General features: G+C 69.5%; 90 protein-coding genes, 1 tRNA gene and 4 pseudogenes. 45 read left to right on the forward strand and 50 right to left on the reverse strand.

The window, feature by feature from the left end:
• Positions 1-118: 118 nt before the first annotated feature.
• The 6 genes and pseudogenes from WDW90_RS11020 to WDW90_RS11045 all read right to left on the reverse strand — a co-directional run bounded on the left by WDW90_RS11020 (position 119) and on the right by WDW90_RS11045 (position 8965).
• Positions 119-568: a hypothetical protein gene (locus tag WDW90_RS11020; protein WP_336487430.1), complete on the reverse strand. Its 450-nt coding sequence runs from the start codon at positions 566-568 to the stop codon at positions 119-121.
• A 145-nt stretch (positions 569-713) separates the two neighbouring features.
• Positions 714-1775, reverse strand: coding sequence for a UDP-3-O-(3-hydroxymyristoyl)glucosamine N-acyltransferase (lpxD, locus tag WDW90_RS11025; RefSeq protein ID WP_336487431.1), 1062 nt, complete (start codon positions 1773-1775; stop codon positions 714-716).
• A gap of 49 nt (positions 1776-1824) precedes the next feature.
• Positions 1825-4377 carry an outer membrane protein assembly factor BamA gene (gene bamA / locus WDW90_RS11030; RefSeq protein WP_336487512.1) on the reverse strand — a complete coding sequence of 851 codons (2553 nt, stop codon included), beginning with the start codon at positions 4375-4377 and terminating at the stop codon, positions 1825-1827.
• A 456-nt stretch (positions 4378-4833) separates the two neighbouring features.
• The gene (locus tag WDW90_RS11035) at positions 4834-5991 is read right to left on the reverse strand and encodes a M50 family metallopeptidase (RefSeq protein WP_336487432.1); all 1158 of its coding nucleotides are present in this window, start codon (positions 5989-5991) and stop codon (positions 4834-4836) included.
• A 170-nt stretch (positions 5992-6161) separates the two neighbouring features.
• Positions 6162-7742: pseudogene (locus WDW90_RS11040) on the reverse strand (DHA2 family efflux MFS transporter permease subunit).
• An 8-nt stretch (positions 7743-7750) separates the two neighbouring features.
• Complete coding sequence (locus WDW90_RS11045) at positions 7751-8965, reverse strand: HlyD family secretion protein (RefSeq protein WP_336487433.1); 1215 nt, start codon at positions 8963-8965, stop codon at positions 7751-7753.
• A gap of 123 nt (positions 8966-9088) precedes the next feature.
• On the opposite strand from WDW90_RS11045, the gene WDW90_RS11050 reads away from it, so the two are divergent.
• Entirely contained in the window at positions 9089-9730 is a 642-nt protein-coding gene (locus WDW90_RS11050) for a TetR/AcrR family transcriptional regulator (protein WP_336487434.1), read from the forward strand.
• A gap of 4 nt (positions 9731-9734) precedes the next feature.
• Here WDW90_RS11050 and dxr read toward each other — a convergent pair whose 3' ends face one another.
• The 14 genes from dxr to WDW90_RS11120 form a co-directional block, all read right to left on the reverse strand.
• Positions 9735-10913: a 1-deoxy-D-xylulose-5-phosphate reductoisomerase gene (dxr, locus tag WDW90_RS11055; RefSeq protein ID WP_336487435.1), complete on the reverse strand. Its 1179-nt coding sequence runs from the start codon at positions 10911-10913 to the stop codon at positions 9735-9737.
• A 13-nt stretch (positions 10914-10926) separates the two neighbouring features.
• Positions 10927-11790 (reverse strand): phosphatidate cytidylyltransferase, encoded by an 864-nt coding sequence (locus WDW90_RS11060; protein ID WP_431311019.1) that lies wholly within the window; start codon positions 11788-11790, stop codon positions 10927-10929.
• A 2-nt stretch (positions 11791-11792) separates the two neighbouring features.
• Positions 11793-12578, reverse strand: coding sequence for an isoprenyl transferase (locus WDW90_RS11065; RefSeq protein WP_336487437.1), 786 nt, complete (start codon positions 12576-12578; stop codon positions 11793-11795).
• A 170-nt stretch (positions 12579-12748) separates the two neighbouring features.
• On the reverse strand, positions 12749-13312 hold the full coding sequence (gene frr, locus WDW90_RS11070; protein WP_336487438.1) for a ribosome recycling factor: 564 nt from the start codon (positions 13310-13312) through the stop codon (positions 12749-12751).
• Between the two features lie 169 nt (positions 13313-13481).
• Positions 13482-14204 (reverse strand): UMP kinase, encoded by a 723-nt coding sequence (gene pyrH, locus WDW90_RS11075; protein ID WP_336487439.1) that lies wholly within the window; start codon positions 14202-14204, stop codon positions 13482-13484.
• 208 nt (positions 14205-14412) lie between these two features.
• Positions 14413-15339, reverse strand: coding sequence for a translation elongation factor Ts (tsf, locus tag WDW90_RS11080; protein ID WP_336487440.1), 927 nt, complete (start codon positions 15337-15339; stop codon positions 14413-14415).
• 125 nt (positions 15340-15464) lie between these two features.
• Positions 15465-16526 carry a 30S ribosomal protein S2 gene (locus WDW90_RS11085; protein ID WP_336487441.1) on the reverse strand — a complete coding sequence of 354 codons (1062 nt, stop codon included), beginning with the start codon at positions 16524-16526 and terminating at the stop codon, positions 15465-15467.
• Positions 16527-16682: 156 nt separating this feature from the next.
• Positions 16683-17429, reverse strand: coding sequence for a pseudouridine synthase (locus WDW90_RS11090; RefSeq protein ID WP_336487442.1), 747 nt, complete (start codon positions 17427-17429; stop codon positions 16683-16685).
• Positions 17426-18346 (reverse strand): class I SAM-dependent methyltransferase, encoded by a 921-nt coding sequence (locus WDW90_RS11095; protein WP_336487443.1) that lies wholly within the window; start codon positions 18344-18346, stop codon positions 17426-17428. Before WDW90_RS11095 ends, WDW90_RS11090 begins: the two co-directional genes overlap by 4 nt.
• Positions 18347-18453: 107 nt before the next feature.
• Positions 18454-19440, reverse strand: a complete 987-nt coding sequence (era, locus tag WDW90_RS11100) for a GTPase Era (protein ID WP_336487444.1) — start codon at positions 19438-19440, stop codon at positions 18454-18456.
• Between the two features lie 73 nt (positions 19441-19513).
• The gene (gene rnc / locus WDW90_RS11105; protein ID WP_336487445.1) at positions 19514-20275 is read right to left on the reverse strand and encodes a ribonuclease III; all 762 of its coding nucleotides are present in this window, start codon (positions 20273-20275) and stop codon (positions 19514-19516) included.
• Between the two features lie 10 nt (positions 20276-20285).
• On the reverse strand, positions 20286-21095 hold the full coding sequence (gene lepB / locus WDW90_RS11110; RefSeq protein ID WP_336487446.1) for a signal peptidase I: 810 nt from the start codon (positions 21093-21095) through the stop codon (positions 20286-20288).
• A 144-nt stretch (positions 21096-21239) separates the two neighbouring features.
• Positions 21240-21647 (reverse strand): holo-ACP synthase, encoded by a 408-nt coding sequence (acpS, locus tag WDW90_RS11115; protein WP_336487447.1) that lies wholly within the window; start codon positions 21645-21647, stop codon positions 21240-21242.
• Positions 21644-22390 (reverse strand): pyridoxine 5'-phosphate synthase, encoded by a 747-nt coding sequence (locus WDW90_RS11120; protein ID WP_336487448.1) that lies wholly within the window; start codon positions 22388-22390, stop codon positions 21644-21646. Before WDW90_RS11120 ends, acpS begins: the two co-directional genes overlap by 4 nt.
• A 6-nt stretch (positions 22391-22396) precedes the next feature.
• Here WDW90_RS11120 and WDW90_RS40700 point away from each other — a divergent pair, with 6 nt between their 5' ends.
• Positions 22397-22807 carry a PH domain-containing protein gene (locus WDW90_RS40700; RefSeq protein WP_431311020.1) on the forward strand — a complete coding sequence of 137 codons (411 nt, stop codon included), beginning with the start codon at positions 22397-22399 and terminating at the stop codon, positions 22805-22807.
• Here the strand turns inward: WDW90_RS40700 and WDW90_RS11130 are convergent.
• Complete coding sequence (locus WDW90_RS11130) at positions 22749-23000, reverse strand: DUF6894 family protein (protein WP_336487449.1); 252 nt, start codon at positions 22998-23000, stop codon at positions 22749-22751. The genes WDW90_RS40700 and WDW90_RS11130 overlap by 59 nt on opposite strands.
• Before the next feature lie 476 nt (positions 23001-23476).
• Here WDW90_RS11130 and rpsF point away from each other — a divergent pair, with 476 nt between their 5' ends.
• From rpsF to WDW90_RS11190, 12 genes are all read left to right on the forward strand, one after another.
• A complete protein-coding gene (rpsF, locus tag WDW90_RS11135) occupies positions 23477-23935 on the forward strand; it encodes a 30S ribosomal protein S6 (RefSeq protein ID WP_336487450.1) in 459 nt (152 codons plus the stop codon).
• A 3-nt stretch (positions 23936-23938) separates the two neighbouring features.
• Positions 23939-24190 carry a 30S ribosomal protein S18 gene (gene rpsR, locus WDW90_RS11140; RefSeq protein ID WP_066921788.1) on the forward strand — a complete coding sequence of 84 codons (252 nt, stop codon included), beginning with the start codon at positions 23939-23941 and terminating at the stop codon, positions 24188-24190.
• A gap of 130 nt (positions 24191-24320) precedes the next feature.
• Positions 24321-25325, forward strand: coding sequence for a YybS family protein (locus WDW90_RS11145; RefSeq protein ID WP_336487451.1), 1005 nt, complete (start codon positions 24321-24323; stop codon positions 25323-25325).
• A 44-nt stretch (positions 25326-25369) separates the two neighbouring features.
• Complete coding sequence (gene rplI / locus WDW90_RS11150; protein ID WP_336487452.1) at positions 25370-25936, forward strand: 50S ribosomal protein L9; 567 nt, start codon at positions 25370-25372, stop codon at positions 25934-25936.
• A gap of 265 nt (positions 25937-26201) precedes the next feature.
• Positions 26202-27689: a replicative DNA helicase gene (locus tag WDW90_RS11155; RefSeq protein WP_336487453.1), complete on the forward strand. Its 1488-nt coding sequence runs from the start codon at positions 26202-26204 to the stop codon at positions 27687-27689.
• Between the two features lie 182 nt (positions 27690-27871).
• Entirely contained in the window at positions 27872-28966 is a 1095-nt protein-coding gene (gene alr / locus WDW90_RS11160) for an alanine racemase (protein ID WP_336487513.1), read from the forward strand.
• A 111-nt stretch (positions 28967-29077) separates the two neighbouring features.
• Positions 29078-30511, forward strand: a complete 1434-nt coding sequence (gene radA / locus WDW90_RS11165) for a DNA repair protein RadA (RefSeq protein WP_336487454.1) — start codon at positions 29078-29080, stop codon at positions 30509-30511.
• 249 nt (positions 30512-30760) lie between these two features.
• Positions 30761-31384, forward strand: a complete 624-nt coding sequence (locus WDW90_RS11170) for a CvpA family protein (protein ID WP_336487455.1) — start codon at positions 30761-30763, stop codon at positions 31382-31384.
• 161 nt (positions 31385-31545) lie between these two features.
• The gene (purF, locus tag WDW90_RS11175) at positions 31546-33036 is read left to right on the forward strand and encodes an amidophosphoribosyltransferase (RefSeq protein ID WP_336487456.1); all 1491 of its coding nucleotides are present in this window, start codon (positions 31546-31548) and stop codon (positions 33034-33036) included.
• Between the two features lie 11 nt (positions 33037-33047).
• Positions 33048-33800: an SDR family NAD(P)-dependent oxidoreductase gene (locus tag WDW90_RS11180; RefSeq protein ID WP_336487457.1), complete on the forward strand. Its 753-nt coding sequence runs from the start codon at positions 33048-33050 to the stop codon at positions 33798-33800.
• Between the two features lie 74 nt (positions 33801-33874).
• Positions 33875-34282 (forward strand): dihydrofolate reductase, encoded by a 408-nt coding sequence (locus WDW90_RS11185; RefSeq protein WP_336487458.1) that lies wholly within the window; start codon positions 33875-33877, stop codon positions 34280-34282.
• A gap of 56 nt (positions 34283-34338) precedes the next feature.
• On the forward strand, positions 34339-35481 hold the full coding sequence (locus WDW90_RS11190; RefSeq protein WP_336487459.1) for a carboxylate-amine ligase: 1143 nt from the start codon (positions 34339-34341) through the stop codon (positions 35479-35481).
• A 163-nt stretch (positions 35482-35644) separates the two neighbouring features.
• Here WDW90_RS11190 and der read toward each other — a convergent pair whose 3' ends face one another.
• The 3 genes from der to WDW90_RS11205 form a co-directional block, all read right to left on the reverse strand.
• Positions 35645-36982 carry a ribosome biogenesis GTPase Der gene (der, locus tag WDW90_RS11195; RefSeq protein ID WP_336487460.1) on the reverse strand — a complete coding sequence of 446 codons (1338 nt, stop codon included), beginning with the start codon at positions 36980-36982 and terminating at the stop codon, positions 35645-35647.
• Between the two features lie 119 nt (positions 36983-37101).
• Positions 37102-37812: a tetratricopeptide repeat protein gene (locus tag WDW90_RS11200; RefSeq protein WP_336487461.1), complete on the reverse strand. Its 711-nt coding sequence runs from the start codon at positions 37810-37812 to the stop codon at positions 37102-37104.
• A gap of 115 nt (positions 37813-37927) precedes the next feature.
• Positions 37928-38536, reverse strand: a complete 609-nt coding sequence (locus WDW90_RS11205) for an NnrU family protein (RefSeq protein ID WP_336487462.1) — start codon at positions 38534-38536, stop codon at positions 37928-37930.
• Between the two features lie 101 nt (positions 38537-38637).
• On the opposite strand from WDW90_RS11205, the gene WDW90_RS11210 reads away from it, so the two are divergent.
• Both WDW90_RS11210 and WDW90_RS11215 read left to right on the forward strand, forming a co-directional pair.
• The gene (locus WDW90_RS11210; protein ID WP_336487463.1) at positions 38638-39813 is read left to right on the forward strand and encodes a hypothetical protein; all 1176 of its coding nucleotides are present in this window, start codon (positions 38638-38640) and stop codon (positions 39811-39813) included.
• Between the two features lie 55 nt (positions 39814-39868).
• On the forward strand, positions 39869-40180 hold the full coding sequence (locus WDW90_RS11215; RefSeq protein ID WP_336487464.1) for a cupin domain-containing protein: 312 nt from the start codon (positions 39869-39871) through the stop codon (positions 40178-40180).
• A 10-nt stretch (positions 40181-40190) separates the two neighbouring features.
• On the opposite strand, the gene guaA is transcribed toward WDW90_RS11215, so the two are convergent.
• Together guaA and WDW90_RS11225 are read right to left on the reverse strand one after the other, a co-directional pair.
• Positions 40191-41750 carry a glutamine-hydrolyzing GMP synthase gene (gene guaA / locus WDW90_RS11220; RefSeq protein ID WP_336487465.1) on the reverse strand — a complete coding sequence of 520 codons (1560 nt, stop codon included), beginning with the start codon at positions 41748-41750 and terminating at the stop codon, positions 40191-40193.
• 190 nt (positions 41751-41940) lie between these two features.
• Positions 41941-43329, reverse strand: coding sequence for an RsmB/NOP family class I SAM-dependent RNA methyltransferase (locus tag WDW90_RS11225; RefSeq protein WP_431311016.1), 1389 nt, complete (start codon positions 43327-43329; stop codon positions 41941-41943).
• Between the two features lie 60 nt (positions 43330-43389).
• Here WDW90_RS11225 and WDW90_RS11230 point away from each other — a divergent pair, with 60 nt between their 5' ends.
• The gene (locus WDW90_RS11230; RefSeq protein WP_336487466.1) at positions 43390-43563 is read left to right on the forward strand and encodes a hypothetical protein; all 174 of its coding nucleotides are present in this window, start codon (positions 43390-43392) and stop codon (positions 43561-43563) included.
• Positions 43564-43575: 12 nt separating this feature from the next.
• Here WDW90_RS11230 and panE read toward each other — a convergent pair whose 3' ends face one another.
• From panE to WDW90_RS11260, 6 genes are all read right to left on the reverse strand, one after another.
• Positions 43576-44526: a 2-dehydropantoate 2-reductase gene (gene panE, locus WDW90_RS11235; RefSeq protein WP_336487515.1), complete on the reverse strand. Its 951-nt coding sequence runs from the start codon at positions 44524-44526 to the stop codon at positions 43576-43578.
• Positions 44527-44593: 67 nt separating this feature from the next.
• Positions 44594-45025, reverse strand: coding sequence for an MAPEG family protein (locus WDW90_RS11240; RefSeq protein ID WP_336487467.1), 432 nt, complete (start codon positions 45023-45025; stop codon positions 44594-44596).
• Positions 45022-45453, reverse strand: coding sequence for a type II toxin-antitoxin system VapC family toxin (locus tag WDW90_RS11245; RefSeq protein WP_336487468.1), 432 nt, complete (start codon positions 45451-45453; stop codon positions 45022-45024). Before WDW90_RS11245 ends, WDW90_RS11240 begins: the two co-directional genes overlap by 4 nt.
• On the reverse strand, positions 45450-45695 hold the full coding sequence (locus tag WDW90_RS11250) for a hypothetical protein (RefSeq protein WP_336487469.1): 246 nt from the start codon (positions 45693-45695) through the stop codon (positions 45450-45452). Before WDW90_RS11250 ends, WDW90_RS11245 begins: the two co-directional genes overlap by 4 nt.
• Before the next feature lie 94 nt (positions 45696-45789).
• Complete coding sequence (gene guaB / locus WDW90_RS11255; RefSeq protein WP_336487470.1) at positions 45790-47283, reverse strand: IMP dehydrogenase; 1494 nt, start codon at positions 47281-47283, stop codon at positions 45790-45792.
• Positions 47284-47453: 170 nt separating this feature from the next.
• Positions 47454-48338: a DUF3313 domain-containing protein gene (locus tag WDW90_RS11260; RefSeq protein ID WP_336487471.1), complete on the reverse strand. Its 885-nt coding sequence runs from the start codon at positions 48336-48338 to the stop codon at positions 47454-47456.
• A gap of 237 nt (positions 48339-48575) precedes the next feature.
• On the opposite strand from WDW90_RS11260, the gene WDW90_RS11265 reads away from it, so the two are divergent.
• Positions 48576-49997: an MDR family MFS transporter gene (locus tag WDW90_RS11265; protein WP_431311017.1), complete on the forward strand. Its 1422-nt coding sequence runs from the start codon at positions 48576-48578 to the stop codon at positions 49995-49997.
• A gap of 23 nt (positions 49998-50020) precedes the next feature.
• Here the strand turns inward: WDW90_RS11265 and WDW90_RS11270 are convergent, their stop codons facing one another.
• Positions 50021-50512, reverse strand: a complete 492-nt coding sequence (locus tag WDW90_RS11270) for a DoxX family protein (RefSeq protein ID WP_336487472.1) — start codon at positions 50510-50512, stop codon at positions 50021-50023.
• A 77-nt stretch (positions 50513-50589) separates the two neighbouring features.
• Positions 50590-51756, reverse strand: a complete 1167-nt coding sequence (locus WDW90_RS11275) for a multidrug effflux MFS transporter (protein WP_336487516.1) — start codon at positions 51754-51756, stop codon at positions 50590-50592.
• Positions 51757-52050: 294 nt separating this feature from the next.
• On the opposite strand from WDW90_RS11275, the gene WDW90_RS11280 reads away from it, so the two are divergent.
• Positions 52051-53415 carry a serine hydrolase gene (locus WDW90_RS11280; protein ID WP_336487473.1) on the forward strand — a complete coding sequence of 455 codons (1365 nt, stop codon included), beginning with the start codon at positions 52051-52053 and terminating at the stop codon, positions 53413-53415.
• A gap of 255 nt (positions 53416-53670) precedes the next feature.
• The gene (gene adh, locus WDW90_RS11285; protein WP_336487474.1) at positions 53671-55191 is read left to right on the forward strand and encodes an aldehyde dehydrogenase; all 1521 of its coding nucleotides are present in this window, start codon (positions 53671-53673) and stop codon (positions 55189-55191) included.
• A 158-nt stretch (positions 55192-55349) separates the two neighbouring features.
• Here adh and WDW90_RS11290 read toward each other — a convergent pair whose 3' ends face one another.
• Positions 55350-55676 carry a hypothetical protein gene (locus WDW90_RS11290; RefSeq protein ID WP_336487475.1) on the reverse strand — a complete coding sequence of 109 codons (327 nt, stop codon included), beginning with the start codon at positions 55674-55676 and terminating at the stop codon, positions 55350-55352.
• A gap of 7 nt (positions 55677-55683) precedes the next feature.
• Positions 55684-55983 carry a hypothetical protein gene (locus WDW90_RS11295; protein ID WP_336487476.1) on the reverse strand — a complete coding sequence of 100 codons (300 nt, stop codon included), beginning with the start codon at positions 55981-55983 and terminating at the stop codon, positions 55684-55686.
• A gap of 174 nt (positions 55984-56157) precedes the next feature.
• On the opposite strand from WDW90_RS11295, the gene WDW90_RS11300 reads away from it, so the two are divergent.
• Positions 56158-56583 carry a DUF779 domain-containing protein gene (locus tag WDW90_RS11300; RefSeq protein ID WP_336487477.1) on the forward strand — a complete coding sequence of 142 codons (426 nt, stop codon included), beginning with the start codon at positions 56158-56160 and terminating at the stop codon, positions 56581-56583.
• Between the two features lie 9 nt (positions 56584-56592).
• Here the strand turns inward: WDW90_RS11300 and WDW90_RS11305 are convergent, their stop codons facing one another.
• The 3 genes from WDW90_RS11305 to WDW90_RS11315 form a co-directional block, all read right to left on the reverse strand.
• A complete protein-coding gene (locus WDW90_RS11305; RefSeq protein ID WP_336487478.1) occupies positions 56593-57324 on the reverse strand; it encodes an RlmE family RNA methyltransferase in 732 nt (243 codons plus the stop codon).
• Positions 57321-58454 (reverse strand): Ppx/GppA phosphatase family protein, encoded by a 1134-nt coding sequence (locus WDW90_RS11310; protein ID WP_336487479.1) that lies wholly within the window; start codon positions 58452-58454, stop codon positions 57321-57323. Before WDW90_RS11310 ends, WDW90_RS11305 begins: the two co-directional genes overlap by 4 nt.
• A 115-nt stretch (positions 58455-58569) precedes the next feature.
• Positions 58570-59043, reverse strand: a complete 474-nt coding sequence (locus WDW90_RS11315; RefSeq protein ID WP_336487480.1) for a response regulator — start codon at positions 59041-59043, stop codon at positions 58570-58572.
• Positions 59044-59439: 396 nt separating this feature from the next.
• On the opposite strand from WDW90_RS11315, the gene WDW90_RS11320 reads away from it, so the two are divergent.
• From WDW90_RS11320 to WDW90_RS11330, 3 genes are all read left to right on the forward strand, one after another.
• Positions 59440-60201, forward strand: a complete 762-nt coding sequence (locus WDW90_RS11320; RefSeq protein ID WP_336487481.1) for a cold-shock protein — start codon at positions 59440-59442, stop codon at positions 60199-60201.
• A gap of 107 nt (positions 60202-60308) precedes the next feature.
• Positions 60309-60563 (forward strand): hypothetical protein, encoded by a 255-nt coding sequence (locus WDW90_RS11325; protein ID WP_336487482.1) that lies wholly within the window; start codon positions 60309-60311, stop codon positions 60561-60563.
• A 607-nt stretch (positions 60564-61170) separates the two neighbouring features.
• The gene (locus tag WDW90_RS11330) at positions 61171-62100 is read left to right on the forward strand and encodes an AEC family transporter (protein ID WP_336487483.1); all 930 of its coding nucleotides are present in this window, start codon (positions 61171-61173) and stop codon (positions 62098-62100) included.
• A 13-nt stretch (positions 62101-62113) separates the two neighbouring features.
• Here the strand turns inward: WDW90_RS11330 and WDW90_RS11335 are convergent, their stop codons facing one another.
• On the reverse strand, positions 62114-62329 hold the full coding sequence (locus tag WDW90_RS11335) for a DUF6894 family protein (RefSeq protein WP_431311018.1): 216 nt from the start codon (positions 62327-62329) through the stop codon (positions 62114-62116).
• 490 nt (positions 62330-62819) lie between these two features.
• On the opposite strand from WDW90_RS11335, the gene WDW90_RS11340 reads away from it, so the two are divergent.
• The 4 genes from WDW90_RS11340 (at position 62820) to WDW90_RS11355 (ending at position 67292) form a co-directional block, all read left to right on the forward strand.
• Positions 62820-63518 carry a LuxR C-terminal-related transcriptional regulator gene (locus WDW90_RS11340; RefSeq protein WP_336487485.1) on the forward strand — a complete coding sequence of 233 codons (699 nt, stop codon included), beginning with the start codon at positions 62820-62822 and terminating at the stop codon, positions 63516-63518.
• Positions 63519-64205: 687 nt separating this feature from the next.
• Positions 64206-66038, forward strand: a complete 1833-nt coding sequence (gene htpG / locus WDW90_RS11345) for a molecular chaperone HtpG (protein WP_336487486.1) — start codon at positions 64206-64208, stop codon at positions 66036-66038.
• A 46-nt stretch (positions 66039-66084) separates the two neighbouring features.
• Positions 66085-67152 (forward strand): glycosyltransferase family 4 protein, encoded by a 1068-nt coding sequence (locus tag WDW90_RS11350; RefSeq protein WP_336487487.1) that lies wholly within the window; start codon positions 66085-66087, stop codon positions 67150-67152.
• A gap of 50 nt (positions 67153-67202) precedes the next feature.
• Positions 67203-67292 (forward strand) — tRNA-Ser (locus WDW90_RS11355).
• Positions 67293-67335: 43 nt separating this feature from the next.
• Here WDW90_RS11355 and WDW90_RS11360 read toward each other — a convergent pair.
• From WDW90_RS11360 to WDW90_RS11370, 3 genes and pseudogenes are all read right to left on the reverse strand, one after another.
• Positions 67336-67518 (reverse strand): hypothetical protein, encoded by a 183-nt coding sequence (locus tag WDW90_RS11360; protein WP_336487488.1) that lies wholly within the window; start codon positions 67516-67518, stop codon positions 67336-67338.
• A 203-nt stretch (positions 67519-67721) separates the two neighbouring features.
• Entirely contained in the window at positions 67722-68177 is a 456-nt protein-coding gene (locus WDW90_RS11365) for a hypothetical protein (RefSeq protein ID WP_336487489.1), read from the reverse strand.
• Between the two features lie 135 nt (positions 68178-68312).
• Positions 68313-68527: pseudogene (locus WDW90_RS11370) on the reverse strand (alkylated DNA repair protein); the annotation flags it as partial.
• A gap of 432 nt (positions 68528-68959) precedes the next feature.
• On the opposite strand from WDW90_RS11370, the gene WDW90_RS11375 reads away from it, so the two are divergent.
• From WDW90_RS11375 to WDW90_RS11405, 7 genes are all read left to right on the forward strand, one after another.
• Positions 68960-69253 carry a hypothetical protein gene (locus tag WDW90_RS11375; protein WP_336487490.1) on the forward strand — a complete coding sequence of 98 codons (294 nt, stop codon included), beginning with the start codon at positions 68960-68962 and terminating at the stop codon, positions 69251-69253.
• Between the two features lie 825 nt (positions 69254-70078).
• On the forward strand, positions 70079-70282 hold the full coding sequence (locus WDW90_RS11380) for a type II toxin-antitoxin system ParD family antitoxin (RefSeq protein ID WP_336487491.1): 204 nt from the start codon (positions 70079-70081) through the stop codon (positions 70280-70282).
• Between the two features lies 1 nt (position 70283).
• The gene (locus tag WDW90_RS11385) at positions 70284-72449 is read left to right on the forward strand and encodes an ATP-binding protein (RefSeq protein WP_336487492.1); all 2166 of its coding nucleotides are present in this window, start codon (positions 70284-70286) and stop codon (positions 72447-72449) included.
• Between the two features lie 334 nt (positions 72450-72783).
• The gene (locus WDW90_RS11390) at positions 72784-73272 is read left to right on the forward strand and encodes a heavy metal-responsive transcriptional regulator (RefSeq protein WP_336487493.1); all 489 of its coding nucleotides are present in this window, start codon (positions 72784-72786) and stop codon (positions 73270-73272) included.
• Positions 73273-73364: 92 nt separating this feature from the next.
• Positions 73365-74081 (forward strand): sigma-70 family RNA polymerase sigma factor, encoded by a 717-nt coding sequence (locus WDW90_RS11395; RefSeq protein ID WP_336487494.1) that lies wholly within the window; start codon positions 73365-73367, stop codon positions 74079-74081.
• Positions 74082-74085: 4 nt separating this feature from the next.
• Positions 74086-74817: a Crp/Fnr family transcriptional regulator gene (locus WDW90_RS11400; RefSeq protein WP_336487495.1), complete on the forward strand. Its 732-nt coding sequence runs from the start codon at positions 74086-74088 to the stop codon at positions 74815-74817.
• Positions 74818-75151: 334 nt separating this feature from the next.
• A complete protein-coding gene (locus tag WDW90_RS11405) occupies positions 75152-76231 on the forward strand; it encodes a DUF3616 domain-containing protein (protein WP_336487496.1) in 1080 nt (359 codons plus the stop codon).
• Between the two features lie 29 nt (positions 76232-76260).
• On the opposite strand, the gene WDW90_RS11410 is transcribed toward WDW90_RS11405, so the two are convergent.
• The gene (locus WDW90_RS11410; RefSeq protein WP_336487497.1) at positions 76261-77931 is read right to left on the reverse strand and encodes an FAD-dependent oxidoreductase; all 1671 of its coding nucleotides are present in this window, start codon (positions 77929-77931) and stop codon (positions 76261-76263) included.
• A gap of 241 nt (positions 77932-78172) precedes the next feature.
• Between WDW90_RS11410 and WDW90_RS11415 the strand changes: the two genes are divergently transcribed.
• Entirely contained in the window at positions 78173-78904 is a 732-nt protein-coding gene (locus tag WDW90_RS11415; protein ID WP_336487498.1) for an SDR family NAD(P)-dependent oxidoreductase, read from the forward strand.
• A gap of 85 nt (positions 78905-78989) precedes the next feature.
• On the opposite strand, the gene WDW90_RS11420 is transcribed toward WDW90_RS11415, so the two are convergent.
• Positions 78990-80345, reverse strand: coding sequence for an SCP2 sterol-binding domain-containing protein (locus tag WDW90_RS11420; RefSeq protein WP_336487499.1), 1356 nt, complete (start codon positions 80343-80345; stop codon positions 78990-78992).
• Positions 80342-81154 carry an SDR family NAD(P)-dependent oxidoreductase gene (locus tag WDW90_RS11425; RefSeq protein ID WP_336487500.1) on the reverse strand — a complete coding sequence of 271 codons (813 nt, stop codon included), beginning with the start codon at positions 81152-81154 and terminating at the stop codon, positions 80342-80344. Before WDW90_RS11425 ends, WDW90_RS11420 begins: the two co-directional genes overlap by 4 nt.
• Before the next feature lie 100 nt (positions 81155-81254).
• Here WDW90_RS11425 and WDW90_RS11430 point away from each other — a divergent pair, with 100 nt between their 5' ends.
• The 7 genes and pseudogenes from WDW90_RS11430 to WDW90_RS11460 all read left to right on the forward strand — a co-directional run bounded on the left by WDW90_RS11430 (position 81255) and on the right by WDW90_RS11460 (position 90413).
• The gene (locus WDW90_RS11430) at positions 81255-81965 is read left to right on the forward strand and encodes a TetR/AcrR family transcriptional regulator (protein WP_336487501.1); all 711 of its coding nucleotides are present in this window, start codon (positions 81255-81257) and stop codon (positions 81963-81965) included.
• Positions 81966-82236: 271 nt separating this feature from the next.
• Positions 82237-82708: pseudogene (locus WDW90_RS11435) on the forward strand (formate dehydrogenase subunit gamma).
• Complete coding sequence (locus WDW90_RS11440; protein WP_336487502.1) at positions 82705-84264, forward strand: formate dehydrogenase beta subunit; 1560 nt, start codon at positions 82705-82707, stop codon at positions 84262-84264. The pseudogene WDW90_RS11435 and the gene WDW90_RS11440 overlap by 4 nt, the downstream one beginning before the upstream one ends.
• An 11-nt stretch (positions 84265-84275) precedes the next feature.
• Positions 84276-87137, forward strand: a complete 2862-nt coding sequence (gene fdhF, locus WDW90_RS11445; protein ID WP_336487503.1) for a formate dehydrogenase subunit alpha — start codon at positions 84276-84278, stop codon at positions 87135-87137.
• A 5-nt stretch (positions 87138-87142) separates the two neighbouring features.
• Complete coding sequence (locus WDW90_RS11450) at positions 87143-87433, forward strand: formate dehydrogenase subunit delta (RefSeq protein ID WP_336487504.1); 291 nt, start codon at positions 87143-87145, stop codon at positions 87431-87433.
• Between the two features lie 133 nt (positions 87434-87566).
• Entirely contained in the window at positions 87567-89231 is a 1665-nt protein-coding gene (locus WDW90_RS11455; protein ID WP_336487505.1) for an OFA family MFS transporter, read from the forward strand.
• 273 nt (positions 89232-89504) lie between these two features.
• A complete protein-coding gene (locus tag WDW90_RS11460) occupies positions 89505-90413 on the forward strand; it encodes a LysR family transcriptional regulator (RefSeq protein ID WP_336487506.1) in 909 nt (302 codons plus the stop codon).
• Here the strand turns inward: WDW90_RS11460 and WDW90_RS11465 are convergent.
• From WDW90_RS11465 to WDW90_RS11475, 3 genes are all read right to left on the reverse strand, one after another.
• Positions 90410-91447, reverse strand: a complete 1038-nt coding sequence (locus WDW90_RS11465; protein ID WP_336487507.1) for a substrate-binding domain-containing protein — start codon at positions 91445-91447, stop codon at positions 90410-90412. The genes WDW90_RS11460 and WDW90_RS11465 overlap by 4 nt on opposite strands.
• A gap of 477 nt (positions 91448-91924) precedes the next feature.
• On the reverse strand, positions 91925-92299 hold the full coding sequence (locus tag WDW90_RS11470) for a PRC-barrel domain containing protein (protein WP_336487508.1): 375 nt from the start codon (positions 92297-92299) through the stop codon (positions 91925-91927).
• 155 nt (positions 92300-92454) lie between these two features.
• On the reverse strand, positions 92455-92784 hold the full coding sequence (locus tag WDW90_RS11475; RefSeq protein ID WP_336487509.1) for a phasin family protein: 330 nt from the start codon (positions 92782-92784) through the stop codon (positions 92455-92457).
• Between the two features lie 409 nt (positions 92785-93193).
• On the opposite strand from WDW90_RS11475, the pseudogene WDW90_RS11480 reads away from it, so the two are divergent.
• Both WDW90_RS11480 and WDW90_RS11485 read left to right on the forward strand, forming a co-directional pair.
• Positions 93194-93372 (forward strand): annotated as a pseudogene (locus tag WDW90_RS11480) (SDR family oxidoreductase); the annotation flags it as partial.
• 138 nt (positions 93373-93510) lie between these two features.
• Positions 93511-93792, forward strand: a complete 282-nt coding sequence (locus WDW90_RS11485; RefSeq protein ID WP_336487510.1) for a F0F1 ATP synthase subunit epsilon — start codon at positions 93511-93513, stop codon at positions 93790-93792.
• Positions 93793-93883: 91 nt separating this feature from the next.
• Here the strand turns inward: WDW90_RS11485 and WDW90_RS11490 are convergent.
• On the reverse strand, positions 93884-94437 hold a 554-nt coding region (locus WDW90_RS11490; protein WP_336487511.1), incomplete at its 5' end, for a polyphosphate kinase 2 family protein.

The raw sequence follows: 94437 nt of genomic DNA on the forward strand, positions 1-94437 counted from the left end.
TGAAGGCGAACCGCACGCCCAGCCCACGGATGCCACCCGTAGACGACGACACCGTCGTCGCCACCGCCGGTACTATGGGTCTTGTGCTGAGAGGTTGTACAATCGACAGCGCCTCCACTCAGCCCTCGGGTACCGTACGCCTGAGCAGGCCGAGCAGCGCTGGGCAACGTAACCTCCGTGTCCACAAAAACGGGGGAGGATCAAGGGTGGCGACCTGACCGTAATCGCGCTGCAGTTCGGCGAGAAACCGATGCAGGTCCAACCGATCCGCCTCGGAATCCCAATTCAGGTAGCGCAGACGGCCATTCACCCGGTCAATGATCAGCTTCTGCGTCTCGAACACCTTGACGGCGTGCTCGTGCAGCACCCGGACCGTGCGCTCCACGCGGGTGTCGGCCTCGCGCAGCACGTCGCCGCGGTTGTGCCAGCTCGCCAGCACCAGAATGGCGACCGGGAGAAGCACGGATACCGCCACAAGAATGCGCCCGCCGCGCAGGGCCGCGCCGGGATTCCGCCGCGGAAGCGTGGAAGACGTCTCGATGCCCTCCGAGGCACGGCCGTAGCCCATGATAACGTCAGGCCCCCGGCGACGAATCGCTCTTGATCATCCGAAATCGAGCCTAGCGACAGGACGGGGCACGAAAAGACGGTGCGCGCTCGAAACAGAATCATGCCTTCCGGATGGCCAACCAACAGCGGCAAATGCGCGGGCCTCACTCCTTTGGATCGGCGGACTCGTCGCGGCCGGAGCGCTCCGCCAGGCGCGCCAGGGTCGTCAGCTCGCGGAACCAGGCACGGACGGGTTTGGCCGGGGTGCCGCCCCAGCGGCTGCCGGGTGGAACGTCCCGGTTCACGTTCGAGGAACCGGCGATCTGCGAGCCCTTGCCGATGCGCAGGTGGCCGACGACGCCGACCTGTCCGCCCAGCACCACGTAATCCTCCAGCGTCGTCGAGCCCGAGATGCCGACGCCCGAGACGATGACGCAGTGGCGCCCGATCACAACGTTATGGGCGATCTGCACGAGGTTATCGATCTTCGTCCCCTCCCCGATCACCGTATCGCGGCTCGCGCCCCGGTCGATCGTGGTGTTGGCGCCGATCTCGACATCGTCCTGAATCACGACGCGGCCGATCTGAGGCACCTTGAGATGGCTCGCGCCCATGGCGAAGCCGAAGCCATCCTGCCCGATCCGCGCGCCGGGATGAACGATCACCCGGTTGCCCACGAGTGCGTGGGTCAGCGTCGCGCCAGCGCCGACCGCGCAGTCGCGGCCGATGCGGACGTTTGGCCCGATCGCCGCGTTGGCGCCGATCACCGTGCCGGAACCGATCTCGGCGCCTGGCCCGACGACGGCGCCGGGATCGATCTGCACCCCGGCCTCGAGACGGGCTTCCGGATGAACATGCGCGCCCGGTGCGACTCCCGCCGAGAAGAACAGCGAGCCCGGCCGCATCGCGTCCGGATGAAGACGGGCGAGAAGCGACGCGTAAGCCCGGTAAGGGTCCCGGGTGACGAGGGCGACCGTCTCCAGCGGCACCCGGGCCGCGAAGCGCGGAGAGACGAGGCAGGCCCCCGCCCGTGTCGCCGCGAGCGCGTCCGCATAGCGCGCGTTGTCCATGTAGGCGAGGTCGCGCCGGCCGGCACTCTCGAGGGGCGCGGCCCCCGTGAAGGCCTGAGCGGAATCCGCACCCTCCGGCAGTGCTACGCCGGCAGCCTCAGCGATCTCGCCGAGGCTGAGAGGCACGTTGGCGGTGAAGAAGACGGGATCGGACATGCCGGACAACGCGCCGGCCGGCGAACCGGCGCGGCGCGCGAGCTTTTTCTTAGAAGCGCGAGCCGCCGGAGAAGCGGAACGCCTGGGTCTGATCCTTGCCGACGCGGAAGTTCGTGCCGGGCACCCGCACGCCCTCGTCCTTCGTGAGCGCGTAGGCGTAGTCGAAGCGGATCGGGCCGAGCGGCGAGTTCCACAGGATCGACGCACCGATCGACGAGCGGATCGTGGCCGAGTCGTGGACGTTCACGCATTCGGGCTCGACGCCGAGGGTGAAGGCGTTGAAGTTGCAGGCCCCGTTCGGCGAGACGCCGTTGATGAAGGCATCGCCGTTCACGTTGAAGGCGCGCCGGCCGTGATATCCGAACAGCGTGCCGGCATCGGCGAAGACGGCGCCCTTCAGGCCGAGATCGCGCGGGATGCCCCAGATCGGGAACTGCACCTCGACGGTGCCGCCGACATAGGTCGACCCGCCGATCGCATTCGAGCGGCTGTCGGCGATGCCGACGTCGCGCGGGCCGATACCGTTCGGCGCGAAGCCGCGGACGAGCGACGGGCCGAGGAAGAACTGGTCGGTGATGCGCAGCGGGTTGCCGTCGAGGGCCTGCACGTTACCGCCCTGGATGCGGACGAAGCCGACCACGTCCTCCCAGAGTTCCTTGTAGTAGCGGGCGTCGCCGGTGACGCGGAAGAACTTCGAGTCGCCGCCGAGGCCGGCCACGTCGGGCTTGAGCTCGGCGTAAAGGCCGTTGCGTGGCGAGCTGACGTTGTCCAGCGTCGAGTAGGCTAGCGTGAGGCCGGCGAGCGAGGTCAGGGTGTTGCCCTGCGAGCCCTTGAGCGCGATCGACGCCTCGCCGTCATAGGCGCAGAGTGGGTACTGGGAGAGACCGCCGACATTCTGCCCGTTGAGGACCGTGCCAGGCGCGTAGGTCTGCGTGTAGCCCGGGATCGGAACCGAGCAGTCGTTGTACGGGCGCTTGATCGTGTTCGGGACCTTCAGCTCCGTGTTGTAGAGCGAGTACCGCATCGTCAGGCCGAATTCTTCCGTGATCGGAAGACCGACGCGGAGCTGGCCGCCGTAGACGGTCGTCTCGTAGCGCGAGTAGCGGGTCAGGTCGCTGTACTTGTAGAAGGCGTCGAAGCCGGCCGCGAGGCGGTAGCCGAGGAAGTACGGCTCCGTGAATGAGAAGTCGAAGCCGCGCGAGTACTGGCCGCCGGTGCCGGCGACGCGAACGTACTGGCCGCGGCCCAGGAAGTTCGATTCCGAGACCGAGACCTCGCCGATGATGCCGTCCTGCGTGGAGTAGCCGCCGGCCACCGAGAACGACCCAGTGGGCTGATCCTCGACGTCGATGTTGATGATCACGCGGTCGGGCGAGGAGCCGGGCTCGTTGGAGAAGCGAACCTTCTTGAAGAAGCCGAGGCCGTTCAGGCGGCGCTCGGCCCGGTCCGTCAGCACGCGGTTATAGGCGTCGCCCTCGGCGATATCGAGCTCGCGGCGGATGACGTAGTCGCGGGTGCGGGTGTTGCCTCGGATGTTGATGCGTTCGACGTAGACGCGCGGCCCGTCCTCGACCACGAAGCCGAGGGCGACCTGATGCGTGGCGCGGTCGCGCTGACCGGTCGGGCGGACCTGGGCGAAAGGATAGCCCTGGCGGGCGACCTGGGTGGTGACGCCGGTCAGGGTCTTCTCGACATCCTCGGCGTTGTAGACGTCGCCGACTGCGGCACGGACTTCGCCGTCGAGGCTCTGCGTGTCGAGGCCGGGCAGACGCGAGTCGATCGCGACGGCACCGACGCGGTACTGCTCGCCCTCCTCGACCGTGACCGTGATGACCCAGCCGGACTTCTCGCCCTCGACGTAGCGGGCATCGGCGTTGACGACGCGGAAGTCGGCGTAGCCGTTCTTAAGATAGAATCGGCGGACGAGATCGAGATCGTTGGTGATGCGGTCCGGATCGTAGACGTCCGAGGTCTTGATGAAGCTCAGGAAGTTCATCTCGGAGGACGACATCAAGTCCTTGAGCTTCGACTCCGAGTATGCCTGGTTGCCGACGAAATTGATCGCGACGATGCCGGTCTTGTCGCCCTCGTCGATCGTGTAGATCACGTCGACGCGGCCGTTCGGAAGGTCGACGGTGCGGTAGGTCACCTTCGCGGTGCCACGGCCAGCCCGGCGATAGATCTCGCGGATGCGCTGGATATCGGCGTTGACGATGGCCTCGCTGAAGGGACCGCGCGCCTTAGCCTCGACCTCGCCCTCGAGCGTGCCCTTCTCGACCTTCTTGTTCCCTTCGAAGACGACGCGGTTGATGATGTTGTTCTCGCGGACCGTGACGACGGTGCGGCCGCCGCCCTGCGAGACCCTCACGTCCGAGAACATGCCGCTCGCCAAGAGATTGCGGCGGGCCTCTTCAGCGGAGCCTGAGGCGGTTCCGGTCACGTAGGACCGGATCGTATCGGCATCGACGCGCTTGTTACCCTGGACGACGATCTGCTGCGCCTGCGCGGCCCCGCCCAGCACGACACCGGCAGCTGCGGCGGCGACTAGGACGATGGTCCGTTCCACCGACCTACGCCGGCGCTTCCCCGTCATCGACATCATGTAATCGCCCGTCTGTTTTATTGTCGGCACGGGTTCACACCCGTAGGAAGGCGGTCGTTGTCCGGCCGTCCTGCCCTCTGGTCCCAGCCCAGCTTCTAGCGGGATTCCCCTGGGAAGCAAACGCTCCGAGGGGCCCGGCTCAGGGGATTTTGCCGGGTCGTGGCCTTCGCGCCACTTAACGCTATCGGACGTCTCCGGAGGTTCGCTCGACAGGGTGAACGCCGCGTAAATACCGACGACGTCGACGTTTTTCAAAACGGTGCGCGATCCCGTTCAGCGAACCCTAACCATTCCGCCCCGGCCCCGGCACCACCCGGAGGTGCAATCTGGGCGCAATTGCGGCCACGCGATCGCCGATCGAGCGCGTAGCGCGAAGGGTATCAAGCGAGACGATGGGCCGTCATTCCGTCAATTAGTAATATAGTCTTACAAGGGGCCTTGCGGCAGACGCCAAGCTCAGGTGCCGCGTCCCCACGAGGCGCCGAGATTGAGGATGTCGTTCCACGCAGCGAACAGCATGAGCATCAACACGAGGGCGAGGCCGATCCGGAAGCCGATCTCCTGGGCGCGCTCGCTCAGGGGGCGGCCGCGCACGACCTCAAAGGCGTAGAACAGGAGATGCCCGCCATCGAGGAGCGGCACCGGGAACAGGTTGAGGAGGCCGATCGAGACCGAGAGCAGAGCGATCAGCCCGATCAGGCCTCCGACACCGCCGACCTTCGCGACCTCGCCCGAAACCCGTGCGATCCCGATCGGGCCGGAGAGCTGATCGGCGGATTCTCGGCCGGTGATCAGCTTGCCGAGATACGAGAAGGTGCGCTCGACGACGAAATAGGTCTCGTGGACGCCGAGAGCGACGGATTCGCCCGCCCCGTAATGGACGAGCTTGGCCTCCGTGCCCTTCGGACCCTGGATGCCGAGGCGCCCGAGGCGGTGACGGCCGAACGGGGTTCGCTCCTCGTAGACCTCCGGCGTTGCCGTCAGCGTCTTCTCCTCGCCGGCGCGCTCGATCGTGAAGGTGAGCGTCGTATCGGCGCTTGACGACACGGTGCGCTGCATCGCGATGAAGTTGCCGATCGGGCTCCCGTCGATCGCCTTCACGATGTCGCCGGGCTCAAAGCCGGCCCGTGCCGCGGCGCTGTCGGGCATCACCGCCTCGACGCGCGGCGGCAGCTCGAAGCGCCCGCCGATCCAGATGGCGCCGCTGAACAGAACGATGGCCAGGATGAAGTTCGCGATCGGGCCCGCGGCGACGATTGCGGCGCGCTTGCCCACGGGCTGGGTCGGAAAGCTGATCGCCCGCTCGTGCGGGCTCATGCGCGCCACGACCTCCGGATCCGGCACACTCGCGCCGTTGGCGTCACCGTAGAACTTCACGTAGCCGCCAAGCGGGATGGCGCAGAGCTTCCAGCGCGTGCCGTGCCGGTCGTTGAAGCCGAACAGCTCGGGGCCGAAGCCGATCGAGAAGGCGTTGACGCCGACGCCGCACCAGCGCCCGACGAGGAAGTGCCCCATCTCGTGCACGAACACCACGATGGTGAGCACGATCAGGAACGGGATCACCGCGCCGAAGAAGCCCGTGGCGGTGCCGCCCATGGCGTTCAGAAAGTCCATGCGTCGTTCCTCGCGGCCACTCGCCAGGGCCGTCGCAACCGTCCTAGCAGATCGGAAGGCTGCCAAGCCAACGCAAACCCGCGTAAGGGAGCGCGATCGTCGCACGTCCTCCGGGGCGGCGCGAGCGTACCGACCGGCCGGCACGCGCTTTCCCCGCTATCCAGGCTCGCTCAATGGCCGCCGGACGCGCCGGACGCGCCGCGCGGGCGCCGGATCAGCGACGTCGCGCAGGCCATTGCGAGGAACAGAACGGTCAGCACGAGGAATACGTCGGAAAAGCTCATCAGGAGGCCCTGAACCCGGACCGTGTTCATCATCGCCTTCAAAGACATGGAGGCAGCATCACCCCCCAGCGCCTCGAACTGGCGGCGCGTCAGGTCGAGGCGCTCCAGCACGGCCGTGCTCGTCCAGGTGAAGCGCTCGTGCAGCCGCATGAGGTGGAGGTCCCAGCGGTCGTTCAGGAGCGTGTTGATGAGTGCGAGCCCGACTGCGCCGCCGAGATTGCGCGTGAGGTTGTAGAGGCCCGAGGCGTTCTTCATCCGGGCCGGCGGCAGGGTGCCCAGCGCGATGTTGTTGATCGGGATCATGCACAGCATCAGCGAGCAGCCGCGTAGGACCTGGGGCAGCAGCAGTTCCCAGAAATCCCAATCCTTGGTCAGCCCGGTTACGATTCAGGTGCCGGCGGCAAACCCCGTGAAGCCGATCGCCATCAGCACGCGCGGATCGGCCTTGCCGGAGAAGCGGCCGGCGATCGGCGCGGTCGCGAACATCGCGAGCCCCGACACGAACATCGTCTCGCCGATCTGCAGCGCCGAGTAACCGCGCACCCGGCCAAGGTAGACGGGATAGAGGTAGGTCAGCCCGTAAAGTCCGATGCCCATCACGAAGCTGAAGATGCAGCCCGCCGCGAAGTTGCGGTCCCCGAAGGCCCGCAGGTCCACGATCGGCTCGCGCGCGGTGAAGGCCCGCCAGAAGAAGGCCGTGCCTGAGACCGCGCAGACGATCGCGCAGGCGAGGACCGCCTCATCCGCGAGCCAGTCGTGGTTCGGTCCCTCCTCTAGCACGTATTCGAGGCAGCCGAGGAAGCTCGCCATGAAGGCGAGGCCGAACCAGTCGAAGTGCTTGAACAGGTCGAGGTTCGGCCGGTCGAAATCGACGAGGCAATAGGTCGAGATCGTGACGAGGATGCCCGGCACGACGTTGATGAGGAACAGCCAGTGCCAGGAGAACAGGTCGGTGAGATAGCCGCCGACCGTGGGGCCGATGGTAGGGGCAAGCGTCGCCACGAGCCCGATCATCGGCGAGACGATGCCGCGCTTCGAGGCCGGAAAGATCGTGAAGGCCGAGGCGAAGACGGTCGGGATCATGCCGCCGCCGATGAAGCCCTGCAGCGCGCGCCAGACGATCATCTCGTTGATCGAGGTGGAGGTGGCGCACATCAGGCTCATAAGGGTGAAGCCACCCGAGGCAATGACGAACATCCAGCGCGTCGAGATCACCCGCGACAGGAAGCCCGAGAGCGGGATCATGATCACCTCGGCGATCAGGTAGCTCGTCTGCACCCAGGGGATCTCGTCGGCCGAGGCCGAGAGGCCGGCCTGGATCTCATTCAGCGAGGCCGAGACGATCTGGATGTCCAAGATCGCCATGAACATCCCGAAGACCATGCAGAGGAACGCCACCATGCGGCGGCGGTCGAGCGGCGGTTCCGACATGGCGGCGAGCGGGGCGGTGGTGGCCGAGGCGGCCATGGCTGAATCTAGTGCTGGCCGGCCGTGCGCACGCGGCTTCCGGCCGCAGACGCTCCGTCCCGGGTGTCGACCCGCACCGTCACCGAGAGTCCCGGCCGCAGGAGCCCTTCGCGGGCGACCTCCTCCGGGACGCGCACGCGCACCGGCAGGCGCTGGACGATCTTGGTGAAGTTGCCGGTGGCGTTGTCGGGCGGCAGCAGGCTGAACACCGAGCCAGAGGCGGGGGAGAGGTACTCGACCTCACCGACGATGTCGCGGTCCGGATAAGCGTCGACCGCAATGTGCACGGACTGGCCGGGCCGCATCCGGGCGAGCTGCGTCTCCTTGAAATTGGCATCGATCCGGACGCTCTGCAGCGGCACGAGCGCCGCGATCCGCGAGCCCGGCGACACGTAGGCACCAGCTTCCACCGCCTTGTTGCCGATGACTCCGTCGAAGGGCGCGCGGATCGTCGTGAAGGCGAGGTCGCGCGCGGCGCGATCCTCCGCGTTCTGCAGCTCAACCGCGAGACTCTCGGCCTCGCGACCCTGCGCGCGCAGCACCTCGACATTCGCCCTGGCAGCGACGAGTGCGGCCTCCGCCCCCTTGACGGCCGCGTCGGTGCGGTCGCGGTCGGCGCGCGCCTGCTCGATGCGGGAGCGGGCGACGAAATCCGACTTCTCGAGCTGCTGCTGGCGGAGATAGTCGGCGGCAGCCCGCACTGCGTCGGCCTTCGAGGCCTCGATCTGCGCCGCCCCCTGCGCGATCTGTGCCTGGGCGGCCTCGATCTGGTGGCCGATCCGATCGATCGTCGCCCGCTGCGTCAGGAGCTTGTCGTGCGCGGCATCGAGGGCGAGGCGGTAGTCGCCGTCGTCGATCGTGGCGATCACATCGCCCTTCAGCACCGATTGGCCGTTCTTGACCGGGACGGAAGCGAGATAGCCCGGAACCTTGGCGGCCAGGACCGAGATGTCGGCCTGGACGTAGGCGTCGTCCGTGGAAACGAAGAAGCGGCCGGTGGTCCACCAATCCTGCGCTTTGGAGGCGCCCCCTGCGAGCGCCGCCGCAAGCAGGCTCAGAACGGCGAGCCTCCTGACGGGGCGCCGCATCGGCACCTCTGCGGCGGGACGCGCCTGTGCGCCGGCGAACGGTGCGGCCGGGGCGTCTGCGCGCTCCGCCCGCCCCTCTTCCACCGCCTCGAAGGTCGGTCCATCCTGCACGGCACCTTCATCACGGAGCGACATCGCCGATATCTGCCGAATCGTTGTGACCGAACCGTTCGGTCAGCCCGCGGCCCACGTTGACGCGGCTCGCGATGACGAGATATCTAAGATGACTGAACGGTTCGGTCAATGAGGAAACAGTCTATGTCCGTCGACGCGGCAATCCTGGAGGCGAGCCCGGCCGAGGGCGAGAGCGACAAGCGCCGCCAGATCCTTGAGGGCGCACGGGCGGTTTTCATGAGCGCGGGTTTCGATGGGGCCAGCATGGGCGAGATCGCGCGTTCGGCCGGTGTCTCCAAGGGCACGCTTTACGTCTATTTCGACAGCAAAGAGGCCCTGTTCGAGGCCCTGACGTTGCGGGAGAAGCGAGGCCTCGCTGAGGCCCTGTTCCGCCTCGACGCCGACGATGTGGACGTGCGAGCGGTACTGACGCGCCTCGGCCGCACCTACCTGACGGAGATGATGCGGCCCGAGCATGTGGCGATCGTCCGCATGGTGATCGGAGCGACGGAGAAGTTCCCGCGTTTTGGGCAGGCCTTCTACGAGGCGGGCCCCGAGCAGGGCGCCGCCCGGCTGGCCCGCTATCTCGACGCGCAGGTCGGAGCCGGACGTCTGCGGATCTCCGGCACGGAGCTTGCCGCCAAACACTTCCTGCACCTGTGCCAAGCGGGTCTTCTGACGCGTCTCCTGTTCGCAGCGGGTGGCCCCGTCACCGAGGCCGAGACTCGTCATCAGGTCGACGAGGCCGTACGGGTGTTCTTCGCCGCCTACGGATCCGAGGTCTGAGCGATCAGACCTCCTCGCGCCGCCGCGAAAGCGTCTCGGCGCTCCAGGCACGCACATGAGCGTCGATCGCCAGCGCCTCGTCAACGTCGGCCGGCGCATCCCGATAGGTGCCGGTGAAATGCGCGCAGGCCCGCTCCACGAGGTCGGCAATGCCGTAGAAGGCAATCTCGCCGCGGATGAAGGCCGCGACAGCGATCTCGTTGGCTGCATTCATCACGGTCGGTGCGGCACCCCCCTCCGCGAGCGCGGCCCTGGCGATGGCGAGGCAAGGGAAGCGCGCCTCGTCCGCCGGCTCGAAGGTGAGGCTGCCCGCCGCCGCGAGGTCAAGATTACGGCCCCGCGCGATTTTCAGGCGATCTCCGAGACCGAGGCAATGGGCGATCGGCACGCGCATGTCGGGCATGGCGAGGCCTGCCGTCACTGCCCCGTCTCGCCAATGAACGAGACCGTGCACGATCGATTGCGGGTGCACGATGACGTCGAGGCGATCCGGCTCGATGGCGAAGAGATGGTGTGCCTCGATCAGCTCAAGCCCCTTGTTCATGAGGGAGGCGGAATCGATGTTGATCTTCATGCCCATTGACCAAGTCGGATGGGCGGCAGCTTCCTGCGGCGTGGCCGCCGCGATCCGCTCGCGGGTCCAAGTGCGGAACGGACCGCCCGACGCCGTGATGGTCATCTTGGCAACGTCCGAGACCCGGCCATCGCCGAGCGCCTGCGCGAGGGCGTTGTGCTCGGAATCCACGGGCAGCAGGCGCGCCTTGTAGCGGGCCGCGTCGCGCATGAAGGCGTGCCCGGCGCAGACGAGGCTCTCCTTGTTGGCGAGTGCGACCGTGCGGCCGAGCCGGAGTGCCGCGTGGGTCGGCCTCAAGCCTGCTGCCCCGCTCACGGCTGCGACTACGATGTCGGCTTCGCGCGCGACCGCCTCGAGCACGGCGGACTCGCCCGCGCCGTTGGCAATGCCGGAGCCCGACAGCGCCTGGCGCAGGGCCGGCCCGGCGCCCTCGTCGGCAAGCGCCGCGAAATCGGCCCTCAGCTCGCGGGCGAGCTCGGCGAGCGCCGCCGCATCCTTGCCCCCGACCAGCGCGCCGACCCGAAAGCGCCCGTCATGCTGGGTCAGGAGATCGGTTGTAGAGCGGCCGATCGAACCGGTAGCGCCCAGAACGGTGACGGTCAAAGTCACGAATTACGCTCCGTCAGGCCGCGAACACGCGGTGGAGGATGAGGTAGAGCCCGGCAAGCAACGCGACGGCGAAGAACCCGTCGAGCCGGTCCATGACGCCGCCATGGCCGGGAATGGAGCGGCCGGAATCCTTGACGCCATGGAATCGCTTCAGGGCGGATTCGACGAGGTCGCCGCCCTGGCTGAGTACGGAGGCGGCGGCGCTCGCCAGTGCCACCGCAACGAGCGGCGCCATGGCGAGATCGCTTCCTCCATACGGGCGTGCGAGCGCGACGAGGGCGGCTCCTGCGAGCGTGCCGCCCACGAGCCCGCCGACGGCGCCGGACCAAGTCTTCTTCGGCGACACGCTGGGCATCAGCTTCGGGCCGCCGAAGGCCCGGCCCGTGAAATAGGCGAGGATGTCGGTCGACCACACCACCGCGAACATCCAGGCGGGGCCGAGAACGCCGATGGCGGGATCGTCCCGCAGAGCGGCCGGAACCAGCGCGACGACCGCCGCGCCCGCAAGCCCGCTCGAGGCGCGCAGCTTTCCGCGCAGTCCGTGGGCCAGCGCAGCGAGAGCGAGCGCACCGAGGATCAAGACGGCGAGGGACGCGCCCGCCGACGCGCCGCCGCGAACGCAGATCGCGAGGCCGACGAGGGTCGCGGCGATGATCGCGGTCAGCGGCTTAGCCGGTTCGGTCCGGCTCATGCCGATCCACTCGGCCGCGCCGACGACGCCGGCGGCGAGCCAGATTACCGCGAAGGACCAGCCGCCGAGGATCAGGGCCGAGACGACGATGACGGCGAGCACGATCGCGGAAAACACCCGCAGGCCGAACTCGCGGCCGCCGAACGGATTGCGGCTCGGCACGGGTGCGGCCTCGCCGCCGACCATCATCAGCCGGCCTTGTCGCTCAGGCCGCCGAAGCGGCGGTCGCGGCGATGATACTCGTCGATCGCGGCCGCGAAGGCGCCGTGGTCGAAATCGGGCCAGAACTCGGGCACGATGACGTACTCGGCATAGGCCGTCTGCCACGTCAGGAAGTTCGAGAGCCGCTGCTCGCCGGACGTACGGATCACGAGGTCCGGGTCGGGGATGCCGGTGGTGTCGAGCGCCTCCGTCACCGCGCCGACGTCGATCTCGTCCGGCCGGAGGCGCCCTTCTGCGACCGCGTCCGCGAGGCGGCGCACGGCGCGCAGGATCTCCTGCCGGCCGCCGTAATTGAAGGCCACCACGAGGGTGAGGCCGGTGTTGAGACGGGTGCGCTCCTCAGCCTCGCGCAGGACACCGGCGATGTCGGGGCTCAGGCCCTCGCGCTCGCCGATGATGCGGATACGCACGTTGTTGGCGTGAAGCTCGGCAAGGTCTCGGCGCACGAACAGCTTCAGGAGACCCATCAGGTCAGCGACCTCGGCCGGCGGCCGACGCCAGTTCTCCGAGGAGAAGCTGTAGATCGTCAGGTATCTCACGCCGAGGTCGATCGCCGCCCGCACCGCGCGACGCACCGCTTCGAGGCCCCGGCGATGGCCCTCGACCCGCGGCAAGCCCCGCCGGGCGGCCCAGCGGCCGTTGCCGTCCATGATGATCGCGACGTGCTCGGGGGCGCTGGGGCGCGGCGCGAACCCGCACGGCGCGGCTGGCGCAATCCCGGATCGGGCGGCCGTCTGGCTCTCGCTCGTCATGCCTGCCTCGCGACGCGGGTGCTCAAACTGCTCCACGCGCCTCTCCCATCTCTCGCGCCGCACCCACGGCGACGCGGACCATAGAGCATGTTCGGGCCGTACGCCGCCAGCGGAAGCGGCTGTGACGCGACCCTGCGCGACACCGTCGCGGCCGGGCCATGCAGGTCGCCTCAGACCTGCATGATCTCCTTTTCCTTGGAGGCCAGCACGCTATCGATCTCGGCGATGTGCTGGTCGGTGGCCTTCTGGACCTCCCCAGCCTGACGCTTCTCGTCATCCTCCGAGATGGCGCTGTCCTTCAGGAGCTTCTTGAGGTGGTCAAGCCCGTCGCGTCGCACATGGCGGACGGCGACGCGCGCCTCCTCCGTGTACTTGTGAGCGACCTTGACCATCTCCTTCCGGCGCTGCTCGTTCATCTCCGGGATGCGCAGGCGGATGGTCTGACCTTCGGTCTGGGGATTGAGGCCGAGATCGGACTCTCGGATTGCCTTCTCGACTGCCGAGATCATGCTTCGGTCCCAGACCGAGATGCTGAGGAGACGTGGCTCCGGAACGCTGACGGTCGCGACCTGCGCCATCGGCATCATCGCACCGTAAGCGTCGACCTGAATCGGATCGAGCAGGCTCGGCGTCGCGCGACCCGTGCGCAGCGAGCCGAGATCCTTGGACAGAGAATTCACCGCGCCCTGCATACGGCGCTTGAGATCGTTCAAGTCGAAGTCCGGTGTGGCCATGTCCTGCGCGTCCCGATGCGTCTCGGTTGTTGCGTGGGTCGGGACCCTGCGGCCCGGCGTGTTGGCGCTTCAATGAACGAAAAACCGCAGGGCCGCAAATGGCGTTCGCGTGCCGCGGACGCCGGGCTCGGCTCTGCGATGCGCGCGCGTATCCCGCATCGCCCCAGTCTCACGGCACCACGTGCGTGCAGGGCACCGTGCCCGTTAGGATCGCGGTGATCGAGCTCGGCGCGTGGACGGAGCCCACGACGATCGAGAGGCGGCTCTCGCGGGCGAGCGCGAAGGCGGCCGTGTCCATCACCTTGAGGTCGCGGGCGATCGCCTCATCGTGGGTGATGCGGTCGTAGCGGGTGGCGCTCGGGTCGCGCTTCGGGTCGGCCGAGTAGACGCCGTCCACCTGGGTCGCCTTGAGGACGGCGTCGCAGCGCAACTCCGCGGCGCGCAGCACCGCCGCCGTATCCGTGGTGAAGTACGGGTTGCCGGTGCCACCGGCGAGCACGACCACCTGCCCCTTGTCGAGGTGGTGCAGAGCGGGTTGTCGCGCGTAGGTCTCGCAGATCGTCGGCATGGAGACCGCCGACATGGTCCGGGCCGTGACGCCGGCCGCGTTGAGCGCGGTCTCGACGGCCAGCGAGTTCATCACCGTCGCCATCATGCCGAGGGAATCACCGGTGGCGCGGTCGATGAAGCCCGCCGCCGAGATCCGGGCGCCCCGGATCATGTTGCCTCCACCGACAACGAGGGCGACCTCGATGCCCGCCTCTAGGGTCCGGGCGATGTCGTCAGCGAGGCCGGCGAGGATCGGCGGATGGAGCCAGTAGCCGTCGGGAGCCGCCAGGGCCTCCCCGGAGAGTTTCACGAGCACGCGTCGAAACGGCATCGTCTCCGGCATTCGCCCTGCCCCCTCGCTGTCGGCCGATACACACCGGACTGAAACGCAAACCGAGGCGCTTCTACTTAAGCAGGTGGAAGCCGTCGAGAGGTAACGACCGCCCGGATGGAGAGCCCCGAAGGTGTGTGCCGCGGGCGGCAGCCAGGGCGCCGCCCGCGTGCACGTGACCCGGGAGGCCCAGGATCGGCGAGAATGATAAACGTCGCGCTCAGGCGCGGCCGGCCTGCTGGGCGACTTCCGTGGCGAAGTCCGGGCCCTCTTCCTTCTCGATGCCCTCGCCGAGGGCGTAGCGCACGAAGGCCTTGAGGGTCACGGGAGCGCCGACCTTGGCCTCGGCCTCCTTCAAAACCTGGGTAACCGTCTTCGAGCTGTCATGCACGAAGGGCTGCTCCAGGAGGGTGACCTCCTTGTAGTAGGTCTTCAGGCCGCTTTCGACGATCTTCTGGAGGACATGCTCCGGCTTGCCGGCATTCTTCTCGCGCAGGATGTTGCTCTCGCGCTCGAGCGTCGCCGCATCGACGCCGGAGGCATCGAGCGCCACAGGATTCGTCGCCGCGACATGCATGGCGATCTGGCGGCCGAGGGTCGAGAGCCCGTCGACGTTGCCCTCGGATTCGAGCGCGACCAGCACGCCGATCTTGCCGAGGCCCTCGGTGACCTGATTGTGCACGTAGGACGCGATGACGCCCTTCGAGACGTCGAGCTTCGCCACGCGGCGCAGATTCATGTTCTCGCCGATGGTGGCGATGAGGTTCTGCAGCTTGTCGCTCACCGTCACCGACTCGCCCGGGAACTGTGCGGCCTGCAGGCCCTCGAGGGTGCCGTCGGTGTTCAGCGCGAGCTTGGCGGCCTCGCGCACGAAGGCCTGGAAGCCGTCGTTGCGGGCGACGAAGTCGGTCTCGGAGTTCACCTCGACGATGGCGGCATGGTGGCCGGCGGACTCTACGGCGACGAGGCCTTCGGCAGCCGTGCGGCCAGCCTTCTTGGCAGCCTTGGCAAGACCCTTCTTGCGCAGCCAGTCGATGGCCGCCTCGATGTCGCCGCCCGTCTCGTTGAGGGCACCCTTGCAATCCATCATGCCCGCGCCGGTCGTCTCGCGGAGCTCCTTCACCATCGCGGCGGTGATGTTGGCCATGGCCGGTCCTTCCTTCAGGTCGTTCAGATGATAAGGAGCCCGGCGCTCAGGGTCAGAGCACCGGGCCCGAATGGTCGTTCAGATCCGTCCGCCGCGGCCCGATTTCAAGCCACGGGACGCGACCGTCACGCGGCGGCGGCGGCCTCGACGAAGCCGCGGGCCTGATCGACCCAGCCGTCGCGGCCGATGCGGCCGTTGAGCTTGAGGTCGCCGTCGACGCGGGCGACGTCCTCAGGGCTCATCGCGGCGATCTGCCAGTAATGGTAGATGCCGGCATCGTTCAGCTTCTGCACCATCTGCGGCCCGGCGCCGTTGAGCTTGGTCAGGTCGTCCGGTGCGCCGCGGGGGGCGGCCAGCAACTCGAAGTGTTCGGTCGACTCCGCGAGCGCCGCGACGTCGGCCTGATCGAGGCCGGCGGACGACACCGCGAGGTCGTCGTTGGCCGGAAGCTCCTCCGCCATCGGCTCCTCGGAGGCGCCGAGATCGACGCCTGAGGAACCCTGGCCGCGGGAGATGCCGTCGATCGCCGCACGGGCGATGAGATCGCAGTAGAGCGCGATGGCGCGGCCGGCGTCGTCATTGGCCGGAACCACGTAGGTGATGCCGTCCGGGTTGCAGTTCGTGTCGACGATCGCCGCGACCGGGATGCCGAGGCGCTGAGCCTCCTTGATGGCGAGCTGTTCCTTGTTCGTGTCGATGACGAACAGGAGGTCGGGCACGCCGCCCATGTCCTTGATGCCGCCAAGCGCCTTCTCGAGCTTGTCCTTCTCGCGGGACAGCATCAGGCGCTCCTTCTTGGTGAGGCCCTGGCCGCCGCCCTCGAGGGTCTCGTCGACCTTGCGCAGACGCTGGATCGAGCCGGAGATGGTTTTCCAGTTCGTCAGCATGCCGCCGAGCCAGCGGGAATTGACGTAGTACTGCGCCGAGCGCTTGGCCGCCTCGGCGATCGTGTCCGCGGCCTGGCGCTTGGTGCCGACGAACAGAACCCGGCCGCCGCGGGCCACGGTGTCGCTCACCGCCTGCAGCGCCTGATGCAGCGCCGGGACGGTCTGGGCAAGGTCGATGATGTGGATGTTGTTGCGCGTGCCGAAGATGTAGGGCTGCATCTTCGGGTTCCAGCGATGCGACTGGTGCCCGAAATGAGCGCCGGCCTCGAGGAGCTGACGCATAGAGAAGTCGACGGCCATGACTCTTGTGCTCTCCGGTTGATACCGCCGCGGAGGAAGCGACCGGCTCTGACGGCCGGCCACCGGAAACGCCTCATTCAGGCATGAGGCCGGCTCCGCGTGTGGAATGGGCCGGGCCTTAGCAGAGAGGTTCCACGAAGGCAAGGTGGGCAGCACTCAAGCGAAGACACGCGCGATCTCCGGTTCCGACAGGATCCGGTAGGATCCTGGCGCGAGGTCCGCAGGAAGGTCGAGGGCGCCGACCCGGTCGCGGTGCAAGGCCGTGACATGATTGCCGACCGCCGCGAACATGCGGCGGACCTGATGGTAGCGTCCCTCCGTCAGCGTGATGGCCGCCCGGGTCGTGTCCTGCACGTCGAGCGCCACCGGCAGAAGCGGCCTGTTCTCGCCGTCCAGCATCAGGGTGCCGGAGGCGAAGATGGCACCCTCGTCGCCCCGAAGCGGCCGATCGAGCGTGACCTGGTAACGCTTCGCGACATTCGCCTTCGGCGCGATGATCCGGTGCAGGAGCGCCCCGTCGTCCGTGAGGAGCAGGAGGCCCGAGGTCTCCTTGTCGAGACGCCCGACCGTGGAGATTGCAGGTTCTCTCCGACGCCAACGGGGCGGCAGCAGGCCGTAGACGATGGGACCCGCCTCCCTGTGCGAGCAAGTGACGCCGAGCGGCTTGTGCAGCAGCAGCGCCAACCCGGGCGGCGGATCGAGGACCTCGCCGTCGACCCACAGGCGGCCGGACAGATCCGGCGTTACAGCGATGCGCTGGTCGGCCTCGCGCAGGCGCTGGCCATCGAACACGATGCGACCCGCCTGGGCGAGGCCGGCGATCTCGCGACGCGAGCCGTAGCCCATATTGGCAAGAAGCCTGTCGAGCCGCAGAGTCGCAGACTTGGTCGGAGCCTTGCTCACGCGCGCGCCTCGTAAACCTTGTAGCCGTTCGCCGAGGCCTTCAGGGTCGCGGCCCTGAAGGCCATCTTGAGGATAGCCTCGTAGGGAAGGTGCGCGTTCGCGGTCACCCAGAGGGTACCGCCCGGGCGCAGGCTCTCGGCCGCCCGGCGGATGAAGGTTTGTCCGAGTGCTTGATCCTCCGCACCGCCGTCATGGAAGGGCGGGTTCATGACGACGAAGTCGAGCCGCGAGAGGCCGGGATCCGGATCGCGCAGGTCGGCCCAGCGGAAGGCAGCGCGCGGGTCGCAGACGTTGCGCCGGGCCATCTCGACAGCGCGCCGATCGATATCGATCAGGGTCAGGGCGGTGACGGCCGGATCGGCGAGCACGGCGCGCGCTAGGATGCCGAGGCCGCAGCCGAAATCGGCACCCCGCCCCGCCACACCGGTGAGGTTCGCGAGCAGCAGTGCCGTGCCGGGATCGAGCCGGTCCCACGAGAAGATGCCGGGCTGCGTGCAGAGCGCCAAGTTCTCGATATGGCGCGGCGCGCCCGCCGCGATAGGCTCGGCGAGCGGAAGCTCGCCGTCCGGCCGCATAAGCGCGCAGATGCGGTGGTGCCGTCGCGGCTCCTCGGCGATCGCGCAGCCGAGTTCGCGCAGTTCACGCCCCAGCCGCGCTCCCCCCTTGTCCTTCGGCGCGAGCACGACCATCCGGCCGCCAGGCCTCACCGCCCGCAGGGCCTGCGCGAGGCCGTAGCGCCGCTCGATGGTGCCGGGCGGCGCGAGCATAACGAGGCCATCGAGGGAGGCTGCCGGGATATCCTCGATCCGTGCCGAGCCGGGAATGAGCGGCGAGACCTGCGCGGCCCCGTCCGGCACGTCAGCGAGCCCGGCCGGGGGCAGTCCGTAGAGGGCTTGGGCGATCGGGGACACGGACATCGGCGCTGCGGGTCGGGCTCGAGCGGAAACCAGGTGGTCAGGGAAGATGGATCGCCGCGGCCCGGCGGGGAGAGGCTGTGGATGGGGCGGATCGTGCGGAGAACGCCTCAACCGCGCGGGAATTCGAGCCCCATCTCGCGGTAGCGGGCCGGATCGTCCGCCCAGTTCTCGCGCACCTTCACGTGCAAGAAGAGGTGGACCTTGGCCTCCGCCACCTCGGCGATCTCGAGCCGCGCGGCCTGCCCGATCGCCTTGATGGTCTGGCCGCCCTTGCCGAGGACGATGGAGCGCTGGCTCTCGCGCTCGACGAAGATGGTCTGCTCGATCCGCACCGACCCGTCGGCGCGGACCTGCCACTGGTCGGTCTCGACGGTCGAGCGGTAGGGCAGTTCCTCGTGAAGGCGATCGTAGATCTTCTCGCGGGTGATCTCGGCGGCGAGCATCCGGATCGGCGCGTCCGAGACTTGGTCCTCCGGATAGAGCCACGGCCCCTCGGGCATCATCGCGGCGAGCGTCCGCTTTAGGTCTTCGACGCCGTCACCGTTCAGCGCCGAGATCATGAACGTGTTGGCGAATGCCATGCGGGCGTTGAGCCCGGCCGCAAGGTCGAGAAGCTTCTCGCGCGGGATCAGGTCGATCTTGTTGAGGATCAGCACCCGCGGGCGCTTCACCTCCGGAAGCTTGACGAGGATCGCTTCAACCTCATCATCCACCCCCTTGCGGGCATCGACCAGAAGGCAGACGGCGTCGGCGTCGGCCGCGCCGCTCCAAGCGGAATGCACCATGGCGCGGTCGAGGCGGCGTTTGGGCGCGAAGATGCCGGGCGTGTCGACGAGGACGATCTGCGCCTTGCCCTCGATGGCGATGCCGCGCACGAGCGCCCGCGTCGTCTGCACCTTACGGGAGACAATCGAGACCTTGGTTCCGACGAGGCTGTTCAGGAGCGTGGATTTCCCAGCGTTCGGCACGCCGATCAACGCGACGAACCCCGCCCGCGCGTCGGCCGGAATGCCAGGCGATCCCGGAATCGGCGGCGGTTCACCGGGTTCGGCGTCCGGCTCGTGGTCGGTCTCGTCATGCGGCTCGCGGGCCATCACATCACTTTCCTGAGGGCGCGTTGCCCCTTGCGCGCGGATCGACCCGAAACGGTCGCTGCGGGCACTCGATTCAACTGGCTTCGGCAGCGCCGGTTTCGGCCGCGAAACCGGTGATTCCCTCGCGCGCGAGGACGATCCGCGCCGCCTCCTGCTCGGCGAGACGCTTCGAGGAGCCCTCGCCGAGGCCGGGCTCGATGCCCTCGACACGCGCGGCGATGCGGAAGTGCGGGGCGTGATCGGGGCCGGAGCGCTCGACCACCTCGTAAACCGGGATCGGAAGTCCGCGGCCCATGGCCCATTCCTGAAGCGACGACTTGGCGTCGCGACCGCGGGGAGCACCGGTCTTTTCGGCAGGCCTGAAGGCGACCTCGACGAGCCCCTTGGCCTGGGCGTAGCCGGCGTCGAGATAGACCGCGCCGAGGATCGATTCGCAGACGTCGGCCAGGATCGTCTGGTTGCGCCGGCCGCCTCCCATGACCTCGCCGGGGCCGAGCACGAGGTGTGGCCCGACGTCCCAGGCTTCCGCCACCGCCGCGCAGGTTTCACGGCGCACGAGGCCGGCAAGCCGCCGAGAGAGGTCGCCCTCGTCCGCATCCGGAAACGAGGCGTAGAGAAGGTCCGCGATCGCGAGTCCGAGCACCCGGTCGCCAAGGAATTCGAGTCGCTGGTAGCTGCCCACGCGACCGGTCGCCTTGCTCACGTGGGTCAGCGCGTGGATGAGTAGATCCCGATCGGCGAAGCTGTGTCCGATCCGCTCCTCGAGAGCGCTCAGAGGTGGCCTCGGCCGGTGCGCGCGCCGTGCGCGGCTGGACGGACGCGCGGCGTCGCTCAAGGCCGCACCGTCAGTGGATCGAGTTGAAGATGCGGTTCCACCGGACCTTGGCGGGCCAGTTCCAGATTTGCCAAGCTGGAGTGCCCTCGTCGATCGAGAAGAAGATCATCTCGGCACGGCCAACGAAGTTCTCGAACGGCACGTACCCGACATTGGCGAGATCGCGCGAATCGGTCGAGTTGTCCCGGTTGTCGCCCATCATGAAGAAGTGACCGGGCGGCACGGTGTAGAGCTCGGTCTTGTCCCAGAAGCCGTTGTCGCCGTCGCGCTCGATGACGCGGTGCACGACGCCGTTCGGGAGCGTCTCCATGTATTGCGGAACCTTTGTGGCCTGGCCGTAGGGATCGATCGTCTCGTAATCGGCGATGCGCTCGCGCTTGACGGGCTTGCCGTTGATGTTGAGCACGCCATCGATAACCTGAATCTTATCGCCAGGCAGCCCGATCACGCGCTTGATGTAGTCGGTCGCGTTGTCCTTCGGCAGCTTGAACACCGCGATGTCGCCGCGCTTCGGCTCGGCTGCCCAGACGCGCCCCTCAGACTTGATCGGGATGTACTCGCTCAGCGGTAGAGAATACTTCGAGTATCCGTAAGAATACTTCGACACAAACAGGTAGTCGCCGATCAGCAGCGTCGGCACCAGCGAGCCCGAGGGGATGTTGAAGGGCTGGAACAGGAGCGTGCGCACCACGAGGGCGATGAGCAGCGCCTGGATGCCGACCTTGAGGGTCTCGCGGATGCTGGCCCAGGTGCCGGTCGCTCCCGGTTCGGCCGTCCGCATCTCGTGCTTCGTGTCGTGATCCACGCGTGCGCGTTCCATGATTCGTGACGTCCTCGGCTCGGCGCCCCCGGCCCGGTCCATCGGCAAGCGTCCCAGGGCGCGTGCCGCAATCCTTGTCCGCTGTGAGCGGCGGTCTAGACTAAGCCGGGAGCGCCCGCAACGCGTGAACGCTGCCGGCTAATCCTACGATGTGCCGGCCGGCACGGCCTCGATGACCACGAAGGCCTGCGCGAGCGGCGGATCGTCGGTCAGGGAGACGTGTACCCGCGCCCGATGCCCGGCCGGCACCATCGCGTCCAAGCGCTCACGTGCGCCGCCGCCGAGATGCAGGGTCGGCTGGCCGCCAGGCAGGTTGACCACCTCCATGTCCCTCCAGAAGACGCCTCGGCTGAGTCCCGTCCCAAGGGCCTTGGCGCAGGCTTCCTTGGCGGCAAAGCGTCGCGCGTAGGAGGGCGCGCGCGCCGCGCGACGATCGCACTTTGCCCGCTCGCCCTCCGTGAAGATCCGGCGCGTGAAGCGCTCTCCGAACCGTTCGAGCGACCTCTCGATGCGGCGGATGTCGCAGAGGTCCGAGCCGATACCCAGGATCATGCGCGCGCCCTGTCCATCGCCGCCCGCATGTCGCGCACCGCCCGCGGCAGCCCGACGAAGATCGCCTCCGCGATGATCGCGTGGCCGATGTTGAGCTCGGCAAGCTGCGGCAGGCGCGCCACCGGCCCGACGCTCTCAAGGGTGAGGCCGTGGCCGGCATGGATCTCGAGGCCGAGATCCGCCCCGTACGCCGCGGCCCGCATGATTCTGCTCAGCTCGCGCTCGACGCGCGCCGCATCCCCGTCGATCACGGCCTCGCAGTAGCTGCCGGTATGCATCTCGACCACGGGCGCGCCGAGATCGCGCGCCGTGTCCATCACGGACTCCTCCGGTTCCACGAAGAGCGAGACCCGGATGCCGGCATCCCGGAGCGCGGCGATACGCGGCGCCAGATGCGCGCGCGCGCCGACGATATCGAGGCCGCCCTCGGTTGTGCGCTCCTCGCGCTTCTCAGGCACGAGGCAGGCGGCGTGTGGACGCAGGGTCAGGGCGAGGCCGACCATCTCGTCGGTCGCCGCCATCTCATAGTTGAGCGGGACGGTCAGGATTTCCTTGAGGGCAACCATGTCGGCGTCCCGGATGTGTCGCCGATCCTCGCGCAGATGGGCCGTGATGCCGTCGGCCCCCGCCTCGACGGCGAGACGGGCCGCGCGCACCGGGTCGGGATAGGTGCCGCCGCGCGCGTTCCGCACGGTGGCGACGTGGTCGATGTTGACGCCGAGACGCAGGCGGGAAGCGGTCATGGTGGTGTGGTCCGGTCAGCGGATGGCGGCCGGTCTAATCGAGCAGGCGGCGGGTTGGAAGCGGAGGCGCCGCATGACAGCGGCCTCGACGTCCTCGTCGATCTGGGTCAGAGCCTGGTCAACCGGCAGGGGATCACGGGGCGAAAGGTCGAGTACCTGACCGTCCCCTACCGGTCTATCGCCTCGTTGTACGTCGAGACGGCCTGGAGCTTCGATCTGGACTCTGAACTGAAGATCTGGATCCCGGGCCGGTCGGAGCCCACACAGCGTACCCCCGGGCGTCGTGCCGACACCATGAGCATCCAGCAGACGATCGCGGCCTCGCTGCGTTGGGGCATTCACGGAGCTCAGGCAGCGGTCAACCGTCTTTCGGCTCGCCGACCGCGACCTCCGAGACGAGCAGAAGCGTCGCGCTGAGAACGTACGCGCCGCCCGAATCGCGGACATCAGCGCGGATCTGAACCGCGCCATTGCCGAGCGGGGCCTGCATGGCCAGCTCGGCCAGAGCCCGGTGTGCCTCCACCCTGACCGCGTCGACGTCGGGCAGTTCGAGTCCCTCATTGTCTCGAAGGGTCGTTCCGTCCTGGATGTCGAAGAAGTAGCGCGGCATGGGGCCCCGGCTCGTATCCCGTCAACGTAGCTCTCGCGTCCCTCTAGCGGCACGACCGCACCGTCTAAAAGGTGACAGATCGACATGACGCCAAGCGAGAGAATTGGATCCAAAAAAATCACGCAAATGTGAAACCGCTCGCGCGGAATGTCCTCCGATGCTGCCCGCGCCGCTGCGCGGTCCTGCTCTCGATGAACGATTGATGCCCTGTTCACGCGTCTTGCGATTTTTCGTGAAACCCGCTATGCGCCGCCCTCGCGTTCGCTCCGGCCGGGGGCTGAACGGACGGTACCGTCCGCGGTACAGGGCTCATCCTCGTGGATCCGATCCCGTCGTCCGGTGTCTCCGCCTTCGATCAACCGCTCGGGCCTGAACACGGCTCGAAGGGCTTGGCGCCGGGTGACGCGAGAACGAACCGGCCCGAATTTCCGGCACCCAGCGTGTCCTCGGGCCTCATTCAAGCTGAAGGGCCCGCAATGCCTTTATACGAGCACGTCTTCCTGGCGCGCCAGGACGTGACGTCCCAGCAAGTCGAGACCATGGTCGAGACCTACAAGGGCGTCATCGAGCAAAACGGTGGCAAGGTCGAGAAGATTGAGATGTGGGGCGTGAAGTCCCTCGCCTACCGCATCAAGAAGAACCGCAAGGCGCATTTCACGCTCCTCAACATCGAGGCTCCCCCGGCGGCTCTCGCCGAGATGGAGCGCCAGATGCAGATCTCCGAGGACGTGTTGCGCTTCATGACAATCCGCGTTGAAGAACTCGAGAGCGAGCCTTCCGCGATGATGCAGAAGCGCGACCGCGACGACCGCAAGGATCGCGACCGCGGCCGTCGTCGTGACGAGGACGGTTTTGGCGGCGGTTTCGGCGACCGTGATCGCGGGGATCGTGATCGTGGCGAGCGCGCCGAGCGCAGCTTCGGTGGGGAGGGCTAAGTCATGGCATTTGGTGCTGGTGGCGGCGGTGGCCGCCGTCCCTTCTTCCGTCGTCGCAAGACCTGTCCGTTCTCCGGCGCGAACGCCCCGAAGATCGATTACAAGGACGTGAAGCTCCTCTCCCGCTACGTCTCGGAGCGCGGCAAGATCGTTCCGAGCCGGATCACGGCAGTCTCGGCCAAGAAGCAGCGCGAACTCGCTCAGGCGATCAAGCGCTCGCGCTTCCTCGGCCTGCTCCCCTACGTCATCAAGTAGGATTTCGACTCCCGACCACGCAGTGGCGGGGTCTTACAACACCGGCGGCCCGGCGCGGGCCGCCGGGATCGCTGGGGCGGCGCCTCGCCTCTAACCCTGCCCTCACGGGGCGGCGGGACAGCGGAACGCGATGGTTCAATATCTCGGCATCGGCATCGGCGCGGGCCTCGTCTCTGCACTCCTGTTCGGGGTGCTCCTGAAGGCGACCCCGCTCGCGATCGTGCTCTACCTGCTGGCGCCGCTGCCTATCCTGATCGTCGGCCTTGGCTGGAGCCATAAGGCCGCACTCGCGGCGGCGGTCACGGGCAGCCTCGCACTGGCGCTCGCCGTGTCGCCCTTCCTCGGTCTGGGCTTCAGCGCTTACTTGGCGCTGCCTGCGTGGTGGCTCGCCTACCTTGCGCTACTCGGCAGACCGCGCACCGACGGCAGCCTCGAATGGTACCCGACCGGGCGACTCCTCGGCTGGACCGCAGCGACCGCGGCGCTCGCCTTCGTGGCGATCGCGGTGATCGCATCGCCGAGCTACGATGCCTTCCAGACGCAGTTGCGCGCCATGAGTGCCTCGATCGTCCAGATCCAGACGCGCGGCAGCCCGAGTGGCGGGGCCAAGCCCGACATGGCCCAGCCGCAGGGCGAATCGCCTACGGAGTCGGCGACGGGCGGCCAGGCGAGCCCCCAGCCGAACGAAGTCGCCGATGCCCTGGCCCGCATCGCCCCGGCCCTGGCGACACAGGGGCTCGCGGTATTGCTGACGCTCTATCTCTGGGCGGCCGCCCGCATCGTGCAGATCTCCGGGCGCCTGCCGCGTCCCTGGCCGGACCTGCCAGCCACGATGATGCCGCGCGCCGTACTCGGTCTCCTGGCGGCCTCCGTGCTGCTGGGGTTTGCCCCAGGGTATGCGGGCGTGCTCGGCATGGCGCTCGCGGGCTCGCTCAGTGCCGCCTTCGCGCTGCAGGGGCTCTGTGCCTTCCACGACCGCAGCCGCGGCCGTGTTGGCCGCGGGGCGCTCCTGTTCGGCCTCTACCTCATCCTGTTCGTGACCCAGGGCATCGCCCTGTTCGCGCTGACCCTGTTCGGCATTGCCGACACGGCCCTCGGCCTGCGCCGTCCTCACGCTAGCGCAGGCAAACCCTGAGAGAACCCCGCCCCGGCGGCGGACAAGCTGTAAGGAAGACCAAGATGGAAGTGATCCTGCTCGAACGCGTCGCCAAGCTCGGCCAGATGGGCGAGACCGTGAACGTGAAGCCGGGCTTTGCCCGCAACTTCCTCCTCGCCCGCGGCAAGGCGCTGCGCGCCACCGAGGCCAACAAGAAGCATTTCGAGGGCCAGCGTGCCCAGCTCGAAGCCCGAAACCTCGAGCGGCGCAACGAGGCGCAGGGCGTGGCCGACAAGCTCGAGGGACAGAGCTTCGTGTTGATCCGCCAGTCGGGCGAGACGGGCGTGCTCTACGGTTCGGTCTCGACCCGTGACCTCGCCGAGGTCGTCACCAAGGAAGGCTTCAGCGTCTCCCGCGACCAGTTCTCCCTGAACCAGCCGATCAAGACGCTCGGCCTGCACACGGTCCCGGTCGTGCTGCACCCCGAGGTCGAGGTGAGCATCACAGTCAACGTGGCGCGCAGCCCTGAGGAAGCCGAGCGTCAGGCCCGCGGCGAGTCCGTCACGGAGCGCGAAGCCTTCAACCTCGACGATCTCGGCCTAGAGGTCGGTGCGGCGCTCGCCGAGGGCGGCGAGGACGAGAACGCCTGAGGCCCCACATACCGACTTCTCCACCGCGTCGGCGGTGGAGAGCGGGGACGGCTTCGCCGGAGGGTTGACACGTTCCACATTTGTTCCAGCATGGCGCCCGTTGCTCGAGAGAGCGGCGGGCGTTCTGCATGTCCGGCAACGGCCGCGGAGCATTGCTCGACGAGCAGGGCGGTCAAGCTTCGGCTAACCATGCCGGTGCCATGGTCGTCAGGTGTTTCTGGACCGCGACCTACGTGGCTCGCGCGAATCGGAGTGGAATCCGCCGATGGCCCTGCCCAATGCCCTGACGGCGAAGCTCGAAGCGGTCCAGGCTGAGTACCGCGTCGCGCCCCACAACATCGACGCGGAGCAGGCGCTCCTCGGGGCGATCCTCGTTAACAACGACGCCTATTACCGCGTCTCGGACTTCCTGCTGCCCGAACACTTCATGGAGGATGCGCACCAGCAGATCTTCCAGGTCTCCGCGCAACTGATCAAGCAAGGTAAGCTCGCTACCCCGATCACCTTGAAGACGTATCTCGGCGACGCCGATTTCGGCGGCCAGACGGTGATGCAGTATCTCGCGCGGCTGGCCGCCGACGCCACCACGGTGATCAACGCGGGCGAGTATGGCCGCACCATCTACGATCTCGCCATCCGCCGCCGCCTGATCACCATCGGCGAGGATCTGGTAAACGGCGCCTACGAAGCGCCTGTGGAATCCGCCCCGCGCGATCAGATCGAGGCGACAGAGCGCCGGCTCTACGAGCTCGCCGAATCGGGGAAGTACGACGGCGGCTTCCAGAAGTTCTCGGACGCGCTCACGGCCGCCGTGGACATGGCGGCCAAGGCCTACCAGCGCGACGGCAAGCTCTCTGGGATCGCCACGGGCCTCTCGGATCTCGATGCCAAGATGGGCGGACTGCAGCCCTCGGACCTCATCATCCTCGCAGGGCGCCCGGCCATGGGCAAGACCTCGCTCGTCACGAATATCGCCTTCAACATCGCCAAGGCATACCAGGGCGAGAAGCAGCCGGACGGCACGATCCTGACGAAGAACGGCGGCATCGTAGGGTTTTTCTCTCTCGAAATGTCCGCCGAACAGCTCGCGACACGCATCATCGCCGAGCAGTCGGGTGTGCCCTCCTACAAGATCCGCCGCGGCGACATCAGTCCGGACGACTTCTACAAGATCACGGACGCTGCCCGGGACATGCAGACCATCCCGTTCTACATCGACCAGACTGGCGGCATCTCGATCGCACAGCTCGCCGCCCGCGCCCGACGCCTGAAGCGCCAGAAGGGCCTTGACCTCCTCATCGTCGATTACCTGCAGCTTCTCTCGGGCTCGGCCAAGAAAAGCGACAACCGCGTCCAGGAGATGACCGAGATTACCACCGGCATGAAGGCGCTCGCCAAGGAGCTCTCGGTGCCGATCATCGGTTTGTCGCAACTCTCGCGTCAGGTCGAGAACCGCGACGACAAGCGCCCGCAACTCTCGGACCTGCGCGAATCCGGCTCGATCGAGCAGGACGCCGACGTGGTGATGTTTGTGTTTCGAGAGGAGTATTACGTCAACAACAAGAAGCCTCGCGAGGGTACCGAGGAGTTCTTCGCCTGGGAAGCCGAGATGAACCGCGTCCACGGCAAGGCCGAGGTGATCCTCGGCAAGCAGCGCCACGGTCCCACGGGGACCGTCGAGCTGCAGTTCGACGCCAACATCACCCGCTTCTCGAACCTCGCGCAGGACGATCGGATGCCTGAGCGGATGTAGTTCACCGGCCAGCTGCCATCCGCACCCCGACGATGCGGCACGGGCCTTGAATCCGACGCGATGAAAGAGTCATTCGACTGGGCGCGAGCCGCGGGCGGCCGGGCCGTGACTCGGCCGGTCAGACGGCCTCCACCTAAAGGACCCTGATCATCCCACCCCTCGCTCAAGTCTTTACGGGGCCCATCAACAGCCTCGCGGACGAGGCCCTCGCGACCCATGGCGCCCGCCTCACCATCGATCTCGGGGCGATCGTCGAGAACTGGTGTCGCCTCGGTGCCGAGGCACCCGGGATCGAATGTGCCGCTGTCGTGAAGGCCGACGCCTACGGCTGCGGCCTCGCCTCCGTCGCTCCCGCGCTGTGGCGGGCCGGCTGCCGCACCTTTTTCGTGGCCCACCTCTCTGAGGGGCTTGCCCTGCGGGCGCTCCTGCCGGAGGCCGAGGTGTCCGTGCTGAACGGCCTCTTGCCCGGCACCGTGCCACTTTACGTCGAGGCGCGCCTACGGCCGGTGCTCGGCGCCAAGGAGGAGATTGGCGAGTGGGCGGAAGCGTCGGAAGGGCGCCTGCCCGCGGCGCTTCACGTCGATACCGGCATGAACCGCCTCGGCCTGCGCGTGCCGGAGGCGCTGGCGCTCGCGGGCGATCCGCTGATCCGTCGGGCAGGGATCGACCTTCTGATGAGCCATCTCGTGAGCGCCGAGCTTCCCGGCGATCCCGTGAATGCACGTCAGCTCGCCGATTTCGTGCAGCTGCGGGCGGCCTTTCCGGATCTGCCTGCCTCGCTCGCCAACTCGTCCGGCATCTTCCTGGGCAGGGCCGCGCACCACACCCTCCTGCGCCCCGGCTACGCGCTGTTCGGCGGCAACCCGACCCCGCACCGAGCCAACCCGATGCGGCCGGTGGTGCGGCTCGAGGCCGGCATCGCGCAGGTGCGGACGGTCGAGGCCGGCGAGAGCGTCGGATATAACGGTCGCTGGACCGCGCCGGGGCCGCGCCGGCTCGCCACCCTCTCCCTCGGCTACGCGGACGGCTATCCGCGCGCCGGCAGCGGCCGTGGCCACGCCCTCGTCGAGGGCGTGGCGTGCCCCATCCTCGGGCTGATCTCGATGGACCTCATCGTCCTCGACGTCACGCAGGCGCTGGGCGCGAGCCGCGGCGCGACCGCGACCCTGATCGGCGACGAGCTCGACGTCGACGCCGTGGGTCGGGCCGCCGACACCATCGGCTACGAGATCCTGACGGGCCTAGGTTCCCGTTATGTTCGCGCCTATGTAGAGTAGCGCGGATCGGCGGGGCGCCCTGTTTTCACCGCGAGCCGCCTCCCAGGGCGATCATGCCGCTTCGCGAGATCGCTCGACGCGACGGACTCGACCAAACGGAATCCCGAGGGAATGGCCAAGATCCAACAGACCTTCGTCTGCCAGTCCTGCGGCGCGGTCTACAATCGCTGGCGCGGGCGCTGTGAGGCCTGCAATGGCTGGAACACGATCGTCGAGGAAACGCCGGGCGGCTCCGGACCGCAATCGGGCCCTGCCTCGACGCGCCCCGCGCGCGCGCGCGGCCGCGTCTTCCCTCTTGAGGGGCTGACCGGCGAAGCCAAGGAAGCGCCCCGCATACCCTCGGGCATCGCCGAGCTCGATCGCGTCACCGGGGGCGGCTTCGTGCGCGGCTCGGTGATCCTGCTCGGCGGCGACCCAGGCATCGGCAAGTCGACCCTGCTGATGCAGGCCTCGGCCGCGATGGCGAAAACCGGCGAGCGCGTCGCCTACATCTCGGGTGAGGAGGCGGTCGGGCAGGTGCGCTTGCGCGCGGAACGGCTCGGTCTCGCGGGTCGTCCGGTGGAACTCGCCGCCGAGACCAACGTCGAGGACATCGTCGAGACCCTGTCCCAGGGTCGCCCGCCCGCGCTCGCCATCATTGACTCGATCCAGACGATGTGGACAGAGACCGTGGAATCGGCCCCCGGCACGGTCACGCAGGTCAGGAGTTCCGCGCAGGCGCTCATCCGCTTCGCAAAATCGACCGGCACGGCCGTGATTCTCGTCGGCCACGTCACTAAGGACGGGCAGATCGCCGGGCCCCGCGTCGTCGAGCACATGGTCGATGCAGTTGCCTCCTTCGAGGGCGACCAGGGCCACCATTTCCGAATCCTGCGGGCGGTGAAGAACCGGTTCGGCCCCACCGATGAGATCGGTGTGTTCGAGATGACCGACGGCGGATTGGCCGAGGTACCGAATCCCTCCGCCCTGTTCCTCGCGAGCCGCGACCACGCCGCGCCGGGCACGGCGGTTTTCGCTGGCATGGAAGGCACGCGCCCGCTCCTCGTCGAGATCCAGGCCCTCGTCGCCCCCTCCGCCCTCGGCATGCCGCGTCGCGCTGTGGTGGGCTGGGACCCGAACCGGCTATCGATGGTGCTGGCCGTCCTCGAGGCCCATGGCGGCATCCGCCTCGGCACCCACGACGTCTACCTCAACGTCGCGGGGGGCCTGCGCATCTCCGAGCCCGCGGCAGACCTCGCGGTGGCGGCAGCGCTCGTCTCCTCACTGTCGGGCGCCGTGCTGCCTCACGAGAGCGTCTATTTCGGCGAGATCGGCCTGTCCGGCGCGATCCGCCCGGTGGCGCAGGCGGCCGCCCGGTTGAAGGAGGCGCACAAGCTCGGCTTCGCGAAGGCGCTCACCCCGCAGGGCCGCGGCGAGGTCGGCGAGCGGGCGCTGCCCACGGAGTCCCTGCGCCACATCGCTGATCTCGTCTCGGGAATCGCCGCTGGCGCTCCTCGCCGATCCGGCGCCAAGGGCGGGCGGACGCGCTACGACGAGGACGATTGAGGATTCGTCGTTCTCCAACACCGGCGACACGGGTCCGGCCGGCGATCATCCTGCTCGCTTGGGCGAGCATCGTGACGGGCGAGCTGCGCCAATTCCTGGGGGCACACTCCCGGATCCCGGCGCGACGTGCATCGGCCGCGCACCCTGAGGGTGACGGCTGAGGTTCGTCGGAGTATACAGGCCCCGCGGTCCCGGGGTGCCGCGAATGCCCATGTTGCCCCGCAATCCCCGCGTAAACGACAGGACGCGATGCCGTTCTCCATTCTCGATCTCGTGGTGCTCGGTATCGTCGTGATCTCCGCGCTGCTCGCGGCCGTGCGCGGCGTCACGCGCGAAGTGCTGGCGATCATAGCCTGGGTGGCCGCCGCCGCGGTGGCCTGGTCGTTCCATCCGCTCCTTCTCCCCACGGTGAAGCAGCACGTAACGAGCGACACGGTGGCGCTTGTCGCCTCGATCGCCGCGATCTTTCTCGGCACCCTCATCGTCGTCTCGATCATCACCGTGAAGATATCGGACGTGGTGCTGGACTCGCGCATCGGTGCAGTCGATCGCTCCCTGGGCTTCGTGTTCGGCGCCGGACGCGGCTTCCTCATCTGCGTGATCGGGTGGGTGTTCCTGGCGTGGCTGGTGCAGGGCAAAATGCCCGAATGGGCCGCCCAAGCCCGCTCCCGCCCGATGCTAGAAAAGACCGGCGACGCTCTCGTAGCGCAATTGCCCGAGAACCCGGAGGGCTTCCTGAAGCAGTTCAAGAAGCCCAAGATCGAGACCCCGCCCAACGAGCCTGTGGATGCTCCTGCCGAGACAGACGCGCCGGCGCAGCGCCGCTCGGATGCCGGCGGCCAGCCGGGAGCCACGCCCACGCCGCGACGCTGATCTGCTCCCGGCGCCGCTTGGTTGCCGGGTAACCACCTCTTAGATAACGGTCACTTGACGGTGCCGGACGGGAAGACATCGAGGCGCGACGACCGCTCAGTGCGGGCCTGATCGCGCCCCGCATGACGTTGAGCCGACGGCGACGAGGGATCACCACCAGCATGTCAGACCGCTCCGCGCCCGTTCAGCCCCCGATTGGCTACGCTGACGGGCTCGACCGCGATGGGGATACGCTGCGCGAGGAATGCGGCGTCTTCGGAATCTTCGGGCATCCGGACGCCTCCGCGGTCGTCGCGCTCGGCCTGCATGCCCTGCAGCATCGGGGGCAGGAGGCGGCCGGCATCGTCTCCTTCGACGGCGAGATCTTCCATTCGGAGCGGCGTCCCGGTCTCGTCGGCGATTCCTTCTCGGACCGATCGACCATCGAACGCCTCAAGGGGCGCTCGGCGATCGGACATGTGCGATACTCGACCACCGGCGGCACCATCCTGCGCAACGTGCAGCCACTCTTCGCGGAACTCGCCGGCGGCGGGCTGGCGGTCGCACATAACGGCAACCTCACGAATGCGCTCTCGATCCGCCGCGAACTCGTGCGCGACGGCGCGATCACGCAATCGACCTCCGACACGGAGGTGATCCTGCATCTTGCCGCCCGCAGCCGCTCGCCGCGCATCATCGAGCGCTTCATCGATGCGCTGCGCCAGATCGAGGGTGCCTACGCGCTTGTGGCGCTGACGAACAAGAAGCTGATCGGCGCGCGCGATCCGATGGGCATCCGCCCCCTCGTCATCGGCGAGCTCGATGGCCGCTATATCCTGGCTTCGGAGACCTGCGCCCTTGACATCATCGGCGCCAAGTTCGTGCGCGATGTGGAGAACGGCGAGATCGTCGTCATTTCCGAGGAGGGCCTCCAGTCGATCCGCTTTGCCGAGAAACGCCCGATGCGGCCCTGCATCTTCGAGTACATCTACTTCGCCCGGCCCGATTCCATCGTGAATGGGAAGAGCGTCTACGCGGTGCGCAAGAATATCGGCATCGAGCTCGCCCGCGAGGCAGGAGCGCCGGCCGACATCGTGGTGCCGGTGCCCGATTCCGGAGTACCGGCGGCCCTCGGCTTCGCGCAGGAGACCGGTCTGCCCTTCGAGATGGGCATCATCCGCAACCACTATGTCGGCCGCACCTTCATCCAACCGACCCAGTCGGTTCGCGAACTCGGCGTGAGGATGAAGCACTCCGCCAATCGCGCCGCGATCGAGGGCAGGAGCATCGTGCTCGTCGACGACAGCCTCGTGCGCGGCACCACCTCGGTGAAGATCGTCCGCATGATGCGCGAGGCCGGCGCCAAGGCCGTGCATTTCCGCATCGCCTCGCCGCCGATCACCTATCCGGACTTTTACGGGATCGACACGCCGGAGCGCGAGAAGCTGCTCGCGGCCACCCACGACCTTGAGGGCATGCGCCAGTATATCGGCGCCGATTCCCTGGCCTTCCTGTCGATCGACGGCCTCTACCGGGCCATGGGCGAGACTGGCCGAAACGAGGCCTGCCCGCAATACACTGACCATTGCTTCACGGGCGATTACCCGACCGGCCTGACGGATCTCGCGATCGCCGGCCCGAAGCGCCTCGCGATGTTGGCCGAAGCCGATTGATCTCCGCGACCATGAAAATCTCTCCCGACAAACCTCTCGACGGGCGCATCGCCGTCGTCACCGGCGCCTCGCGCGGCATCGGCCGCTCCGCGGCTCTCGCATTGGCGCGCGCGGGGGCGCACATCGTGGCGGTCGCCCGCACCCAGGGTGCGCTGGAGGAACTCGACGATGCCATCCGCCAAGCCGGATCGAGCGCGACTCTGGTGCCGCTGAACCTCACCGACTACGACGCGATCGACCGCCTCGGGCTCGCCATCAACGATCGCTGGAAGCGCCTCGACGTCGTGGTCGGCAATGCCGGCATCCTCGGCAACCTGATGCCGATCGGCCACGTGACGCCGAAGGTCTGGCAGCAGGTGATGGACATCAACGTCACGGCGAACTGGCGCCTGATCCGCTCCTTCGACCCGCTGCTGCGGATGTCGGATGCGGGCCGAGCGATCTTCGTCACCTCGGGCGCTTCGACGAAGTGCCGCGCCTACTGGGGGCCCTATTCCGTCTCGAAGGCGGCGCTCGACGCGCTGGTGCGCACCTACGCCGCCGAGACCGAGACGACGAAGGTTCGGGCCATGCTCCTCAACCCCGGCCCCCTGCGTACCGCCATGCGCCGCGCCGCCATGCCCGGCGAGGACCCGGACACGCTGAGGACGCCGGACGACCTCGCGCCCCATTTCGTGCGGCTCGCCCGTCCGGACTGGTCGGAATCCGGCAAGATCTACGACTTCCCGACCGACCGCGTGCTGACGCCGCAGGCGCCGGCCTGACGCGTCCGCTCAGGCGGATCATACGCGCGGCGAACGGGTTGGACTGACAGCGGATCAGGAGAGTTGGGCCGGGCATGATCGACGTTCGCTGCATCTGCGCCATCGGCTTGCGCGGGCAACTCGGCCTCGACGGACACCTGCCCTGGGAGGGCAACACCGATCCGCTCTTCGTGGAGGACGTGACCCGCTTCTTCGCGCTCACCATGGGCCACGTGCTCATCGCGGGGCCGAAGACGGTGGCCTCGGTGCCGGAATTCGCTTTCCGGGACCGCACCATCGAGGTGGTCCGCTCGCACGAGGATCCGGAGGCGGTGCTCGGGCGCTATCCCGGCCGGCGCATCTTCGTCGGCGGCGGCATCGGGGTCTGGAACGCCTACGCCCGGTACATCCAGCACTGGGACATCACCCGGCTCCCCTACGACGGCGAGGCCGACCGCTGGTTCGATCCTGCCTGGCTGGTCGGGGGACCCCTGCGCGCCTGAAGGCACAAATCGATACCCTGGCGAGTTGACGCGCACGCGTCGCTGCAGGGTTCGTCATGAGTGAGCACAGCTATCGGTTCGGCATCGAGGAAGAGTATTTCCTGGCCGATGCCGAGACCCGCGGCACGCCGCGCCGCTCGGTGAAGCCCTTCCACGCGGAAGCCGCCGCGCATCTGCCGGCGATCGGGCGCGAGCTCCTGCAGTGCCAGGTCGAGGTCTGCACCCCGCCTTCGACCGATCTCGCCGAGGCGCGCGCGGTGCTCGGGCAGCAGCGCGCGACGCTCGCGGCAATCGGCACAAACCATGAACTCCTGGTCTTCGCGGCCGGAACCCACCCGGTCGCCGACTGGGCGCGCCAGGTTCCCACGAAGGGCGACCGCTACCGGGGCATCCTGCGCGACGTCGGCCTGGCCGGGCGCCGCAGCCTGATCTGCGGGATGCACGTGCACGTTGAGGTGCCCGATCCCGCCGCGCGGATCGATCTGATGAACCGCCTCCTGCCCTTCCAGCCGATCCTGTTCGCGCTCTCGGCCTCCTCGCCCTTCTGGCAGGGCAAGCCGACCGGCCTGACCGCCTACCGCCTCAGCGCCTTCGGCGAGCTGCCGCGGACCGGCCTGCCGGAGCTGTTCGCCGCGACCGCGGATTACGAGCGCTACGTCCGCATCATGACGCGGGCCGGCTCGATCCAGGATGCGAGCTTCCTGTGGTGGTCGCTGCGGCCCTCGGTCAAGTTCCCGACGCTGGAGCTGCGCATCGCCGATTCCTGCACGCGCCTCGAGGACGCGCTGACGATCGCCGCCCTGTTCCGCTGCCTCGTGCGCCTCGTCGTGCGCCGGCCGGAGCTGAACGCCCGGCTCGACGGCGTCTCGCGGGCGCTCGCCGACGAGAACCTGTGGCGGGCGCAGCGCGCCGGCACCGATGCGGAGATGATCGACGAGGCGAGCGAGCGGGCCCTGCCCTACGCGGAGGCGCTCGACGGTCTCCTCGACCTGATCGGCGAGGATGCCGATGCGCTCGGCTGCGCCGACGAGGTGGGGAATGCCCGCCGCATCGTGGCGCAGGGTACGAGCGCTGACGGGCAGATCGCGGCCTTCGAGGCGGCGCGGGAGGCCGGCCTCACCAACCGGCAGGCGCTCGACGCCGTGGTCGACTGGCTCGCACGGACGGCGAAGGGCGAGGCGACGCCCTCCCCTGCCTGAGGCCACCTCGGGCGAGCGGCAGCATGCCCGCTCAAGAAGAACACTTCCGAATCGGCAGAAAGCCAACGGCCTCGCTGCTCGCATGCTCGCTTGGTGGATCACGGCCAACGCCCGCGACGGGTCCGAAGCGAAAGCTCGCCGTCAGGCCGGCCGAGTCCGGATCCTAGCCCTTGTCGAAGGGGTTCTTGGTGGTGCGCAGCGAGAGGCGGATCGGCGTGCCCGGCAGGTCGAAGGCGTCGCGCAGGCCGTTGACGAGGTAGCGCGTGTAGGATTTCGGCAGTGCGTCGAGCTGGTTGCCGAACAGCGCGAAATGCGGCGGGCGGCTCTTCACCTGCGTGGCGTAGCGGATCTTGATGCGCCGACCCGAGACCGCGGGGGGCGGGTTCCGGCTCGTCGCCTCGTTCAGCCAATCGTTGATGCGCGAGGTCGAGACGCGGCGGTCCCAGACCTCGGCGGCCTCGACCACGGCCTTCATGAGCCGGTCAACGCCCTCGCCGGCGAGCCCCGACAGCGGCACCACCGCGACGCCCCGCACCTGCGGAAGCAGCCGCGTGCAATCCTCCCGCAGCGTCTTCAGGAGGCCCGGCTGGTCGGCCACGAGGTCCCACTTGTTGAGGCCGATCACGACGGCGCGGCCCTCGCTCTCCACGAGGTCGACGATCGTGAGGTCCTGCTTCTCGAACGGGATGGTCGCGTCGAGGAGGACCACCACCACCTCGGCGAAGCGCACGGCGCGCAGGCCGTCCGAGACCGCGAGCTTCTCGAGCTTGTCGTCGATGCGGGCGCGGCGGCGCATCCCGGCCGTGTCGTGCAGCTTGATCCGGCGCCCGCGCCACTCCCAGTCGAGGGAGATCGAGTCGCGGGTGATGCCGGCTTCCGGGCCGACGAGCAGGCGCTCCTCGCCGAGCATGCGGTTGATCAGCGTAGACTTGCCGGCATTCGGGCGGCCGACGATCGCGACCTTGAGGGCGCGGCCGCCCGGCGCATCGGCATCCTCGTCGGGCTGCGGCAGCGCCTCCTGCAGGGCGCTGTGCAGCTCGCCGATGCCCTCGCCGTGCTCGGCCGAGAAGGGGATCGGGTCGCCGAGACCGAGCGAGAAGGACTCGTAGGCGCCCGCCATCCCGGCGCCTCCCTCCGCCTTGTTGGCGATGAGGATGACCGGGCAGCCGGCCCGGCGCACGAGCTCGGCGAAGGGCTGGTCGGCCGGCAGCACGCCCGCCCGCGCGTCGATCACGAACAGCACGACGTCGGCTTCGAGGATCGCCGCCTCGGTCTGCGCCCGCATGCGCCCGAGGAGCGAGCCCGCATCCGCTTCCTCAAGCCCCGCCGTGTCGATGATCCGGAAGCTCAGGCCACCGAAATTGACGTCGCCCTCGCGACGGTCGCGGGTGACGCCCGGGCGGTCGTCCACCAGGGCGAGCTTCTTGCCCACCAGCCGGTTGAACAGGGTCGACTTGCCGACATTCGGCCGTCCGACGATGGCGACGGTCGGCAGTTCCATGATGTTCTCGTCCGTGAATGCCGGCCGGGCCGGCGGCAGCACCGTTCCCGCGCCGCGGGAACGGTCCTCAAGGTATTGGCCGATCGCGCCTCTTCAACCGGCCGGGCCGGCGCGCGGGATCAGCGCGTGATCGGCGGCGGCGGCGCGGCCGGCTCGGGCTTCGCCTCGGTGACCGTGACCGGCCCGCCGGCCACGAGGGCGGCGTAGACCTCGATGCGCTGGCGCAGGTTCTGCGGCGTCTCGGGATCGGTCGCGAGCTGGTCGAACCAGCGGCCGGCCTCGTCGTACTGGCCGCGCCTCAGCGCCACGAGGCCGAGCATCTCGCGGGCCGTGTGGCGGAACGGGCTCGACGCGGCGAGGCCCTGCAGGGTCGAGATGGCGGGCGCCGGGTCGGCAGCGTCGAGCCGCAGCAGGGCGGCGCGCAGCCGCGCGAGGTCGCGCAGGCCATCGCCGGTCCTGGTATCGTCCGCGATCCGGTCCAACTCGGCCGCGCCCGCGGCCGGGTCGCGCTTGGCGGTCTCGGCGGCCGAGCGGAACCGGGCCAGCAGGCGGTAGCCCGCCGGGCCGTCCGCTTCCAGCGCCGAGAAGGCCTTCTCGGCCTCCTCGGGCTTGCCGTCGCGGGCGAGGCGGTTCGCCGTGTCGAAGCGCTCGGAGGCCGCCTCGGCGGCGAGGCGCTGCGCGTTCTGCCAGTAGCGCCAGCCGCCGACCGCCGCCACGACGAGGATCGCGAGCGCGATGAACACGCCGCTGTAGCGGCGCCAGATCTGCGCGACCTGGTCACGGCGGTAATCCTCGTTGACCTCGCGGAAGAACTCGTTGTTTTCGGCCATCGTCTCTCAGGCCGGTCCCGCCGGGGCCGGCCGCCTCGTGCCTCTCAAGCGCCCGCGCCTAGCACAGACCGTCGGGCTTGGCGACCGTCGCCGCGCCCTGATCGCGCATCGCATATCAGGCCGTCCCCGGCCAGGCGTAGACCCCGATCAGCGGATAATGGAGGTAGCGGCCGAACACGAACCAGACGGCCACGCCGATGACGACCGCGAGGGCGTCGTTGCGCCAGCCCGCGGGCCTGGCCGCCTCGCCGCCGTGCTGGTCGGCGACCTGCCGCGCCGTGAGGTCGCGGCGCTTGGCGCTGATGCGGGCGGCCACCGCCCAGGCGAGGAACCCGCCGAACAGCAGGATCGAGCCGAGATCGCCGTTGGCGAGAAGGTGAGCGGTCGCCCAGATCTTCACGGCGAGCAGCATCGGGTGCTTGGCCCGGGCGCGGATGTGGCCCGGCAGGTAGGTCGACGCCAGCGCGATGAAGGCGAACAGGGTGAGCAGGACGGCGAGGTGGCGCGTCCAGACCGGCGGATCCCAGACCGTAATGTAGCCGGCGGCCCGGTACTGGTGGAAGCCGATCCCGATCAGGACGAGGCCGGCGAGCGAGAGCAGCGTGTAGCCGAGCTTGAACCGCTTCTCGCCGACCTGCCCGATCACCGCCGCGCGCTTGGCGCGGGCCATCGAGAAGGCGTGCGTGCCGAGAAACAGCACGAGCCCGAGGATCAGGATCAGCATGGGTCGCCTTCGCCGGGAGAACGCGTAAGACCGGGCTCGGCCCGGCAAGCACTCCGTAACGGTTCTGAAGCGAATCTGGCGCGCTTGTCCAGGCTCACCCGATGACGCGCGTCCCGCTCTTCACCGCTCTCGCGTTGCTGGCTCTCGCCGCCCCGGCGCTCGCCGCATCCGAGCCGCCGCTCGCGAGCCTGACGCTCGTCGGGCCGCCGAGCCTCCTGTTCAAGGCGGGGCGCGACGCCTGCGACGGAGCCGACGTGCCGGACGCCTCGGCGCGCGCCTTCCGGGACGCGACGGGCGCGGTCGCGCTCTTCGGCATGCATTACCGCAACCGGGCCCTGCGCGGCCCCGACCTCGACCACCTGACGCTCGATTGCGCGGTCGTGCTCGATTCGGGCGAGAAGGCCGATCCCGCCCTCTACGACGACCGCTCGTGGATCACCGCCACCTGGACGGAGGACGGGCGCTCGGTCGCGGCGCTCCTCCACCACGAGTACCAGGCGAACGCGCATCCGGGCCGATGCGCGGCCAAGTCCTACATGGAATGCTGGTACAACACGCTGACCGCCGCCTCGTCCTCGGATGGCGGGCGCAGCTTCGCCCGCGCCGACCCGCCCGCCGTGATGGCGGCGGCGCCCTTGCGCCAGGAGGTCGGCCAGGGGCGGCACCGGGGCTTCTTCAACCCCTCGAACATCGTCGCGGACGGGCCCTGGCGCTACGTGCTCGCCTCGACCACCGGCTGGGAGCGGCCGGGCAGCGACCAGGAGGCCGGCGTCTGCCTGTTCCGGACGCGCACGCCCGCGGACCCGGCGAGCTGGCGCGCCTGGACCGGCGCCGGATTCACCGCGGCCTTCCCGGACCCCTACCGGAAGCCGGTCAAGGTCCCCGACACCTGCAAGCCGGTGGCCCCCTTCCCCACGCCGGTCGGCGCGGTGGTGCGCCACCGCGCGACGGGCGCGTTCGTCGCGGTCTTCATGGCCAAGGCCGGCGGGGCGTTCCCGCGATCGGGCTTCTACTGGACGTCGTCGCGCGACCTCATCGCCTGGGACAGGCCGCGCCTGCTCGTCGCGGGGGCCACGCTCTACGACGACCCGTGCGGAGCCCCGGGCGGCCTGATCGCCTACCCGTCCCTCCTCGATCCCGCCGCGACGGGCCGGAACTTCGACGATGTCGGGGACACGGCGCTCCTGACCTACGCGACGCTGCGGACGGAGGGCTGCGCGATCACCTCCGATCGCGATCTCGTGCGCCGGCGCGTGGCGATCAAAGTCTGGCCCTGAATTGACGGGACGGCGGAGTCCTGGGCCACTGGGCCGCCGACACCGGAGCGACCCGATGACGCCGCACTGCCTCGCCTGGGACGACCTGCCGGAGACGCGCGCCCCGAACGGCGTCGCCAAGCGCTCGCTCGACGGCGTGGGCGCGAGCCTCGTGCGGGTCCTCGTGCCGGCCGGCGTCAGGGCGGAGCGGCACAGCCACGCGCACGAGCAGTTCGTTCAGGTCCTCTCCGGCCGCGGCACGCTGGAGACCGAGCAGGGACGGCGGGATTTCGGGCCGGGCAGCCTGTTCCACTTCCCGGCCGGAACCTGGCACGCGGCCGCGTTCGAGACGGAGACGGTGCTGATCGAGACGAATCTCCGGGCGTGAAGCGGCGTCCCTACTCCCACTCGATCGTGCCGGGCGGCTTCGAGGTGATGTCGTAGGTCACCCGGTTGATGCCCTTCACCTCGTTGATGATGCGCGTCGCCACGCGGCCGAGGAAGGCCATGTCGAAGGGGTAGAAATCCGCCGTCATGCCGTCGACCGAGGTGACGGCGCGCAGCGCGCAGACGTGGTCGTAGGTGCGCCCGTCCCCCATCACGCCGACCGTCTTGACGGGCAGGATCACCGCGAAGGCCTGCCAGATCGTGTCGTAGAGCCCGGCCTTGCGGATCTCCTCCAGGTAGATCGCGTCGGCCTTGCGGAGCGCGTCGAGCTTCTCGCCCGTGATCGTGCCAGGGCAGCGGATGGCGAGGCCCGGACCCGGGAAGGGATGGCGGCCCACGAAGGCGTCGGGCAGGCCGAGTTCCCGGCCGAGCACCCGGACCTCGTCCTTGAACAGCTCGCGGAGCGGCTCGACGAGCTGCATGTTCATGCGCTCGGGCAGCCCGCCGACATTGTGATGGCTCTTGATGGTGACGGAGGGGCCGCCCGTGAAGGACACGCTCTCGATCACGTCCGGGTAGAGCGTGCCCTGCGCCAGGAAGGCGGCGCCGCCGATCTTCCGCGATTCCGCCTCGAACACGTCGATGAACAGGCGGCCGATCGTCTTGCGCTTCTGCTCGGGGTCGCTGACGCCCTCGAGCGCGCCGAGGAACAGCTCCTGCGCCTCCACGTGGACGAGCGGGATGTTGTAGTGGTCGCGGAAGAGGCGCACCACCTCCTCGGCCTCGCCCGCGCGCAGCAGGCCGTGGTCGACGAAGACGCAGGTGAGCTGCTCGCCGATCGCCTCGTGGATCAGCACCGCCGCGACCGCCGAGTCGACGCCGCCGGAGAGCCCGCAGATCACCCGCTCCCCGCCGACCTGCGCGCGGATTTTCTCGATCGCCTCCTCGCGGTAGGCGCCCATGGTCCAGTCGCCGGAGCAGCCCGCGATGTCGCGCACGAAGTTGCGGATGAGGAGCGCGCCGTGGGGCGTGTGCGCCACCTCCGGGTGGAACTGCACGGCGTAGAACTTCCGCGCTTCGTCCGCCACCGCCGCGAAGGGCGCGTTCCGGGAGATCGCCACCGTGGTGAAGCCGTCGGGCAGCTTGGTGACGCGGTCGCCGTGGCTCATCCAGACCGGGTAGTGCTCGCCCACGTGCCAGACGCCCTTGAAGAGCGCGCAATCCGACAGGATCTCGATCTCGGCGCGGCCGAACTCGGCATGGTGCCCGCCCTCGACCTCGCCGCCGAGCTGGGCCGCCATGGTCTGCTGGCCGTAGCAGATGCCGAAGACCGGCACGCCCGCGTCGAAGACGATCTGGGGCGCGCGGGGCGAGGCCTCCGTCGTCACCGATTCCGGGCCGCCCGACAGGATCACGCCCTTCGGCCGCGTCTCGGCGAAGGCCTCGGCCGCCTTCGTGAAGGGCACGATCTCGCAGTAGACGCCCTCCTCGCGCACGCGCCGCGCGATGAGCTGCGTCACCTGACTGCCGAAATCGACGATGAGGATCTTGTCGTGGTCGGTGGTCGTCATGGCCCTGCAGTTAGACGAGCGCCCCCGCGCGTGCAACGCGCGTGCTCGCAGGTCTGTGCGGCGATCGGCCGAAGGCTGGGGATCGGCGCGCGTCCGGCGCGGCGATGCGGATGGCGCGGAACGGTACCGATCGAGCGGCCTCGGGACCGCGGATGGCCCCGCACCGGGGCCATTCCGCCCGCGAGCCGCCTCAGCGGCGCCGTTCGAGGGTCGCCACGTAGAACCCGTCCGTGCCCGTCCGTGCGGGGCTCATCTGCAGGCCGTGCCGCGTGAAGCGCAGCAGGGGCGCCAGGGCCGGCCTCGCGGCCTCGACGACGCGTGCGGCCGGCACCACGGCGAACCGGTCACCGGCCCGCTCCAGCAGCCTCGCCACCGCGCCGTCATTCTCCTCCGGCAGCAGCGAGCAGGTGATGTAGGTGATGCGCCCTCCGGGCCGGACGAGCGCCGCTGCCCGGTCGAGCACGGCCGCCTGCTCGGAGAGCCGGGTCGCGAGGCTGCCCGGCCGCAGGCGCCACTTCGCGTCCGGGTTGCGCCGCCACGTGCCGGTGCCCGTGCAGGGCGCATCGACCACGACGCGGTCGACCGTCCCGTCGAGGTCCGTCAGCACGTCGGCCCGGGCGCGGCCCGTTCGGGGCGTGCGCACCTCGGCCCGGGCGCCGGCCCGGCGCAGGCGCTCGTGGATCGGGGCGAGGCGGCGCGGGTCGCCGTCAGTGGCGACGAGGCGGCCCGCGTTGCGCATCAGGGCCGCCAGCGCCAGGGTCTTGCCGCCGCCGCCCGCGCAGAGATCGACGATCGTCTCGCCGGGTCTCGCCTCGGTGAGCAGGCTCGCGAGCTGCGAGCCCTCGTCCTGGATCTCGTACCAGCCCTCCAGGAACTCCGGCTCGACATGGAGCGCCGGCCCGCGCCCGTCGGCGCCGATCGGGATGCGCAGCCCCTGCGGAGCGTGCGGCGTCGGCTCCGCCGAGAGGTGGCCGAGCGCCGCGAGGGCGTCGGCACGATCCTGCTTCAGGGAATTGATGCGGATATCGAGGGGCGCCCGCCGCGCGAGCGCGCGCAGCTCGGGCAGCAGATCCTCGCCGAGCAGCGCGCCGAGCGCGGGCAGCACCCAGTCCGGCGCATCGCCCGCGACATGCGCAGGCGCCTCCGCGAGCGTGGCGTCGCGAAGGCGCGTCAGCTCACCCTCGCTCAACGGCGGCGGCGCGAAGCGCTCGCCCGTGAACAGGGCCGCGACCGTCGGCGCGGCGAGGCCCTGCTGCAGGCGAAGCGAGCCGATCAGGATCGCGCGCGGGGTGTCCTCGCCCATGATCCAGGCAGCGGAGGCGCGGCGGCGCAGGGCGTCGTAGACGAGGCTCGCGATGGCCGCGCGGTCGCCGGAACCGGCGAAGCGGTGGGCGAGGCCCCAATCCTTCAGGGCGTCGGCGGCCGGGCGGCGGCGCTCGGCGATGTCGGCCAGCACCTCGATGGCGGCGGAGCAGCGGGCGGCGGGTGTCAGGTCACTCTCCTCAGATGCGTTAACGCTGCCGCGATACGGCCACGCTTCCTGCCCAGATGGGCCACAGGGCGGCCGAGCTTCGGGCATGATCCGCTTCCAGAACGGCACGCCAAGCCGCACGTCAACGTTCAAGGCCCCGAGAGACCCATGCCCCCCGTCATTCAACTCGCCGTCGCCGGCCTCCTGACCCTGGCGGTCGCCGCCTGCTCGACGGCGCCGGCCGCCCCGGAGGTGACGCCGCCGCCGCGCCGCCCCCTCGACGCCAAGACCCAGCTCGAATACGGCAACCCGCCGCCCCCGCCGCCGGGCCCGCGCTACTGAGGCGAGGCCGCCTCAGGCACCCTCGCGGGCGCGCCGCGCCTCGTAGGTCTTGAGGTGGGTGTAGGCCCGCTCGAGACAGGGCAGCGCGGCCGCCGGCGCGGCGCGGCGCCCGCGCGCGATCAGGTCGCCGATGATGTGGTCGGCCTCGATGCGGGCCCGGGCCTCGATGTCGCGCAGCATCGAGGCGGTCACGGGCGAGCCCTCCTGCGTGAGCATGGCGCGCGCCTGCGCGGCGACCTTGTCGCGCGGCGCGAAGCCCTCCGCCGCGGCGATTGCCGCGCACTCGTCGTACAGGCTCTCGATGAAGGCACGGCCGCCCGGCGCGCCGACGATGTCGCCGACGCTGCCGCGCATCAGGCAGGTCGCGCCCGCGAGCGTCGCCAGGAACGCCCACTTCTCCCACATCTCGAGCGTGATCGCGCTGCTCAGCCTCGGCTGGAAGCGCGCCTCCCGCATCAGGGCCTCGATCGCCGCGAGGCGGGGCGTGCTGGTGCCGTCGCGCTCCCCGCAGGTCAGCGTGCAGAACTCGCTCATGTGCCGGATCTCGCCGGCCGGGCCGAGCGTCGCCACGATGGAGCAGGAGCCGCCGAGCACACGCCCCGCCCCGAACCGGGCGTCGAGCACGTCGAGGTGGCGCATGCCGTTGAGGATCGGCAGCACGGTCGTGCCCTCCCGGACGGCGGGCGCCAGGTCCGAGACGGCCGCGTCGAGATCGTAGGCCTTGCAGGAGAGGAGCACGAGGTCGAAGGCGCCGCCCCGCCCGTCCGCCAGCGCGCCGGCCGTCACGGTCGAGGGCGACGGGATGTGCAGGTCGCCGAGCGGGCTCGCGACGCTGAGGCCGTTCGCCGCCAGCCTGTCCGCGCGGGCCGGCCGAACCAGGAAGGTGACGTCGCGCCCGGCCTCGGCGAGGCGCGCCCCGTAATAGCCGCCGGTCGCCCCCGCCCCCACCACGAGCACCCGCATCGATCCGCTCCCGATCCCGTCAATCTGCTCCTCCATGCGCGCGGCGGCGCCGGGATGCAACGCGGCGTCAGGGGCCGAGCGGCGTGAGCAGGATGCGCCAGGCGAAGACGAGCCACATCAGGCCCAGCACCGCGACGCCCGCCATGTAGGCGCGGAACCGGCTCGGAACGTGGTTCGAGGTCACGAAGATCGTCGCATGGACGACGCGCGTCGCGACGAAGACCCAGGCCAGGACCACGAACAGGAGGTCGGCCTTGCGGGTGTAGAGCGCGAGCGGGACGAGCGCGAAGAACAGCACCGGCAGCTCGAACTGGTTCGAGAAGGCGTTGGCCGTCGCCTGCACCCTCGCGGGCCAGTTGCGCTCGCCCAGCGCGATCTCGCCGATGCGCACGCGGCCCGCGCCGATCTCGGCGAAGCGCCGCCGTCCCATCACGATCAGGAGAGCGAAGACGAGGAGCACCTGCACGAAGACGGGCGCGAGGATGGCCTGGACGGTCATGGCTGGCTTGGCTTGTCCCAGTTCGCGAGCGCGACGATGCTGTGTGCGCAGGGGCTCCCGGCGCAGGTCCGGATGAGGCGCAGATCGGCCGTCACCAGGGTCGCATTCCACTGCTTGGCCGCTGCGACATACAGCGCGTCGTAGAGCGAGGCACCGGTCTCCGATGCGAGACGTGCCGCGTCCCTGTGCAGACCGGCGAGCGGAATCAGTGCGACGGATCGCGCGAGTCCGGTCAGTGCGTCTTCCATGCCGGCGAGCGGAAGCAAGTTGTCGCGCACGCGGCGCGCCAGAACTTGGCCCAGCTCGGCCGAGGCGTGGGCAGGGGCCGCGAGGAAACGGTCCTGGCCGAGGAGCGTGCGGGCCTGCTCCGAGAAATCCTCAGGGTAGAACCACTTCGCCATGACGCTCGCATCGACGATGAGCGTCATTCTCCGTCACGCAGACGCCGGATCAGGATCGTGCTGTCCTCGAAGGGCTCCCCTTCGGCCGGCGAACGGGCGGCGGCACGGATGCGGTCCGCATGCGCGATGCGCTCGGCGGGCGACCACATCAGCCCGCGCAACATGGCTTCCTTGGCCACGTCTTCCGGCGACCGCCCTGTCTCGGAGGCCCGCTCCAGCAGCATGGCCATCAATATCCCGCCGGCATCGTGCAGGGTCAGATCGCCCAAGGCTCCCTCCAGATCAGCATCGGCTCCGGAAGCCGATGCTATGCGAAGGGCGCACCGCGGCCAAGGCGAGGCGCGGGGCCGCCGCCGGTCGACATCAGGCCCGGCTCGGATAGTTCGGGCTCTCGCGGGTGATCGTCACGTCGTGGACGTGGCTCTCGCGCAGGCCCGCATTGGTGATGCGGATGAACTGCGCCCGCTCCTGGAATTCCGGCACGGTGGCGGCGCCCACGTAGCCCATGGCGGCGCGCAGGCCGCCCGCGAGCTGGTGCAGCACGGCCGCGACCGGCCCCTTGTAGGGAACCTGCCCCTCGATCCCCTCGGGCACGAGCTTGTGGGTGTCGCTGACCTCGGCCTGGAAGTAGCGGTCCGCCGAGCCGCGCGCCATGGCCCCGACCGAGCCCATGCCCCGGTAGCTCTTGTAGGAACGGCCCTGGTAGAGGAACACCTCGCCGGGGGCCTCGTCCGTGCCGGCGAGCAGCGAGCCCAGCATCGCCACCGAGGCGCCCGCCGCGATCGCCTTGGCGAGATCGCCCGAGTACTTGATGCCGCCGTCGGCGATCACCGGCACGTCGGCGTCGTAGGCCGCCTCGACGGCCTCCATCAGGGCGGTGAGCTGGGGCACGCCGACGCCCGCGACGATGCGGGTGGTGCAGATCGAGCCCGGGCCGATGCCGACCTTGATGGCGTCCGCGCCCGCGTCGATCAGCGCCAGGGCGCCCTCGCGGGTGGCGACGTTGCCGGCAACCACCTGCACGGCGTTCGAGAGCTGCTTCACCCGCTTGACGCTCTCCAGCACCTTGATCGAGTGGCCGTGGGCCGTGTCGACCACGATCACGTCGCAGCCCGCATCGATCAGGCGCTCGGCCCGCTCGAAGCCGCTGTCGCCGGTCGTCGTGGCGGCGGCGACGCGCAGGCGCCCCTGCTCGTCCTTGACCGCGTTCGGGTAGGCGACGCGCTTCTCGATGTCCTTGACGGTGATCAGGCCGATGCAGCGGTAATGATCGTCGACGACGAGCAGCTTCTCGATGCGGAACTGGTGGAGCAGGCGCTTCGCCTCGTCCTGGGTCACGCCCTCGCGCACGGTGATCAGGCGGTCGCGCGTCATCAGCTCGGCGACCGGCTGGCCCGGATTCGTGGCGAAGCGCACGTCCCGGTTCGTCAGGATGCCGACGAGCTTGCCGCGCGAGCCGTTCGGCCCCCGCTCCACCACCGGGATGCCCGAGATCCGGTTCTGCTTCATCACGTCGAAGGCGTCGGCCAGCGTCTCGTCCGGGTGGATCGTGATGGGGTTCAGCACCATCCCGGACTCGTACTTCTTGACGAGGCGGACCTGCTCGGCCTGCTCCGGCGGCTCGAGGTTGCGGTGGATGACGCCGAGGCCGCCGTTCTGCGCCATGGCGATGGCCATCGGCGCCTCCGTGACCGTGTCCATGGCCGAGGCCATGATCGGCAGGTTGAGGGCGATCGAGCGGGTGAGCCGGGTCGCGACGTTGACCTCCGTCGGCATCACGGAGGAGGCGGCGGGCCGCAGGAGGACATCGTCGAAGGTCAAGCCCTCGATGATGGAGGCGGTGCTGATGCGAGCCATGAGCCAACGTCCTTGCGGGGTCGCGCCGGGCATTGAAAAGGCGCCGCGGCGTCGTTGAGTTGGCACGGGCCAGTATCATGCACCGCAGGGCGGCGCAAAGGCGCAGGGCGGCGCGGCAACAGGAATCGACGCGCATCCCGCCTGCGCGGGCCGCATGGCGGTGAGGCCGGTCAGTTGATCCGCGCGGCCGGGCCCTTGTCGCCGAACTCCGGCGGCAGGCCGATATAGTCGCCGATGATGCCGTCGATGCCGGGCGCCCGGCCGAAGGCCTCGCAATCCGGGTCGAGGGGCGCCTCGCCAAGCACGGTGATGCGCAGGCGGTCATAGTTCGGGATGAACAGCGGCGCCTTGAAGGGGTCCTGGCCGGTGGCGATGTAGAAGCCGAAATCCTGCCCGAACTCGCCCGCGAGGTCGTAGGCGTCGCTGATCGGCGAGAAGCGCGGCTGGCTGGTGAAGGAATTCGCCGCCCCGCCCCAGATCATCGCGGCGCGCTGGTCGCGGCGTCTGTCGAGGGCCTCCGCCTCGACCGTCAGGCTGCCGAGGCCGATGGGCACGCGCGGCACCGGGATGCGCCCGACCGCGTCCGCGAAGCCGACGCCGAGCTGGGAGGCGATCGTGATCGCTCCCGAGGCGCCGATCGTCGCGCCGGCGCCGACGAGGTTCGTCAGCTCGACCCGGGTCACGGCGGCCCGCACCGTCAGGTCGGCGTCGCGGCCCGAGACCACGTCGTAGCGCAGCGACAGCTCGTAGCACATCGCGCGGTCGGCGGCGTTGGCGACGAGCTTGCGCTGCGCGGCGGTGATGCCGGGGCCCGAGACGGCCTCCGGAAAGGCGGTCGGGATGATGCGCACCGTGCGGGTGCGGGCGAGCGCGGAGGTCTCGGCGAACAGGCGGGCCTCGGTGGTCGCCTCGTCGCTCTTCCTGAGGCGGTCGTAGCGGCTGAGAAAGCCGGTCTCCCCGAGGATGACGGTGCCGCAGGCCGCCACGCCGAGGCACAGGACGATGCCGGCGGCGAGGCGGGTCAGCGATCGGGTCTCAAACGGCCGGAGGCGCATCCTGTCACTCTCACGCGGTCGAAGATCGGGCGCGTCGGGACGGCACGCCGGCGATGCCGAGCGCGCGGGCCGGCCGCGGCGTTGCGCGAAGCTTAAGGGTTCGGGCCGTTCCCGGGGAAGGGATCGCTCTCTCCGCGGCCTCCGAACGTTTCCGTCTGTGTCCGCGGAGACACGGCCCGCGGGACGGCCGCGCCGGGCCGATGCAACCGCCCGGCCCCTCAGCGCTTGTCGAGACCGATGCGCCCCTCTCGAATCGTCCCCCTCGTCGTCGCCACCGCGCTCTTCATGGAGAACACCGATTCCACGGTGATCGCCACGGCGCTGCCGACCATCGCCCGCAGCCTCGGCGAGGATCCGATCGCCCTCAAGCTCGCGCTGACCTCCTATCTCGTCAGCCTCGCGATCTTCATCCCGATCAGCGGCTGGATGGCCGACCGCTACGGGGCGCGCAAGATCTTCCGGGCGGCGATCGGGGTCTTCATGCTCGGGTCGCTCGCCTGCGCGGCCGCGAGCGGGCTCGCGGGGTTCGTCGCCGCGCGCTTCCTGCAGGGGCTCGGCGGCGCCATGATGGTGCCGGTCGGGCGCCTGGTGATCCTGCGCAGCGTGCCGAAATCCGAGCTCGTCACGGCGCTCGCCTACCTGACCATCCCCGCCCTGATCGGCCCGATCATGGGGCCGCCGCTCGGCGGCCTGATCACCACCTGGCTCGACTGGCGCTGGATCTTCCTCATCAACATCCCGATCGGCCTGATCGGGATCGTGCTCGCCACGCTCTACATCGAGGACGTGCGCGAGCCGGAGCGGCCTCCGCTGGACCTCGCCGGGTTCGGCCTCCTGGGGCTCGGGCTCGCAGGCCTGATGCTCGGCCTCGCCTCGACCGGCCGCCATCTGCTGCCGGACTGGCTGTCCTGGACCTGCCTCGGCGGCGGCGCCGCGCTCCTCGCGCTCTACTTCCGCCACTCGCGGGCGGTCGCCTACCCGGTGCTGCGGCTCGATCTCCTGCGCTACCCGACGTTCCGGGCGGCGGTGACGGGCGGCAGCCTGTTCCGCATCGGCACCGGGGCGATCCCCTTCCTTCTACCGCTGATGCTGCAGATCGGCTTCGGGCTCGACCCGCTGCAATCGGGCCTGATCACCTTCGCGGCGGCGGCGGGCGCGATGTTCGTGAAGACCGTCGGCCCGCGCGTCCTGCGCGCCTTCGGCTTCCGGCCCGTGATGGTGACGAACGCGGTGCTGGCGGCGAGCTTCCTCGCGGTGAACGGCCTGTTCACGGCGCAGACCCCGCACTGGCTCATCGTCGCGCTGCTGTTCGTCGGCGGCTGCCTGCGCTCGCTCCAGTTCACCTGCGTCAACGCCATCGCCTACGCCGACATCGAGGCGCGCGAGATGAGCGCCGGCACGAGTCTCGCCAGCGTGGCGCAGCAGATCTCGCTGAGCCTCGGCGTCACGATCGGGGCGCTCGCGCTCGAGGGCGCGGCGGCCTGGCACGGCCGCAGCGCGATCGCGGCGGACGATTTCGCGCCGGCCTTCGTGACGGTCGCGCTCATCTCCGGCGCCTCGGTCCTCGCCTTCCTGCGGCTCGCGCCCGACGCCGGCGCGGAAGTGTCCGGCCGCCGCATCGTCGCGGCGGCCCCCGACGGGGCGCCGGGGCGGAACTAGCGGGCGCTCCCGCGGCCGGGCCTTCAGGCCGCGGCCCGGGCCGGAGCCCGGCCGCCGGCCGGGCGCTTGGCGCGGGCGGGCGCCCTCGTGCCGGGCTTCGAGGCGCGGCCCGCGCGCCAGCCCTGCCAGCTCCAGGCCCCGGGGCCCGCGAGCGCGTAGATCAGGAAGCCGCCCGCGAGGCCGAGATCGGCCAGGAACAGGGTGCGCTCCGCGACGGCCGCGGGGCCGGCGAAGTGCCAGAAGGAATGGAGCAGGACGGCCATGACGGCCACGAAGGCGGCGAGCGCGAGGCCGGACAGGCGCGGCAGCACGCCGAGGATCAGGGCGAGCGGCCCGAATACCTGCACGACGACGGCCGCGGTGGCGATCGCGTTCGGGGCCGGCAGGCCGGTGCCCGCGAGCGTCAGCGCGAAGCCTGAGACGTTCAGCGCGCGGGCGATCCCGGTCGGCAGGAGGGCCGCCGCGAGGAGCAGGCGGGAGGCGAGAAGCAGTCCGGCCTGGGCGCGGGCGATCACGGCGGGTCTCCGGTACGGCGGGATACGCCGCCACCCTCGCGGGAGGGGCTGAAGACGGGGTTAAGCGCGCCGCGTTCTCAACCGGAGGCGCCGCCCCGGAACAGGCGCCCGCGCTCGGTCCAGGCCACCACCGCGAGGGCGAGGCCGCCGAGGCAGGCGTAGCCGAGCCCGATCGGCAGCGTCGAGCCGTCGAAGGCATGCCCGATCAGGAAGCCGGACAGCGCGCCGAGAATGGTGGTGTAGCAGCCGAGGAACGAGGAGGCGGTGCCCGCGATCTCGCCGAGCGGCTGCAGCGCCAGGGCGTTGAAATTCGGCATGGCGAAGCTGATCAGGAACTGGTTGGCCGCGAGCACCGCGAGGAACAGCGCGAGCGGCGGCCGCCCCTGGTAGGCGAGGCCGAGGCCGACCTGCACGAGCGCCACCGCCACGAAGGCGCTCAAGCCGGCATGCGAGAGCGTGCGCATGCCGAGCCGGCGCACCGCGCGCGCGTTGACGAGGGTCGCCGCTCCCATCGCGCCCGCGACGAGCCCGAAGGCGAGCGGGAACAGGGCGCCGAGGTGATAGAGGCCGGTGTCGAAGACCTGCTGGGCCGAGCCGACATAGCCCATGATGCAGCCCGTGAGCAGGCCGAGCGCCGTGGCGTACCCGATCGCGACCCGGGTTCTGAGCGTCGTCGTCAGCGCCTGTCCCGTCGACCGCAGCGAGAGCGGGCGCCGGTACTGCGGGTGCAGGGTCTCGGGCATCCGGGCCGAGAACCAGACGACAACGGCCCCGGCGAGCACGAGCATCGAGACGAACACGTAGGTCCAGGAACCGAGCGCCAGCATCATCCCGCCGACCGCGGGGGCGATCATGGGCACGATCAGGAAGACCATCATGATGAGCGACATCACGCTCGCCATCTCGCGCCCGGCGAAGCGGTCGCGCACGATCGCGGTCGAGAGCACGCGGCCGCCCGCGGCGCCGAGCCCCTGGATGACGCGCGCCGCGAGCAGCCAGCCGAAGGACGGCGCCACCATCGCGAGGAGGCACCCCGCCACGTAGACGCCGAGGCTGGCGAGGAGGACCGGCCGGCGCCCGAGCGCGTCCGAGACCGGCCCGTAGACGATCTGCGCGAGGCCGAAGCCGATCATGTAGACGTAGACGAGGAGCTGCATCCGGTTCGGGTCGGGAACGTCGAACCGGGCCTGGATCGCCGGGAAGGCCGGCAGCAGGTTGTCGATCGAGATCGCGGTGACCGCCATCATCAGGGCGACGATGCCGACGAACTCGGCGAAGCCGGGGCCGGTCCAGGCCGGGGCCTCGCGGGCGGAGGGAACCTCGGTCGAGCCGGGCCGGATCGGAGCTGTCACGGGATGCCTTCGGTGAGCGCGGGCGCTGTGCTTGTCAGAACGCGCACCGGCCCCTTTCGGTATGTTTCAAGGCAGCTCTGTGACGCGGGGCAGGATCGCCCCGGCTGGCCTGCCCCGCGCCGCGCGACGCGCTTCGGCCGCAATGGCGGCCCTAGCTTGGCCGCTCCTCCCTCAGCGGAGATTCGCATGCGTCGAACCCTCGCCCTCCTCGCCCTGCTGGCACTGGCCGCCCTCGCCCCGATCGCCGCGCGGGCGCAGGCGCGCGCGGACCTCGCGTCCCGCGCCGAGGCGCTGCTCAAGCCCTATCTCGATGCCGGGCTGTTCTCGGGCGCGATCCTGATGGCGCACCGGGGACGGCCCGTCTTCCGCCGCGCCTACGGACTGGCCAACCGCGAATGGGGCGTCGCGAACACGCCCGAGACGCGCTTCCGCGTCGGCTCCATCACCAAGCAGTTCACCGCCGCCGCGATCCTGAAGCTCGCGGAGGCCGGCAAGCTCAACCTCGACGACCCGATCCGCCGCTTCTACCCGGAGGCGCCCGGAACCTGGGAGCGGGTGACGATCCGGATGCTGCTCAACCACAGCTCCGGAATCCCGAGCTACACCAACCTGCCGGATTATTACGCGCGCATCCAGCGCCTCGAGATGACGCCGCGCGAGATCGTGGCGCTGACCGCCGACAAGCCGCTGCTGTTCGAGCCGGGCAAGGGCTTCGACTACGACAATACCGGCTACATCCTCCTCGGCCTCGCCGTGGAGGCGGCCTCCGGCCTGCCCTACGAGCGCTACCTGCGCGAGGCGATCTTCGAACCGCTCGGCCTGAAGGATACGGGCTACGACGACGCCACCGCGATCCTGCCGCGTCGCGCGGCGGGCTACCGGCACGCGAATGGGCGCTGGCGCAACGCCTTGCCGATCGCCTCCAGCATCCCCTACGCGGCGGGCGCCCATTACTCGACGGTCGACGATCTCCTCGCCTGGGACCGCGCCCTGTTCTCGGGCCGGGTGATCTCGGACCTCTCGCGCCGGGCGATGTTCGCCGATGCGGGCTACGGCTACGGCTTCGGCTGGTTCCTCGGCCAGTCCCACGGGCACCGCCTCTGGTCGCACGGGGGCGGCATCAACGGGTTCCTGACCATCAAGGACAATTACCCGGACGACGACCTGATCGTCCTGGTCCTCGCCAACACCGAGACCGCCCCGGTCCAGACCATGGCGCGCGAGCTCGCCGCCCTCTGGTTCCGCATCCCCGATCCGGCCAACGAGATCGTGCTCGAACCCGAGATCATGGACCGCTACGCCGGCCGCTACCGGCTCGGCCCCGGCCGCGTGCTGACGCTCGCCCGCGAGGGCGACCACCTGACGGCGCAGGTCACCGGCGAGCCCGCCCTCCCCTTCGCGCCGGAGGGCGACCGGACCTTCCTGTCGAAGGCGCGCGAGGCGCGCATCACCATCGATACCGAGCCCGACGGGCGGCCGACCGGCCTGACCCTGTACCGCGACGGCCGCTTCCGCCTCGCGCCGCGCATCGAGGACGGCGCGCAGAACTGAGTCCGCGCTCCCCCGGCCCGCGCCCGCAGCGCTGTCGCCATCGTCGGCTTTCGCGGCTAATATGCGCCGCCGCTCGCGTGTTGCACCGCAACACGGCGCCGCCGCGAGAGGCCGATATGGTACAGATAAGCCGTTCGGAACGAACAGCTTCCTGCGCTGCACCATCTGATATGGCCAAAAGTCCAACTTGATTTGGGGGACCATCTGCCATTGGCTGCAGATGAGCCGAAGAAGAGCCATCGTGAGGAGACGTCAATGAACAAGCCGGAATTCCTGGGTTCCAGCACCAAGTCGCCGTTCTCGGCCCGCTACGAGAATTTCATCGGCGGCCAGTGGGTCGCCCCCGTCGGCGGCCGCTACTTCGAGAACACCTCGCCGATCACCGGCAAGGTCGTGTGCGAGGTCGCGCGCTCCGACGCGCAGGACATCGAGAAGGCGCTCGACGCCGCGCACGCCGCCAAGGACGCCTGGTCCCGCACCTCGGCCGGCGAGCGCGCCCGCATCCTCAACCTGATGGCCGACCGGATGGAGGAGAACCTCGACCTGATCGCGCAGGCCGAGACCTGGGACAACGGCAAGCCGATCCGCGAGACGATGAACGCGGACATCCCGCTCGCCATCGACCATTTCCGCTACTTCGCGGGCTGCGTGCGCGCGCAGGAGGGCTCGATCTCCGAGATCGACCACGACACCGTGGCCTATCACTTCCACGAGCCCCTCGGCGTCGTCGGCCAGATCATCCCGTGGAACTTCCCCATCCTGATGGCGGTGTGGAAGCTCGCCCCGGCGCTCGCGGCCGGCAACTGCGTCGTGCTGAAGCCCGCCGAGCAGACCCCCGCCTCGATCCTGGTGGTCCTCGAGATCATCGGCGACCTGCTGCCGCCGGGCGTCCTCAACGTCGTCAACGGCTTCGGCCTCGAGGCCGGAAAGCCGCTGGCCTCCTCGCCCCGCATCGCCAAGATCGCCTTCACGGGCGAGACGACGACGGGCCGGCTGATCATGCAGTACGCCTCGCAGAACCTGATCCCGGTGACGCTGGAACTCGGCGGGAAGTCGCCGAACATCTTCTTCGCGGACGTGGCGAACGAGGACGACGACTTCCTCGACAAGGCGCTGGAAGGCTTCACGATGTTCGCCCTCAACCAGGGCGAGGTCTGCACCTGCCCGAGCCGCGCGCTCGTGCACGAATCGATCTACGACCGCTTCATGGAGCGGGCGGTGAAGCGCGTTGAGGCGATCAAGCAGGGCTCGCCGCTCGACCCGAGCACGATGATCGGCGCCCAGGCCTCGGGCGAGCAGCTCGAGAAGATCCTGAGCTACATCGACATCGGCAAGCAGGAGGGCGCGCAGGTCCTCACCGGCGGCGAGCGCAACACGTTCGAGGGCGACCTCGCGGAGGGCTTCTACGTGAAGCCGACCGTGTTCCGCGGCCACAACAAGATGCGCATCTTCCAGGAGGAGATCTTCGGCCCGGTCCTGTCGGTCACGACCTTCAAGGACGACGCCGAGGCGCTCTCGATCGCCAACGACACCCTCTACGGCCTCGGCGCCGGCGTCTGGACCCGCGACGGGACCCGCGCCTACCGCTTCGGCCGGGCGATCCAGGCCGGCCGCGTCTGGACGAACTGCTACCACGCCTACCCGGCCCACGCGGCCTTCGGCGGCTACAAGCAGTCCGGCATCGGGCGCGAGACCCACAAGATGATGCTCGACCACTACCAGCAGACCAAGAACATGCTGGTGAGCTACTCGGCGAAGAAGCTCGGCTTCTTCTGAGAGCGACGGCTCGGACGCCCCGGCCCACCCGGTCGGGGCGTCCGCGCGTCCCGCCCCGGAGCATTTTCCGCCGAAGTGGCCACCGGTTCGGCGGAAAAAACTGCGACTCCGCGGAAAGTTAGCGCGTTTTCCGTGATCCGAAGGTCATGGAAAACGCGCTAGCGGCGGTCGAGGCAGGCCCGGGCGATCTCGTCCGATCTGGCGTCGCGGATCGCGCGCGTCGCCCGCGCCTGCGGCGGCGCGGTCTCCTCGCCCTGGTTCGCCTCGACCCGCTCCAGCTCGGGCAGCCGCGCCTTCACGGCGGCATCGGCGTAGCAGTCGCAGAAGCGCTCGCGATCCGCGATCGCGCTGCCGGGCGGCTTGATGTCGTCGAGATCGGCGAGGCAGGTCCGCCATTGGCCCTGCCGGCCGCCGGTATCGACGTCCGTGCGGGCCCTTGCCCCGAACGCGGCGAGCACGAGGACGACGGCGAGGCGCGTCCGCATGCGGGGCCTAGCGCAGGCCCGGGCCGGTGATCGGATCGTCGGGCGTCGCGGCGATCGAGCCCGGCGGCAGCGGTGCGTCGTCGCCGATGACGCTCGTGGTGCCGCCCGGGGGCCCGTCCCAGCCGACGACGCCCATCGGGTTGCTGCGGGTGACGTTCGGATTGAAGGCTTCACGCTCGACGCCGCCGTCGGGCATCCAGTTGTCGAGCCCCGGGCGGACGGTGAGATCGAGGGCAGGCCCGGCCGCGGCGGAACCGGCGGGCAGGATGACCAACCCGAACAGGCCGGCTGCGAAGATGCGATGCATGGTGGGCCGATCCCTCGCGAGGCGCGTCTCGGCAGGAAACGCGCGATGCCGGCAAAGGTCGCCGCTCGGTGCGAACACGCTCCCAGGCGCGCGCGCCGAGGCGCGCGGCCCGTTCCATTCCGGCGACCGAGCGCCACTTCCGACCGCACGACGATTCTCAGGAGATCCTGTCCGATGACCGATCCCATTGTCCCTGACGCCACGACCGCCGAGCAGGCCGGCGTCGACGGCACGCCGCTTCGCGTGACGGCGACGCCCGCCGCGCTCGCGCTCATCGCGGAGCTGCGCGCGGAGCACGGCCCCGTCATGTTCCACCAGTCGGGCGGCTGCTGCGACGGCTCGTCGCCGATGTGCTACCCGGTCGGCGACTTCATCACGAGCGACGGCGACGTCCATCTCGGCCAGGTGGGGGGCGCCGACTTCTTCATCAGCCGCTCCCAGTTCGAGGTCTGGAAGCACACGCACATCATCCTCGACGTGGTGCGGGGCCGCGGCGGCATGTTCTCGCTGGAGAACGGCCGCGAGAAGCGCTTCCACATCCGCTCGCGCCTGTTCACGGAGGCCGAGAACAGGGCGCTGGAGGGGGCCTGCCGGATCTGACGCCGGAGCCTACCCGGCCCGATCGTCCTCCGGGCCCGTATCCGCGGCGGGGCCGCGGAAGCCGGTGGCGAGGACGTAGAGCTCGCTCGAATCCGCCCGGCTCGCCGGGGGCTTCACGTGGCGCACGGTCGCGAAGTCGCGCTTGAGGCCGGCGAGAAGCGTCCCCTCGGTGCCGCCCTGGAACACCTTGGCGACGTAGGCGCCGCCGGGCGCCAGGATCTCGCGGGCGAACTCGGCCGCCGTCTCGGCCAGCCCGATGATGCGCAGGTGGTCGGTCTTCTTGTGGCCGGTGGTGTTGGCGGCCATGTCCGACATCACGAGATCGGCCGGCCCGCCGAGCAGGCCGGTGAGACGCTCCGGCGCCGACGGGTCGAGGAAGTCGAGGGCGATGAAGTCGACGCCGGTCATCGGCTCGATCTCCAGGAGGTCGATGCCGACGACGCGCCCCTGCGGCCCCACCACCTTCGCCGCCACCTGCGACCAGCCGCCCGGCGCCGCGCCGAGATCGACCACCCGCTGGCCCGGCTTCAGGATATGGAAGCGCTCGTCGATCTCGAGGAGCTTGAAGGCGGCGCGCGAGCGATAGCCCTCGCGCTTCGCGCGGGCGACGTAGGGGTCGTTGAGCTGCCGCTCCAGCCAGCGCTTCTGGGACAGGGTGCGCCCGCGCCCCGTCTTCACCCGCTGCTTCAGCTCGCCCCGAACGCCGCTCCCCCCGCCCCCGGCTCCACGCCTGTCGCTCAACGGTAACCTCCACGGCGCCAGACGCCGTCCTCTCGCATCATGTTCATCAAGAGCCCCTCGCGCAGGCCGCGGTCGGCGATGCGCAGGCGCTCCGACGGGAAGGCGCGCCGGATCGCCTCCAGGATCGCGCAGCCCGCCAGTACGAGATCGGCGCGATCGCGCCCGATACAAGGGTTGTCGGCGCGCTGGTCGAGGCGCGTGTCGAGGAGATCGTCGATCGCGTCCGAGACCTCGTCGTCGCTCATCCAGAGGCCGTCGACCCGGCGCCGCTCGTAGCGCACGAGGCGCAGGTGCATGGCGGCGAGCGTCGTCACGGTGCCGGAGGTGCCGAGCAGGTGGAAATGCGGCGCGGTCGCCGCGGCCGCCGCCCGGATGGCGAAGCGCGCGAGGAGGTCGGCGACCTCCTCCACCATGCCCTCGAACATCATGCGGGTGACCTCGGAGCCGCCGTGGCGCTCGGCGAGCGTGACGACGCCCACGGGAAGCGAATCCCACGCTCGGATGCGCAGGGTCGGGTCGGCGGACGGGTTCGTCGCCGCCCCGTCGAGCCAGGCGATCTCGGTCGAGCCGCCGCCGATGTCGAAGATGACGACCGATTCCGCGCGCGGATCGGCGAGCGCCGCACAGCCGGTGACGGCGAGATACGCCTCGGTCTGGCGATCGACGATCTCGAGATCGAGACCGACGTCGCTGCGCACGCGCTCGACGAAATCCGCGCCGTTCACGGCCAGCCGGCAGGCCTCCGTGGCGATGATCTTGGCGCGCACCACCCCGCGCGCCTGCATCTTGCCGCGGCAGATGCGCAGGGCCTCGACGGTCCGCTCGACCGCCGCCTCGCTGAGGCGGTCGGAGTTTCCGAGGCCCTCGCCGAGCCGCACGATGCGCGAGAAGGCGTCGATGACCCGGAACCCGTGCGAGGCCGGCTCGGCGATCAGGAGGCGGCAATTGTTGGTGCCGAGATCGAGGGCCGCGTAGGCGTTGCGGCGGCCGAAACGGGCCGCCGCGGAGGCGCCGGACGATGATGCGGCCTGCGAAACCTGCCCGGGCCGCGCCACCGGCGCGCCGTCACGCGGTCCCTGTGGGCCGGCCGCAGGGCGGGCCGGCACGGAAGCGGCACTCTCGTCCCTCATCGGCGGTGCCGTGATCCTCAACGCGTGGCCCCGGCAGACTGCCCGGCCATCATTCGGGGCCGAGCGTACAAAATCGGTCGGGAACTGCAAAGCCTCGAATCCGGCGGCGTCCGGATCAGGCCACCGCCTTGGAGACGCCCGCCATCCGCGGCGTCGGGCGCAGCAGGCTCTTCACCTGCGAATAGGGCCGCGGCCGGTTGATCACTTCGTCGAGACGCGACCACAGGGTCTTGGGCGAGAACGGCTTGGCGATGATCTCGTTGACGCCGAGCGAGATGGCGCGGTCCACGACGTTCCGGCGCGGCTGGGCGAGCATCAGGATGATCGGGATCGTCGGGCACGGCGAGGTCGTCGGCGTGCGGGCGAGGCGGATGAACTCCTCGCCCGAGAGGATCGCGAGGTCCCAGTCGATGATGGTGAGGTCGGGCTTGCTCTCGGCGAGCACGCCGAGGGCCTCGGCTCCGTCCGGCGCCTCCAGGACGCGCTTGATCCCGACGCGCATCAGCATGTCGCGGACGATGCGGCGGATGTAGAGGCTCTCGTCCACGACGAGAGCGGAGAGATCCGGGAAGGTCGGGGTCGCGATCATCGGTGCGGAATCGGCCCGGCGCACGGAGTCCGGCTCCGGACAGGCTAGCCGCTCGGCCTTTGCGCTTCCCTAACGGCCGCCTCCACGCTGCCGCGCCGAACCGGCACGCGGGATTTCGAGAAAACCCGTGCCCTTGCGTACGCTTCGCGTTCATCACGCCCGGCCGATGCTCCTGCCGATCGGGCGCGCGGCCACGTTTCGGGGCCGGAAAGTGCCGGCGGCGGCGCCGCTCGCGCGAGAAGGTCCTTGCGGTACGGCCGGGATTGCGTCAGGACTGAGGCGTTATTCTTGGTTACCGCGACCGGGAGTAATGATAGTGCGGAGCGTGGGCTGTCTGGGATGGCGCGCACGCGGTATTCGAGACGATGGTCGGCGGACGGTTTTTGCGAGCTTTCTATGGGACGTGGTCGTGATTTCAGGGGGCCGCAGAAGCGCGGCTTCGATGAGGGTGGCGAGCCCCGGTGGCCGGATCAGGCACCGCCGAGCGGCGGTTACGGTGGTGGTGGTTTCGGCGGCGGCGGAGGATATGGCGGCGGTTTCGACCGCGGACCCTCCCGCGCGGCCGCGGCACCGTCGGGTCCGGAGCGTGATGCCACGGTGAAGTGGTTCAACAAGGAGAAAGGCTTCGGTTTCGTCGAGCTCGGTGACGGCTCGGGCGATGCCTTCCTCCACATCCGCGCCGTGGAAGCGGCCGGCCATGCCGACCTTCTGCCGGGCACCCGCCTGACGGTCCAGACGGCCCAGGGGCAGAAGGGCCCGCAGGTGACGAACGTCACGAGCGTCGACACGTCGACCGCCGAGGCCGCCCCGCCCCGGCGCGACCCGCGTCCGCGCACCGGCTTCGGCGGCGGCGACCGCTTCGGCGGCGGCGACCGCTTCGGCGGCGGCGACCGCTTCGGCGGCGGTGACCGCTTCGGCGGCGGCCGCGCTGCTGCCTCCGGCCCCTCGGTCGAGATGACGGGCACGGTGAAGTGGTACGACCCGGCCAAGGGCTTCGGCTTCGTCTCGGTCAACGACGGCGGCAAGGACGTGTTCGTCCACCGCTCGGCGCTGTCGCGGGCCGGACTCGATTCGCTCGCCGAAGGCCAGCAGGTGACCCTCGGCGTGGTCGAGGGTCAGAAGGGCCGCGAGGCTCAGAGCATCAACGTCGACGATTGATCTTCGCCGACCGGACGCGGCGCCACACGCGCGCCGCGATCGTGACGACAGTGACGCGGCGGCCCGGCGGGCCGCCGTTTCGCGTTTCAGATGCCCGGGCAGCCAGCATGCGCCTCGCCGCACTCCTCCTCGCCGGACTGATCGCGGCCTCGGGTGCCGGCGCGGAGGATTTCACAGGCTTCTATGCCGGCGTGAATGCCGGCTACGGCCGCGACGCGGATCCGCGCCGGCCCGCATCCGCGGCGGGACAGGGCGCGCGATCGGCCGGGGAAGCCGGCCTGCCGCCGAGCGCGGCCGGCATTGCCCGAGCCCTGCGTCCGGATCGCGCCTCGGCGCCGCGGAGCCGGACGGCGCCGCAGTGACGGCAAGCCCCGGCGCGCACCGGATCGGACGGGCTCCGCCGACCGGCGGCTGAGAGACACGAGCCCGGGCCCCTGCACAGGGCGGCCTGGTCGGGATCTCGCCGCCTCCCGGCACCGCGAGGCCCGCGGAACGGGCGGCGCCCTCAGGGAAACGCGCCGGGCCCGGGCGATGGCGGGTGCGACCGGCGCTTGATCCGCTGCCGATGCGGCGGGAACGGTTCGCGAGGCGGCGGGTGCTCAGGCCCGCTTCTCGTCCACGGGCGGCAGGTTGATGATCACGGGCTTGCCGGATACCGGGTCGAGGATGATGATCGCCATCAGGAACTCCTACGCTCCCCCGTGAGGCGCAGTCGGCGCGCTTCATGTGGCGGTTTTGTGATCCGCGGACGACGGCTTCGGCCGCGGCCTGGGGAAAGCGGGATTCGCGGAGGCGGCGCGGAGCGCCTCGGGTTCCGATAGCGTTGCAGTGGGTCCGATCCCTATCGCGGCGAGGCTGGCGCCCGTTGTCCTTCCGCCCTCTCGGCGCGTAACAGCCCATCGGGCGGGCCCGGCGGCAACGCCGCGCGTGCCGCGATCCCTCCCCCCGCGCGGTTGCCGACGAGGTGCGATGAACGCCGTCACGATCATCATCCCGATCTTCGGGATCATCCTGATCGGCTGGGCGGCGGCGGTGACCGGCCTCCTGTCCGACAAGGTCAGCGAGGGATTATCCGAATACGTCTTCGCGATCGCTGTCCCGGCCCTGATCATCGGCACCCTGACCCGGCCCGGCCTCACCGGCGACCTCGCCTGGTCCTACTGGCTCGCCTATTTCGGCGGGGCCGGGTTCGCCTGGTTGTGCGGCTCACTCGTCGCCTGGCGGCGCCACGGCATCGGACGCCAGGGCGCAATCCTGCACGGCTTCGCGGCGAGCCAGTCCAACACGATCTTCGTCGGGGTTCCGATGATCCTGCAGGCCTACGGCGATGCGGGGGCCTATCCGCTCTTCCTGCTGCTTGCCGTGCATCTTCCCCTGATGATGGGCTGCGCGACCTTCCTGATCGAGGCCGAGGGTGATCGCCCGCTTCTGCACAGGCTGCGCGGTCTCGCCCTGGTGCTGCTCAAGAATCCGATCTTCGTGGCCCTGGTGATCGGATTGATCCTGAAGAGCATCGGCATCGTGCCGGCGGGGCCGGCCAAGGCCCTGATCGACGCCTTTTCCGCCACCGCCTCGACCTGCGCCCTGATCGCCCTCGGCGCCGGCCTGAAGCGATACCGCGTCCTGTTCGACCTGCCGGGCGCCGTCGTCGTGACCCTGCTGAAACTCGTCGTGCATCCGCTCGTGGTCTGGCTGCTCGCCTTCCACGTCTTCTCCATGCCGACGGCCTATGCCGGCGTCGCGACCTTGTTCGCCGCCATGCCGGTCGGGATCAACGCCTATCTTCTGGCGATGCGCTACAGGACCGAGACGGGCCTCGTGGCCGCTTCCGTGCTGACCTCGACGCTCCTTGCTCCGGTCACCACGATCGCGTGGCTCATGATCCTCGGCCGCGCCTGAGAACCGTCCGCGCTCAGTCGAGCGGCAGGACCTTCAGGATGATCCCGTTCTCGTCCCTGACGTTCAACCGCCAGTCTCCGCCGTCGTTCAGCTCGCCGATGCCGCGCAGTTCGTCGATCGCACGTTGAGCCTGCTGCAGGGCCGCCCACAGCGCGTGCACCTCGACCCCGGCATCATCCCTGAGCGTGGTCATCCCGTCCGACAGGTCGAAAAACAGGCGCTGGGCCAAGGCCATCCTCCCGACGGGACTGCCTGCCGACATCCGATCCAGCACGCTCTGGCTGCGACGGACATGGCGTCGAGGCGGTTCGAACGATCTTAACATTCTACAAAAAGCGCGAAAGCGCACCTTCACATTAAGATGTTGCACTTGCGAAAACTTCGCGCTAGGAATTTGGGATAGATGATTAACTATTCGTTGATGAATATTCACAACTGGCAAAAACGAAGGTACTAACACTGCTCGGCAATGGGGATAAACATGTCGAGGGCGTACGGTATCAGACGAAGCTTGAAAACTCCAGCATCTCAGAATGCTGAAGATCAGAAGGCACGCATACTCGCACACATCAAATCAATCCTCGCCAAACTTGCATCCTCGACTGCGCGAGAACTCAGCATCTTGTAATCAAAAAAACTCGCCGGACGAAAAGGCGAGGCTCTGTCGGCATCCATCTGACATCTGTTGCCACATGCTGGCATCCGAGGGGAGCATCGACATGTCATTTGCCGACGTACCGACGGCGCTCGTGGCGTCGAGTCCGTTCGTCCGGGAAGGGTTGACCTCCTTCCTCGGCGGAACGCGGTTCCGGGTGACCGATACGGTCATGGCCGCAGCCGGGGATCCGGTCGATGGCGGGCCGGAACCCGCCCTGATCCTCGCTGCCCTGGACGATGCGTCGAGCGCGGACACGGCCCGCATCCTTCGCGGCCGCTGCGCCGGGGCCAAGCTCGTCGTGTTCGGGCGCTCCGATGCGCCGAACACGCTTCCGAAGGATCTCTGCTTCTCCGCACAGGCCGTTCTCGACCGCGACATCGATCGCGAGACCCTGATCAAGGCGCTCGACGTCGTGATGTCCGGCGTCACGGTCCAATCGTCGGGGCTGTTCTCGTGGCTGCTCGATCGGCCGCAGGCGTCCTCCGACGGGTCCGCCGATCACCGGCAGATCATCCTCGGACAAAGCCCGGCGGAGGCGCTCGGCGAGGCGGGCGCTCCCTGCCACCCGCTGTCGAGCCGCGAGCTCAACGTTCTGCGGTGCCTCGCGGACGGCGCCTCGAACAAGGTGATCGCCCTCAAGTTCGATCTTGCGGAAGCGACGGTGAAGATTCACGTCAAGAACATCCTCCGCAAGCTGAAGACGCAGAACCGGACGCAGGCGGCCATCTGGGCGCGCGAGCACGGCATCTACCCGCGGTAGACGCTGCCATCGTTCTTAGGGCCGCGACACGCGTGGGGCCGCGACACGCGGCCCCTTCGTCGTGCCGGCAGCAACCGCGATCGCGGGCTGCGACGACCGAGGCGAGCGCCCGGCCGGCCGGCGGCCGCGTGGTGCTGAGCCTGAACCGGCCCGCGGTCGACGCGCCCCGGTCCGGCCCCGAGGATTCGACCTGCCCACCCTCGTCGCCGTCGCGAAGCCGGGTGACCGTACCGAGCAGCATCGTTGTCGGCCCACGTTGCTGCAGTGCGAGAAACCCGCGCTTGCGGGAACACCCGGACGGCACCGATCAGTGGGGACGAGGGGCCGAGCCGGTCGCCTGGCCGCCCGTTAGCCTCACGCCCAAGCCCCCGCTCACGCCCGAGACTCCGCGAATGCCTGATACCGAATCCGCGTGATCCCTTCGGTGCGGGCGAGGGCTCCCACCCACAACCTCATCCTGAGGCGCCGCGTCAGCGGCCTCGAAGGAGGCCTCTGCTGCGCTGCGACTCCTCGGGACGAGGGGGAAGGTGGGAAGACTTGCGCCGAACCAAAGGGATCGAGCAGCGACCGGGTCAGACCCCGCTCGCGCTCAAGCCTCTCCCCGGCGCCCGAGACTCGATGCCGATTGAATTCGCGCGGAGCCGGAGGCATATCGCCACCGTTTCCCGGGCATTCGGAGGCTTTCCCTTGAGCGAGACGGCGGAGCGGTACGAGTTCGGTGCCGAGGTCGGGCGCCTGTTGGACCTCGTGGTCCACGCCCTCTATTCGGACCGTGAGATCTTCCTGCGCGAATTGGTGGCCAATGCCGCCGACGCGATGGACCGGCGCCGCTTCGAGGCCCTGACGAACGCCGCGACCGCGCTGCCGGCGGATGCGAAAGTGCGGATCGTGCCCGACAAGGCCGCGCGCACGCTCACGATCTCGGATGCCGGCATCGGCATGTCGAAGGAGGACCTGGCGCAGAATCTCGGCACGATCGCGCGCTCGGGCACCCGCGCCTTCTCGCAGACGCTGAGCGAGGCCAAGCCCGACGACCGCCCGAGCCTGATCGGCCAGTTCGGCGTCGGCTTCTACTCGGCCTTCATGGTGGCCGACCGCGTCAGCGTCACCTCGCGGCGCGCTGGCGCCGAGGAGAGCTGGACCTGGGCCTCGGAGGGCCAGGGAAGCTACACGCTGGAGAGGTCCGGGCGGTCCGAGGCCGGCACCGACATCGTGCTGCATCTCAAGGAGGATGCCGACGAGTATCTCGAGCCCTATCGGCTCGATCACGTCGTGCGCAAATGGGCCGACTTCATCACCGTCCCGATCGCCATCGTGCAGGAGGGCAAGGAAGAGGCGGCCAACCAGGGCACCGCGCTCTGGCGCAAGCCGAAATCCGAGATCACGCAGGAGCAGTACGAGGGCTTCTACCGCCAGGTCGGCATGAATTTCGACAAGCCCTGGGCGACGCTTCACTGGCGGGCGGAGGGGCAGCTCGAATTCTCCGCCCTCCTGTTTGTGCCCGGCATGAAGCCGTTCCAGGCCTTCGACGCGGACCGCGAGAGCAAGCTGCGCCTGCATGTCCGGCGCATGTTCATCACCGACGAGGCGAACCTGCTGCCGTCCTGGCTGCGCTTCGTCCAGGGCGTCGTCGACACCGAGGACCTGCCGCTCAACGTCTCCCGCGAGATGCTGCAGGCGACCCCGGTGCTGGCGCGGATCCGCCGCGCGGTGACGGGGCGGGTCCTCTCCGAGTTGGCGAACCGCGCCAAGGACGCGGACGACTACGCCGCGTTTTGGGAGAATTTCGGTCCCGTCCTCAAGGAGGGCATCTACGAGGACCACGAGCGCCGCGGAGAGATCGCCCCGCTCCTGCGCTTCCGCTCCTCGGCGGTCGATGGCTGGACCTCGCTGCCGGACTACGTCTCGCGCATGAAGGACGGCCAGGACGCGATCTACTACCTCGTCGCAGACGACGCCGAGGCGCTGAAGCACTCGCCCCAGCTCGAGGGCTTCAAGGCCCGCGGGCTCGAGGTGCTGCTCCTGTCCGACCATGTCGACGCCTTCTGGCCGGAAGCGCTCGCGCGTTTCGAGGAGAAGCCCCTCCGATCGGTGACGCAGGGCGGCGTCGACCTCTCGAAATTCGCGGCGGACGGCACGGCGGGCGAGGCACCCGCGGGCATCGAGGCGCTCGTGGCGGCCATCAAGTCGGCGCTCGCATCGGACGTCTCGGATGTCCGCGCCACCGACCGCCTCGTCGACAGCGCCGTCGTGCTCTCGGCCTCCGGCAGCGGGCCGGACCTGCAGATGCAGCGCCTGCTCCGCCGGGCGGGGCGCGGCGGCGGCAGCTTGCCGGTGCTGGAGATCAATCCGCGCCACCCCCTGATCCGTGCGCTCGCCGAAGGACCGGAGGGCGACGTTCCGGGCGCGGCCGGCACCCTCCTCGACCTGGCCCGCATCCAGGACGGCGACACGCCCCGCGATCCGGTCGCCTTCGCCCGGACCATCGCGGCGGCGCTCGCCGGAAGCAGGGCGACCTGAGGCGATGCTTGCGCCCTCCGCCGGAGCGGTGGAGGGTCGCGCCGGTATGCGGATCCTGCTTCCGACGCTCTACGCCACGCATGGCGGCTCGACCCGCGTCCTCCTCGCCGCGGCCGGTGCCCTGCGGGCGGAGCACGCCGTGACCGTGCGAGCGCCGATCGCCGAGGCCGACGACCCGGCGCCGTCCCTGTTCCCGAGCCGGCCCCTCGTCGGTCCCTGGCGCAAGCTCGCCGCGCTGCCCCCTCTCGGGAGGCTCCTGCGCAGCGAGACGGCGGCTCTGCGCCGCCTCCGGCCGGACCTGATCTACGTGCACGACGAGCCCGCGCTCTACCTCTACGGGTTCGCGGCGCGGGGACTGCGTCCCCGCCCGCGCGTGCTCTGGCACCTGCATGCGGAGCCGGGCTCGGGTCTCGCAGGCCGGGTCCGCGCGGCGCTCGCCGACGCCTGCATCGCGATCAGCCCTCACGTCGCGGTGCCGAGGGGCTTGCCCTCCCGACTGATCCGCAACCCGCTCGCGCTGCCCCCGGATCTGCCGGCCGTGGCGGCCCCGAACCTCGCGGGACTCGCCGTCGTGGGCGCGATCAGCCCGCGCAAGGGCCAGGATCTCGCAGTCGAGGCGCTCGCCCACCTCCGCCGCGCGCAGGCGGGCGAGACGGCCCATCTCACCCTGATCGGGCCCGAGCTCGACCCGCCCTTCGCCGGGCGGCTGCGCGCGCGGATCGCCGCGCTCGGCCTCGACGGGGCCGTCACCTTCGCCGGCGAACGCCCGGCGGAGGAGGCCTTCGCGAATGTCGGCCTCGCGATCTTCCCATCGAGCGCCGAGACCCAGCCCCTGGCGCTCGCCGAAGCGCTCGCACGCGGCCTGCCGGTCGCCGCCTCCGACATCCCGGCCCACGGCGCCATGCTGACGGATGCCGGAGCCGATCCGGCCATGCTCTGTCCCCGCGAGCCTGAGGCCTTCGCGCGCACGATCCTCCGCGTTGCGGGGCGGCCCCGCGACCCGGAGCTGCCCGCCCGCATCCGCGCCCTCTACGCCCCCGACCGCTTCGAGCGCGACATCCGCAGCAGCGTGAGCGAGCTTGTGCAGGCGCGCGGGACGTCATCGCGCTTGTGAAAACCGAACCACTCGTGCTAGGCAGCGCCCGTCTCGTCGAGGCACCTTGCGGAGAGGTGGCAGAGCGGTTGAATGCACCGCACTCGAAATGCGGCATGCCTGCAAGGGCATCGGGGGTTCGAATCCCCCCCTCTCCGCCAAGCCCTTTCCTAAGCCCCTGAAGATCCAGAAAGTCCAAGCGCGTCAGCGCTTCGCGGCCGTCGCACCGGAAGCGAGGCCCAGACCGTCGGCGTCGCCTGCCGAGGTTTTGCGGACCTGCGTTCCCGTGACAATCACGATGCCGGACCGGGAGCCGAACGAACGGCGTTCGCTCAAATGGTGCTTGTCGGTCCCAACACTGACGCTACGGGCCAGCACGGTCGACATCCTGACCGTCTTGAAGTGCGCGTTGGGTTCGATGTCGTGGAAGATCGACTCGGACGCAGCGGCCTCCCGCCTCGTTGCCGCACAGAGCGTCGGTACGCACCTGCCGCAATTCGTGGTGGGCGGACTTTCGTGCCCTACACTTCGAGCGCCACGGATTCCCTTCGGCCGACAAGCGCGGACGACGATGCGCGACCCGCTCCCCTTCACCTTCGGGATCGCACTGGTGCCCCGGCCGCGCGCGGAACTGGGCCCTGATCGAGGCGCTGCTCGACCTCACGCTCACGTCGGTGGGCGCGCAGACGGATCCGGACTTTCGCGTCGTCATCGCCTGCCACGACAGGCCGCGCACGGCGATGGACGGCGATCCACGCCTCAGCATCCTGCCCGCCGATTGGCCCGTGCGGGAGACCGGCCCCCATAACGACGACAGCGGCCGCAAGAAGCACGCGCTCAACGACCACGTCCTGGCGCAGGGCGGCGGCCTGTTCATGCTCGTCGACGCGGACGATTGGGTCGATCGGGAGACCGTCGCGGCTGCGCGCGCCTGCATCGGGCCCGAAGAGGTGGGCGGTCTGATCGAGGCCGGAATGATCCTGGATCTCCGGACGCGGCGGATCGCGGCGCTGCCGCACCCGGACATCTTCCCCGGCGAATTCCACCGTCTCTGCGGCACGAGCACCGTGGCCTGCCTGCGTCCCGGCACGGCGGACCCGGTTCGCCGCGACCCGTTCAGCACCCTGCGCTCACATCATCAATGGCTGGAGATGGCGCGGGAGCGCGGCGTGCGGCTGGCCCCCGCCGAGGCGCAGCCGGTTCGATTGTCCCGGCGAGGCGTGGCAGGAGGCGCAGTCGCCGGCCGCGAAGACGAGCCCCGTCCGCGCTCCGGGTCGCCGCCCTCCAGGCGCGCCGCCTGATCCTCGGAGAAGGCCGGGCGCGGCGCCGAGAGGATCCACGCCCCGGCCGCCCCGACGACGGCGCGCGCGAGAGCGAACAGAATCCACGCGCGCATCGCGTCACCTCATGCCCTACCCACACGCCGTGCCCGCGCGAAAGTCGCGCCCAAAGGTTGAGGAGCCTCAAAACCGCGACCGTCACGGTTGCGGTCCCGGAGGCTCAACCCCGGCCTCTCGGCCCCGTTCCGCCGCCGGGCCGGACAGGCTCACGGACCGCCTCCACGGCTCGGTGCCCAGAGATCTTCAACCCACGGATGGCGGGCTGTTAACTTCGGGGACAACGAGGCCGCAGCCATCCTCCGAGAAGCTGCCGGACCGGCAGGGTCGCCTCCAGGGCAGCCGGCGCGAGAACCCGCGCGGGCGGCTCAGTCGGCGCAGGCCATGCGGCAGGTGCGAGCGGCCAGACGGTATGGCGAACGCTGGGCTATGCGGGCGAACGGCGCCCATTATTGTGCCCGCAGGCAGGAATCGACGGCATATCCGCTCGCGTGATCTGGCGCGCCATCCTTCTTCTCTTCGCGGTCCCTGCGGCTGTCATCGCCGGGATCTGCGTAGCGTGGCTGATCCTCGCCGGCCCGGTTCTCCTCGTGGCGGGCTCTCTCGGATGGATCCGGCGGGACTTGGCGCTCGATCTCGCGATCATGCCGGCTGAGTTCCTGGCCGTCTGCGCCGCTCTCGAGGCCGTCTTTCGCCTGATTGTGTCCCGCCTCGACGATGAGCTGCGCACGGGTGGCTGGATCTCGTTCTGGTGGCGGTACTGGTGGAGCCGCCTTGGCCGATAGAAGCGGGCTGACTGCGAATGGCGAGCGCGATGCTCCCGAGAATGGGCGGCGGTCGCCGACGCCGTCTAACGTGCGGCATCGCGCCGATTGTCGGGTGCTGCGTGGCGCGGCGGCCTCCGCTGGCGGCGGTGAGGAGCCTGCGGCGGCGCCACCTGCTGAACTGCGGCGGGCCTGTCATGAGCCGCGACGATCCGGCGAGCCTGCTCAACGGTCAAACCGCAGGTCGTCATTCCCTGAAGGGTGCCCAAGGCGCGGTTGTACTCGGGGAGGTTGGGGCATCCGGGAACGCCCCACGCCCAGGCCGCGGCGGGCGCCGAGATCGTCGTCGCCAGAGCAAGTGCGGCAGCATTATTCCTGCACGACAACGCCGATGCTCCCTGCGGTCGATGCCCGAATGCCCGTCGAAGAGATAGGGCGTGCTGCCTCGGAAGGAACGCCCGACCCGCGCAGAGGCTGCACAGAGACCTATGACCCTGGCCGATGCCCTCTCCGCCGCGGCGACCTTGTCTGAGCCGATCGACGGCACCCGCGGGCGCGAAGCGGAGGGGACGCTACCGGCCGGGCGCAACCGTCCGCGGCGTAGGCAGGGACTGTCCGGCAGCGCGCGATGTCCCGACACCTGGCGTCCTGACGGGGCTTCCGGACACGGGCGGCGTGGGCGGCTGCGGCGTCGGCCGGCCCTGATCCGCCGGTCGCATTTCCCGTTGTTCTCGCCGGCATGGCGCGCAGCCGCCCTTGCGGTCCATATGGGCGAGCCTTCTTGGAACGCTCCGCTTTGCGTCCTCATTCATTGACACGGCGTGGGCCGGGTGACAGTGCGCTCCCATGCGCCAGACCAAGACCATGAATGTCTCGCTCAGCCCGGCGTTGCGCACCGTCGTCGCCGCGCGGATCGCCACGGGACGGTTCAGCAGCGCCAGCGAAATCGTGCGGGCTGCCCTGCGCCTGATCGAAGAGGACGAGCGCCGGCAGGCAGCGCCGCAACCGAGATCGAACGGGTCCGCGCAGCGTCGCGGCGGCGGCTTCTAGCGTGCCCAACACCTTTTACGCCGGTGGCGGCGAGGGCGGCCGTCTCGTGCGCGGCTACGACTGGGCCTCTACGGCGCTCGGCCCGATCGACACCTGGCCTCAAAGCCTCAGGACCACAGTCGGCATCGTGCTGCTGTCGCCCGTGCCGATCGTGCTCCTGTGGGGCGAGGACGGCATCATGATCTACAACGATGCCTACTCGGTCTTCGCGGGCGGACGACATCCTCATCTCCTCGGCTCCAAAGTGCGCGAGGGCTGGCCTGAGGTCGCCGACTTCAACGACCACGTCATGAAGGTCGGGCTCGGCGGTGGAACGCTGGCCTACAAGGACCAGGAGCTGACGCTCCACCGGCACGGCCGCCCCGAGCAGGTCTGGATGAACCTCGATTACTCGCCCGTGCTCGGCGAAGACGGGCGGCCGGCCGGCGTGCTCGCAGTCGTGGTCGAGACGACGGAGCGGGTCCTCGCCGAGCGGCGGCTGCGCGAGAGCGAGGCGCTCGCGCGGGAGAACGTCGAGCGCGTCCAGCTCGCTCTCTCGGCTGGCGCGATCATCGGCACTTGGATCTGGGATATCCCCGACGATCGCTTCGCCGTGGACGAGGCGTTTGCCCGCAACTTCGGTCTCGATCCGGCGCTCGGCCGCGAAGGCTTGAGCACCGAGCAGCTGGTCGAGACGGTTCACCCCGACGACAAGGCGGGGCTGGCGGCCGCGATCAACGAGGTCGTCGCGCGCGGGGGCGCTTACGCGCACCAATACCGCGTCCGGCGCGCCGATGGCCGCTACTACTGGATCGAGGCGAACGGGCGCGTCGAGTACGGGCCCGGCGGTATGCCGCTGCGCTTTCCCGGCGTCCTGCTCGACGTCGAGGAGCGCCGGGCGGCCGAGGCGGAACGCGATCGAGCGAATGCGATGCTGCGCGCGCTCACCGAGACGCTCGAGCAGCGGGTCACCGAACGAACGGCCGAGTTGATGCGGACCGAGGAGGCGCTGCGTCAGAGCCAGAAGATGGAAGCGGTCGGCCAGCTCACCGGCGGCATCGCGCACGACTTCAACAACCTGCTGGCCGGCATCTCCGGGTCGCTGGAACTCATGCAGACCCGGCTCGCCCAAGGCCGCCTGACCGACCTCGACCGCTACATGACGGCCGCTCAGGGCGCGGCCAAGCGGGCCGCCGCCCTCACGCACCGGCTGCTCGCCTTCTCGCGCCGCCAGACGCTCGACCCGAGGCCCACCAACGTGAATGCCCTCATCCACGGCATGGAGGACCTGATCCGCCGGACCGTCGGGCCGTCCGTCCAGATCGAGGTGGTCGGGGCGGCGGGCCTCTGGCCTGCGCTGGTCGATCCGAACCAGCTCGAGAACGCGCTCCTGAACCTCTGCATCAACGCCCGCGACGCCATGCCGGACGGTGGGCGCATCACCATCGAGACCGCCAACAAGTGGCTCGACGAGCGTGCCGCGCGCGAGCGCGAGCTGCCGCCGGGGCAGTATCTGTCGCTGTGCGTGACCGACACCGGCAGCGGCATGACACCCGATGTCATCGCTCGCGCCTTCGACCCGTTCTTCACCACGAAGCCCACCGGCCAGGGCACGGGGCTCGGCCTTTCCATGATCTATGGCTTCGCCCGCCAGACCGGCGGCCAGGTACGGATCTACTCGGAGGTCGGTCACGGCACGACCATGTGCCTGTACCTGCCGCGGTACTACGGCGAGACGGAGTGCGACGTGCCCCTGCCGGATCTCGCCGGCGCGCCGCGGGCCGAGCAGGACGAGACCGTGCTCATCGTCGACGACGAGCCCACCGTGCGGATGCTCGTGACCGAGGTGCTCGAGGACCTTGGCTACACGGCCATCGAGGCGGCCGACGGCGTGGCCGGCCTGAGAGTGCTGCAATCCGACGTCCGCATCGACCTGCTGGTCTCCGATGTCGGGCTGCCGGGGGGCATGAACGGGCGGCAGATGGCGGATGCGGCGCGGGTGAGCCGGCCCGACCTGAAGGTGCTGTTCATTACCGGCTACGCGGAGAACGCGGCGGTCGGGAACGGCCACCTCGAGCCTGGCATGGCGGTCCTGACCAAGCCCTTCGTGATGGAGGCGCTCGCGAGCCGCATCCGCGAGATGATCGAGAACAAGGCCGAGGGACCGAACGCGGAGCGGATGTCATGACGCACGGCCGGCAAGCGCCGCTGCAGCCCTGCTAAGGTTCGCTCAAGCAAGCCCGATCCGACCGGGCGACAGCGGGCCTTGAAGCCTTGACCTTGGACTACGCTCCAAGGAGTAATGGTCCAGAGCCGTACGCAAATACACCTGGACGCCGTCACCAACGCACTTTGGATCCGTTCCATCTCGACAGCCGTCAACGGCCCGCTCGTGAAGGCGCTCACGAGGCGGCTCAGGCCCGCTTGGGCCGGGCGGTCAATCGGGCCGCTTCAGCTCGAGGCTGTGTTTCCCGTCTTCCGCCGATCTGGAGCGGCCCGCACCACACTCGTGGAGTGCTTCGATGTTCACCATCGGCAAGCTCGCCGACGCTGCCGGCACGACGACCGACACCATCCGCTTCTACGAGCGCGAAGGTTTGCTCCGGCCGGCCGGACGGAGCGGCAGCAGCTACCGCCTTTACGACCAGGAGGCGGTGACCCGCCTGCGGTTCGTCCGGCATGCGCAAGCCTGCGGCTTCACCCTGGCGGAGGTCCGAGACCTCCTGGCCCTGCGTCAGCGCGAAGGTGCCTGCTGCGGGGACGTCCGGACTCAGGCTCTTGAGAAGCAGCGCCAGCTGCAGGCCCAGATCAGGACATTGCAGGCCATGTCGGCAACGCTCGACCATCTGATCGCGGACTGCACCGAGGTGACCAGCCCGATTGCGGATTGTCCCATCGTGGCGGCCTTCGATGCGGCACTGACGACGCAGGGATTCCCCGATGGGCCTCAGGGAGCCGCCCAGGCGCGGCGAGGATCCATGACGCTCAAGGCACGCCGTGTCCCGGGTTGAGGCAAATTTTCTGAGAGCTCGGAAGCAGCTTCCACCCGATCGTTCCGATCGGTCCCGGAAGGCACGCTGCACAAGGCGCAAGGGGAGCAGGTATGGCATCTCGTGACAGCGGATCGGCCGCAGCGGAGCGGCTGATCGAGCACGATCCGGAGCCGTTCGCACCTGCCGAGATCCCGGCTCCCATCCGCGATCATCTGGGCCAGGAATTGCGGGCCCTGTACGCCGCCGTTCTGGCGGAAGAGCAGCCGCGCCGGCTGCTCGACCTCATCGCGCGGCTCGAGCAAGCCCTGTCCGAGCAGGACGATACGGCCGCATCGGCCTTCCGGGCGGATCTCCTCGCCGCGCTGCCGGGGCTGCGCGCCTTCGCCCATTCCCTGACCGCGAACGCGGCCCAGGCCGACGACCTCGTCCAGGAAGCCGTGCTGAAGGCCTGGGCCAACCGGCACCGCTTCGCGCCGGGCTCCAACTTCATGGCGTGGCTCTGCACGATCCTGCGCAACCAGTTCTACACCGAGTGCCGCAAGCGCCGGCGCGAGGTCGAGGATGCCGAGGGCGCGATGGCCGCCCAGCTGACCGCGCCGGCCGCCCAGGAGCACGGCGTCGAGCTGCGCAAGGTCTGGGCGCTGCTCGCCAAACTCCCGCCGCTCCAGCGCGAGGCTCTGCTGCTCGTGGGCGCGCAGGGCCTGACCTACGAGGCCGCCGCCGACCTCGTCGGCTGCCGGGTCGGCACGGTCAAGAGCCGCGTCAGCCGCGCGCGGGCCTACCTCGCCGGGTCGCTGAACACGCCCTTGGCGGGGCTCTCGGCGTGACCTGATGGCGCCTGCCGCTGCGAGCAATCCCTTCATCCGGAAGCTGGAACACGGCTCCAGACTGTCGGACGCCGAGCGGACCGTTCTGCACGAGCTGACCCTCAACCGCCGGTCGGTCTCCACGCGGCACGAGATCCCGATCAACGACAACACGGACCGCGTGCATCTCGTGATGAGCGGCATTGCCGGGCGTTACAAGACGCTCCTGCAGGGCGGCCGCCGGATCGTCTCCTTCGCACTGCCGGGCGATCTCTGCGGCCTGCATCAATCGGGCACCTCCGTGCACGAATTGCGGCTCGGCGCCCTCACGCCCTGCTCCGTCGTCGACATTCCGCGCGCGACGGTCACGGAGCTGGTCAAGGCCCATGCCGGCATCGCGCGTGCGATGCGCTGGCTCACCCTGATGGAGCTGAGCCGGGCGCGGGAATGGCTCGCGAACGACAGCCGGCCGGCGGAGAAGCGGCTCGCGCACCATCTCTGTGAACTCTTCGTCTGCCTGCAGGTGGTGGGCCTGGCGGACGAGCGCGGCTTCGATCTCGCGATCTCGCAAGGTGATCTGGCGGACGCGCTCGGCATCTCGCCGGTCCACATCAACCGCGTGCTTCAGGCGCTGCGGGCCAAGGAGCTGGTCGTCTGGAGCAAATCCGTGCTGATGATCCCCGATGTTTCGCAGCTCACGGCGTTTGCCGAGTTCGACCCGGGCTATCTCTACCTGGACGGCTCCGAGGCTCCCTGACGCCCGACCTGCGAAAGTCCGCATCCGGTGAGGTGGCCGCCGGGAGCGGAGTGGCGAAACGCCCGTTTCGGCGATCGCGTCCCGGTCGGCGAAAACACCGCGACGGGCGCGGGGCCGCCGTTCACGCCGCATTCGTGATCGGCGACATCGAGCGGCGATGCTCGAGCAGCCGTATCCGCTAGGATGCCGGCCGGACCGCTCCCCCAGCGTGGCGGCCATTGCGGACAAACAGCCGGATTGCGGGAACGGGTTCTCAATCCCGATCGGCGACGCCGGACAATGCGACTGCGCGGGAGCGCCCGCCAATCTCGCACGGCAGGAGGAGACGGCCCCGATGAGATTGCATCTGACGTTCGCGTCCGGGATCGTCCTGCTCGATCTCCTCGCAGCCGTGCCCGCCGCAGCCGCGAGCCCCGCCTACACGGGAACCGAGTTCGCGGCCAAGGGACTGAGAACCGACGGCAAGGACGGCCTCGAGCCGGCCCACGACGTCAGCGGCATCGCCTGCCTGCCGCCCGACGGGCAGGGGCGCCGGTCCTGCCTCGTGGTCAACGACCAGGACACCTATGCCCAGCTCGCGACGCTCGACGGGGAGCGGCTCCAGGGCGGCGATCTCGTCTTCCTCGTCGACAAGGACCGGAAGCGCGCGATCCGGGGCAGAAAGCCGAAGCGTCTCGGCTGCTCGCGGGGCAAGGGCGGCTTCAGGGATCTCGACGGCGAGGGCGTGGCCTACGCGGCTCCCTACTTCTACGTCGTGGGCTCGCATGGCTGCGCCCGCAAGGACCGCACCGCGGTCCGGTCCGCCTTCGTGCTGGCCCGCCTGCGCGTCGATCCGGACGGCGTGCCGCCCAGCAACGATTTCGGCTCCGTCGAGGCCACGTGGCGGCTGAACGAGATCCTGCGGCGCGATCCGGTCGTCGGGCCCCACTACGGACGCGATCTCGACAAGCAGCAGGACGGGCTGAACATCGAGGGCGTCGCGGCGATCGGGGATCGCCTCTTCTTCGGCCTGCGGGCGCCCTCGATCGGCGGCAAGGCCTTCGTGCTCGCGGTTCGGGCCGACGAACTCTTCGCTCCGGGAGACGCGGTCTCCGGCGCGACGGGCGAGCGCATCGCGCTCGACCTCGGAGAAGGCGTCGGCATCCGCGACCTTGCCGCTCTCGACGACGGGCGCCTGCTCGTCCTGTCGGGGCCGACCCTTCAGCAACCCGACATCCCGTTCCGGGTCTACGCCGCCGAGGCGAAGCCTCAGGGTCGCCTGGAGCTTCTGACCGCGCTGAAGGATGTCCCGACCGGCCGCGACGAGCGGGCGAAAGCGGAAGGCATCCTGCCGCTGGACGGCCAGGCAAGGCGCTTCCTCGTGCTCTTCGACGGCCTCAGGAACGGCGGTCCCTGGCTCTACGAGCGCAGATAGACGCCCTCTCCGGGCAAGCGCGGCAGCGGTCAGGCGATGCCCGGGTCGAGGAACCGGTGGATGGCCTGGATGACGACCGAGCCCTCGCCGACGCCCGAGGCCACGCGCTTCACGGAGCCTGAACGGACGTCCCCGACCGCGAAGATGCCGTCCGTCGTGGTGGCATAGGGCGACACGGCGGATCCATCCTCGGCCCGCCCCGTGGAGACGAACCCCTTGGCGTCGAGCGCAAGGCAGCCGTCGAGCCACTCGGTGTTGGGATCGGCGCCGATCATGACGAACACGCTCGAGATGCGCCGCGTCTCGCTCGTGCCCGTCCGGCGGTCCGTCCAGGTGATCTCCCGCAGGACGTCGTCACCGGCGAGCGCGGTGATCTCGGAACACACATGCAGCGTGATCCGGGGCGAGGAGGCAATGCGCTGGATCAGGTAATCCGACATCGTCGTCGCGAGCCCCTCCGCTCGGACCAGGATGTGGACGTGCGCCACGGTCCGCGACAGGAACACGGCGGCCTGGCCTGCCGAGTTGCCGCCTCCGATCACGGCGACCTCCTCGCCGGCGCACAGGTTCGCCTCCATGGCGGTGGCGGCGTAGTGGATGCCCTGGCCTTCGAAGTGCTCGTAGCCCGGCACGTCGAGCTTTCGGTAGCGCGCGCCGGTGGCGACGACGATCGATCGTGCCGGGATCGCACTCCCGTCATCGAGGCGGAGCAGGAAGGGCCGGCCGCTGCAATCGAGGCCGGTGACCATGCGCGAGACCGCGAGCCGCGCTCCGAACTTCTGCGCCTGGACCTGTGCGCGCCCCGCGAGCGCCTGCCCCGAGATGCCGGTCGGAAAGCCGAGATAGTTCTCGATCTTGGACGAGGTCCCGGCCTGTCCGCCGGGTGCCAGCCCCTCGACGACGATCGTGTCGAGCCCCTCCGATGCCGCGTAGACCGCAGCCGCCAAGCCTGCCGGCCCGGCGCCGACCACCACCACATCGTAGACATGGGACGGATCGATCGCCTCGGTCAGGCCGAGGGCATCCGCCAGGGTCGCGGTCGTGGGATTGCGCAAGATCAACCCGCCCGGCGCGATCACCACCGGGAGGTCCTCCCGGCTAAGGCCGAAGCCCCCGAGGCAGCTCATCGCGTCCGGATCGACATCGGCGTCGTGGAGCCGGTGGGGATAGGCGTTGCGCACTAGGAAGCGCTCGATCCGAAGCGTGTCGCGCCGGTGCCCCGATCCCAGCAGGACCACGCCGCCCACGCTACTCCGGATCAGCCCGACCCGGCGCAGGATGAAGGCCCGCATGATGATCTCGCCGATGTCAGGCTCGCCCGTCACCAGGCGCTGGAAACCTGCTCGGGAGATGCGGATCACGCGCGTCGGGCCGGTCGCGCGTCCGGAGACCAGGATCTCACGGTTGTTGAAGAGGGTCACCTCGCCGGTGAACTGGCCATCCATGTGCGTCGTGAAAACCCGAAGCGTCCCGGCCGCGTCGTGATCCAGGATCTCGATCCGGCCCTGGAGGACCAGGAAGAAGTCGACGCCTCGCTGGCCGCGCGTGAAGACGACCTGACCATCGGCCAGGGTTTCCTCGCTGCCGTAGGCGGCGACCCGTGCGACCATCTCCGCGCCGAGGCAAGGGAAGGTCTGGGCGAGGCGCGCCTCCGGAGCCGCGGGATCGATGTCTGGCGAAGGCAAGCGCGGGGCAGCCATGACGGGTCACTCGCCGTTGGAGAGGCGGCGGAGCCGACGTGTCGGTCTCGCGTCGCCCGGGTTTTCCGGGACGGAACTCTACGAAGCGGCCCCGAGCCGTGCCAGGGCTGAGGCAAATTCCGTGCGCTTCGTATCGCGGCCCGCGCCGCGATCCTGAATGACCGCTGCTCTCGAGGACGCTCGCGGTTGCGCCGGCCGTCTCGGAATCGTTCAGTCGTGCCGAGCGAGGGGAGCCGAACCCATGGAGAGATTGAAGAACAAGGCCGCGCTGGTCATCGGAGGAGCGAGCGGCATCGGCCGTGCCATCGTCGACCGGTTCAGCCGGGAAGGGGCGGACGTCTTCGTCACCGGGCGCCGCGAAGCGGACCTGCCGGCGGTGGCCCGGCCGGACGGCGCCAGGATCCGCGCCATCCGCGCCGATGCCGCCGACCTGCACGACCTGAAGCGCGTTTTCGCGACCGTTCGATCCGAGTGCGGCCGCCTCGATATCCTCGTGGTCAACGCCGGCCTGTCGGAGCCTGCGACGCTCGATGAGGTCACGCGCGGGCACTTCGATCGGACCTTCGGCCTGAACGTGCGCGCGCTCCTCTTCGCATCTCAGGCCGGGGCCGCCGCGATGGGCGCAGGCGGATCCATCGTCCTGATCGGTTCGATCGCTGGCATGATCGGCACGGCCGGCTACGGCGTCTACGGAGCCAGCAAGGCGGCCGTGCGCTCCTTCGCGCGAACCTGGGCCGGCGAGCTCGCGCCGAAGGGCATCCGGGTCAACGTCGTCAGCCCCGGCCCCGTGGACACGGCGATGTTCGCCTCGGTCTCCGCGGACATGCGCGAGGCCCTGACGAAGCTGATCCCGCTGGCCCGCCTCGGACGCCCGGAGGAGGTCGCCGCGGCGGCCCTGTTCCTCGCCAGCGACGAGAGCAGCTTCGTGACCGGTACCGAGCTGTGTGTGGATGGCGGCATGGCGCAGGTCTAGTCGACCGCCGCCAAATCCATCGCGACGAGGCCGACCCTGCCCGCCCGCGCCGCCCGCATGTCCGATGCCGGCTCGGTCGGCTCGCTCAGGACGGAAAGCAGCGACCGAAAGCGGCGAGCAATCGCGGTGAACCCCTCAGGCGCAGGCTCCCCGTGGCGAGAAGGCGAAGGAGGCCGACCTCGCGGTTCAGGAACCTGACCCAGGTCGCGCCATCGACGGTGATGCGCAGGTCCGGCCTGCCGACGTGACCCTCCGCGACCGTGACCCGCCGGTCGCGGATCGTCACCGTCGCTCGCGCCGCCTCGCGGCCCGTGAACAGGAAGTGGTAGGCGGCCGACAGGTCGCCGGCCTGCCCAGGCTGGAACGTCAGCGGCATGCCGGTGAGGAACCCGCGGATCGTGGTCGCGCGCGCACTCTGACGCACGAAGCGGGCGCGCTTGTGCGGGAAGCGGCGCGTCACGTGCTCGGCCGCGTCGCTGCCTGGCACGACGTAGACCGGTTCCGTCCTCTTCTTGAGCGGGTCGACCACGGTGCGAAGATGCTGGGCCTTGTCGGCGAGGTAGGGGCCGATCACGTCCTCGCCGGCCGGGCAGACGGCGATGCAGTAGGCGGCGTTGTAGTTCGGACCGTAAGAGAGGCTCTGCCAGCGCGTCACGGTCTCGGCGTAGCTGTGCTTCGCGCGGAAATCCCTGGCCGAGCGGCTGTCCGCGACATCCTCGACGAAATTGACGAAGCCGCCCATGAATTGCTGGTAATTGTGGTTGAGGCAGGCGGAGAAATCGAAATAGCCGTCGGGCTTGAGCGCGCCGACCGGGCAGGCGGCCACGCACAATTTGCAGGAGACACAGGGATTGTGCTCGACGGGTGCGCCGAGCTCGTCGACGTCGGCCGCGATCAGGACCGTGTTCAGCAGCACGAACGAGCCGAAACGCGGATGGATCAGGCTCCGGTGTATACCCATCCGGCCCAGGCCCGCGGCCTCCGCCACGCGCTTGTGCGAGACGATCCAGCCGCGCTGCGGGAAGTCGTCCATCTCCATCGGGAAGGCCATGGCCGGGTTGAGTGCCCGGATGCCGGCCTCCTCCAGCCGGCGGACGATCCGGCGCGCGACCTCGTCGAGGTCGTGGCCCGAGGCATGAAATTCCAGGTTGGCGATCGAACGGGCCGGCGAGCGGACCGGTTCACGGTGCATGCGCCCGACGAGCGCCAGCAGGGTGCGCGCGGCGGGAAACGCCTTCGCGACGAAGGGCGCCTCCTCGCGCAGCGCCCGATCCTCGATCGAGACGACACCGCAATCGTCCGCGCCGCAGGCTCGTGCCAGGGCCAGCAGCTCGCCGCTCACGAGCCGTGGCGTTCCGTCCTCGCCGCCCGCGACGCTGAGCGGGGTGACGGAGACGTTCATGCCTGAGTTCACGGCCGATCCCCGCGCGAGGGCGGTCATCGGGCGGTCATCCCGGCCATGACCTTGCCCATCATCACCACGCGCCCGGGACGGGGCAGCGGCTTGAGGGCGGTCTCCAGCGCCTTTGCGAGGAGTCCCGGGCGCACCGTCGCCCGCCGCCCCAGCGCGTGCAGGCTGCCCACCGCGACCTCGTCCGGCGTCTGGCCGGAGGTGATCCGCATGGCGGCGCGTCGGCCGAAGCCGCTGAGGACCGGGCCGGGCGCCGAGGACAGGACATCGACCCCCCGTGACCGCAACTCGGCATGCAGGCCCTCCGCCAGGTTCTGCACGTAGGCCTTGGTCGCAGCGTAGTTCGCCGCGCGAGGGACGCCCTGAAAGGCGACGAGCGAACTCATCAGGATGATGCCGCCGCGTCCGCGCTCGACGAACCGCCGCGCGAAGCTGTGCGTCGTCTGCGCCAGCGCGCGGCAGTTCACGTCGATCATGCCCAGCTCCGTTCCGAGATCGCCATCGATGAACGGTCCGGAGGTTCCAAACCCGGCGGCGGCGACGAGCAGGCCGATGTCGCGGCCGGCCGTCGCTTCCGCGATCCGTCGCACCTGCTCCGGGTCGGACAGGTCGGCGGCGAGCACCTGCACGTCGACCTGCAGGCGACTTTGCAACTCCCGCGCGATCTCGGTCAGGACCGTTTCACGCCGGGCCACGAGGACAAGGTCGAAGCCGGCCTCGGCGAGGCGTTGCGCGAAGGCCCGCCCGATGCCGTCCGAAGCGCCCGTCACGAGGGCTATGGGTCCGTAGCGGTCGCGCAGGCGCGAGAGAGGTCCGGATTGCGCAGTGAGACGGGGCATCGTGCGACCTCGCCGCCTAGAAAGGATGTCGGATGACATCCATTTGCTAGGATGTCACCAATCATCTAAATGTCAACCGGCAGTTCCGAGGAGGCCCGAGATGCGCATGTCCAAGGAGGCCGCGGCCCTCAGCCGCGTCCGCATCATAGAGGCCGCCTCCCGCTTGCTGCGGGAGCGCGGGGTCGAGGCGACCAGCATCGCCGACGTGATGGCCGCGGCCGGGATGACGCACGGGGGCTTCTACAAGCACTTCCAGTCCAAGGATGAGCTCGTCGTCGCGGCCCTCAGCGCAGCCTTCGCGAGCCACGCGGATCGCTTCGACCGGTGCTGCGAGCGGGACGGACCGGCGGCGGCCCTCGCGGCCTACGTGGCCGAGTATCTCTCGTCGGACCATGTTGCCCACCCGGGGATGGGATGCCCCGTTGCCGCCCTGGGGCCGGATGCGGGTCGTAGCGCGGCGGAGGTCGCACAGGCTTTCGCGCGCGGTGTCGAGGACATCGTCGCTCGCTTCGCGACAGGGGCGCCCGACGGATACGGCGCAGCCGAGTCGAGGGCGGCGGCCATTCGGCGTCTTGCGACGATGGTCGGAGCCGTTGTCGTCGCGCGCGGGATCGGGCCGGGCGTCCTGCGCGACGAGGTTCTCGCCGCCTGCTCGGACGCCGCGAACGTCCCGCCTCTCGGGGGTGCGCGCCGACGGCGGACGTCCGAGGCGAAGCCTGACCTCGCGCCCCGCGCTTCGGAGGGCTCTTCCGACGGTCAGGATCGGCGGGCATCGGATCGTGGACGGCCTCCGCCTCGGCGCGGCATCTGATCCGACCGGCATGCGCGGACCGAGCCGATCGCGGGGCCGCTGCAGGGCGTCGGCCATGGCAGGCGGACGGCCGGATCGGGGACCGTGACGGGCGGCCGGATCCGGGCGTCGCTGCCGGGGGCCGATCTCGGGCGCGGACCACTGCGCGCGCCGCGCTGCACCGGCCCTCGACAGGCATTGCCTGTCGGCCGACCCAACAGCTTGATTGAAGGGGGCCGGTACTCCTGTTCCTATCGGTCTTAGAACAGGACCAATCTGAGCAGGAAAATTCATGCCACGACACGAGCCGTGGAACGCGGGCCGCGCCGCCGAGATCGTCTCGGAGCATCTGCACCTGGAAGGCGCCACGCTTCCGATCCTCCATGCCCTGCAGGAGACCTTCGGCTACGTCGATGCCGCAGCCGTCCCGCTCATCGCCGACGCGCTGAACCTGTCGCGCCGAGGTGCACGGCTGCATCACCTTCTACCACGACTTCCGCAGCGCTCCGGCCGGCCGCCGCTCGGTGAAGCTGTGCCGGGCCGAGGCCTGCCAGGCCCAAGGGTCGGAGCGGCTGCACCGCGAGATCCTGTCGGGCCTCGGCCTCGGCTGGCACGAGACCAGCGCCGACGGCGCCGTCACGGTCGAGCCGGTCTACTGCCTCGGCCTCTGCGCCGACGGCCCGGCCGCCCTCGTCGACGGCGAGCCGATCGCCCGGCTGACGGCCGACGCCCTCGCCGCGGCCCTGGCGGAGGCCCGCTCGTGAGCGTCACGATCTACGTCCCCCGCGACGCCGTCGCGCTCGGTCTCGGCGCGAACCGGGTCGCCCGGGCCCTCTTTGCCGGCGCCGAGCGCCGCGGCCTCGACTTGCGCATCGTCCGTACCGGCTCGCGCGGCCTGTTCTGGCTGGAGCCGATGATCGAGGTCGCGACGCCGGCCGGGCGCATCGCCTACGGTCCCGTGAGGCCGGAGGATGCCGACGCCCTTCTCGATTCCGGCCTCGACCAGGGCGGGGACCACCCGCTGCGCCTCGGCGACCCGGAGGCGATCCCCTACCTCGCCCGCCAGCACCGCCTCACCTTCCACCGCTGCGGCGTGGTCGACCCGGTCTCGGTCGAGGATTACCGCGCGCATGGCGGCTACCGGGGCCTGGAAGCGGCCCTGCGGCTCGGGCCCGCGGCCATCGTCGAGGCGGTGCGCGGCTCGGGGCTTCGCGGGCGCGGCGGGGCGGGCTTCCCGGCCGGCATCAAGTGGAACACCGTGATGCTGGCGCAGGCCGACCGGAAGTATGTCGTCTGCAACGCCGACGAGGGCGATTCCGGGACCTTCGCCGACCGGATGATGATGGAGGGCGACCCCTTCTCGCTGATCGAGGGCATGACGATCGCCGGCATCGCGACCGGCGCCACGCGGGGCTACATCTACCTGCGCTCCGAGTACCCGCAGGCTTTCGCGACGCTCAAGGAGGCGATCGCGAACGGCGTGATCGCGGGCGTGCTCGGCGCGGACGTGATGGGCTCGGGCCGGAGCTTCCACCTCGAGGTCCGCCTCGGGGCCGGCGCCTATATCTGCGGCGAGGAGACCTCGCTGCTCGAGAGCCTGGAGGGCCGACGCGGCATCGTGCGGGCGAAGCCGCCGATTCCCGCGCTCAAGGGCTTCCTCGGCCGGCCGACGCTCGTCAACAACGTGATGACCTTCACGGCCGTGCCCTGGATCCTGGAGCACGGCGCGGAGGCCTACGCCGCCTACGGCCAGGGCCGCTCGCTCGGCACCCTGCCGATCCAGCTCGCCGGCAACGTCAAGCACGGCGGCCTGATCGAGTACGCCTTCGGCATCACCCTGCGCGAGGTCATCGAGGATTTCGGCGGCGGCACCCGCTCAGGGAGGCCGGTCCGGGCCGTTCAGGTCGGCGGGCCGCTCGGCGCGTACTTCCCCGATCACCTGCTCGACACGCCCCTCGATTACGAGGCGATGGCGGCCGCCAAGGGCCTCGTCGGCCACGGCGGCATCGTGGTGTTCGACGACACCGTCGACATGGCCGCGCAAGCCCGCTTCGCCTTCGAGTTCTGCGCCGCCGAATCCTGCGGCAAGTGCACGCCCTGCCGGATCGGCGCGACCCGCGGGGTGGAGACCATGGACAAGGTGATCGCCGGCATCCGCCCGCGCGAGAACCTGAAGGTGGTCGAGGACCTCTGCGAGGTCATGACCGACGGGTCCCTCTGCGCCATGGGCGGCCTGACGCCGATGCCCGTGATGAGCGCGATCACCCATTTCCCGGATGATTTTACGCGCGGCGGCGACATGCCGGTCGCGGCCGAGTGAGGAGCGTACCGATGGGCCTCATCAAGGAAATCGACTTCGGCACGCCGATCCGCGTCTCGGACCTGAGCGTGACGCTGACGATCGACGGCGTTCCCGTCACGGTGCCGGCCGGCACCTCGGTGATGGCCGCCGCCATGAGCATGGGCACGCAGATCCCGAAGCTCTGCGCCACGGATTCGCTCGAGCCCTTCGGCTCCTGCCGTCTCTGCCTCGTGGAGATCGAGGGACGGCGCGGCACGCCCGCCTCCTGCACCACGCCCGCCGAGGACGGCATGGTGGTGCGCACGCAGTCCGACAAGCTCGGGCGCCTGCGCAAGGGCGTGATGGAGCTCTACATCTCCGACCACCCGCTCGACTGCCTGACCTGCGCGGCGAACGGTGACTGCGAGTTGCAGACGCAGGCCGGCGCGGTGGGCCTGCGCGAGGTGCGCTACGGCTACGACGGCGACAATCACGTCAAGCCGGACGCGGACAAATACCTGCCGAAAGACGAGTCGAACCCGTACTTCACCTACGATCCGTCGAAGTGCATCGTCTGCAATCGCTGCGTGCGCGCCTGCGAGGAGACCCAGGGCACCTTCGCGCTGACCATCTCCGGCCGCGGTTTCGACTCGCGCGTGGCGGCGGGCCCGACGAACTTCATGGACTCGGAATGCGTGTCCTGCGGCGCCTGCGTGCAGGCCTGCCCGACCGCGACGCTCCAGGAGAAATCCGTCATCGAGATGGGCCAGCCGGAGCATGCGGCGGTCACCACCTGCGCGTATTGCGGCGTCGGCTGCGCCTTCAAGGCCGAGATGCAGGGCGACCGCGTGGTGCGCATGGTCCCCTACAAGGACGGCAAGGCGAACGAGGGCCATTCCTGCGTGAAGGGCCGCTTCGCCTACGGCTACGCGACGCACAAGGACCGCATCACCAAGCCGATGATCCGCGAGAAGATCACGGATCCGTGGCGGGAGGTCTCCTGGGAGGAGGCGATCGCGCGGGCGGCCTCCGAGTTCAAGCGCATCCAGGCGGCCTACGGCAAGGACGCGGTCGGCGGCATCACCTCGTCCCGCTGCACCAACGAGGAGGCCTACCTCGTCCAGAAGCTCGTGCGCGCGGCCTTCGGCAACAACAACGTCGATACCTGCGCCCGCGTCTGCCACTCGCCGACGGGCTACGGCCTGATGTCGACGCTCGGGACGTCCGCCGGCACGCAGGACTTCAAGTCGGTCGATCAGTCCGACGTCATCCTGGTGATCGGCGCCAACCCGACCGACGGTCATCCCGTCTTCGGCTCGCGCATGAAGAAGCGGCTGCGGGCGGGCGCCAGGCTCATCGTCGCCGACCCGCGCCGCATCGACCTCGTGAAGTCGCCCCACGTCAAGGCCGACCACCACCTGCCGCTGAAGCCCGGCTCGAACGTCGCCTTCATCAACGCCTTCGCGCACGTCATCGTCACCGAAGGGCTGATCGACGAGGGCTACGTGCGCGAGCGCTGCGATCTCGGCGACTTCGAGTCCTGGGCCCGCTTCGTCGCGGAGGAGCGGCACTCGCCGGAGGCGCAGGCCGACCTGATCGGCGTCGAGGCGGCCGAGATGCGCGCCGCGGCCCGCCTCTACGCGACGGGCGGGAACGCGGCGATCTACTACGGCCTCGGCGTCACCGAGCACAGCCAGGGCTCGACCATGGTGATGGGCATGGCCAACATCGCCATGGCGACCGGCAATATCGGCAAGATCGGCGCGGGCGTGAACCCGTTGCGCGGCCAGAACAACGTCCAGGGCTCCTGCGACATGGGCTCGTTCCCGCACGAGCTGACCGGCTACCGCCACGTCTCGGACGACGCCACCCGCCAGGCCTTCGAGGCGCTCTGGGGCGCGAAGCTCGACTCGGCGCCGGGGCTTCGCATCACCAACATGCTCGACGAGGCGGTCGATGGCACCTTCAAGGGCCTCTACATCCAGGGCGAGGACATCGCCCAGTCCGACCCCGACACGCACCACGTCACGAGCGGGCTCACGGCGATGGAATGCATCGTCGTTCAAGATTTGTTCCTGAACGAGACCGCCAAATACGCCCACGTCTTCCTGCCGGGCGCCTCGTTCCTGGAGAAGGACGGCACCTTCACCAACGCCGAGCGGCGCATCAGCCGCGTGCGCAAGGTGATGGAGCCGCTCGGCGGCTACGGCGACTGGGAGGGCACGGTTCTGCTCGCGAACGCGCTCGGATACCCGATGGCCTACGCGCATCCCGCCGAGATCATGGACGAGATCGCGAGCCTCACCCCGAGCTTCACGGGCGTGTCCTACGCCAAGCTCGAGGAACTCGGCTCGGTGCAATGGCCCTGCAACGAGAAGGCGCCGCTCGGCACGCCGATGATGCATGTCGACCGCTTCGTGCGCGGCAAGGGCAAGTTCATGATCACCGAGTTCGTGGCGACCGAGGAGCGCACCGGACCGCGCTTCCCGCTCATCCTCACCACGGGCCGCATCCTCTCCCAATACAATGTCGGCGCGCAGACGCGGCGCACCGAGAACTCGCGCTGGCACGAGGAGGACGTGCTGGAGATCCACCCCTTCGACGCGGAGGTGCGCGGCATTGTCGAGGGCGATCTCGTGGCCCTGGAGAGCCGCTCCGGCGACATCGCGCTGAAGGCCCGCGTGAGCGAGCGGATGCAGCCCGGCATCGTCTACACGACCTTCCATCACGCCAAGACCGGCGCCAACGTCATCACCACCGACTACTCGGACTGGGCCACGAACTGCCCCGAATACAAGGTGACGGCCGTGCAGGTGCGGCGCACGAACAGGCCCTCCGACTGGCAGGCGCGCTTCTTCGAAGAGGATTTCTCCCTCACGCGGATCGCCAGAATGCTCGACGCGGCGGAGTGACGGGCATGAGTGCAACCTCGCAGACCGACAAGCTCGTGCGCATGGCCAACCAGATGATCGCCGCCTTCTTCCGGTCGTACCCGGACGAGGAGGCGGTGGCCGGCATCCAGAAGCACATCGTCGCCTTCTGGACGCCGAAGATGCGCGCCCGGCTCGCCGACCACGCGCCGGAGGCAGGTGGCCTCGACCCGCTCGTCCTGAGAGCGCTCCGGGACGAACCGCGCGCCGAGAGCCCCGTGCGCGCGGCAACCCGGAATCCGCAGCTTCTCGGCGCCGGCGCAAGCGACGCCGGCTGAGAAGCAGATTTTTGATCTTGTCCCGGGATTAAATTGACGCAGCAAACGTATCCGCATCTAGGCCGCGCTCGAATGCTTGGCTAATCTGCTCGACGGGACCGGCTCGCAACAGGGCTGGCGTGGGAGGATTGCAATGGATACGAGCGTCGCGAGCGCGGGAATCACGCGCGCGCCAAGTCCGGGCTGGCTGTCGCGCGAGAACACCATCGCCAAACCCGGCTTCAACCGATGGCTCGTTCCGCCGGCCGCCCTCGCCATCCATCTCTGCATCGGCATGTCGTATGGCTTGTCGGTGTTCTGGCTGCCCCTGTCGCGTGCCCTCAGCACGGGGCAGCCGGCGGCAGCGGCCTGTCCGGACATGAGCCTGGCTACCGCGCTGTTCACGACGCGCTGCGACTGGCGCGTGAGCGACCTCGTCATCGTCTTCTCGATCGGCATCGTGATGCTCGGCCTGTCCGCGGCCGTGTTCGGCGGCTGGCTGGAGCGCGCCGGACCGCGCAAGGCAGGGCTCGTCGCCGCGCTCTGCTGGGGCGGCGGCTTCCTGATCGGAGCGGCCGGCGTCTACCTGCATCAGCTCTGGCTGATCTGGATCGGGATGGGGCTGATCGGCGGCATCGGGCTCGGCCTCGGCTACATCTCGCCGGTTTCGACCCTGGTGAAGTGGTTCCCCGACCGGCGCGGCATGGCCACCGGCATGGCGATCATGGGCTTCGGCGGCGGCGCCATGATCGGCTCGCCGCTGGCCGACCTGCTGATCAACCACTTCAAGGGTCCGGGCCAGGCGGGCGTCTGGCAGACGCTGGCGGTGATGGGCGCCGCCTATACCCTGTTCATGATGGCGGGCGCCTTCGGCTACCGGGTGCCGCCGGACGGCTGGGCACCGGAAGGCTGGACGGCGCCGGCGGCAAAGAGCGCGATGATCACGACGGGCCATGTCCACCTGAACGATGCGCACAAGACCGCGCAGTTCTGGCTGCTCTGGACGGTTCTCTGCCTCAACGTCTCCGCCGGAATCGGCGTGCTGGCCCTCGCCTCGCCGATGCTGCAGGAGATCTTCGGCGGCGCGCTGATCGGCCGGCCCGACCTCGGCTTCGCCCAGCTCGACGGCGGGCAGAAGGCGCAGATCGCGGCCATCGCGGCGGGCTTCGTCGGCATGCTCTCGCTGTTCAACATCATGGGCCGATTCTTCTGGGCCTCCCTGTCCGACAGGATCGGCCGCAAGACGACCTACTTCACGTTCTTCGCCCTCGGGTTCGCCCTCTATGCCGCGGCCCCCTTTGCGGCCGGGATCGGCTCGAAAGCGCTGTTCGTCGCGATCTTCTGCGTGATCCTCTCGATGTATGGCGGGGGCTTCGCGACCATCCCTGCCTATCTCGCCGACGTCTTCGGCACGCAGTTCGTCGGCGCCATCCACGGGCGGATCCTGACGGCCTGGTCGACGGCCGGCATCGTCGGCCCTCTCGTCGTCACGGCGATCCGGCAAGCGCAGGTCGACGCCGGCATCCAGGGCGCGCAGCTCTACACGCGCACGCTCTACGTGCTCGCGGGGTTCCTGGCCGCTGGCTTCGTCGCGAACCTGCTGGTGCGCCCGCTCTCGCGTCGTTGGTTCATGAAGGAGGCCGACCTGGCGTCGGCAGAGGCCGGAGCCTCCGCCACCGTGGCTAAGCGCAGCGGCTCCTTCGGCATTGGCCGCGGCGGCCTGACCGTGCCCGCAGCTCTTGCCTGGGCCGCGGTCGGCCTTCCCATCGCGTGGGGCGTGTGGATCACGCTCTCGAAAGCGCTGATCCTGCTGAGGTAGGGGAGAGCACCGAACGGCTCGGCCGGCGGGGCATCGTCCTCGTCGCCAGCGCCCGAGCGGTTCGACGGCCGGCGTCGAGGGAGGCTTGGGCACAGTCGGCGGGTGGAACTCGTACGGCTACGGAGCAATCGACCTCGGCGCGCGACAGCGCCGATGAACCTGGCGCAGCGCTTGGCACAGTGGCAGGTCAATTCATATTGAGCCCGGCGCAGCGTCATTCTACCACCGGAGCGCCATGGTCTGCATGGCCGCGCGGGTGATAGTTGCAGGGCTGTGATCGACAAGCTGGACTTCCTGCTCGCCCTGTCGCGCGAGCAGCATTTTGGGCGGGCCGCGGAAGCCTGCAACGTGACCCAACAGACGCTCTCGGCGGGCGTGAAGCACTTGGAGAACCGCTTCGGCGTGCGGCTGGTGCAGCGCGGCTCGCGCTTCCAGGGCTTCACGCCCGAGGGACAGCGCGTCCTCGCCTGGGCGCGCCGCATCGTCGCCGACAGCCGCGCCATGCAACAGGACGTGGTCACCCTCCGGCGCGGATTGTCCGGGCATCTGCGCATCGCCGCGATCCCGACTGCGCTGCCGATGGTGGCGGCCCTCACCACGCCCTACCGGGAGCGTCACCCGGACGTGCGACTGACCATCGAGTCCAGCGCGTCGAAGGACATCCTCTCCCTTCTCGTGGACCTCGAGGCCGATGCCGGGATCACCTATCTCGACAACGAGCCGCTCGGCCGCGTCATGGCGGTGCCGCTCTACCGTGAAGAGTACCGCCTGATCACGGCCGCGGACGGGCCGTGCGGCAATCGCGCCAGCGTGACCTGGGCCGAGGCGGGACGGCTCCCGCTCTGCCTGCTGACGCCCAACATGCAGAACCGGCGCATCATCGATCAGCAGATCCGGGCGGCTGGCGGCGAGCCCACGCCGACGCTCGAATCGAACTCGATGATCGTCCTGCTGACGCATGTGCGCACGCTGCAATGGGCGAGCATCATGCCGGGCGCGCTGGCTGACATTCTCGCGCCGCAGGACGGGATCCGCGCCATCCCGATCGTGGAGCCCGACGTCACCCACACGATCGGCCTGGTCGCCCTGCAGCGCGAGCCGGCGACCCCACTCGTGACCTCGCTGATGGCCGTCGCCCGCCAGGTTGGGCGCAGCCTCGGCGGTGCCGTCGCGTTCGGCTAGGTTGCCGTTACGCTCGACGAGGTCACCTTGTAGCCGGCACTGCGCTCGGCCTGCGCCATGACCGAGGCGGCGAGCCTGTCGAGCCTCTCGGCCGGAAGCGAAGCACTGGCGGCGAGGTAGTAGGTCTCCCATCCGATGCTGAGGAAGTGAAGCCCGAAACGCTCCGCCGCGGACCGGGCACCGAGGCCGGCATCCGCGGACCGCGTCGCGATGACGGCGGCCACGGCCTGATGCGTGAATTCCTCGACGCCGTAACCCATGATGTCGGAGGGCGCGATGCCCTGATCGGAAAGCAGTCGGTCGAACCAGATCCGCGTCCCCGATCCCTTCTGGCGATTCACGTAGCGCGCGCGCTTGGACACGAGATCGCGAAGGCTGCGGACGCCGAGCGGATTGCCGGGCGCGAGGAGCAGGCCCTGCTCGCGCTCGAACAGCGGCCGGACGCACAGGGCGGGTTCATCGAGAAGGTTGGCGAACGGAGTGCCTGCATCCGCGACGCTGACGGGACCGCAATGGAACCCTGCGACATCCGCCTCGCCGGCGAGAAGGCGCTGAACCGCGGTCCGGCTACCCACGACCGCAACTTCGCAATCCGTGAGCGACGCCACCGCGTCCATCACGACGAGATCATGACTGGCGGCGATCGCAAGTCGTCGGGGCGCGTCGCCCAGCAGGCCCGCCAGGCGCACCTCGACTGCGCGCGCCTCCCGCGCCAGCGATGCGGCGAGCGCGGATGCCGCATCGGCGAGAGCTCGGCTCAAGGCGAGGCCGGTCGGCGTCAGAACGGTGCCGTGACCGCGCGTCTTCTGCACCACGGGCCGGCCAACCGTGGCCTCCAGGCTTCGTACGCGGTCCCAGGCAGCGCGGTACGACAGGCCGAGCGTGGCAGCGACCCCCTGGAGCGACCCGGCCTCCTCGATCGCTGTCAACAGGGCCAGCACGTCGGCAACGGCGAGGCCCTGCGCGCCCAGGCGCAGCGTGCCACCGAGCGCGAGTTCCGCAGTTATTCCGTCCGAAACCGCAGGTTTTTGCATATCGATGCCGTCTTAACGTCAGCGTACCGCGTCATGGGACCGGTGCTGCCAGCTGCGGCGGCGCGGTCTCCTGCCAATGGCACATATCATATCGCTTTCAGATCCTGTTTCGCTTCGCGACTTCGCCCGGGCCGCCAGCCGCGATGCGCAATTGCCACGCCGGTCAGGCCGACCGCCGATGAGACGCGGACCTGAGCGCCTCGCCGGCCCGATGGATCTTCGAGGGAGCCCCGCGGCTGTTTCGGAGCGAGACCGCCGATCGTGGGCGGTCGGCGGCCGCACTGAGGATTCTGCTGAGCGGCGCCCTCATGGCGGACGGGCAGGACCTCGGTGCGCCGGCCGGGCAGCGCGTCACTGCGCTGCTCTCCCACGAGGATCTCAACCGACTACCCGGCTCGTCCTCGATCCTGATCAGCGCGGCCGAAAGATTTCTGTGCGCGCATGCCCTTGCGGGGGTGCGACCGTCGCATCGTCCGCTCAGAGCGGCGGCATCGCCCGGATTGTCTCGCGGGTCCCGCTCATGCCGAGGTCGTTGCCGACCTGCCGAAGACGGGGGACAGGCACACCCACCTCCCCTCCCCCGAGCCAGCGCCGGCGCACCACGACCGCGACGAGCGTGTTGCCGTCCTGCGAAACCCGGACCTCGCGCACGCGGCCAACGACAAGGCCTCGGTCGGCGTAGAGCCAGCGTCCGCGCAGGGTCGGCATCAGCGAGGCGGCGCTCATCTGCATCATCGAATCCGCCCGCTGCACCAGCGGTGAGCGAGCCCCCTGCGCGCCCGCAGCGCCCGCAGCGCCCGCGAGGGTCATGACGGCCGCGACGCAGGTCCAGCGATGAACATGCTCGTGCATCTCGTTCTCCTACGCCCCCTCCTCGCGGCTGATGCCGGCCGGGACGAACCTGATGGCACGAGGGACCGCCAGACCCTGGCTGGCCCGGTTCTCGCGCCTCTCGAACGGTCGACGAGGCCTTTCGCGCGTCGACCGCGCCGAGTTTCCTAGGCCGCCTAGGCCCGGATGCCGTCCTGAATGTCCCGCGACAGCGTCGTCGTCTCGGTCCGGTAGCCGGGCACGGCTTGGCTCAGGACCGCAGACTGTAAGTCGCTGACGTCCGAGATCGAACGGCACCGGCCGAGCGCCCGCAGGTATCCGGCCTGCGCATCGCGGCGGAGGCTCGCGAAGGGCGTCATCTCGACCGTGAGGCGGAGCGGGCAATCGACCGTCGGGAAGCGCCAGGTCGCGACGCCCGAATGCTCGATGTCCGAATGGATGGCTGCGCCGACGCCGTCCGCCGGGCGGGACTGCGGGTTCTGATGCGGGGTACGGGGACGAGGCATGGCAGCCCTCCTTTCGGGGAGCGAAGGCCGCCGACATCTTAGCCGGCGCACGCCGATTTATCCAGTTGTATCAAGCAACTGCCCTTCTCAACTTTGTGCGTACGCTAATGCGCCGAGGCCCGTTTGCGGCCGGTTCAGGCAATGGCCGGCTCATCCCGACAGGTCACCCCCCCCTGCTTGCCGAGATCGCCATCCAGGTTGGCATGGGTAAGCACCGGGACATCGGGAGCGCGGCCTGCCCCTCCCCCGATCCACGCCGCAGCGCGTCCCCTGACCCGACCTCGCCAAGCCCGGTCCTAGTATCGTTCGCACGACTTGCGGCAGCGGCTCGGCGCGTCGATGTCCCGCCCGGTTTGATCAAGCCTGCCGGCAGAAAACGCGTCAGAAGAGGCCACGGCCCCCGGCGCGCGGCTCGGGCCTCAAGGATTTCGACCTTCTCCTGTGCGAGGCGTGCAACGCGCGCCGATCGGCGAACTCGTCGATATCGACGATGTCGGCCTCACCGCGGCCTACCTGGCGACGTCCTATGCCGTGCACCTGACCGGCATGACGATCTACGTGGACGGCGGCCTCGGCATCATGGCCTAGGCGGGATCGCCGTCTCTGTCTTGAAGCTCGAAAGGGCCGCGACCATGGCAACGCTGTTCGCCGAGCTGGTCTCTCCGGACAGGGTCATCTTCGCGGAGGAGGTCCGGTCGGTCGTCCTGCTGGGCGTCGAGGGGGGACATGACGATCCTGCCCGGCCACGCGCCGCTGCTGGCCATGCTGCATCCCGGCATCGTCTTCGCCGCCGACGCGGCCGGCAACGGACGCCGTGCCTTCGTGAGCGGAGGCATCGCCCTCGTGACAGCCGACCACCTCATCGTCCTGGCCGAACGGGTTCTGCCCGTAGAGGAACTGACACGGGACCAGCTCGACGAGGAAATCCTCCACCTCCAGATCCAGCGGGACGGGTCAAGGGACGAAGCGGCGCGCGCAGTGGGACGTGGCGATCGGGCGCCTCGATGAGTTCAAGGCGAGCCTCGGGCTCTGAATGCGGCCCGGCTCGGCACCGGCACGCACGACACCGCTCCACATGTGTCGGGCGGGGCCTCGGGCCTCAGTAGCGCTCCGGGACGAAGCGTCTGTCGCGGAGCTCGTCGTCGTAGGCGTGCTCCTTGGAGCGCTTCGGCAGCGCCACGGCCGGACGCTTCAGCTTCTCGTACGGGATGAGGTTGAGAAGCTGCGCGATGCAGTTGAGGCGTGCCCGCCGCTTGTCGTCGGAGCGGACGATGTACCAGGGGGCATCGTCGGTGTCGGTCGCCGCGAGCATCTCGTCGCGCGCCTTCGAGTAATCGTACCAGCGCCGATAGGATTCGAGGTCCATCGGGCTCAGCTTCCACTGCCGGAGGGGATCTTCGATCCGCGCCTGGAAGCGGCGCTTCTGTTCCTGCCGTCCGACCTCCAGCCAGAACTTGATGAGCCGAGTTCCACCGTCGATGAGGAAATTCTCGATCCGGGGGCAGATGTCGAGGAAGCGGCGATGGTCCGCCTCGCTGCAATAGCCCATCACACGCTCGACGCCGGCGCGGTTGTACCAGCTGCGGTCGAAGATCACGATCTCGCCCCCCGCCGGGAATCGCTCGATGTAGCGCTGGATGAACATCTGGGACT

Origin of the sequence: Methylobacterium nigriterrae (genome assembly GCF_037106235.1) — a bacterium.
Classification (GTDB): Bacteria; Pseudomonadota; Alphaproteobacteria; order Rhizobiales; family Beijerinckiaceae; genus Methylobacterium; species Methylobacterium nigriterrae.

Bases quoted from the DNA above. Each gene is read 5' to 3' on its own strand.
- WDW90_RS11410 (WP_336487497.1), bottom strand. From the start codon at position 77,931: ATGGCTGCCCCGCGCTTGCCTTCGCCAGACATCGATCCCGCGGCTCCG.
- guaA (WP_336487465.1), bottom strand. From the start codon at position 41,750: ATGACGACCACCGACCACGACAAGATCCTCATCGTCGATTTCGGCAGT.
- era (WP_336487444.1), bottom strand. From the start codon at position 19,440: ATGGCCCGCGAGCCGCATGACGAGACCGACCACGAGCCGGACGCCGAA.
- bamA (WP_336487512.1), bottom strand. From the start codon at position 4,377: ATGATGTCGATGACGGGGAAGCGCCGGCGTAGGTCGGTGGAACGGACC.
- WDW90_RS11450 (WP_336487504.1), top strand. From the start codon at position 87,143: ATGAGTGCAACCTCGCAGACCGACAAGCTCGTGCGCATGGCCAACCAG.
- purF (WP_336487456.1), top strand. From the start codon at position 31,546: ATGTCAGACCGCTCCGCGCCCGTTCAGCCCCCGATTGGCTACGCTGAC.
- adh (WP_336487474.1), top strand. From the start codon at position 53,671: ATGAACAAGCCGGAATTCCTGGGTTCCAGCACCAAGTCGCCGTTCTCG.
- WDW90_RS11215 (WP_336487464.1), top strand. From the start codon at position 39,869: ATGACGCCGCACTGCCTCGCCTGGGACGACCTGCCGGAGACGCGCGCC.
- WDW90_RS11170 (WP_336487455.1), top strand. From the start codon at position 30,761: ATGCCGTTCTCCATTCTCGATCTCGTGGTGCTCGGTATCGTCGTGATC.
- rplI (WP_336487452.1), top strand. From the start codon at position 25,370: ATGGAAGTGATCCTGCTCGAACGCGTCGCCAAGCTCGGCCAGATGGGC.
- radA (WP_336487454.1), top strand. From the start codon at position 29,078: ATGGCCAAGATCCAACAGACCTTCGTCTGCCAGTCCTGCGGCGCGGTC.
- lpxD (WP_336487431.1), bottom strand. From the start codon at position 1,775: ATGTCCGATCCCGTCTTCTTCACCGCCAACGTGCCTCTCAGCCTCGGC.
- WDW90_RS11240 (WP_336487467.1), bottom strand. From the start codon at position 45,025: ATGACCGTCCAGGCCATCCTCGCGCCCGTCTTCGTGCAGGTGCTCCTC.
- acpS (WP_336487447.1), bottom strand. From the start codon at position 21,647: ATGATCCTGGGTATCGGCTCGGACCTCTGCGACATCCGCCGCATCGAG.
- WDW90_RS11340 (WP_336487485.1), top strand. From the start codon at position 62,820: ATGTCATTTGCCGACGTACCGACGGCGCTCGTGGCGTCGAGTCCGTTC.
- WDW90_RS11180 (WP_336487457.1), top strand. From the start codon at position 33,048: ATGAAAATCTCTCCCGACAAACCTCTCGACGGGCGCATCGCCGTCGTC.
- WDW90_RS11475 (WP_336487509.1), bottom strand. From the start codon at position 92,784: ATGCCTCGTCCCCGTACCCCGCATCAGAACCCGCAGTCCCGCCCGGCG.
- WDW90_RS11225 (WP_431311016.1), bottom strand. From the start codon at position 43,329: ATGCCCGAAGCTCGGCCGCCCTGTGGCCCATCTGGGCAGGAAGCGTGG.
- WDW90_RS11045 (WP_336487433.1), bottom strand. From the start codon at position 8,965: ATGTCGCTCCGTGATGAAGGTGCCGTGCAGGATGGACCGACCTTCGAG.
- WDW90_RS11295 (WP_336487476.1), bottom strand. From the start codon at position 55,983: ATGCATCGCATCTTCGCAGCCGGCCTGTTCGGGTTGGTCATCCTGCCC.
- WDW90_RS11380 (WP_336487491.1), top strand. From the start codon at position 70,079: ATGCGCCAGACCAAGACCATGAATGTCTCGCTCAGCCCGGCGTTGCGC.
- WDW90_RS11035 (WP_336487432.1), bottom strand. From the start codon at position 5,991: ATGGACTTTCTGAACGCCATGGGCGGCACCGCCACGGGCTTCTTCGGC.
- WDW90_RS11470 (WP_336487508.1), bottom strand. From the start codon at position 92,299: ATGCACGAGCATGTTCATCGCTGGACCTGCGTCGCGGCCGTCATGACC.
- WDW90_RS11275 (WP_336487516.1), bottom strand. From the start codon at position 51,756: ATGGCGGTCACCGCGATCTCGATCGACAACCTGCTGCCGGCCTTCCCG.
- WDW90_RS11050 (WP_336487434.1), top strand. From the start codon at position 9,089: ATGTCCGTCGACGCGGCAATCCTGGAGGCGAGCCCGGCCGAGGGCGAG.
- fdhF (WP_336487503.1), top strand. From the start codon at position 84,276: ATGGGCCTCATCAAGGAAATCGACTTCGGCACGCCGATCCGCGTCTCG.
- WDW90_RS11390 (WP_336487493.1), top strand. From the start codon at position 72,784: ATGTTCACCATCGGCAAGCTCGCCGACGCTGCCGGCACGACGACCGAC.
- WDW90_RS11320 (WP_336487481.1), top strand. From the start codon at position 59,440: ATGGGACGTGGTCGTGATTTCAGGGGGCCGCAGAAGCGCGGCTTCGAT.
- WDW90_RS11455 (WP_336487505.1), top strand. From the start codon at position 87,567: ATGGATACGAGCGTCGCGAGCGCGGGAATCACGCGCGCGCCAAGTCCG.
- WDW90_RS11425 (WP_336487500.1), bottom strand. From the start codon at position 81,154: ATGCCCCGTCTCACTGCGCAATCCGGACCTCTCTCGCGCCTGCGCGAC.
- WDW90_RS11485 (WP_336487510.1), top strand. From the start codon at position 93,511: ATGACGATCCTGCCCGGCCACGCGCCGCTGCTGGCCATGCTGCATCCC.
- WDW90_RS11360 (WP_336487488.1), bottom strand. From the start codon at position 67,518: ATGTCGACCGTGCTGGCCCGTAGCGTCAGTGTTGGGACCGACAAGCAC.
- WDW90_RS11290 (WP_336487475.1), bottom strand. From the start codon at position 55,676: ATGCGGACGCGCCTCGCCGTCGTCCTCGTGCTCGCCGCGTTCGGGGCA.
- WDW90_RS11415 (WP_336487498.1), top strand. From the start codon at position 78,173: ATGGAGAGATTGAAGAACAAGGCCGCGCTGGTCATCGGAGGAGCGAGC.
- WDW90_RS11420 (WP_336487499.1), bottom strand. From the start codon at position 80,345: ATGACCGCCCTCGCGCGGGGATCGGCCGTGAACTCAGGCATGAACGTC.
- WDW90_RS11210 (WP_336487463.1), top strand. From the start codon at position 38,638: ATGACGCGCGTCCCGCTCTTCACCGCTCTCGCGTTGCTGGCTCTCGCC.
- WDW90_RS11245 (WP_336487468.1), bottom strand. From the start codon at position 45,453: ATGACGCTCATCGTCGATGCGAGCGTCATGGCGAAGTGGTTCTACCCT.
- lepB (WP_336487446.1), bottom strand. From the start codon at position 21,095: ATGGAACGCGCACGCGTGGATCACGACACGAAGCACGAGATGCGGACG.
- der (WP_336487460.1), bottom strand. From the start codon at position 36,982: ATGGAACTGCCGACCGTCGCCATCGTCGGACGGCCGAATGTCGGCAAG.
- WDW90_RS11400 (WP_336487495.1), top strand. From the start codon at position 74,086: ATGGCGCCTGCCGCTGCGAGCAATCCCTTCATCCGGAAGCTGGAACAC.
- WDW90_RS11260 (WP_336487471.1), bottom strand. From the start codon at position 48,338: ATGCGCCTCCGGCCGTTTGAGACCCGATCGCTGACCCGCCTCGCCGCC.
- WDW90_RS11095 (WP_336487443.1), bottom strand. From the start codon at position 18,346: ATGTCCGTGTCCCCGATCGCCCAAGCCCTCTACGGACTGCCCCCGGCC.
- rpsR (WP_066921788.1), top strand. From the start codon at position 23,939: ATGGCATTTGGTGCTGGTGGCGGCGGTGGCCGCCGTCCCTTCTTCCGT.
- WDW90_RS11120 (WP_336487448.1), bottom strand. From the start codon at position 22,390: ATGACCGCTTCCCGCCTGCGTCTCGGCGTCAACATCGACCACGTCGCC.
- WDW90_RS11325 (WP_336487482.1), top strand. From the start codon at position 60,309: ATGCGCCTCGCCGCACTCCTCCTCGCCGGACTGATCGCGGCCTCGGGT.
- WDW90_RS11145 (WP_336487451.1), top strand. From the start codon at position 24,321: ATGGTTCAATATCTCGGCATCGGCATCGGCGCGGGCCTCGTCTCTGCA.
- guaB (WP_336487470.1), bottom strand. From the start codon at position 47,283: ATGGCTCGCATCAGCACCGCCTCCATCATCGAGGGCTTGACCTTCGAC.
- WDW90_RS11300 (WP_336487477.1), top strand. From the start codon at position 56,158: ATGACCGATCCCATTGTCCCTGACGCCACGACCGCCGAGCAGGCCGGC.
- WDW90_RS11265 (WP_431311017.1), top strand. From the start codon at position 48,576: ATGCGCCCCTCTCGAATCGTCCCCCTCGTCGTCGCCACCGCGCTCTTC.
- WDW90_RS11350 (WP_336487487.1), top strand. From the start codon at position 66,085: ATGCGGATCCTGCTTCCGACGCTCTACGCCACGCATGGCGGCTCGACC.
- WDW90_RS11155 (WP_336487453.1), top strand. From the start codon at position 26,202: ATGGCCCTGCCCAATGCCCTGACGGCGAAGCTCGAAGCGGTCCAGGCT.
- WDW90_RS11205 (WP_336487462.1), bottom strand. From the start codon at position 38,536: ATGCTGATCCTGATCCTCGGGCTCGTGCTGTTTCTCGGCACGCACGCC.
- WDW90_RS11310 (WP_336487479.1), bottom strand. From the start codon at position 58,454: ATGAGGGACGAGAGTGCCGCTTCCGTGCCGGCCCGCCCTGCGGCCGGC.
- WDW90_RS11200 (WP_336487461.1), bottom strand. From the start codon at position 37,812: ATGGCCGAAAACAACGAGTTCTTCCGCGAGGTCAACGAGGATTACCGC.
- WDW90_RS11430 (WP_336487501.1), top strand. From the start codon at position 81,255: ATGCGCATGTCCAAGGAGGCCGCGGCCCTCAGCCGCGTCCGCATCATA.
- pyrH (WP_336487439.1), bottom strand. From the start codon at position 14,204: ATGCCGGAGACGATGCCGTTTCGACGCGTGCTCGTGAAACTCTCCGGG.
- rpsF (WP_336487450.1), top strand. From the start codon at position 23,477: ATGCCTTTATACGAGCACGTCTTCCTGGCGCGCCAGGACGTGACGTCC.
- WDW90_RS11395 (WP_336487494.1), top strand. From the start codon at position 73,365: ATGGCATCTCGTGACAGCGGATCGGCCGCAGCGGAGCGGCTGATCGAG.
- WDW90_RS11405 (WP_336487496.1), top strand. From the start codon at position 75,152: ATGAGATTGCATCTGACGTTCGCGTCCGGGATCGTCCTGCTCGATCTC.
- WDW90_RS11330 (WP_336487483.1), top strand. From the start codon at position 61,171: ATGAACGCCGTCACGATCATCATCCCGATCTTCGGGATCATCCTGATC.
- WDW90_RS11065 (WP_336487437.1), bottom strand. From the start codon at position 12,578: ATGACGAGCGAGAGCCAGACGGCCGCCCGATCCGGGATTGCGCCAGCC.
- WDW90_RS11280 (WP_336487473.1), top strand. From the start codon at position 52,051: ATGCGTCGAACCCTCGCCCTCCTCGCCCTGCTGGCACTGGCCGCCCTC.
- WDW90_RS11230 (WP_336487466.1), top strand. From the start codon at position 43,390: ATGCCCCCCGTCATTCAACTCGCCGTCGCCGGCCTCCTGACCCTGGCG.
- WDW90_RS11130 (WP_336487449.1), bottom strand. From the start codon at position 23,000: ATGCCGCGCTACTTCTTCGACATCCAGGACGGAACGACCCTTCGAGAC.
- WDW90_RS11020 (WP_336487430.1), bottom strand. From the start codon at position 568: ATGGGCTACGGCCGTGCCTCGGAGGGCATCGAGACGTCTTCCACGCTT.
- tsf (WP_336487440.1), bottom strand. From the start codon at position 15,339: ATGGCCAACATCACCGCCGCGATGGTGAAGGAGCTCCGCGAGACGACC.
- frr (WP_336487438.1), bottom strand. From the start codon at position 13,312: ATGGCCACACCGGACTTCGACTTGAACGATCTCAAGCGCCGTATGCAG.
- WDW90_RS11465 (WP_336487507.1), bottom strand. From the start codon at position 91,447: ATGCAAAAACCTGCGGTTTCGGACGGAATAACTGCGGAACTCGCGCTC.
- WDW90_RS11315 (WP_336487480.1), bottom strand. From the start codon at position 59,043: ATGATCGCGACCCCGACCTTCCCGGATCTCTCCGCTCTCGTCGTGGAC.
- WDW90_RS11185 (WP_336487458.1), top strand. From the start codon at position 33,875: ATGATCGACGTTCGCTGCATCTGCGCCATCGGCTTGCGCGGGCAACTC.
- WDW90_RS11190 (WP_336487459.1), top strand. From the start codon at position 34,339: ATGAGTGAGCACAGCTATCGGTTCGGCATCGAGGAAGAGTATTTCCTG.
- panE (WP_336487515.1), bottom strand. From the start codon at position 44,526: ATGCGGGTGCTCGTGGTGGGGGCGGGGGCGACCGGCGGCTATTACGGG.
- WDW90_RS11085 (WP_336487441.1), bottom strand. From the start codon at position 16,526: ATGGCCGTCGACTTCTCTATGCGTCAGCTCCTCGAGGCCGGCGCTCAT.
- WDW90_RS11060 (WP_431311019.1), bottom strand. From the start codon at position 11,790: ATGGTCGGCGGCGAGGCCGCACCCGTGCCGAGCCGCAATCCGTTCGGC.